Raw genomic sequence first — 115,343 nt, forward strand, 5'->3', positions numbered from 1 at the left:
CCACGCCCGGTTCGAGACCAAGCATATTGTCTTCAGCCAGTCGCGCCTCAAGACCGATGAGGTCTTTCGGATACCACTCGTCGGCTTCAAGCATGTCTTCCGGATCGTCCGCCTCGCCATACAGCACAATGCCGTTGGCTGCTTCGGACTGGTCGCGGTTGTCAATGCCTTCGAACTTGATAATCCAACGGTTTTTGAAGGTACGGGAGTTCTCCACCACATACTCTTCTTCGCCGTCTTTCGTGTACAACACAGCACCGGGAGCGAACCGGTATTCCGGTTCGTCCGTAAAGATCTGCACGGTGACTTCGCCTTTGAGCCCCTGCGCACGCCCGATACGACAGACCCTCAGCAGCTCGGGCTGTTGAGGGTCGTCAGAATGCATATCACGCACCACGCTAGGATCTCACCTGCGCACGTCCATGATGTCGACGCGCACCTTGTGGTCGGACAGTGCCTGCACCACGGCACGAATCGCATTTGCCGTGCGTCCGCTGCGTCCGATGACGCGACCGATGTCTTCCGGGTTGACGCGCACGCGAATGAGTTCGCCACGCGCGTTCTCATGGGACTTCACCGAAACGTCGTCGGGAAAATCGACGATGTTCTTAATCAGATGTTCCACAGCCTGGGCGAGCATGATCACTCAGCTTCCGCAGCCGGCTCTTCAGCCGGAGCTTCCTCGGTAGCGGCGGCTTCGGCTTCAGCCTTGGCCTTGGCGTCAGCTTCGGACTTTGCAGCCTTCAGCTTCTGAGCCTGAGCCTCAACGGCCTCAACGCGAGCGGCGGCATCCGGGCCGGCCTCAACGGTCTTCAGGGTGCCTTCAGCACCGTCAAGGCCCTTGAACTTCTGCCAGTCACCGGTGATCTTCAGCAGGTTCAGCACCTGCTCGGTCGGCTGAGCGCCAACGCCGAGCCAGTACTGAGCGCGCTCGGAATCGATAACGATGGTCGAAGGCTGGGTGTTCGGATTGTAGGTACCGATCTCTTCGATGGCGCGGCCATCACGCTTGGTACGGGAATCCATGATCACCACGCGGTAGAACGCGTAGAACTTCTTACCCATGCGCTTCAGACGAATCTTGGTTGCCAAAATGGCTCTCCTTGTATAACTAGGGGTGTGCGTTTCGTTTTCTGTGTGGGGCACGGAATCCGAAACCCACATGTTCCTCACGTCACGCGATAGTTAGAGGGCCTCGCGCGCGCGAATAACTTACCAAGTATAACCGTGGGGTACGGACGGATGGGTCTTAGGATGTTTCCCGCTCTATGCGACTTTCCGAATCCGTGCAAAACCGGGAAGTCGTTTGTCTGATTCTGCGGAAACGGTCAATTATGCGGCGAATGTGATGCCTTGAATGACCGAATCGGCAGAATCGGACATTTGCTGGCATTCGTGAGATGTTTGCGTGGGTCTACATGGCGGAATCGTCGGAATCAGGCAGGCTGGCTACACTTGGAGGTTCCGAGTTTGCGTATGTCCGTTCGGAGTGAACGGTTTGCATAGGGGGAGTTGCCTGAATGATTATCGCGCTTTGGATTGCGTTGATTATTTGCGTTGTATGGATTGCGCTTGGCGAGATGCCGGCTGGTTGGGATGGCCATTTGCCGCTGCCGTACTTGATTGCGTTGATTCCGTTGCTGTGGATTCCGACGCTTGTGATCGCCGTCGCCGGTTTCGCGTTGCATGAGTCGGCTCTCGGGGGAGTCGCTGCGGTGGTCTGTCTTGCGTCGCTGCTGCGCAAAATCGCATATTGGATGGAAAATCTTAATTCTCCCAATACTGCGCAGAGGGTTGCCGAAAAACTTGCGGAAAAGCGTGAAACATCTCGTGAAACAGGCAATGAAGCTGTTACGGAATCCGCGAAACATGGCCGTTTCCGTGTGATGACGCTGAACTGCCGATTTGGTCGCGCCAACGCTGCGGCAATCGTCAGTGCGGTCAAAAAACATGATATTGCAGTACTTGCATTGCAGGAATTGACGGACGATCTGGTTGCGCAATTGGACGCTTCGGGATTGTCTGATTTGCTTCCGTACCGTCAGTTGGGGGAGAGCAAGGGAACGGACAATGGCGGATTCAACGGTGTGTGGATTCGTATTGAACCAAGCGACATGTCTCCGGTCACTGCGGTGATTCCCGCGGCCGACGTGCCGGGCGTGTGCTTCCCGATCGATTCGATGCGCGGCATCACGTTTGTTTCGGCACATCCGAAGTCTCCGATGCGCGGATGCAGGGAATGGTCCGCCGGCATCATCGGTTTGGGGGAGTTGGCGACCACTCAGAAGCAGGGCGACATCACCGTTGTGTTGGGTGATTTGAATTCCGGTACCGATCATCCAAGCTTCCGCAAGCTGCTGAATGCGGGCTTCAAGGATGCGGCCTTGTGCGAGGCGAAGGGCCGTCATGCCACGTTCCCATCATGGCTGCCGTGGCCGCGCATCATTCTCGACCATGTGCTTTTCACCAAGGGATTGGACGCTTCCGACGTGAGTTCGTTCTGCGTTGAAGGTAGCGATCATCTTGCGCTTGCTGCCACGTTGACGTTGAAGTAGTTGATGGCGATTATAAGGTAGTCGATTCAGCTGAAAACAGCTGATTGGAGTACGCAAAAAGGGGATGCGATTCGTCTTGAATCACATCCCCTTTTTATACGTTACCGTTTTCGCGTCGCTTGCTTTAGTGCAGCAAGCCGGACAGTCCGCCGCCAAAGTTCGGCGGCAGCTCACCGGCATCGCCCATCAAGTCTTGCAATCCGGCGGGAAGTGCAGGATTCTGCGGCTTCTTGGCAAAAGCGGAACCGCCGGAAGACTTACCGTCGGAGTTCTTGCCGGCAAGCTTGTCGCGCAATGCCTTCTCTTCAGCCTCGCGCTTCATCGGATTGCCGGACTTACCGCCCTTCTTCTTGCCCTTCTTGCCTTTACCCTTGCCTTTGCCCCCGCCCATGGCAGGGCCGCCAAAGCCAGGCATGCCAGCGCCGGCCTTGTTGCTCATACGCTTCATCATCTTCGCGGCCTGCTCGAAACGCTGCAACAGCGCGTTCACCTGCGAAACGGTCACGCCGGAACCGTAAGCGATACGAGCTCGACGAGAACCGTCAATAATCGAAGGATCACGACGTTCCGCAGGAGTCATCGAACGAATAATGGCCTCAGTACGATCGATTTCCCTCTCGTCGAACTGCTCAAGTTCTTTACGATGCGCGGCCATACCCGGAATCATGCCAAGCAGATTCTTCATCGGACCAAGCTTGCGCACCTGCTGCAGCTGATCGAGGAAATCATCCAAACCAAAGGAACCATCGGAAATCTTGATGGCGGCCTTACGAGCCTCTTCCTCATCGAACTGCTTCTGCGCCTGCTCGATCAGGGTAAGAATATCGCCCATATCGAGAATGCGGGAAGCCATACGATCCGGGTGGAAAACCTCGAAATCCTTCAGACCTTCGCCAGTGGAAGCGAACAGAATCGGCTTGCCGGTAACGGAGGCGACCGAAAGCGCGGCACCGCCACGGGCGTCGCCATCAAGCTTCGAAAGCACCACGCCGGTGAAGTCCACGCCCTCATCGAACGCCTTCGCCGTCTGCACGGCATCCTGACCGATCATCGCGTCGATTACGAACAGGATTTCGTTCGGCTGCACGGCGTCGCGAATATCGCGAGCCTGCTTCATCAGCTCTTCGTCAACGCCGAGACGGCCTGCGGTATCGATGATGACCGTGTCGTACAGCTTCTGCTTGGCCAGCGCAACAGCGTCACGCGCCACCTTCACCGGATCGCCGGTGGTCAGACCCGGGGAAGCAACGGCTTCGCCACCGTCGGACTGCACGCCCTTTTCCGGAGCGTACACGGGCACGCCTGCACGTTCGCCAACCACCTGCAGCTGCGTCACTGCGTTCGGACGCTGCAAATCGGCCGCGACCAACAGCGGAGTGTGGCCGGAATCCTTCAGCCAGTAGCCGAGTTTGCCTGCGAGGGTGGTTTTACCAGCACCCTGAAGACCGGCGAGCATGATGACGGTCGGCGGATTCTTCGCAAAATTCAGCGGTCGGTCAACGCCAGCGCCAAGCACGGCCGTCAACTCTTCGTTGACGATCTTCACGACCTGCTGGGCCGGATTCAGCGCCTGGGAAACCTCGGTGCCGAGCGCACGCTCGCGGATTCGGCCGGTGAAGGAACGCACCACGTCGAGCGCCACGTCGGCGTCGAGCAGCGCGCGGCGGATTTCGCGGATCGTACCATCGATATCAGCCTCGGAAAGCTTGCCTTTGCTCTTCAGATGCTTGAACGCATTCGAGAGCCTATCTGTCAAAGAACTAAATGCTGCCATAATGTCCCTCAGTCTAGCCGTCCCGCGGGAAATTTCGCATTCCAATTAATGGTGTTGATGATGTTCGGTTGATATTCGGTGAGATGCTTGATGCTATTTGCATGAGAAATGACAATCCCGTCTCTTCCAATAGGAGAAGACGGGATTATTGCTTATTAAGAGCGCTGCGGATTATTTGAGGGTCCAGGTGGGACCCTGGGGAGTGTCTTCGATGGCGATTCCGGCTGCGCCCAAGGCATCACGAATGGCGTCGGCGCGGGCGAAATCCTTGGCCTTGCGGGCTTCGGCACGCTCCTCCAACTGTTCGGAAACCAAACGGTCAAGCGCAGTATGCTCAGCGGAATCGGCACCGGCTCCGGCGGTGCCGCCGGCCGCACCCTCGCTTACCCACGGTTCCGCCAACGGATCCAAACCAAGCGTATCGAGCATCGCACGCACATTCACCAAAACAGCGCGAACTTCATCCTTCGCAACATCCGAATCAACACGATCGGCAAGCTTCGAAAGCAACGTGTTGCCAGAACGAATCGCCGTGAAAATCGCAGCGGAGGCGCCGGAAACATTAATATCGTCATTCATTGCGGCGACGAAATCAGCCGGCAGCTCATCGGCGGAAACCGAAACGATCTCCTCACGGGACGGCTGCCCGCCAACGGCGGCACCGGCACGTTCGATGAAATTCGACACACGATCGTACGCGGACTGAGCCTCGGTCAACGTCTGATCCGACCATTCCAACATGGAACGATACTGCACGGAACCAAGCGCGTAACGTACCACCCAAGCGGAATTTTCCGCCAAAACCGCCGGCACGGACAAGCCGTTGCCCAGCGACTTCGACATCTTCTCACCCTTGGCGGTAACCCATGCGGAATGCATCCAACGAGCCGCCGAATCGTAACCGGCGGCACGAGTCTGCGCCATTTCGTTCTCATGGTGCGGGAAACGCAAGTCCAGCCCGCCGCCATGAATGTCGAACATATCCTTCAAATAGCGGTGGCTCATCGCCGAGCATTCAATATGCCAACCCGGGCGACCCGTGCCGAACGGAGTATTCCAACGCGCGTCAAGCGGATCGGAATCCTTCGGAGCCTTCCACAATGCGAAATCACGCGGATCATGCTTGTCTTCCGACATGTCCGCAGGATCAACCGGATTGTATTTGTCGTTGCCCGTATTGTCGACCGACGGACCCATGGCATCGGCCACTTCGGAAGCGGCATCAGCCACAGCGGTCTGCTTCTGATGCGTCAACTCGCCATAATGAGGCCAGCTGGCAACGTCGAAATACACGTTGCCGGTCGGATTGCCGTTCTCGTCAGTCACCACGTAGCCGTGGCCGTTGTCGATGATCTGCTTGATCAGATCGATCATGTCGATCATGTGGCCGGTCGCACGCGGCTCATATGTAGGAGGCTCAACACCCAACGTGTTGTAAGCCTCAGTGAATTCACGCTCGTAAATGTACGCACGCTCCCACCACTGCTGACCGGCGGCCGCAGCCTTATCGAGAATCTTGTCGTCGATATCGGTGACATTGCGCACGAACGTGACCTTGTAGCCCAAACGCTCGAACCAGCGACGCACCACGTCAAACGCGACAGCCGCACGAATATGGCCGATATGCGGCGAGCTCTGCACGGTGGCGCCACACACGTACATGCCGACCTGACCAGGCTTGATCGGCGTGAAATTCGACACGGCGTGCGATGCGGTGTCGTACAGCTTCAGATCGGCAGCGGCGCTCGCCACTGCGTCAACTGCGGTTGCGGCGCTAGAAATGTTGATATTCTGCGGTTCTTGCGTGTTCGTCATAACCACGAGAGTATTGCCAGAATCGGACATGCATGCGAGATGAAAATGAACGGCAAAACGGTTTTTGTTGGATTTGTGAACATCGTTTACGTAGGTGATGCAACAATAGAACGTATGACGCAATCGCAGGTGCTGATTTTGCAACACGTTCCGTGGGAGAGACCGGGACGCATTTTAGACAGTCTGGATGATTTGGGACTGCAGTATCAAATCATCAATGTCGCCAAGCAGAAGAAACCGGATTTGCCTGATTTTGGCGAGGTTTCCGGCGTGGTGATCATGGGCGGCCCGATGGGTGCGCTCGACTACGACAAGTATCCGGGATTAAAGGCCGAGGCCAAGCTCGCGCGGGCTGCGGTCAGCGTTGGCAAGCCGGTGTTGGGCGTGTGCCTGGGACATCAGATCATCGCCACCGCGCTGGGGGCGAAGCTGAAGTCGGGAGATGCTCCGGAAATCGGTTTTGCGCCGATTAAATGCATCGACAAGCATGATTATTTCTCGATGTGGAACAAAACCGTGGATGTGCTGCACTGGCATAACGACGTGGTGTCGTTGCCGGAGGGCGCGCAGCCATTGGCACGATCCGCGAAGACCAAGGTGCAGGCGTTCCGTTTTGGTTCCGCTCTGGGCATGCAGTTCCACTTGGAGGTTACCCCTACTCTGTTGGAGGAGTGGCTTGACGAGTCAAGCATGGTCAAGGATCTCAAGGCTGCCGGCGGGTCGAAATCGCAGTTGCGCGAGGCGTTCGCCGAATATAATCCGCAGTTGCAGCCGCTTGCGGATCAGGTGTTTTCGAGTTTTGCCGCTCGTTGTAATTCGTATGGGCAGAATTTGGCTCAGTCGCAGCAGGGCTGATCGCCGAGTTGCGTGCGGCTCCGATTGCTGCGTAGCGCTGGTGGCGATTCGCAAGTTGCGGCATTGCCTGCAGGTTTGGGAGATGTTCCCGCTACATTGGTGACTTATGCCGACTTATGATTTGGGACTTGAACACGTTTCGCTTGCTTTTGCGACCAAGAATATTTTCAACGATGTAACGCAGGGTGTTTTTGAAGGCGACCGCATCGGCATCGTCGGTAAGAACGGCGACGGCAAGTCCACGTTGCTGCATTTGTTCAAAGGCACGCAGGAGCCGGACTCCGGTCGCGTGACCATTCGCGGCGGGCTTACGCTCGGCATGCTCGACCAGCGTGACCCGCTCGACGACAACGCCACCGTGCGCGAAGCTGCGCTCGAAGGCCGTGAAGACTACGAATGGGCTGCGGAAACCAAGTCGCGCGAAATCGTCGAAGCATTGCTTGGCGGCATCAGCTTGGAAGCGAAAATCGGTTCGCTTTCCGGCGGTCAGCGTCGCCGCGCCGATTTGGCACGCCTGTTGCTCAAGGATTGGGATATTCTCGCACTCGACGAGCCTACAAACCATTTGGATGTGGTGACCATTCACTGGCTGGCGGAACATTTGAAGAACCGTTGGCCGGCCGGATCCGGCGCGCTGCTGCTCGTCACCCATGACCGTTGGTTCCTCGACGAAGTGTGCGAATCCATGTGGGAGGTGCATGACGGCGAAATCGAGCCGTTTGAAGGCGGCTATTCCGCATACATGCTGCAGCGCGTGGAACGCGATCGCCAAGCCGACGTGCGTGAAACGAAACGTCGCAATCTGGCTCGTAAGGAACTTGCCTGGCTTACCCGCGGTGCCCGCGCCCGTTCCACCAAGCAGAAATTCCATGTGAAGGCCGCGCGTGAGCTCATCGCCGACGTGCCTCCGGTGCGCAATACGCTGGAATTGAAGCAAATGGCCACATCCCGCTTGGGCAAGCAGGTGGTTGACCTGATCGACGTGACGCAGATTTTCGAACATGTGCAAGGCGAGGCCGATATCGATCCTGACGTTGCCGACATGGAAGCGTCGGCATCGCGCGTCGATGTGGTGCCGGCCATGTATGCCGAGCCGCAAGTGCATGGTTCCGTGGAAGTTGCCGTCGACGATCTGACTGATCCGCGATTGGTGGATGCCGGTGTTGCAGCGGCGCAAGTTGCTGCAGCTGCGAAAGAATCGCAAGAAATTCAGGAATCGCAAGAAAATAATACTGATGATTCTGCAGAAGAAATTACTTCTGCAGCGCAAAAAATTACTGTTACCGGTCGTAAGATTCTTGACGACGTGACATGGCTGATTGGGCCGGGCGATCGTTTCGGCATCGTCGGCGCGAACGGTGCCGGAAAATCGACGTTATTGAAGATTCTTGACGGCACGATCACCCCCACTGTAGGTCATGTGAATATCGGCAAAACCGTGAAATTCGCGGTGCTTTCACAGCGTCTCGACGAATTGGAGAAGCTCGGTAAATACAAGATCAAGGAAGTGCTGAGCCGTTACAAGCCGAGCTATATCGTGGACGGCAAGGAAACCACGCCGGGGCAGATGATGGAGCGTCTCGGATTCGAGTCGGCGCAGCTGATGACGCCGATCAAGGACCTATCGGGTGGTCAGAAGCGTCGTATGCAGTTGCTGCTGATCCTACTGGACGAGCCGAACGTGCTCATCATGGATGAGCCCGGCAATGATCTCGACACCGACATGCTCGCCGTGATGGAGGATCTGCTCGACACTTGGCCGGGAACTCTGATCGTCGTCTCCCATGACCGGTATCTGCTCGAACGCGTCACCGATCAGCAGTTCGCGCTGATCGGCGGCAAGGTGCGCCACCTGCCCGGTGGCGTGCAGGATTATCTGGACATGACTGAGGCCATCAAGAACGGCAAGAATCCGTTTGCGGACGAAAAGGCAGGTGCCGGCAAAGGCAAGAGGGGCGGTTCCGCTGGGACTGCCGGTTCCACGACCGAAGGCACCGCAGGCAACTCCGCAAGTGGGTCTGCGACTGCTGAAACCGCATCTTCCGCGCCTTCTACGCCGAAACTTTCCGGCAAGGCCTTTCACGAAGCCTCCAAGCGCGTATCGGCAATCGAGCGCAAACTCGCCAAACTCGAAGAGCAGAAAGCCGATCTTGAGCAGCAAATGGCCGCGCACGACCCCAGCGACTACGAGGGCCTAGGCAAGCTCAACGACCAGCTTCAAGCCGTCACCGACGAGTCCGAAGAACTTGAACTCGAATGGATGGAACTCTCCGAACAGCTCGAGTAGCATTCGTATCGCCCGCGTCAATTACCGGACAGGGTGTGCATGTTGTGGCGGCGGCGCAGCTCCTCCAGCGTTTCCGGTGAATGTTGGCCATTCGTGCGACAGCGATGCGTGGCATTCCATGTGCCAATGTCATATTCTTGTTATTGCAGGAAACCTTAGCTGTTCTTGTCGGAGAGACCAATGGAGGTGCCTTATGAATCAAGTGATGCGAAGAAGCGCCTGTTGCTTGTTGTCCAGCTTGTTGTTGTGGTCATGCGTTGGCTGCACGAAAGCTGCACATGAAAGTTTCGGTGATGGCTCCGTACAGAGCGGCAGCGAGCATGATGATGCCGCAAAACAGGCATATAAAGCATTTACTGTGGACGCTCTGGATCGTGTCGCCGTCGATGATCTCAATAGCTCGGGCAAACTGGTTCTAGTAAACAAGTTGGGTGCGAAATCCGTACATGGCGATGATGCTATTTCATTTACAAAAACAGTTGATGACAGCAATATGTATTATGTCATCTCCATGTGTAAGCAGAAGGAGCAGGCTCCTTATTCGTTTGTTCTCTACAAAGATGGACAGCCACACACCCTAACCACTAGGGAGGCCTGTACATCTAACGGAATAGAAACGATCTCTCTCCCGGCGAAGAATTTCCCAGATGCCACCTCATTGTCCATTATCAATATCGGCAATACGGATCTTGTTGTTTCCGTATATGAAGTAAAGGAACCCCATCATGAATAATTTCAGTCATAATGCTCCCTGTCGTCCTGCCATCATCATAGTTTGTGACATCACAATGAATGCTACTGGGCTAGTTGTTGCAAAACTGGCTCAGTAGGTAGATGGGGTAGTAGGTAATATTGTGGTTGGTTTCGATGTTGCCGGGGCCGAAAACTAATCCTTGGTGAAGGTGATAACTTTCCTCTGCCAACACATTATTAAGCGCTCGATGAACCTTGTTTGATATCTTCTTGCGCCTGGCGAACGTCTATGAGACTGTTGTTTTGCGCAAAAGATGCTACTGCAGCTGGCATGACTCCAATGATCAGATATTTTCTGAATATCGCAGATCTGACAACAAAAAGGGCTTTCCCGCGTTGAAACGGGAAAGCCCTGTAGGTTTGGGATTAGGCTGATTGGATCAGCGACCGGTGATTTCGGAGCCGAGCACCTTTTCGCTCAAGGCCTTCGGACCGCGCGTCACTGCGACCGCGCCGGAACGAACCAGCTCGATAATGCCGTAATGCTCCAAAAGCCCCAGCAGCGCATCAATCTTGCCTTCGGCACCGGTGGCTTCGATGGTCAGCGATTCCGGATTCACATCGACCACGCGCACGCGGAACAGACGCACGATCTCAAGCACGTCGGAACGGTTGGATTCGTCGGCAGTTACCTTGATAAGCACCAGTTCGCGCTCCACAGTGGTGTTCGGATCCAAATCCACGATTTTCAACACATGCAGCAGCTTGTTGAGCTGCTTGATGATCTGCTCGAGCGGCACCTCATCCACATCGGCGGTCACCGTGACACGCGAAATGTCAGGACGCTCGGTGGGGGAGACGGACAGCGAGTTGATGTTGAACGCACGACGGGCGAACAGGCCGGCAATACGCGCCAGCACGCCCGGACGGTTCTCTACGAGCACGGAAAGCGTATGGCGCTTGGAACCCGGCTGAGATGCAGGATACATTGGTAGACCCTTCCTTACTACTTACTCGTTTGCTCGTTTACTCGTTGTCGGCAGCGGCCTTCGGGCGCTGCAGCGGCTTGATTCCGGGCATATAGGTGACATTGTCGTTGGAATCGCCAGCTGCGACCATCGGCCACACCATAGCGTCCTTCCACACGCGGAAGTCGATAAGCACCGGGCGATCGTTGATTTCGTTGGCCTTCTTGATCGCCTCAATGGCTTCTTCTTCCGTGAACGCACGCATGCCGATGCAACCGTACGCTTCGGCAAGCTTCACGAAATCAGGAACATCCACGATTTCCGGCGTATTCTCTCCATCCATCAGATTGGTGGCGGAATAATGCTCGCCGTAGAACAGGGTCTGCCACTGACGAACCATGCCATACACGGAATTGTTCAGCAGCGCGATCTTGACTGGCGTGTGATCGTGGAACGCGGTCGCCAGCTCTTCAGACGTCATCTGGAAGGAACCGTCACCGTCAATCAGCCACACCGGCTTCTCGCCCTCATGGAAACGTTCGGAACCGACACGAGCGCCGATGGCGGCCGGCAGTCCGTAACCCATGGTGCCAAGGCCGCCGGAGCTCAGCCAAGAATGCGGCTTCTCGAAATCGATGAGCTGCGTGGCCCACATCTGATGCTGGCCCACACCGGTAACCCAAATCGTGTCAGAATCAGCCAGGTCGGAAAGCTGCTTGATGACCCACTGCGGAGCGAGCGAACCATCGGTCGGCTCGTCCCACTTGATCGGGTACTTTTCACGCCAATCGTTGATGATCTCCCACCAATGCGAAGTGTCAGGCTTGCCATGCACGGCCTGCTCGCGCTTGATTTCCGGAATGAGATCCTTCAGCACGGTTGCCACATCGCCAACGATCGGCACATCCGGCTGACGGTTCTTGCCGATTTCCGCCGGATCGATATCAATGTGAATCACACGCGCACCCGGAGCGAAAGCGTCAAGCTTGCCGGTTACACGATCGTCGAAACGAGCGCCGATCGCAACAAGCAGATCGCAACGCTGCACGGCACCGGTAGCGGCAATCGTGCCATGCATGCCAAGCATGCCAAGCACCTTCGGATCGGAATCAGGCACAACACCGCGTGCGGGCAGCGTGGTGACGATCGGAGCGTTCGTGACTTCCGCCAGCTCCTGCACGAGCTTGCCGGCATCGGAACGTGCCGCGCCGCCGCCCACATACAGCACCGGACGGTACGACTGCTCGAACAGCTTCGCAGCGTCGGAAAGCACACGGCCGTGCGCCTTCGTGGTGGGATTGTAGCCGGGCAGAATCATGCGCTGCGGCCACGAATAGTACATATCGCCGGTCTGCGCGGTTTTGGTGACGTCGACCACCACCGGACCAGGGCGGCCGGAACGTGCCACATAGTGCGCTTCAGCCAGCACACGCGGAATGTCCTGCGCACGCGTGACCAGATAGGAGTGCTTGACCACCGGGTAGGTTGCGCCGACGATATCGGCTTCCTGGAAGGCGTCGGTGCCAATGGCGTTCACGCCGACCTGGCCGGTGATGACCACCATCGGCACGGAATCCATGTTCGCGTCGGCGATCGGGGTGATCATGTTCGTGGCGCCCGGGCCGGACGTGACGATGCACACGCCGACCTGACCGGTCGATACGGCATAGCCTTCAGCCGCATGACCTGCGGCCTGTTCGTGGCGCATCAGCACAAAACGGAAGCTGGTTTCATCATTGATTGCATCGTATACCGGCAGAATCGCGCCGCCTGGAACGCCGAAAACATCCTTGACGCCCAGATCTTCCAGCGAACGTACCAGCGCTTCGGCGCCGGTCATCTTCTCGCCGTCAACAATGGTCTGCTTTTCAGTGGTTGCGGCTGCCTTGGGCATGCCGCTGAATGCCTGCAGGGGCGTAGGTAACACCATGTTCCCTCTCATATTCGCTCGTGGAACTTTCTTACAGGGGTATGCTGCCGCGTTTCGGTGCACGCAATCAGCCGAACCCCATCATCGGAAAGCGGCGCAATCGCTTGTGGCGACTTGCGAATCGCAATCCTTCGCTAGTAATCAGTCTATGCTATCGGCTGACAGGAGAATATGCCGGATTCGTGCCATATTCTGGCGTATTGCGTTCCGCGGCGGTATGAGAGGGCGGATTCGTAGCTGCTTTTTATCTACCTGCGACTACTTACTGGTGTTTTCGCCGTTGCTGCCGTTACTTTCGTTGCCGCTGTGCTTGTGATGATGTTTGCGATGCTTACGGACGTTTTGTGCTTCAGGCTTGCGATTGTCCAGTGCCTTCCAACCTTCTTCGGCTGCGGCGAGTTGCGCCTTGCGTTTGCTGGTGCCTGTGCCGGTGCTGATGATTTCGTCGCTTTCGCCCAGCATGACGTTCGCAGTGAACACTTGCGCATATTCCGGACCGGAAACCGACATCTGGTAGCGCGGTTCGCCGAAGCCCATGCCATGCGCTTTGACGGTAAGCGAGGTTTTCCAATCGAGAGCTGGGCCTTCCGTCGCGACTTCCGCAAGCGTTTCGTCAACAAGATGATGCACAACGCGACGTGCCTCGTCAATGCCATGCTGAATGAACGTCGCACCGATCAACGATTCGACGATATCGCACAGAATCGAGCTTTTATCAGCGCCGCCCTGATCGCTTTCGCCATGACCGAGCAGAATGTACGGGCCTGCATTGAGCTTTTCGCGAGCGATTTTGCTCAAGGATTCCTCGGAAACGGCTTTCGCGCGCATTTTCGCAAGCTGCCCCTCGTTCATGTCGGGGTGTGCCTTGTACAGGGTTTCCGTGGAGACGAGCTCAAGCACGGCGTCGCCAAGGAATTCCAAACGTTCGTAGTTTTTTGCGCCCGGATTCTCGTGCGAGAAGGAGCGGTGGGTGAGCGCTTCGACCAGCAGGTCGGGTTCGAGCGTGGTGCCGAGCGCTTCAAGCAGTGCGTTGGCGGTCATCTCGCCTTCGGAAACGGCGGATGCGTCGGCGTTGTTCTGGGTCATAATCGTCCTCGGTTTCGTAGTGGGTATGCGACGGCGAAGCTCGCCGCGCTGTTCGGGACGTTGCGTACGTGGCAACAAGCCAGCGAATCTGGCCGATTGCTATGCAAACAACGATCCCGTTCAGTCTACTCTCCACCCATGTCGAGGCGGAAATGCAGGGAAATGCGCGGATACTAGGTGGATGCGATACTTGGCGGATGCGAGGTGAGATGGTCGGGTGCATACGAATGCATATGGCCAAGTGCGCAGCCTGAAATATACAAAACCCTGCCACCCGTCGATGGCAGGGTTTCAATGCTTCATGCCGTTACTCGGCAGCCACTCACTTGGTGTGGATGGAGCGGACAGCCTCGCGGTACACGCGGCCGCGGTAGGCGCCGCAGCTCGGGCAGGCCATGTGCGGCAGCGCCGGAGCGCCACAGTTCGGGCAGGTAACGGTCTGGGCGGCCTTGGCCTTCCAGTTTGCGCGGCGAGAATGAGTATTCGCGCGCGAGGTCTTGTACTTAGGCAGTGCCATTGTGTTTCCTCTGTTTCGTTCGAACGATTGAGCTTAAGCGTTCAGTATCTTAACTTGTGCTCCGTACAAATTGCAAAACCCAAGCAAAATCAGCCCTGCCAGCACCCGGATGAACCTTACTCGTTGCCTTCCAGCCGGGCCTTCAAGCCTTCCAAAGCGGCGAAACGAATATCGGTCACATCGTGATGATGGTCCGGATCCTCGTTCAGATCGGCGCCGCACTGAGAGCACAATCCCAAGCAATCAGGCTTGCACAGCGGCTGCAACGGCAGTTCCTCGACCAACGTGTCGCGCAGAAGCGTCTCAATATCGGCCCAGGATCCGCCTTCAAGCAGCGGATACGAATCCTCCGACTCGTCTTCGCCGGCGATAATGTCGACTTCCTCTTCCTTGACGCCGCCCTTGCCGTTTTTGCCGCCCTTGCCGGACGCAACGCTTGCGGACTTGTCTTCATATGGGAAGAACGAAGTGACGTTCACCGTCCAATCGCGCTTGATCGGTTTCAGACAGCGGGTGCATTCGGCGTGCACGGGGGCACTGATGCGGGCGTTGAAAATCAGGCCGTCGACAATGGAGTCGAACGAGCCGACAACGGTCACATCCGCACCCTCCTCAACGCCGACGATCTCATCGCCGATGCCGCTCGGTGCGGGGAACGTTGCGTCGATCTCCTTGCTTTGCCCGGCTCGCGAGGCGACTTGCGCCACGGAAATCGCCCACGGGGAATCTTCGATACGTGCCATGTTCAGCCTTCCATTCAGCTTTCCGGATAGTCGTTTGCGTCAAGATGCGGCACATGCGTGCTTGCTTCGCGCTGGCGATCATACAGTACGTTCAATCCCGCCTGCACGTCGTTGCCAAGCTTGCCGAGCTGCTGTTGCAGCGTTTCCATCACCGTGGTGCAGTATTTGTCAGCTCCCTGCGTGAGATGGTCGGCCCTGGCTTGCGCTTGGTCGAGAATAGCACGCGCCTTCTGCCGAGCCAGTTCGGTCACGTTTTCCTGCCCGGCGAGGAATTGCGCCTGCTCGTTGGCCTCACGTATCGTGTCTGCCGCACGCGATTGCGCCGAAGCGACGATGGCGTTGGCTTGCGTTTGCGCGCTTTCCAAACGTCGTTCCGACTCACGCATCAACGCCGAGGCGCGTTCCAGCTGCACCGGCATCATTTTCTTCAACTGGTCGAGCTGTTCGGTGAATTCGTCGCGGTCGACGCGCACGCTGCCGGGGAAGAACAGTATCGGTTTCGCTTCGTCCAATGCCGATTCGAGTTTGTCGATAATGTCGTACACGGTGGTGAATTCGTCGCGGCTCAAATCGTTGGAATCGTCCAGCGGCGCGTTGGGATTGAACGTGTTGCGTAAATCCGGCAGATCAGACATGGAAATCAACGGTTTGACCGGCTCGGCGGCGCGTGCCGTGGCTTGTGCCTTCTGACCGGATTGGGCCGCCCGATCGGTCGGGCGTTCGGCGGTCACGTCGTCGTCAAACTGGCTGCCGGCCGGATCGTACGCATTCGTTTCTTCACCCATCATGCCCTCTTTTCATTATTGAGCGCTTCTCCGAGTAGCGGAATCACGCAATCAGGCACCATGCCGGTCACATCGCCGCCGTGACGTGCCACATCTTTCACGATCGAACTGGAGATATGTTCCAAATCGGGCGCCGCCGGCAAAAACAGCGTTTCCACGTCGGCAAGCTTGCGATTGACCAGCGCCATACCCAACTCGGCTTCATAATCGCCATTCTGCCGAAGCCCCTTCACGATAACCGTCGCACCGACCTTCTTGCAATAGTCGGTAATCAGTCCGGTTGTTGAAGCAACCTTGATATTGCGGCAATTCCGCTCTTCAAGCGCCTTACGGATAATCTCAACGCGGGTCTCTTCGGAAAACATCGGTGTTTTCGCCGCGTTCACCGCCACTACGACATGCACTTCATCGAAAAAACGCGCGCAACGTTCGATGACGTCCAAATGTCCGGCGGTCACTGGGTCGTACGACCCGGGGCAAACTGCAATTGTCATAGCCTCAAGCGTACCGCGATTGCGTGAAATTACGCGAAGTGTCGGCGAATATGTGGGTTTTCATGGCTATGATGGAGGCAGTGGTGCCGCGGTTGCGGCGTATTTGAGGAGTTGATTATGGCATGTTCGATATTCGATGATCGCGACGGCTTCATTGACGAGGCCGACCCGGTCTCGCCGCTTTCCAATCCCGACGCGGGTACCGGCACTGCGGTGCTGGAACGCCCCGAAGAGGAGACGAAGCTTGATGATGGCGGCAACGGCGATGCGGATCGTTTCGCCCATTATGTGTCGCGCGATCGCATTGCCGAGTCCCGTCGCACCGGCCGACCGGTGGTGGCGTTGTGCGGCAAGGTGTGGGTGCCGAAGCGTGATCCTTCGCAGTTCCCGGTATGTCCGGATTGCAAGCGTATCTACGACGAAATGATGAATTCCAATTTCTAATCGTTTTTTATCTCTTTCATCGTATGGTGATCTTGGAATTTCGTTGAAATTTCTGAAGATTGCCGAAAGTGATTACATATAAAAAATCTGCCGAGACAATCTCAATCATCGAAAAATAATTTCGATATAGAGACCATCTCGGCAGATTTTTTATTGTTGTTGCGTCTTATATCTGCTGATATATCCGCGTTTAGCGCAACGAAATTTCGTCGATGCGACGCAATTCCTCATCGCTGAACGTGGTGTTCTTCAACGCGCCGATATTGTCGAGCAGCTGCTGCGGGCGGGAAGCGCCGACAAGCACGGAGGTCACGTAACCGTCGTGCAGCAGCCAGGCGAGCGCCATTTCGGCAAGCGTCTGCCCGCGTTCGGCGGCAAGATCGTTCAGGTCGCGGATCTGCTGCAGGCGTTCCGGCGTCAACGCGCTTTCTTTGAGGAAGCGGCCGTCGTGCGCGATGCGGCTGTCTGCGGGCACGCCGTTGAGATAGCGGTTCGTGAGCAGACCCTGTTCGAGCGGCGAGAACGTGATAAGACCTTTGCCAAGCTTTTTGGCGGTTTTCTTCAATCCGTTGCGTTCCACGGTGCGGTCGAAAATGCTGTAACGGTTCTGGTTGATGATGAACGGCACATGCAGCTCATCGAGGATCGCGGTGGCCTTTTCCAGCGTCGGACCATCGTAATTGCTCAGGCCCACGTAGAGTGCCTTGCCGCTTTGCACGGCGGTTGCCAACGCGCCCATGGTTTCTTCGAGCGGCGTGGAGGAATCCATGTGGTGATGGTAGAAAATGTCGACATAGTCGAGACCGAGGCGTTCGAGGCTTTGGTCGAGCGAGGCGAGTAGATATTTGCGGCTGCCGAGATCACCGTAGGGGCCGAGCCACATTTCGTAGCCGGCTTTGGTGCTGATGATCAGTTCGTCGCGATGATGATGGAAATATTCGCGCAGCAGACGGCCGCAGTTCTTTTCCGCACTGCCCGGCTCGGGACCGTAATTGTTGGCGAGATCGAAATGTGTGATGCCGTTGTCGAATGCGGTGAACACGATGTCACGCATAGTGGCGTACGGCGTGATATCGCCGAAATTATGCCAAAAGCCGAGCGAAACCGCTGGAAGTTTCAGGCCGCTCTCGCCCACATGATTGTAGGTCATGGAATCGTATCGAGCGGGTGACGGCGTGTAGACGGTGGTCGGTTCAAGCATGGTTCCTCCTTGAAAACTCTGCGTATTCCGCTGTGCGCTGTGTTGTTTGAGTTGGCGCATGTCGTAAGTTTGTCGACGATACTATCGTCGCACTTCAAGTAAACTTGAATGCAAGTATCGTCGATAGTGTGTTTTCCGATGATTGACAATCGCAAGGAATCGCAAAATCGCTAGAAAAACCTAGAAAATCGTAGAAATGAGAAGGGGAATGGCAACATATACGATTCGTGAAGTCGCGCAACGATTCCATGTGCAGACGTCAACCTTGCGCTATTACGAGGATCAGGGGCTGCTGTGCGACGTGGAGCGCGACGATGCGGGGCGACGCGTGTACACCGACTCGCATATCGGGCGGCTCGAGGCGATCGCCTGCTTCAAACATGCGGGCATGAGCATCGATGAACTCAAACGCTTCTTCGCATACGAAAAAGACGAGCGTGCGCACATTGCGGACATGCTGGAATTGTTGGAATCGCGGCATCAAGCGATTTTGAAACAGCGGGCCGCGCTGGAAGAGGCGTACATGCATGTGTTGCGCAAACTGCACTTGTATCGCGATATTCAGCACAGCATCGAAACGGGGGCGCCATACCCGGATTGGGCGAATTATGATGGCAAGGATTTTCGCGCCGACGATCAGTGAAGTTCGGTGGACTGACGAAGATCAGTGAAGACTGGTTGGCGAAGGGCGGTGACGCCCAGTTGGCGAAAAAGCGGAAAATAAAAGGTGTGGAACCGCAAACTACGGTTCCACACCTTTAGAACACCTAGCAGAACGTCTAATAGAGACTGCTGCGACTCGTTTCAGCCCTACTTCAGCAGAGTGGCCACGGATGGCAGCAGGGCGCGCAACGCCTTGCCGCGATGGGAGATGGCGTTCTTTTCGGCCGGTTCCATCTGCGCGGACGTGAGCTTCTCGCCGGCTTCGACGGCACGCGCCGGCTGATCGTCGGGCACGAACAGCGGGTCGTAGCCGAAGCCATGCTCGCCATGAGGCTCATGCAGCAGCACGCCCGGCATTTCGCCGGTTTCCACGATTTCCTGAGCGATCGCATAACGACCATCGGCGCCTGCGCCTGCTTCGGTTTGCGGCACCACCAGCGCGGCCGCGCAACGGAAACGCGCGGTACGCTTGGCATCCGGAATGTCGGCGATCTGCGCGAGCAGCAGCGCGTTGTTGGCTTTGTCATCGCCATGCTTGCCCGCCCAACGTGCGGAAAGAATGCCGGGGGCATTGCCCATCACGTCCACAATCAGACCGGAATCGTCGGCGATTGCCGGGCAGCCCGTACGTGCGGCCACATCACGGGCCTTGAGCAGCGCGTTCTCTTGGAAGGTCACGCCATCTTCCACCGGATCCGGCAGATTCAGCGAACCGGCCGACACCAGCTCCACCTGATCTGCGTCCACACCCAGGCAATCTTCCAGAATGCGGTTGATTTCAACGAGTTTGCCCTCGTTATGCGTTGCGACGATGATTCTCACGTTCCGATTCCTTTCGTTGCTGTTCGTTGCTTCGTTGATGTCGGCTTGCCTGACGTGCGTTTGACGTGCCCTGACTTGCCTAACCTACGATTGGTTTGCGAGGCCAGCCTGCGGTCGGCTTACGTCCGACTTGCAGCCTTCAGTCCTGTGCGAGCGCGGACTGCTGTGCGGCCTGCAGTTCCTTGTTGCCCTTTTCCGCCAGGTCAAGCAGCGCGTTCAACTCGGCGCGGTTGAACGGGCGGTGTTCGGCAGTGCCCTGAATTTCAATGAATTCGCCGGAACCGGTCATGGCCACGTTCATGTCGGTCATGGCCTTGCTGTCTTCGATGTACGGCAGGTCAAGCATCGGTGTGCCATCGATCACGCCTACAGACACGGCGGAAACGCTGTCTTTGATCACGCGCTCGGCGGACCTGATGTGCTTGTGCTTCTCGGCCCAGCGCATGGCGTCCACGAGCGCCACATATGCGCCGGTGATCGACGCTGTTCGGGTGCCGCCGTCGGCCTGCAGCACGTCGCAGTCGATCTGCACCTGGTTTTCGCCGAGTGCCTTCATGTCGACCACGCCACGCAGGCAGCGACCGATCAGTCGGCTGATCTCATGCGTGCGTCCGCCGATCTTGCCGCGCACGGATTCACGATCGGTGCGGTCTGCAGTGGCTCGCGGCAGCATCGCATATTCCGCGGTGACCCAGCCCAAGCCGGAGTCCTTGCGCCAACGTGGCACGCCTGCGGTGAACGTGGCCGTGCACATCACTCGCGTATTGCCGCATTCCACAAGCACGGATCCTTCCGGAACATCCGTGAAATGACGGGTGATGCGCACCGGACGCAGCTCATCCACCTTGCGTCCGTCCGTACGAATCATCGTTTCGCCCAACAAGTCTTTAATCGCTACCATCGCTGACTTCTCTGCTTTCGATTGATCACACGATCAACAATCGTTTGTATTTTCCGAAAAAACAGTATCACCAGCCGAAAACCCGTCTTTCCGTCTTGAACTCGCCTCTTGCTGCACCTCAATTTGCCTATCCCAATTTGCGTCGTGCCCGAATTTGCGCGCATCTCACGTTTGTCTCACGTAATACAGGCATGTAAGCACGTATGATGGAACGAAAACCTGTGCTTGGCCACGGCGAGGCCTACACTTATGGTCAGTTTCACCAAAAGTCAGAAAGGCTTTGGAAATGCTGGATTATTCACCTGCACTCATGACCGACATGTACGAATACACCATGCTTGACGCGTGCCTGAGGGACGGCACCGCCAATCGCAAGTGCGTATTCGAGATTTTCACCCGTCATCTGCCGCTTGGCCGCCACTATGGGGTGGCCGCCGGCCAAGGTCGTATTCTTGACGCGCTTGAAAATTTCCATCTTGACGATAATGATCTGAAATTCCTTGCAGATCGCAAAGTAGTGGGCCCCGAAACTATCAAATGGCTTGAGAATTTCCATTTTTCCGGTTCGATCAAGGGATATCGCGAAGGTGAGATGTTCTTCCCGAATTCGCCGATTCTGCAAGTCGAAGGCACGTTCGGCGAGTGCACGCTGCTGGAAACGCTGTTGCTGAGCATTCTGAATTACGATTCCGCGGTCGCGTCGGCCGCGTCCCGCATGGTCAGCGCCGCGAAGGATCGCCCGTGCATGGATATGGGCGGGCGCCGTACGAACGAGTGGGCCGCCGTTGCCGCTGCCCGTGCTGCGGTAGTGGGCGGATTCAAGGGCACGGCCAATCTGCTGGCCGCGCAAATGTATGGCTTGAATGCCATCGGCACGGCCGCGCACTGCTTCACGCTGGTGCATGATGATGAGCGCAGCGCGTTTGAATCGCAGATTGCCGCGCTCGGCAAGAACACCACACTGTTGGTTGACACGTACAACATTGAAGAGGCCGTGAAGACAGCTGTTGACGTGGCCGGACCAGAATTGGGCGGCGTGCGCATCGATTCCGGCGATCTGGCGTCGTTGGCGCAGCGCGTGCGCAACCAGCTGGATGCGTTGGGCGCTACCAACACGAAGATCACCGTTACCAACGATTTGGACGAGTATGCGCTCGCTTCGCTGCAGACCGCGCCGGTCGATTCGTATGGCGTGGGCACCATGCTCGTCACCGGATCGGGCGCTCCGACCTGTGCGATGGTGTACAAGCTGACTGAACGCGAGAATTCCGCTGGTGACATGCAGCCGGTGGCCAAGAAGTCGAAAGACAAGGCCACGGTTCCGGGCCGCAAGCTCGCCTTCCGTTCGTACGAGTATGCGCTGGCCGACTGCGAACATGTGATTTCCGGCTCCGAAGAGCAGCTGGCCGCCTATCAGCCGGAAGAAGGCTGGAAGGATCTGCTGGTCGGCTACGTGAGCAACGGCGAAATCAACTCCGATTATCAGGGCCACGAAGCCATCGTCAACGCGCATAATTACCGCGCCCAGGCGCTGGCCGAACTGCCGATCGGCGCGCAAAGCCTCATGAAGGGCGACCCGGTAATCCCTACCGAAATCACCGTCCTTTGACTCGTGCTACCATCATGCTGGTTGCGTACGGCAATCAATCTCGTAATCAACCAGCATGAAGGGGTAGGATTACATGCGAGCATTTTCTCTGGTTACGTTGAGTCCGGAGGCGTTTGACGATTTTTCCGCACATCACGCGGACGGCAACTTTCAACAGACCTCTGCCGCAGGCCGTCTGCGTGCCGGCCAAGGGATCGAAGTGGAATACCTTGGCGTTCAAGAAAACGGCACAATCGTTGCGGGAGCGCTGTTCGAAACGCATCGCAGCCGCCTTTCCACCTTCAGTGTGGTGCACGACGGCCCCTTATGTGACTATCGCGATCGCGAATTGACCGAATATTTCATGACCCAACTCAAGCAGCACGCGAAGGCGAAAGGTTCCGCACAGATGGAAATCGTGCCGGAAATGCCATACTGCCTGCATGACTCGCGTGGCGGCGAACTGCCAGCCGACCAAGGTGGTGCTCCTGCTGATGATGCCGTGGAAACGTTGAAAAACCTCGGCTTCATGCATGACGGCTTCACCATCGGCTACACTGCGGTGCCGCGCTGGCGTTACCTGAAAGACCTGACTGGCATTACCGACGAAAAGTCACTGCTCAAGTCGTATGACAAGCGCACACAGTGGAGCGTGAAACGTGCCGCATCCATGGGCGTGCATGTGCGCGAGCTAGGCGAAGACGAGCTGCAGGTGTTTGCCGACATCGAGCAGGCCACCGCCGAACGCCGTAATTTCGAATATCGCGGTGAAGCCTACTTCCGCAAGTTCAAGCAAGCTTACGGCAGTAAAGCCCACTTCATGGTGGCGCAGATTCACATCGGCGAATACATTGCCGACATGGAATCCAAGTGTGACGCCTTGCGGAAGAAGGTCGATGTGCTGCAGGCCAAGTACGACGAGCATCCGACCACCAAAACGGAACGCCAGCTAGGGGAGGAGTCCCGAAACTTGGCGGCGGCGGAAAAACGTTTGACCGAGGCGGCCGAGTACGCCAAAGACGGTGACGTGCTTCCGGCGGCAGCATCCCTATTCGTGGAACACGCTCGTGAAACGGTGTATCTGTTCTCAGGCAGTGTGGAAAAGTACAAGCCGTTCTACGCTTCCGCGCTCATTCAACATGATGCCATGCTGCATTTGTGTGTGGAACGCGGTGTGACCCGCTACAACTTCTACGGCATCAACGGCGTGTTCGACGATCCGGAAGATGAGGGTCGTGGCGTACTCGAATTCAAGCAAGGCTTCAACGGGTACGTCGAGGAACTCATGGGCTCATTCGTGCTTCCCGTACGCCCGCTGACCTTCAAACTCAAGACCGCCCTCCGCGAACTCCTGCGCCACTAGCTATTAGCTCACCTTCCGCTTGGAGGATTCTGGGTGGGGGCTTATAGGTGCGCGAGGGTTATGTGAACGCTGTTGACGGCGACTGTAGGCCGGACTAGGTTATCGCTTTTGGTGAAAAGGGATTTTAGCCAGTTGGGATAGTGAAAGGTAGTTACGGATCGTGATGCGCGAAGTGAATGCGAGTGAGGAACAAGAGCAAGAATCGTCTGAATGGAATGTGCGCGAGCTGAGCGGTAGTGAGTTTGATGAGCTTTCCGCCGCGAGCAGATACGGCGGATTCCAGCAGACTTCCGAAATGGCGGCATTGGCTCAGTCCGACGGCATGCAAACGCAATACGTTGGATTGGTGGATTCGCACGATGCTCCGGTGGCTGGCGCGTTGGTGGCTTTTTCGCAAGGGCGTTTCGGCGTGGAAGGCTCGTTATGGCTTGGCCCGTTGTGCAATGGGAATAACAGAGAGCAGATGACCGCGTTGACCGAAGGTTTGCGCGAGGCTGCCGAACGGGTTCACGCCATCAGCCTGACGTGCTGGCCCAACCAGGTGTATTGCGTTCGTGATTCGCAAGGCAAGGCCATGGCCGAACCCAATGATGAGATGGTGCGGGAGTACGAGCGGCTGGGTTGGAAGCATGCTGGCTTTACCCGTGGATACGATGCCCTGATGAACCGTTGGAATTACGTCAAGGACTTGAGAGAGTTCTCGAACGCCGGCGAGCTGCTCGCTTCGTATGCGAAGAACACGCGTCGTAACGTCAAGATCGCGCGGAACAGCGGCGTGGAGGTTCGACGCCTGAATCGCAGTGAGCTGAACGTGTTCCACGATATTTGCGAGCTGAGTAGCGAACGCCAGCATTTCGCCAACCGTAGCCTTGATTACTTCGAACGCGTATATGATGCGTTTGGAGACAAGGCCGAGTTCATGGTGGCGGAAGTGCATCTTGACCGCTATTTGCAATCCTGGGAGGAAAAGCTGGCGAAGTTCTCGAAAGACGTGGAACGCTGGGAGCGTTCGCTTGAGCATACGAAGTACCCGGATGATGTGCGCAAGAAGCTCGATACGGCTCAGAAGAATGTGGAGTCCGCACGTCGCCGCATTGAGGATGCGAACGAGCGCATCGCTCGTGATGGCGAGGTGGTGCCGGTCGCCGTAGGTCTGTTCATGTGGCATGAACGCGAGCTGGTGTATTTCTCCAGCGGATCCGACGATCGTTACGCCAAGTTCTACGCGCCCACCGCCTTACAGCATGAGATGATGTCGCGTTGCTTGGAACGCGGAGTGACGCGGTACAACTTCTATGGCATTTCGGGAGTGTTCGACGATCCGGAAGACGATGGACGCGGCGTGCTCGAGTTCAAGCAGGGCTTCAACGGCTACGTTGAGGAACTGCCGGGCGAATTCACGCTTCCGGTGAGCAAGCTGCGCTACGGCGTGAGCGATTTGGCCCACAAACTCCTGCGCCACTAGCTTTAGGGGGTTTCGGCCATGCTTGGCGCGACGCGGATTTGCGTGGGGTGAGACTTTCTGGTACGCTTTGTGTCTTGTGCGCGGATGGCGTGTGCTTCCGGGCATTGCCACTTTAGCTCAGTCGGTAGAGCGGCTCACTCGTAATGAGCAGGTCGACAGTTCGATTCTGTCAAGTGGCTCCAGCGCCCTAGATGTGAAAGCATCTAGGGTTTCGCGTATCAGGAGCGTTTCGCCCCGATATGGCTACTTGCGCGAGTGGCGGAATTGGTAGACGCGCAGGATTTAGGTTCCTGTGTCTTTGACGTGTGGGTTCAAGTCCCATCTCGCGCACTTTCAGAAAACGGCGGAATTCCGCCAGTTCTTGGTCATTGTAGTCCACTCAATAAGCCTTTTTGAGAACATGTTGAAAACATTTTGCCCGTTTGCGTCCCAATTCTTCCACTGACTGGAGGATTTGGGACGTTGGGGAGCTCGTTTGCGGGTGGATTCTTCCACTGACTGGATAATTTGGGACGGTGGCAGGCTTATTTGCGGGTGAATTCTTCCAGCGGGTGGAGGAATTGGGACGCTGAGGGGCGCGTGAGCGGAGTGTTTCTTCCAGTGGGTGGAAGAAACAGGACGGTGATGGGTGGCTTGGTGGCAGGGGATGCTCCTAAGATGGCTTCGGGTAGGAAGAGAAAGAGATGATTAGGGATTAGGGGAGTGTCGTGTCTGCGCTGATTCAGCCTGTTGCGCTACTGCTGATTATTCTCGCCGGATACTTGTTCAAACGTGCCGGCCTGTTCGAAGATCGCGATTACCGCATTATGCAGACCATTATTTTCAATCTGGTGCTGCCAGGCGCGATCGTCTATTCGTTTGCTACGAATCCGCATGATTCCAGCATGCTGTTGATTTCGCTGTTCGGCCTGATTGTTGCGTTCATTCCGCCGGTCGTGGTTTTCTTGACGTCCCGCCACCGACCGGTGCAGAACCGTGCGTTCATGATGTTGAATGGTTCCGGCTTCAACGTTGGCTGCTTCTGTTTCCCGGTGGTGCAGGCGTTTCTTGGCACGGGCGCGATCGTGCCCGCCGCCATGTTCGACATTGGCAATTGCGTAATGGTTGCCGCCGGTACGAATGTGATGACGCAAACGCTGCTGCACATCAAGCCTGGCATGCCGCTTACCGAACAGTATCAGGGCAATGCGCCCACGCTCCCGTATGTGAAGCCGAAAGACAAGGATGCCAAACGTCTTGCCCGCAAGGCGTTGGCCCGCAACGTGTTCAAGGGTTTCTTCGGTTCGGTTCCGTTCGACACGTACTTGGTGATGATTATTCTCACGCTCGCTAACGTGAAGATTCCTGACATTATTGCCGCGCTCGTGCAGCCGCTTTCGAACGCGAATTCGTTCTGCGCAATGCTGATGGTGGGCATGCTTATGGATTTGCCATCTGGCAAGCAGGATGTGCTTCAGTTGTTGAAGGTGATTGGCTGGCGACTGCCGTTTGGTATTGCGTTTGCTACTGCGGCTTGGCTGCTGCTGCCGTTTGGCGCTGAGATTCGTGAGGCGGCTGCAATGTGTTGTTTGGCGCCGATTGCAGTGTTTTCCACGCTGTTTACCGACAAGGTGCTTGGTAATGCGAAGCTTGCTGGTTTTACGCTGTCGATTACTGCGATTATCAGTTTGCTGCTGATGACCGGCGCTCACTTCTTGTTCGTCGCGCTCGCATAAGAGCGGCAAGGAGATCTTTACCGGGTGCGGGAGATTGTTTGTGACCCCGCAGAGCACGAAGTCGTTGAATGCTTGCTTGCTGGTAGTTGCAGTGCCGTTTTCTTGTCGTTCACTGCATAATGCGATCGTTTCGTTTATTACATGTTTGGAAGTGTTACGAAGACTTGCACCGGAACCATGCATACGATTTCAGTAATCGTCGAAAATGCGCATGTCGAAGACGGAAGGTTGTCGGAACCGCGCTATATTGCGAATCTTGGCGAATGTGTTAACTCAGGAAATATTTTTGTGTTGTTCTGTCTTCTTTTGTGAGTATCTTGTGAGGTGAAGAGATACGGAATGCGACACGCGGAAATCCGCAGAGAAGCCGCAATCGCATCCGCTTCATAGTGATGATGAAAGGACCTATACACCATGGCCATCAATCCTCCTGTTGACGCCACCAAGACCCCGGAGTGGGCCGCACTGCAGAAGCACTACGATGAGCTGCAGTCCGAAGGCATCAGCCTCAAGCAGTGGTTCGCCGATGACGCCGAGCGCGTCGAGAAGCTGAGCTTCGACGCGGGCGACCTGCACTTCGACCTGTCCAAGAACCTGATCAAGCCGGAAACCCTGCAGCTGTTCGCAGACCTCGCCAAGGCCGTCAAGCTCGACGAGCGCACCAAGGCCATGTACACCGGCGTGCACATCAACAACACCGAAGACCGCGCCGTGCTGCACACCGCACTGCGCCGCCCGGCCGAAGACGAAGGCAAGTACATCGTTGACGGACAGGACACCGTCAAGGACGTGCGCGAAGTGCTCGGCCGCATCTACGCATTCGCCGACAAGGTTCGCTCCGGCGAATGGACCGGCGTTTCCGGCAAGAAGATCGAAACCGTCGTCAACATCGGCATCGGCGGTTCCGACCTGGGTCCCGTCATGGTGTACGAAGCGCTGAAGCCGTACGCTGACGCAGGCATCTCCGCACGCTACATCTCCAACATCGACCCGAACGATCTGGCCGAAAAGACCAAGGGCCTCGACCCGGAGACCACCCTGTTCATCGTCGTTTCCAAGACCTTCACCACCCTGGAAACCCTGACCAACGCTCGCGAAGCCCGCACCTGGCTGCTCGACGCCCTCAAGGCCGCCGGCGCAGTCGACGGCTCCGACGAGAAGAACGCCGAAGCCATCAAGAAGCACTTCGTCGCCGTCTCCACCAACCTGGAGAAGGTCGCTGAGTTCGGCATCGACCCGGCCAACGCCTTCGGCTTCTGGAACTGGGTTGGCGGCCGCTACTCCGTGGACGCAGCCGTCGGCACCTCCCTCGCCGTGGTGTTCGGACCGGAACGTTTCGAAGAGTTCCTGCACGGCTTCCATGAGATCGACGAATACTTCGTCAACACCCCGTTCGAGAAGAACGTGGTCGTGCTGCTCGGCATGCTGAACGTGTGGTACCGCAACTTCTTCAAGGTCGCATCCCACGCCGTGCTGCCGTACGACCAGTACCTGCACCGCTTCCCGGCCTACCTGCAGCAGCTGACCATGGAATCCAACGGCAAGTCCGTGCGTTGGGACGGCACCCCGGTCACCTCCGAAACCGGCGAAATCTTCTGGGGCGAGCCGGGCACCAACGGCCAGCACGCCTTCTACCAGCTGATCCATCAGGGCACCCAGCTGATCCCGGCCGACTTCATCGCGTTCGTGAACACCCCGAACCCGACCAAGGACGGCGACCAGGACGTGCACGAGCTGTTCCTCGGCAACTACTTCGCACAGACCAAGGCTCTCGCCTTCGGCAAGACCGCTGACGAAGTGCGTGCAGAGGGCACTCCGGAAGAGATCGTTCCGGCCCGCGTGTTCACCGGCAACCGCCCGACCACCTCCATCTTCGGCGTGGCACTGACCCCGTTCGCACTCGGCGAGCTTATCGCCCTGTACGAGCACATCACCTTCGTTGAAGGCACCGTGTGGGGTCTGGACTCCTACGATCAGTGGGGCGTCGAACTGGGCAAGCAGCTCGCCAAGCAGATCACCCCGGCCATCTCCCAGGATGACGAAGCACTGGCCGCTCAGGACGCTTCCACTCAGTCCCTGATCCAGTTCTACCGCGCAAATCGCAAGTTCTGATTTCTCTAAGGATTAAATAGCCTTCGAAAGGGCTCTGCACGGGATGCAGAGCCCTTTTTGCTACCCCTGGCCATCTTCAAAAGGTCTGGCGGGTGAGGTATTTTTGAATATTGCTGTGCCGGGATTCAGGACGCCGCATAATCCTGATTCCCTTCGGGTCCAGCCGAGAACAATCGCAAGATTGAACGGAATGTTGCACAAACGCAAGTTACCGTGATTTTCGGCGGATTGGCAATCCTTCGCAGGCAGACCTGCGGAGAACATACGAGGCAGAACGAAATTGAAAAATCGTGAAGCCCTTACCTGTGCGCTGATATGCGGCGGCGACTCGAGGAAACACAATGGTTAACGCTATTGAGGCATTTGACGCCAAGCACATGAAGCCGGCCGAGGAAATCCCGGCATTCCGTCCGGGTGACACCGTTGAAGTCAACGTGAAGATCCAGGAAGGCAACAACTCCCGTATCCAGGCCTTCACCGGCGTTGTGATCGCTCGTCAGGGCGGCGGCGTCCGTGAGACCTTCGTTGTTCGTAAGATCAGCTTCGGCACCGGTGTGGAGCGTCGCTTCCCGCTGCACTCCCCGGTCATCGACTCCATCAAGGTGGTCCGCAAGGGCCGTGTGCGTCGCGCCAAGCTGTACTACCTGCGCAACCTGCGCGGTAAGGCCGCTCGTATCGTTGAGCGCCGCGACAACTCCGAGAAGTGAGTTTCAAACGCAAATAAAGCGTGAAATTGGCCCTCAGCCTCACGGCAGGAGGGCCTTTTTCTATTCTAGACCGCTATGATAGGGGTCAGTGTGCAAACCGGACGATAAAGGAATCATGTATGAGGCATGCCAAAGAAGAAAACAATAGCGGCGACAGCTTTGGCTTGCGCGACACCTTGGTCTGGTGCGGAATTCCTATTATTATCGTGCTGCTGATACGCATTTTCCTGCTCGGATTCTACGTGATTCCCTCCGGGTCCATGATGAACACCATCGAACCAGGTGACCGCGTGATCACCTCGAAACTCACCCCGAAAGTCTTCGATCTGAAACGCGGCGACGTGGTGGTGTTCAAGGATCCCGACCACTGGCTGCGGCAGGAAGACAGCAGCAAACTCGGCGGTGACTACCTCATCAAACGGCTCATTGGATTGCCAGGAGACACCGTGGCATGCGAAGGGCCAGGTAAGCCGATCACCATCAATGGTGTGGCGATTGACGAAAGCGCATACATTCGCCCCGACGTGGATCCCAGCTCATTCGCGTTCAACGTGACCGTGACCGAAGGACACGTGTTCGTTATGGGCGACAATCGCGCCAATTCCGCCGATTCGCGCTATCATCAGGGTGATTCCTCACATGGACTTGTGCCTATTTCCGACGTAGTGGGTGTCGGACTCGCGAAATATTGGCCGTTGAACCGCATCGGCGGGCTCGATGCGCACCATGAAGTGTTTGCCGACGTTCCGGAAGGAGGCTCGGCGGCCTGATGGCGGTTTCCGTAATTCCCACATTGGATTTGGAACGTGCTATTGCCGAACAAGGCTACGATGTGATCGTCGGCTTTGACGAAGTGGGGCGTGGATCTCTCGCAGGGCCGGTAATGGTTGGTGCGGCTGCGATTTGGGCGCGTGACTTAGACGGGCCGGCTGGAGCTTCGCAAGGAGGCTCGCAAGAATCTTCGCATCTGGAAGTGCCGAAAGGCGTGGCCGACTCCAAAATGCTGACCGAACACAAGCGCGAAGCCATCTTCGACGAACTCAAATCCTGGTGCGCATCTTGGGCGGTTGGCGCCGCCAGCAACAAGGAGATTGACGAGTGGGGCATTTCCCATGCACTCGGCGTAGCCGCGTTACGTGCGTTGGCACAGGCGGAGGCGAAGCTCGGCATTGACGGCAACGGCATGCTCTCCGGCAAACCGGTGAAGGTCGGCGCGATCCTCGACGGACCGAACGATTACATCACCAAGACGCTGAACACCTTCGACGCGCCCGAAGTGCCGGTGCCGGCGAACGTTACCACCAAAGTGAAAGGCGACCGGTATTGCGTCGCCGTGGCCGCTGCCGCGGTCATCGCCAAAGTCACCCGGGATCGGCTCATGGTCGAACTGGGAGCGCAACCCCAATATGAACCATATGAATGGGCCCACAACAAGGGTTACGGTTCGGCCGCACACCGTGACGCCATCGCTGAATTCGGGCCCAGCGACCTGCACCGCCTGTCCTGGCACCTCGTCTGACATACGGCATCTCATCCGCAGTCCGCGATTACGCTAATCCTTGCGGATGATGCATGCCGGAAGGAAACCTGTAAGTTCATCCCGCCGTCTGATGGCCGGGGCCAATCCGTTTCCGTACCGTAGGAAACATGGAACACATACTTCAGGCGACCGATCTGGTCATGGATTATTCGACCCAACAGGCGACACCAAACGCCACACACATGCTGGCGCTCAATCACGTGGATTTCGGCATCCAGGCAGGCGAAAGCATCGCGGTCATGGGACCGTCCGGTTCCGGCAAATCGACGTTACTGCACGCACTCGCCGGCATCATCACCCCGACAGCCGGCAATGTGATGTTTCGCGGTGCCAACCTAGCGCGGTTGAGCGACGCTGACCGCACCAAACTGCGCCGCAGCGCCTTCGGCTTCGTCTTCCAATCCGGACAACTGCTGCCGGAACTGCCGGCCATCGAAAACATCGCGTTGCCGATGATGCTGGGCGGCGCAAGCTACCAGCAGGCCACCGACATGGCCATGCTATGGCTGGAACGATTGGGATTGCGCCAGCTCGCGCAACAACGTCCCGGCGAAATGAGCGGCGGCCAGATGCAGCGCATCGCCATCGCACGTGCGCTCGCCGCGCAGCCGGCAGTCATCTTCGCCGATGAACCGACCGGCGCGCTCGACCAGACCACCGGCCACGAAATCATGAGCATTCTCATGCGGACCGCACGACAGACCGGCGCGGCCGTGGTCGTGGTGACGCACGATTCGAACGTGGCCGCATTTTGCGATGCCACCGTTACCATGCGTGATGGCAGGTTGAGCTCGCCGCAGCAATCCCAACCTACCGCCGGAGGCGCACGATGAACATGTTCCGATTATGGCGATTGTTCCACCGCTCCGGCACCCGCGGCACATCCGGCCGCACCTCTGCGCTGGCCATCGTTGCCTTCGCATCCGCCACCGCCGTCTTCCTAACCGTGCTCGGAGGCCTGCATGGCTTCATCTGGCGGGCCTCCGCCGACCACACGTTCGGTTGCATGATCGATTCCAACAGGTGCGCTCCCGGTACATACGAAACATGGTCCAAAGCCCTGGCGCACGCCGACAAGCTCGTCGCCACGGTCGGCGACGGCCATTGGACGGCCGACCAGGCCACAGCCGTCATGAACACCTATTCCGACGGCTATGTGATGCTCGCCGCATTCGCCAGTCTGCTACTCATCGTGCCGTTCGTGGCGCTCGCCGGCTCGGCGGCCCGTCTCGCGGCCTCCCGCAGGGACGCACGTCTCGCCGCACTGCGACTTGCGGGCGCCACCACCGCGCAGGTCACGAAACTCACCGCGCTCGATGCGGGTGGCCAGGCTCTGCTTGGCGCGCTGGTCGGCATGGCCGGCTACTTCGCGCTGATACCAGCGATCATGCTGCTCGACTTCCAAAACCAGCATTTCACCTTCGAACAGTTGTGGGTGGGACTGCCTGCCCTGGCGGCTGTGACCGTCGGAGTCACGCTGCTTGCCTTGGTCTCCGCGCTGGCCGCCCTACGCCGCGTGGCCTTCACCCCGCTTGGCGTGACGCAACGTACCGGACAACCCATGCCGTCCGCATGGCGCGCACTGATTTTCCTTGCCGTGTTGGCCGTAGGCTACCTGCTGCTCAACAGCATCTCCGCATTCGCGCACTTGGGTCAGATGGTGGTCTATGCCATCATCTTCGGCGTCTTCTTCCTCGGCTTCGCCATGGTGAACGTCGTCGGTACCTGGGTGGTGGCGATGCGCGCCAGATCGCGTGCGAAACACCCGAAGGACGCGGCCACTATGATTGCCATGCGCCGTATCCTCGACAATCCCAAGCGTGCTTGGCGCAACGTGTCCGGCGTGGCGCTCGCTGTGTTCATCGCGGGGATGACGTCGGTGTGCGGATTGCTCGCCACCGGAATCGGAGGCAACCACGACCCGTTCGACCCATCTGTGCTGTACATGCGCGATATAGCGATGGGTGGTTTCCTGACGCTCGCCTTTGCCGCGGTGCTCGCCGCCGTCAGTTCCGGCGTGATGCAGACGAGCAACGTCTACGACCAGGCCGACGAGTACCGCATGCTTGCGTTGGAAGGCACGGATGAGGCGACGCTCGACAAGGCACGCATGATGGAAGTGATCACCCCGCTCAACACGGTGATGGCCGTTTCATTAGGGTGCTCGGTGTTGTTGCTGTTTCCGATTCTGGCAACGTCGTTGCTCAATCCGGCTTCGTTGCTTACGTTGGCCGCGGGAATCGGCTTGTGTTATGCGCTGATGGTGCTCGGAGGGTGTGCCGCGAATCATGCGGCGCACGGGCTCGGTCATGCCGGCTACCGTACGGACGATTGATGGTCTCGCCGCGGCGGTCGTGGATACCGCGGCGAGGACTGGCGAGGTCAGCCGAGCAGCACCGCGATGATTGCGATGAAGATCGGTGAGGTCAGTGTCGAGAAGAGAATGCCGTCGCGTGCGAACGAGAGACCCACGTTGTACCGCGCCGCGTAGTTGTAGACGTTCTGCCCGGTCGGCAGGGCGGCGAGCACCACGCACGCGTACAATGTGGCGCCGCGGAAGCCCATCACGAAATACGACAGCAGGAACGCGATAATTGGCATCACGATGTTCTTCAATACCGCCACCGTGAACACCGCGGGAATATTCGACTTGTCCTGCAGCGGCTTCGTGCCGTGCAACGACATGCCGAATGCCATCAAAATCATTGGCACTGCGGAATCGCCGATCATGTCGATCGGATCGTAAATACAGTCCGGCACCACGAAATGACCGGTTTTTGCGGAAATCGCGGATACGGCGATGCCCAGCAGCGAACCGATAAGCAGCGGCTGATGCAGCGGCTGCTTCAGAATCTCCCTCGTGGAGACCTTGCCTTTGGTGGTCACATCGAGCACGGTCAGGCCGATCGGTGTGAACACCGCCTGTTGCATGACCAGAATCGGCGCGACCAAAGCGGGATTGCCCAGAATGTACGTGGCGATCGGCAGACCGATGTTGTTGGAGTTCAGATACAGCGAATTCAACGCGCCGATGGTGGCATCCGCCGCCTTCAGATGGAAGAACAGCCTATTGAGGATCAGAAACACCAATCCGACCAGCACGGCCGAGAAGAACGCCACAACAATGGAGGAGTGGAATATCTCGAAGATTCTCTCCTTGGCCAGGATGGCAAACATCAGGCACGGGCTCGATACGAAAAAGCTGAACCTGTTGAGCACCATCTGCGCGGTAGGTCCGCCTATGCGCATGCGCGCGGCCACGTAACCGGTGCCGATGACGATGCCAATGACGCAGAAGCCTTCCAATGCGCTTAACAGACCAGGCATGACACTCTTCCTTTCGCTCTCGGCCGTTGGTTTGGCCGCTATCCAGTGTTGCACCATGCATATGGATAACATCCGATCCGTCTCAAAAGCGTTGTCGAACGGCGATGTCGGTTCCGGTGGTGCTGGATAATGGGCGGTATGAACGAACTTGAGATTGGATTTTCCGCTTCCGCCACCAGGCAGGAGCAGCTGAACGAGCTGATGACCCAGATCATGGGAACCTATTCCGTGAGCGACGACGAAGGGCCGTTGACCGACGCGGTCGAAGCGTTTTTGAATAAACAGCAGCATCTGACAGTGCGCAGGCATGGCGATACGCTGGTCGCATCCACGAATTTTGGGCGTGAGCGTCGCGTGATCCTCGCCGGGCATCTCGACACGGTGCCGGTGATCGACAATTTCCCGCCGCGTTGGCTGGAACCGGGCGATCCGCTGATTCGCGAGGATGTTGCCGCCGGCCATGGGCGGGAGCGCGTGATATGGGGGCGCGGTGCCACCGATATGAAGGGCTCCGACGCGGTGATGATGTATTTGGCGGCTGCGTTGACGGATGCGAAATACGATCTGACATACGTGTTCTACGACCACGAAGAGGTTGCCGCCGAAAAGAACGGCCTACGCAAGGTGGTCGAGGCGCATCCTGATTGGATTTCCGGCGATTTTGCGATTATCGGGGAGCCAACCGATTGCGGTATTGAAGGCGGCTGCAATGGCACGATGCGTTTCGACGTGATCACGCACGGCATTGCGGCGCATTCGGCGCGAGCGTGGATGGGCAAGAACGCCATTCATGCGGCCGCTGAGATTCTGAACCGGCTGAACGCTTATGAAAATCGTGCGATTGAAGTGGATGGCCTGACGTATCAGGAAGGCCTGAATGCCACGCTGATTTCGGGCGGCAAGGGCACGAATGTGATTCCTGATGAATGCCACGTGCATGTCAACTACCGTTTTGCCCCCGACAAGTCGTTGGCTGAGGCGAAGGCGCTGATGATTGGCGCGGATGCCGGTGCGGAATTGGGCAATGGCGAGCATGTTGCCACAGGTGGCGTATTCGAAGGCTTCGGCATTGAAATGAAGGACGAGTCGCCTTCCGCACGTCCGGGGTTGACGTCGCCGCTCGCGCAGTCGCTGGTGAAATTGGTGCGCGAGCGCACGGGGCGTGAGCCTCTGGCCAAGCTTGGCTGGACGGATGTGGCGCGATTCTCGATGCTGGGCATTCCCGCGGTGAATCTGGGTGCGGGCAGTCCGTTGCTGGCGCACAAGCATGACGAGCAGCTGCCGGAATCGGATCTGCTGCTGATGGCCAACTTGCTTGAAGACTGGCTGAAGTAGCTGTCTGCTGCCTTTTTCTGCCTCCTGTTTCTGCCTGCTATCGGCTGTTTGTTGTTTTCCGTCTTCTGTCTGCACAAGTCGGATCGGCTGTCTGCACGAGTCGTAATCTGTGTCTGCATTTCTCGCGAATCGTGATTTCTTTCGACTTGTGCAGACGGAGCAACGACTTGTGTAGACGGGGCCTGGGATTTGCGGGCGGGGAAAGCAGGCGGTGAGTTGCAGGATCCGGAAAATTTCCCGTCATGTCACGTTCCGTTGTTTTTTGTGTCATACTTATAGACGGTGGTTCTGCAAATCACCAATGCATCCGATGGCGTTGATCCCCTCGCGTGAAGTTCATGTGTGTCCGCGAGCGCTGGTGTCCGCCGTCGCATGATGAGGACTTTTGACGGAAGTTGCTTCCTACGGGCGCCATGATGCGCGGCCACGGTGAGAGCGTGGTGTGAGAACCGTATGAGGCCTAAGCGTGGGCGGCGCGATTGCAGCGTGTCGTCGAGGAGCCATTGTGCCTAATACCAGTGAGGGCTTCGATCAGGTCGAAGCTTCGGCATCGCCTGAGCATGCCGTGAATGTTGTGAAATTCGAGTCGGTCCAGTCCGATCCTGCCCCGCGTCGCCGTCGTGGCGGTCGTCGCGTGGTGCGTGGCGTGGGAGCTGCCGGTGCGTCCTTGGAGTTGAAGGTCGAGGAGCATGCTTCGGCTCCGCTGTTCGAGGAGCCGAAGTTGCCGGTTGCGCAACCTGCGCATGATACCGGTGATTCCGCTGATTCCGAGGGTATGACCCGTCCGACCCGTCGCCGTCGTCGTCCGGTCCAGTCCGATGATGATGTTCGTGAGATTGCCGACGAACGGCCGACGCGTTCTCGTCGCCGTCGTTCGGTGCAGGTTGAGGATGAGCAGGACGAGGATCGTCCGTCGCGTCGTCGCAGCCGTTTCGCCGATGATGCGGATGAGTACGATGAGATGCCGCGTCGTCGCGCTTCCGTCGATGATTCCCATGATGAGGAGTCGTCTGTGGAGCGTGCCTTGGATGCCGTCGATATGTTGCCGGAAGGCCATGAGGTCCGCCACAATCCGCGTCCGATGATGTCTCTGCTTTTCCAGGAGCCGGTTTTGCCGTCCGTTGCGGATTCCCGAGACAGGGCAGACGACGATCGCGACGATTCCCGTAATGACCGCGGCGAGCGTAATGATCGCAATGCGCAGGACCATGACGATGAGCAGGATGAGGATCGTCCGTCACGTCGCCGTCGCCGCCGCAATCGCGACGTTGCCGACGAAGAGCGTTCCGAAGACAATCGCAATGAACGCGATAATCGGGATAATCGCAATGATGATGCGGACAATGATGAGGAAGGCGGATCTCGCAAGTCGCGTCGTTCCCGTCGTTTGAACGCGCAGGAGCGTCGTGCCGCAGCTGAAGTCGAACAGATCGAAGAGGATTTGATCCTCGACGATATTACGTATGCGCCGATTGATGACGAAACCCGCAATCGTCATGACGATGATGACGACGAGCAGCCGACGCGCACCCGTCGTCGCCGTCGCAGCCGCGGCAATCGTGAGGAAGCCGACGAACAGCAGCGGGATAGCGATGAAGGCGAGTCCCGTCGTCGCCGTGAGGACGATGACGAGGATGAAGGCACGGTGACCCGTCGCCGTCGTCGCCGTCGTGGCGGTGCGAAGACGGATGAGACGGAAGAGCCGCTCGTGCGTCGTTCCCGCAAGCAGCAGTACATCGACGAGATCACCGACGTCGAAGGTTCCACCCGACTTGAGGCCAAGAAGCAGCGTCGCCGTGACAATCGCCGTGAGCGCAGCCGTCAAAGCCAGCTCATGGAGCAGGACTTCCTGGCTCGCCGCGAGCATGTCGACCGCCTGATGGTGGTGCGCGAACGCGAACGCCACACGCAGATTTCCGTGATCGAAGACAATGTGCTCGTCGAACATTACGTGTCCGACATTCAGGAAGTCGCCACTGTGGGCAACATCTATCTGGGCCGCGTGCAGAACGTGCTGCCGAGCATGGAAGCCGCGTTCGTCGACATTGGTCAGGCGCGTAACGGCGTGCTCTATGCGGGTGAGGTGAACTGGGATTCCGCACGGTTGGAAGGCCAGCCTCGTCGCATCGAACTCGCGTTCAAGTCGGGGGACCCGGTGCTCGTGCAGGTCACCAAGGATCCGATCGGACATAAGGGTGCGCGACTGACCTCGCAGGTCACCCTTGCGGGCCGTTTCCTGGTGCTCGTGCCATCCGGTGGCATGACGGGCGTGAGCCGCAAGCTCAGCGAGCGTGAACGTTCCCGCCTGAAGAACATCGTGTCGAAGGTCGCGCCGAAAGACATGGGCGTGATCATTCGTACCGCAGCGGAAGGCGCCTCCGAAGAGGCGATCACCAAGGATCTTGAAAGCCTGGTGCGCCAGTGGGAACGCATCACCTCCAAGCGAGACGAATTCCTGCACGGCAAGCGTCCGAAGCTGCTGCAAGGCGAGCCGGACGTGGCGATCCGCGTGGTGCGAGACATCTTCAACGACGACTTCTCCAAGATGATCGTTGAAGGTGACCGCGTGTACGGCCGTATCGAGGAATACCTCGACACCATGGCTCCCGACTTGAAGGACAAGCTCGAAAAGTGGGATCCGGCCGAACATGAAGGCAAAGACGTGTTCGACAAGTGGCAGATCGACTCCCAGCTGCGCAAGGGCATGGAACGTCAGGTCTACCTGCCGTCGGGCGGCTCGATCGTGATCGACCGCACCGAAGCCATGACCACCATCGACGTGAATACCGGCCGTTTCATCGGCCGCGGCAAGAGTCTTGAGGAGACGGTGACCCGCTGCAACCTCGAAGCTTCCGAAGAGATCGCACGTCAGCTGCGCCTGCGTGACATCGGCGGCATGGTGATGATCGACTTCGTCGACATGGTCATGCCAGCCAACCGTGATCTGGTGCTGCGCAGACTGGTGGAATGCCTGGCCCGCGACCGCACCAAGCATCAGGTGGCCGAAGTCACTTCGCTTGGCCTGGTGCAGATGACGCGCAAGCGCATCGGACAGGGGCTGGTGGAAGCCTTTTCCGAGGAATGCCCGACCTGCAAGGGCCGCGGATTCATTCTTCACGACGAGCCGACCGTGTCCGCGGATTATGACGATCCGTACGCCCTGAAGGGCGGCGACCCGTTCGTCAAGACCAACAAGCATGGTCACGGCACGGACGTGCAGGTGCCGAAAGGCTCCTCGCCGGACGTGAAGGCCAAACTCGCACAGATCGCGGCGGCTGCCGTGGCCGCCAACAATGCGGAACTGGGCGAGGAAGCATAGAAGAATAAATGATTATTCCGGTCTGTCAACCTGACACGCCGGAAACAGACTTGCGGTTGTACGCGGGTATGTGTAAATTAGATTGCTGGTGTCTGGCCGCGAGGCTCGAACGTGCCGGGCAGTAAGCTTTCCAAGTTAATAAAGGAACGGATATGTACGCGATTGTGAAGGCCGGCGGCCATCAGGAAAAGGTTGAGGTCGGTGACGTCATCTACGTCAACCGTCTCGAGGCTAAGAAGGGCGAAACCGTGGAATTCCCGGTTGCTCTCGTTGTGGACGGCTCCAAGGTTGTCCTCGGTGCCAAGGATCTCGCCAACGTCAGCGTTAAGGCTGAGGTTGTCAACGATGAGGCCAAGGGTCCGAAGATCAGCATCATGAAGTATAAGAACAAGACCGGCGTTGCTCGTCGCAAGGGCCATCGCCAGCAGCTGACCGCTGTCAAGATCACGGCTATCGCCTGATTGGCGCAGGGTTAGAGTCAAGGACCGAAAGGAACAGACATGGCACATAAGAAGGGCGCGTCCAGCTCGCGCAACGGTCGCGATTCAAACGCGCAATACCTCGGTGTGAAGAAGTTCGGCGGCGAAGCCGTCGTGGCCGGCAACATCATCGTTCGTCAGCGTGGCACCAAGTTCCACCCGGGTGAGAACGTCGGCATGGGCAAGGACCACACCCTGTTCGCCCTCAAGGACGGCAGCGTGAAGTTCGGCGTGCGTCGTGACCGCAAGGTCGTCGACGTGATTGCCGCCTGAAATACGCGCAATTAACGCTTACAAGATAAAGCCGCGCCCGTTATGGACGCGGCTTTTCTTTATTTTGATGATTGCTGAGGATTGGTTTCCTTCAGCCCGTCCCAAACGTCACGTAACGTTGCATACAGTTGCATAAGACATATCAAACGGACAATAATCGGACCGTTTCGAACAAACGATTAAGGTAGATACATGAGTGATTTCGTCGATCGCGTGACCGTCCATGTGAAGGGCGGCGACGGCGGCAACGGTTCCGCCGGCATCCGTAGGGAAAAATACAAGCCGTTGGCGGGACCGAACGGTGGCAACGGCGGTGATGGCGGTTCCGTGATCTTCATGGCCGACCAGAACGCCAACAGCCTGTTGGATTACCGTTTCATGCCCCACCGCGAGGCTGGAAGCGGCACCATGGGCTTGGGAGACACCAAAGACGGTTCGAAAGGTGCCGATCTGATCCTGCCCGTTCCTGTGGGCACCGTGATTTTCGAAGCCAAAGGGCCGCAAGGCAAGCCTAAGCATCCGGGCGAGCAGCTCGCCGATCTTCGCCATGCCGGAGACAAGTTCGTGGTGGCGGCCGGCGGCAACGGCGGTCTTGGCAACGCCGCATTGGCCAACCGCACCCGTCGCGCTCCGGGATTCGCGTTGCTTGGCGAACCAGGCGAGGAACGTGACGTCATTCTCGAACTCAAATCCATCGCCGACGTGGCCTTGGTGGGCTTCCCCTCCGCAGGCAAATCCAGCCTGATCGCAGCCATGAGCTCCGCCAAGCCGAAAATCGCCGACTATCCGTTCACCACGCTCGTGCCGAACCTCGGCGTGGTTATGGCCGGAGACATGCGGTACACCATCGCCGACGTGCCGGGCCTGATTCCGGGCGCATCCCAAGGCAAGGGCCTCGGCCTTGAATTCCTGCGCCACATCGAACGCACCGAAATCATCGCCCACGTCATCGACTGTGCCACGCTGGAACCTGACCGTGATCCGATGAGCGACTACAAGGCGCTCGAACATGAGCTTGCCGAATATGCCGACAAGCTGGAACTGCCGTTGGGCGCAATCCCAATCCCCGAACGCCCCCGAATCATCATCCTCAACAAGGTCGATATGCCGGAAGCCAAGGAATTGGCCGAATTCGTCAAACCGGAATTCGAAAAACTCGGTCTCAATGTGTATGTCATCTCCACCGCATCCCACGAAGGTTTGAAGGAACTCAACTGGGCGTTGGCGGCCATGGTCGCCGACATGCGCAAGGAAGTCGCCGAACGCGAACAGGCCGAAGAAGAAGCGCGCGTGGTCATCAAGCCGCTCGAAGAGCCGCGCAACCGCCGTCGCCGCAACGACGAAGGCGGCACCGTGCTTGACTTCACCGTGGAACGCAAGGAAGCCGGCAACGGCGACGTCTGGTACGAAGTGCTCGGCACCAAGCCGGAACGTTGGGTCATGCAAACCAACTTCGACAACGACGAAGCAGTCGGCTACCTGGCCGACCGCCTCGCCAAACTCGGTGTCGAAGACGAGCTGCGCAACAAGGGAGCCAAGCCTGGCGACGAAGTACGCATCGGCAAGGGCGCGCGAGCCGTGGAATTCGATTGGGATCCGACCATTGTTGCGGGCGCGGAAATGCTCGACGGCGCCCAGCTTGGCGCACGAGGCGTCGACCTGCGACTGCAGGAACAGGACGGCCGTTCGCAGCGCCGCACCAACGCGGAACGCCGTCGCCAGTACCACGAAATGATGGATGCGCGCCAAGCCGTGCGTGAAGCCATGATGGCCGAACGCAAGGCCGGACACTGGGCCGATCCTTCCGTGGACGACGACCGCCATGACGAAACCAGCCTCTTCGGACGCGGTGAAACCACCGATTCCGAAAACGTGGAACAATAGAAGCAGCAAAACGCCCGCTGATGTGCCGATTGGCATGTCGGCGGGTTTTCTTTTCGGCCATTCGAACGCCTGGAGGAACCATGAACACGCCATCGCAAGCCCAAGTGCGCCGCGCCATCGCCGAAGCGCAAACCATCGTGGTGAAAGTGGGATCCAGCTCGTTGACCAAACCAAGTGGCCACCTCGATCCGGAACGACTCAACGCGCTCGTGGCGGCCCTCGCACGCGTGCGACTCATGGGCGGGCGCGTGGTGCTCGTCTCCTCCGGCGCCATCGCAGCCGGATTCGGCTCCCTCGGCTTCGACTCACGCCCAACCGACGTGGCTGACCAGCAGGCGTGCGCGGCCGTCGGACAAGGCCTGCTCATGGCCCAGTACGAGAACGCTTTCTCACAATACGGACTGCGCGTCGGGCAAATCCTCATCACCGTGTCCGACACCATCGCACCACAGCAATACCGCAACGTGCGACGCACCCTCGACCGGCTGCTCGACCTCGGCGCGGTGCCGATCATCAACGAAAACGATTCCCTCGCGTCCAACGAAATCCGTTTCGGAGACAACGACCGACTCTCCGCATTGATCGCCAACATCGTAGTCGCCGACGCTTTGGTGCTCCTCACCGACGTGGACGCGCTCTACACGGCACCCCCAAGCGAACCCGGATCGCGACGCATCAGCTACGTGCCGAACGTGGAGGACGCGCTCGCCAAAGTGCAGGTCGGCGGCACCGGATCAAACGTGGGTACCGGCGGCATGGTCACCAAAATGGAAGCGGCGCGTGTTGCGGCGGTCTCCGGCATTCCCGCAGTGCTCACCTGCGCGGCAAACGCAGGCCCGGCCATGATGGGCGACCCAGTCGGCACCGCATTCGCCCCCATCAACGACCGTGGATCATCACGCCGCCTATGGATCGGGTTCGCAGCACACCCGCAAGGCACGCTCGTGGCCGATGCCGGCGCTTCCAATGCGGTACGCGGAGGGGCCGCCAGCCTGCTTGCCGCCGGCGTACTCGAAGTGCGGGGCGATTTTGCCGCCGGAGACGCGGTGTGGATCGACGATGAAGCGGGCAATCACCTCGCAAAAGGCCTCGTAGGATTCGATTCCGAAGAAATCCCGCAAATGCTCGGCCGCAATACCGCCCAGCTCAAGCGTTTCCTCGGCGAAGAATACGCCCACCCCCTAGTCCACCGCGACAACCTCGTCTTGGTTTAATCCCTTTCCCTCTTTTGTTCGGTGCCCTGTAAATAGCAATATGCCGCCCCTACCGGTCAGCAGGGAAAAGGAATTCCAAAATGTGCTAAAAGGCTGTTGTTTTTCGGGCGGGAGGGATAGCATGGCAAACATGACTATGGCTGACTGGCAGACTCTTTCCGAACGTATTAACCGCGTGGCTCCGAGCGCTACTCTGGCCGTTGATTCCAAAGCGAAAGCGATGAAAGCTGAAGGAATCGACGTCATTGGATTTGGTGCGGGCGAACCGAACTTTCCGACTCCGGCTGCGATCGTCGCGGCTGCGGCCGAAGCGGTGCAGGATCCGAAGAACTATCGTTACACTCCGACGGCAGGTTTGCCGGAATTGCGCAAGGCGATCGCAGACAAAACGTTGCGCGACTCGGGGTATGGAGTCGATCCGAATCAGGTGATCGTAACCAATGGCGGCAAGCAGGCCGTGTACGAATCCTTTCAAATCCTGCTCAATGATGGCGACGAAGTCATCATTCCGACGCCGTATTGGACGAGCTATCCGGAAGCCGTGAAACTGGCTGGAGGCGTGCCTGTCGAAGTGTTCGCGGGAGCTGACCGCAATTTCGAGCCAAGCTTGGAAGACCTGGAAGCGGCACGTACCGAACGTACGAAGGCCATCATCGTGAATACGCCGAACAATCCGACGGGTGCCGTGTGGAATCCGGAAACCGTCAAGGCGATCGGCGAATGGGCTGTGGAACACCATGTGTGGGTGATCTCCGACGAAATCTACGAGCATCTGAACTACGATGGTGCAAAAACCACGTATATCGGCGCTGCAGTGCCTGAAGTGCGTGATCAGCTGCTGGTGCTCAACGGCGTGGCCAAAACCTACGCTATGCCCGGCTGGCGTGTCGGCTGGATGATCGCTCCGCTCGACGTGGCGAAGGCCGCATCCAAGCTGCAGGGGCATATGACGTCGAACGTGAACAATATCTCCCAGCGTGCCGCGATCGCAGCCGTGTCCGGATCTCTTGACGCCGTGTACGAGATGCGTGAGGCGTTCGACAGGCGCCGTCAGACCATCGTCGCCGCGTTGAACGATATCGAAGGTGTGAACTGCCCGACGCCGACCGGCGCATTCTATGCGTTCGCCGACGTGAGCGCACTGCTGAACAAGCCGCTCGGCACCAGCAAAACCGCTTATGCGAGCACGTCCGAACTGGCTGCGGCGCTGCTTGACGAAGGTCATGTGGCGGCCGTTCCAGGCGAAGCGTTCGGCGCTCCCGGCTACTTGCGATTCTCGTACGCGCTTGCCGACGACGACCTCGTTGAGGGCATGAAGCGTATGAAGCAGTGGGTCGAGGACTGATACTGGCCTGACTGAGACTTTTCACACGATTCGCACCGCGGTGACATGCCGGGTGCGAATCTTTTTTTCGTTGAAAAATAGCGGTTTTGGGACATTTCTTGAAAAACCGGTTGGACTAAGTCGCAAATACCCGCTATTATTTCGACTTGGCGGTTTTGCCGCTTACTTCTTGCGTGGTTTTTCGCACAAAATCCTCGCCAGCAAGTAGAAACGGCAGAGTACACCTAGGGAAGTGGCGCAATTGGTAGCGCAACGGTCTCCAAAACCGTAGGTTGTGGGTTCGAGTCCCGCCTTCCCTGCCAAGCTTCTTACAACAAGCTCAGCGGAGGATTATTATGGCGAAGGCAAAAAATAGCGAAAAGGCCGTTAAGCCGAACATCTTCATGCGTCTTGGCTTGTTCATCAAACAGATTATCGACGAACTCCGCAAGGTCGTGACCCCGACCAGCAAAGAGCTGTTCTTCTGGGCACTCGCCGTGTTCATCTTCGTGCTGCTCCTGATGGCACTGGTCACCGGCATGGACTTCGGTCTGGGCAAGCTGACCCTGTGGATCTTCGGCTGATCAACGACTTGAAGGTGAAACTGCATGACTGACGAAGTGTTTTCCGACAACCTCGACGAAGCTCCAGAAGCTGATCTCGAGGCCGTAGCTGCCGTTGAGGAGCTGCAGGCCGAGGGTGAAAGCGTTCCGGAAGTCGCTGAGGCCGAGCCGACTGCTGAAGCTGCTTCCGAAGAGTCCGCGGAGGACGAGGGCGGCGAAGAGCTGGATGCTGGCGCCAAGGCCGTCGAAGACTTCTCCAACAGCCTGCGCACCCTCGAAGGCAAGTGGTACGTGCTGCACACCTACTCCGGCTATGAGAAGCGTGTGAAGACCAACGTTGAATCCCGTGTGGCAAGCTTCGGCATGGAAGATAAGATCTTCCAGATTGAAGTTCCGATGGAAGAAGTCGAAAAGCACACCGAAAAGGGCAAGAAGGTCATCACCCGCGTGCGTGTTCCCGGCTATGTGCTGATTCGCATGCTTCCGGATGAGAACGCCCGTCGTATTGTGCGTGAAACCGAAGGCGTTACCGGCTTCGTCGGTCCGACCAAGGAACCGGCGCCGCTGAGCCGCAAGGAAGTCGTCTCCATGATGGCTCCGATGATCGCTTCCGAAGCGCTCAAGAAGGCTGGTGACAAGCCGGCCGCCAACAAGAAGCGCGTCCTTGAAGTCTCCTACGCCGTTGGCGATCAGGTCACCGTCACCGACGGTCCGTTCACCACCATGGCAGCTGTCGTCTCCGACGTTGAGCCCACCACCCAGAAGCTCACGGTGCTCGTGTCCATCTTCGGTCGCGACACGCCAGTGGAGTTGGGCTTCAACCAGGTAGAAAAACTGTCCTGATAAGTCTTTGAAAGACCCCGCGCATTGCGGGGTCTTTTTTTGTCTGGGGGAGTGGGCACAATAGGAAAGCTTGTGTCTGGAGGGTTTGGCGTGCCTGAATGAGGGTACGGAATCCGCTAGCACAGCACAGCAATATACGTTGCGGAAGGAACCGGACGCGGGAAACCTACTCCGGTGCCGCTACCACCGCTTCTACAGAAAGAAGAACCATACAATGGCTCCTAAGAAGAAAGTCTCGGCGCTTCTCAAGCTCCAGATTCAGGCTGGCAAGGCCAACCCGGCCCCGCCGCTGGGCCCGGCACTGGGTTCCCATGGCGTGAACATCATGGACTTCTGCAAGCAGTACAACGCTGCCACGCAGGACAAGATGGGCCAGGTCATCCCTGTTGAGATCACCGTTTTCGAAGATCGTTCCTTCACCTTCATTCTGAAGACCCCGCCGGCGGCAGCTCTGCTGAAGAAGGCCGCGGGCATCCAGAAGGGTACCGAAAACCCGCTGACCCACAAGGTCGGCTCCGTCACCAAGGCTCAGGTCCGTGAGATCGCCGAAATCAAGATGGCTGATCTGTCCGCACGCGACGTCGAAGCCGGCATGAAGATCATCGAGGGCACCGCCCGCTCGATGGGTATCACGGTTACCGACTGAGAGGAGAGGGACAAATGGTAAAGCGTTCCAAGAAGTACCGCGAAGCTTCTGAGAAGATCGATCGCAACAACCTTTACACCGCTAACGAAGCCATCGCTCTCGTCAAGAGCATGCCGGAGTACAAGTTCGATCAGACCGTTGAGGCCGTGCTGCGCCTGAACGTGGATCCGCGTAAGGCCGACCAGCTGGTCCGCGGTTCCGTCAACCTGCCGAACGGCACCGGTAAGACCGCCAAGGTCCTCGTGTTCGCCCGTGGCCCGAAGGCCACCGAGGCTCTCGAGGCTGGCGCCGACATCGTCGGTGACGACGATCTCGTGCAGAAGGTTGCCGACGGCTTCCTGGACTTCGATTCCGTGGTGGCTACCCCGGACATGATGGGCAAGGTCGGCCGCCTCGGCCGCGTGCTCGGTCCGCGTGGCCTCATGCCGAACCCGAAGACCGGCACCGTGACCATGGACGTCACCAAGGCCATCAAGGACATCAAGGGCGGCAAGGTCGACTTCCGTGTTGACAAGAATGGCAACCTGAGCTTCCTCATCGGCAAGCTCTCCTTCACCGAGCAGGCTCTCGACGAGAACTTCAAGGCTGTTGCCGACGAAATCAAGCGTCTGAAGCCGTCCACCGTGAAGGGCCGCTACGTCACCAAGGCGACCATCACCTCCACGATGAACCCGGGCGTCCCGGTTGATCCGACGGTCATCGCCTGAGCAATATAGCTTGTAGATAGCTTCTATATAGCTTGCAAAAGACCCGCATCCTGCCCCAACGCGAGATGCGGGTCTTTTCATATATATCTTGCGATTATCTATCTCATTTAATAAATAATGATCCTGCAATCGTCTGACTATCAAAGAATCTCAATGAAACCAGATATCAGATAGATATTAAAACAGAGAAGTGATGTTCAACGGTCGCGCATACGGCCAATCGCAAGCGCCGTCGTCAAAACGTATGCGTCACGCGGGTCGGTCGCATCCCAACCGGTCGTTTCCGCGGCACGCTTCAAGCGATAACGCACCGTATTCGGATGCACATTCAATTCCTTCGCCGTGTTTTCCAACGAACTGCCGTTGCGCAAAAACGTGGAAACCGTCACAAACGTCGGATCGTCGGGATTCTCGCCATGAAGCACCTGATACACGTTCTGATACAACTCTTCACGAGCGTAATCATCGCCCAACAGCGCCCGTTCCGGCAGCAACTCATCGGCACGCAACGGGCGGGACGGCGACGCCAAAGCGGGAGCCGCCTGCAAGGAAAACAGGGTTTCACGCAACACGTGCGAAGCGCCGGCGACACCGGAACGCACCGGACTCAAATACACCGATTCGTCATCTTTGAAAGCGGGCATAATCGACGTGCAGGTCACTTCGGCAGTGGCGGCGCCACTCTGACAGACAAGCGCCAGCAGAAAACTGCCGTATGTGCCAACAATCACATGTTCTCCGCCCAGATCGCGCACCGCCTTACGCGCAACGAGCGAAGCCGAAGCGGGACTCGTTTCCGGTGTGCCGCCAATCGCGAAACAATCGAAATCCCCACGCCAACCAAGCACATTCATCAACGAGGCGACGCGATCATCCGTAAGAGAAGTCATCAGGCATTCGAAAGCGAGCCGTTCGATGGTTGAATCGTCGGTGTGCCCTGCCAGAAGGTCGAGAATGTCTGCCTGATCGGAGTTCATAAGCGTCAAGTGTAGCCGCCCAACTGGCGAATCGCTGAACGGAAAGCGTCAACGAGGTGAAGTTCATTCGGGGAGTGCCGCTATTATGCCGCTTATGAGCGAAGTCAAACAAACTGGAAAGCGTAGCGAGCGTATCGGCACATTCCTCAGCTGGATGCTGGCCGTGCTGGCATGCCTTTGGGTGGCATGGTGTTGCGCGATCGGGCCGTTGTATTGGTTCGGCGATGGGCTTTCCGACTTCGGCTGGCTGAATGTGCTGTATTTGGTGGTCGCTTTCGCGATATGGTTTTCGATAGTTGTCGCATTGGTCAGATTCGGCCGCGGCCGTCGCGTACTTCCGCAATATTTCGCACGACGGCATGAAAAACTATGCAACGAGATTGCAGGAACGCCGACCACCGTGCTTGGCATTATGTTGCGACACTTGCATGATGCCGCGCACAGCCGCCCAGGGCGCGCCCTGCATGCAGTGATCGTATGGACGGGGCGCAAACTCATCCGCTGCACCGACTGTTGGTGGAAACTCATGCTGGTGTTCGTAATCGGCTGGCTGTGGATTCCAACCACGCTATTGGCCGCGTTCGGCGCCGACATTCGCTCGCAGATCCGTGAATTCAGCTGGGCCTTGAACCAGTGGACGGGCTTGAAACAGCCATATATCGGCTTCTTCTCGTTCGTGCCCATGGATATTTACCCGACCGCGCATTACATGTGGCCGGACAATCCCACATATCTGACCGACCAGCACAATGTCGTGCTCACCGTGTTCTACGGTGCCGCAGCGGCGGTTTCGCGCTACTTCACCGACTCCAACGATGCGGGTATCGTGGTGCTCGCAGCCTTGCAATGGCTATTCGCCGCATTCTGCTGTTCGGCCACCGCCAACCGGTTCTTCAACCTGCCGTGGCGCAGGCTTGGCGTCGGCACGTTCGACTTCTCGCATCCGGAACGCCACGATTGCTGGAATATGCGCGATTACGCGCATCCTGAAGCAGGCGTTGTGGCACGCCCCTCCAGACTGCGGGCCGGTGCGAAAACACGATTCATGATACTGCTGTTCTTCATGGTGTGCCCGCTTGCGGTATTCGCCACGATTTCCCTGACGAAATCGCCGCTGTTCGCTTTCGCATTCGTATGGTGGTTTGGCGTGTGGTACGAACTGCACATGACGCATATCAAAGCGCTGCCCACCATCAACGGCAAGCCGACGTACCTACGCAAACGCTCGATCATGGCCTTCACCATCTCAAGCTGCGTGATGCTGATCAGCGCGAAATACGCGTGGTACATCATTCTCTTCACCCTGATCCTGGCACTTATCAACGATCGCAAACGTTGGAAAACCTATCTTGTGGCACTTCTGCTGCCAACCATCCTCATTCATGGCGGCATCGTGTTCCTCACCAACACGGGCGCCATCATCGGCGGCGACCCCATCGAAAGCCGTGGCATCCAACTGCAGCAGATCGCGCGCGTCGCCAAATACAATCCGAAAGGCATTCCGGCGGACGCGGCGAAAAAGCTTGAACCGGTCTTCAACCTCGACCAGATGGCCGAAGCGTACTTCCGGCAGGACGCCGACCCGGTGAAATCCTCCGGCATCCAATCGAAGAAAGTCAGTTACAAGTGGCGCACCGTCACCGAAGACGACATGACAAACTTCAACGAGGCCTGGCTTGAAATCGTTGTCGCAAATCCTGTTATCGCGCTCGACGCGTTTTTCGCCGAATGCTTCGGCTATTTCGACGTGACCGACCTGCCATACGTGTCGATGGACTACTACGTGAACAACGATTACGTGCAGAACGACAATGCGTGGATCCACCTGTATAACCACGATTGGCGCGATGCGGTGGCCGGCTTCGCGAAAGGTTGGGGCAATATTCCCGTGATCGGCTGGGTGACGCACGGCAATCTGTACGTAACGCTGATGCTGCTGGTCGGCGCTGCCGAAGTGGTGTTGCGGCGATGGCGCTCGCTGTCATGGCATCTGCCCCTGCTGCTGCTCATGGGCGTGATGATCACCGCTCCGGCCAACAATTTCGAACGGCATATGCTACCGGTCGCGTTCGTATTCGGTTTCGTATGCCTGCAATTCTGGCGCGAGTCGCGTAATGCGCGATCGGCTGCCAGCGCGAACGTGGCCAGTGCGCATGAGGCCAGCCAGGTGCGGCAGGACGAGTAGCGGCTGCGTTGGCTGCTGCATGAGCTGTTGCGTTGCGGCGACATTGCGTCGGCGCGCCGCGCTGTAGTAGGTAGGAGGTAATGATGGCGATTTTGGATTCGGCTGCGATCATGCCGCGTACATGCGTTGCGGCGGATCAGGTGCTTGTTTTGGATACGGTGGGATCCACCAACACGTATGCCGCGGATTTGGTGCGTGCAGGTCGGCTGTTCGGCATGGATGGCATTGCAGGGAACCTCGTGTGGAGCGGGCGTGAGATCGTGGTTGTCGCGGCGAACGAGCAGACGGCCGGTCGCGGGCGGCTCGACCATACGTGGGCCAGTGTGCCGGGGGAGTCATTCATCGTGTCGCTGGTGGTGAGCGTGCCGGTTGCGATTGTGCGCGATTCGTCCGTCAATGGTTGGCTGCAGATGATTGCCGGTTGCGAGATGCGTGAGGCGATTGTTGGTGCGGTATGCGATTTCGGCGGCACGCTCGATGAAGATGTTTTGCTGAAATGGCCGAACGATATTTTTGCTGGCGGCAAGAAACTTGGTGGCGTACTCGCTGAAATGGTGCCGATTCCGGATTGCGGGGATCGCGTTGCCATTGTGATCGGCGTCGGTTTGAATCTTGCCGTCGCTCAGGAACGATTGCCGATAGATAAGTCCACATCGTTGCAGTTGGTTGCGCGCAATCTGCCTGATGCGATGGTGTTGCGCGATGCGATTGCCGTACGTTGGGTGCAAGGATTGCGCTCGCGGTTGGCTGATTTCGAAGAGGACCCTCACCGTGAGGCTGTGCGCGCCCGGGAAGCGATGACCCCGATCTGCTGGACGCTCGGCAAGCAGTGCGAGGCTCATTTTGTGGACGGAACCACTTTGCAGGGCAGGGCTGTCGCGTTAAACGACGACGCCTCCCTGACCATTGAGGATCAGGAAGGCGTATTGCATCGGGTGAGCACGGCCGACGTAGGCGTGCTCAGTAAGTAAAAAATTACTTGATTGCTGAAATTTGCCGCAATCTCACTTCAGCTTGGCAAGACCTGCGACCACGGCGGAAGCGATAACGGCCTTGACCGCATCGCCTGCGACGAATCCCATGGAAGCCACGGCCACAATCGGCAGTGCGATGCCGGTAATGGCGGACTGCACGATGAAACCAAGCAGATAGTCAAGCGCAATGCAGCCGGCGACACAGGCAAACAGGTAACGTGCGGCGGTCAGCGCGCCATGCTTCAGCGAATCGGTGCGCGCCTCACCCTTCAGCAGCGACGTGACGATGGCCGCCGGCAGGAAGCCGATCAGGAAGCCGGCGCTCGGGCCAACCAATGCCATGGTGGAAGCGCCGCCGGCGAACACCGGCAGACCGACCGCGCCGGCTGCCAGATACATGAGCATCGCGGCGCCGGCCTGCTTCCACGGCAGCATCAGCGCGGCCAGCATCACCACGAACGTCTGTAGCGTGATCGGCACCGGCGTGCCCGGAATCGGCACGGCACCGGCCGCGGAGGCGGTCCACATGAGCACGGCGAACAGCGCCGGCTTGAGGATGGATCCGACAGTGCCGCTGGTGGCGGTTTTCAGCGTGGTTTTGAGTGTCAGCATTGCGTTACGCACGATAATTCTCCTTGGATGTGATTGCATTACGTTGATGAATCGACGATTGTTGACAGCCGAAATGATGGCAAGCGCGAAAGTGACGAAAATGCAAGGTTTGTCAACTTATGCCCCCAATCGTAGGCTTGCCAAGTTTCGGTAACGTTTGTGGAGCCTTACAAAAAGATTGCGTGTCTTTTGTGGGAAACGAGTTCACGATTTTTCGTTCGCGCGACCAAACTTGACGTTATGCCTAAAAATGTCAACAAACTTCTGGTGGCGAATCGCGGAGAAATCGCGCTTCGCGTAGTGCGCACCGCCCGTGAGATGGGGATTCCCACGGTTGCGGTGTACGCGGAGCAGGATCGCCATGCACAATACGTGCAGATGGCTGACGACGCATATCTGCTTTCCGGAGACACGTATAAAGACACCTATCTCAACGAGGATCTGCTGATCGACATTCTGCAGCGCAGCGGTGCCGACGCAGTGCATCCAGGCTACGGATTCCTTTCCGAAGTGGCCACTTTCGCACAGAAAGTGATCGATGTGGGTGCGGCTTGGGTTGGTCCGAATCCGAAAGCCCTCGTGGATTTGGGGGATAAGATCACCGCACGTCGTGTGGCCACGTTCGCCAAAGTTCCGCCGGTTCCCGGCATTTCCCAGTCGATTTCCGACATGCGATTGCTGCTGGATTTCGCGCATACGCACGGTTATCCGCTCATGCTTAAGCGTACCGATGGCGGCGGCGGTCGCGGCATCACGCTCGTGCACAACGATGACGAGCTGCGCGGTTTCTACATGAATCATGATGCGCTGCAGGGCGGTGATCTGAACGAATATTTCGTGGAACGATTCATCGACAAAGGACGTCACGTCGAAACGCAGTGCGGCCGCGACTCGCACGGCAACTTCACCGTGTATTCCACGCGCGACTGCTCCGTGCAGCGCCGCAATCAGAAGCTTGTCGAAGAGGCGCCGGCACCGTTCCTTTCCTCCGAGGTGACCGACCAGCTGGAAACCTACTCTCGCCGACTGTTCGAAGCCGTCGATTACGAGGGGCTTGGCACCTGCGAATTCATGGTGACCGAACAGGGCAAAGTGTACTTCCTGGAAGTCAATCCGCGTCTGCAGGTGGAGCATACCGTCAGCGAGGAGGTCTGCGGACTTGACCTGGTGCGCGAGCAGCTGACCATCGCCAACGGTGGGGAACTGACCGTGAACCATCCGCTTCGTGGACACAGTTTTGAACTGCGCCTGACCTGCGAGGATCCGGCGAAGAACCTCGCGCCAAGCTCCGGCACGCTGGCCTCGTTGCGCTGGCCGTCCGGCCCGGGCATCCGTGTGGATTCCGGCGTGGTCGAAGGCGACACCATTTCGCCGAAATTCGATTCGATGATGGGCAAACTCGTGGTCACCGCATCTGACCGAGCGGCAGCAGTGGCCCGCGTGCGCCGCGCCTTGAGCGAGCTGAAGGTGGAAGGCGTGCCGACTCCGGCAAGCTTGTTCGAACAGATTTTCAACGACGACGAATTCACCGCCGAACACGGTGTTGCATACGATGTCAGCACCAAATGGCTGGAACGCAAGTACCTCAACAAGGAAGCCGCATCATCGCAAGGCGGGCAGCCGGCGTCCATGTCTGGCGCTTCCGAGGTCGACAAGAAGGAATCCAGCGAAACCTTCGTCATCGAAGTCAACAATCGCAGAGTGTCGCTGACCGTGCCGAACGACATCGTCGCCAACCTGACGGGCGGTGCCAAAGCGCGTGACGCGAAACGTGCCATCCAGCCGCTGCGTGGGCAGGGACTGCATCATGCGCAGAAAAAACAGCAAAGCAATGACGGCCAATCCGGTGTGATCGCAAGCCCGATGCAGGCCGTCGTGACGCGTATCAATGTGGCCGAAGGCCAGCAGGTGGCCAAGGGCGACCTGCTCGTCGTGCTCGAATCCATGAAGATGGAAAACTACGTGTATGCGCCGGTCAAGGGCGCTGTCACCAAGATTTTCGTGGGACCCGCGGCGGGCGTGGAAGCCGGCGAAACGTTGATGACCATCGACGTGACCGGAGCGAACGGTACGAAAGCCGGCGAAAACGGCGCAACTGGCGCTGCTGTTGACGGAACCGCAACCGACGGAACTATGGAAGGGGGTAAGTGATGACTGATATCATCGCAAGCCCGGCCGTCAAAGAAGCCGTGAAGATCGTAATGGAACAGCAGGAGCGACTCGGCAAAAACGCGGCCGAAGCCGTCTCCGCGGCCGACCTGCCGGGCGCATCTCAGCCAATCCGCGCATCCGTGCTTCGTGCGGCGCAACTCGCGCACGAAGCGGAAGATCATGCCCGCAATCGCCAGCATGTCAAAGGCAAACTGACGGCGCGCGAACGTCTTGACCTGCTGCTTGACACCGGTTCCTTCGAGGAAATCGGACGATTCTGCGGCGGCGACATCAACGGCGGACGCGCGGGAGCGGCGGTCATCACCGGTTTCGGCGAAGTGTTCGGACGCAAAGTGGCCGTATACGCACAGGACTTTTCCGTGCGCGGCGGCACGCTGGGAGTCGCGGAAGGCCGCAAGATCTGCCGATTGATGGACAAAGCGCTCGACTTGAAAGTGCCGATCATCGCGCTTATCGATTCGGGCGGTGCCCGCATTCAAGAGGGCGTGGCCGCGCTGACGCAATACGGGCATCTGTTCCGTAAAACCTGCGACGCCAGCGGTTTCGTGCCGCAGCTCTCGCTGATTCTCGGCCCATGCGCGGGTGGAGCCGTGTACTGCCCGGCACTGACCGATCTGATCATCATGACCCGTGAAAACTCCAACATGTTCGTCACCGGTCCTGACGTGGTCAAAGCGGCCACAGGCGAAGTGATCAGCATGGACGACCTCGGCGGCGGATACGTGCACAACGCCACCTCCGGTGTGGCGCACTACCTGGGCGAAGACGAAGCCGACGCGATCGACTACGCACGAACCGTGCTCGCCTACCTGCCGTCCAACTCCGACCTGCAGCCGCCCACCTACGCGTACGCCGCAACCCGCGCCGACCGTGACGTGGCCAAGCGACTTGCCACCATCGTGCCGGACAACGACCGCCAGCCGTACGACGTGCTCGACGTGATCCGCTGCATCGTGGACTACGGCGAATTCGTGCAGGTGCACGAGCTGTTCGCAAGCTCCGCAGTGGTGGGATTCGCCTGCGTGAACGGGCATCCGATCGGCATTGTGGCAAACCAGCCGAACGTCAACGCGGGCATCCTCGACGTGGATTCCTCCGAAAAAGTGGCACGCTTCGTGCGTCTGTGCGACGCGTTCAACCTGCCGGTCGTCACCTTGGTGGACACCCCTGGGTACAAGCCTGGCGCCGAACAGGAACATGCAGGCATCATCCGCCGCGGTGCGAAAGTGATCTACGCCTACGCCAACGCGCAAGTGCCGCTGGTCACCGTAATCCTGCGAAAAGCCTTCGGCGGTGCCTACATCGTGATGGGATCCAAAGCCATTGGAGCCGACCTCAACTACGCTTGGCCATCCAGCCAAATCGCAGTGCTCGGCGCATCCGGAGCGGTGAACATCATCCATCGCAAAGACCTGCAGAAAGCCAAAGACGCAGGCAAAGACGTCGAAGCGCTCCGGTCCAAATACGTGGCCGACTACGAACGCACCACCGTCAACGCGAATCTTTCGCTGGAAATGGGTGAAATCGACGCCATGATCGACCCCGAGCAAACGCGCGAAACCATCATCGAATCACTCAAACTGCTCTCCAGCAAGAAGCGTGTGCGCAAAACCACCAAACACCATGGCAACCAGCCGTTGTGACGGGTGCAAAGTGCGCGGATGAATCGTAAGCAAACGTAAACGCAAGAATCAATCGCAAGAACACATCGCAAGATTTTTGAAATAAGTAAGGAACATCATGAACACTTTTTTTCTTGATCGACTGAACGGTGAGCCGCACGCGCTCGCCTTCGCCGGACAATCCACCCCATGGCCGGTGGCACTCACCGACCAAAGCGCCAATCCGGTGCTCAACGAAGCGCTGCACGCCCATGCCGACGCAGCCCAGGCACTGCTGTACCCGGTGTCAGCCGACCTGCTCGCCACCACCGGCCGCCCGGTCGACCTGTTTGGATTCGAACCGAATCCGGCACGACTCGGCGCTGCCGCAGCGGCTTCCGCAAGCGTTCCGGGCATTGCTCTCGCCCAGTTGGGTGCGCTGCTCGACGCTGCTTCTCTCGGCTACAATCCCGCCGTTGCCAAGCCGGTTGCCGTGCTCGGTCACTCCCAAGGCGTGCTCGCCGTGCACATGGTGCAGTCGATTGTCGAAGCGGGTTCCATTGAGGCGGCTTCCGCGCAAATTGATGAAATTCTTGCGATTGCCACGCTGATCGGTGTTGCCGGCACCCGTCAGGCGCGTCAGCTTGGTCTTGCCGCACGTCACGGCGAAGCCACGCCGATGCTGTCGGTCAAAGACATCACCCGCGCCCAGGTGGATGCGCTGATCAAGCGTGTTTCCGGTGCCCGCGGCCCGATTGCCGTGGCCGTCACCAATTCCGCCACGCATTATGTGCTCTCCGGCTACCCAGAGGATCTGGCCGCGTTCGGCGTGGAAGTGGCCAAGGAGCACAAGCACCAGGCCAAGCTGCGCGAAGAGAAGGTGCGTGGCGGCCGTGTGTTCGAACCGGTGCTCGAATACCTTGACGTGACCCTGCCGTTCCACAGCCCGCTCATGGCCGATGCTGTTTCACAGGCTGTTTCATGGGCGGAATCCTGCGGAATCAATGCCGACCACGCTCGCGAGCTTGCCGCCGAAGTGCTGCTCAACCATGTGGATTGGGCCGCCCGCGTGCGTGCGCTCATGAAATCCACCGATCCGAGTGCCCTGTGGGTGTTGGATTTTGGTCCGGGAACCACCGTTGGCAAACTGTTCTCCACTGTTGCCCAAGGCACTGGTGTCGGTGTGGTGGAAGCCTCCACCGTGGCTGATCGCGGCGAGCTTTCCACGCTGGAAACCTTGCCTGAGCGCACCCAGAACTGGACCCGCTTCGCACCAAGCATCATCCACACCTCCGCTGGAGACAAGGTGCGCACCGCATTCACTGAACTGACCGGCAAGGCTCCGGTACTGCTCGCCGGCATGACCCCGACCACCGTGGAACCGGAAATCGTGGCAGCGGCCGCCAACGCCGGCTACTGGGCGGAACTTGCAGGCGGTGGCCAGGTGACCGCCAGCGTGTTCGACCGTCATGTCGCCAAGCTGGAAGAAGAGCTTGAAGAAGGCCGTACCGTTGAATTCAACGCGATGTTCATGGACCGCTACCTGTGGAACCTGCAGTTCGGATCCCAGCGTATCGTGCCGAAGAAGCGTGCCAGCGGCACTCCGATCGACGGCGTGGTCGTGTCCGCGGGCATTCCGGAACTTGACGAGGCCGTGGAACTCATCCACAATCTCAACGCCGACGGATTCCCGTATGTGAGCTTTAAGCCGGGCACCGTCGACCAGATTCGTCAGGTGGTGCGTATCGCCAAGGCCGTCGCTCCGGTCAAGGTGCTGATCGAAGTTGAAGGCGGTTCCGCAGGCGGTCACCATTCGTGGGAATCGTTGGATGATCTGCTGCTGAGCACCTATGCTGAAGTGCGCGAACAGTCGAACCTTGTGCTCGTGGTCGGTGGCGGCATCGGTACGCCGGAACGTGGCGCCGACTACATCACCGGCGAATGGTCCGCCGAATACGGTCGACCGCTCATGCCGGTGGATGGCGTGCTCGTCGGCACCGCCGTGATGACCGCCAAGGAAGCGCACACCAGCCCTGAAGTCAAGCAGATGCTCGTCAATACCCCAGGCATTCCCGCCAAGGGAGCAGACGCCGATCCGTTCGCTCCGCTGGGCGAACAGTGGGTGCCGAGCGGCCAGGCCAAGGGTGGAGTCACTTCCGGCCTGAGCCACCTGCATGCCGACATTTACGAGCTGGAAAACTCTTCCGCACGTTGTGGACGCCTGCTGGTGCGCGTGATGAAGCATCCGGAAGAGCTGGAAAGCCGCCGTGAGGAAATCATCGAAGCGTTGAACGCCACCGCGAAGCCGTATTTCGGTGACCTGAAGGCCATGACCTATCTCGCATGGGCGCAGCGTTTCGCCGATCTCGCTTTCCCTGGGGTCGACGAAACCTATGCCGATCGCTTCCTGCACTTGCTGCAGCGTATTGAAGCTCGCGTCACCACGCAGGAAAGCGGCGAATTCGCATCGCTGTTCGCATCCCGTGCCGATGTGGAATCCGATCCGCACGCGGCCATCGCCAAGCTTGCCGAAGCCTATCCGCAAGCCGACGAACTGACCGTCACCCCGATGGATGAAGCTTGGTTCCCGGTGCTCGTGCGTGAATATCCGAAGCCAATGCCGTTCGTGCCCGTCATCGACAACGACCTGCTGCGTTGGTGGGGTCAGGACCAGCTGTGGCAGTCCGAAGACTCCCGATACTCCGCCGATTCCGTGCGTATTATTCCTGGTCCGATCTCCGTCGCGGGCATCACCACCGTTGACGAACCGGTCGCCGACATTCTTGGCCGTTTCGAAGCGGCCATGGTTAAGCGCGTTTCCGCAGAATCGCCGATCGCAGCTAAAACCGCGTTCGCCCAGCTCGGCGTGGCATCTTCCGCAGAAGAATTCATTCGCAAATCCCCGAACATTTCGTGGGTGGGCCATCTTATGGCAAACCCGGCATACGGCACCAGCAACGGTGACGCCAACTATGAGATTCGCAAGATTTCCAGCGAAGGGAGTGTCGAAAAGTACGATCTCGACATCCATCTCGATACCTACTGGGACAACGATCCGGACGGTGGCAAGTCCAAGCATGCCGTACGAGACATCGTCATCCCGCTGAACGTAGACGGCAACGAATCCGGGCTCTTCCCGGTGGTCGACCGTGACCGCCTACCGGAACACGTGTACCGTATGCTTGCAGACACTGCCGGCATTGGTAACACCGCCATTACTGGCGACAAGCTTACCGCCATGCCTGTTATTGAACAGGTGGCTGACAAAGCCTCCTATCCGTTCGGCCAGGCGCATGCCAGCTACACGCTGTCCGCCAACCTCGGCTTCGACCATGAAGCGGCCACCGGCGGCGCGCTGCCAAGCAACCTGGTGCCGTCGCGCATCGCACCGGACGCGCTCGTCGGGCCGGCATGGCCCGCCATCTACGCGGCCCTCGGATCCGTGTACGTCAACGGCTTCCCTGTGATCGAAGGCCTGCTCAACGCAGTGCATCTCGACCATCTCATCGAACTGGAAGTCAGCGAAGACGAACTGCTCAAGCATATCGGCGAACAAATCGCGCTGACCAGCTGGGCCGAAGACTACTTCGAATCGGCATCCGGCCGTGTGGTGACCATCCACGTCACCCACAGCACGCAAGACGGCACCGTGCTTGCCAACGAAACCGAACGTTTCGCCATCCGTGGTCGTGCATACTCCGACGCACTGCCGCCGGAAGCACCGGACTATGGTGGAATCGACGCGGAAATCGAAAGCACTCCGCGCCGACTGCTGCGCCGCGTCAAGGTGACCGCTCCACACGAGATGACCGCCTTCGCACGTACTTCCGGCGATTTCAACCCGATCCACACCTCGCATCGTGGCGCTGCTGTTTCCGGTCTTGCGGCACCGCTCGTGCACGGCATGTGGCTCTCCGCAACCGCACAATACGCGGTGCAGGCGCTTGACGGCAAGGGTGCGCACTATGAAATCGCAGGCTGGACCTACAACATGTACGGCATGGTGCAGCTCGACGACGAAGTGGAAATCTCCATCGAACGCGTCGGACGCGTGGCTCACTCCGGCATGGTGCTCGAAGTGACCAGCCGTATCAAAGGCAACATCGTGTCTCGTGGCACCGCCATCGTGCGTGCGCCGAAGTCCGCGTTCGTATACCCGGGCCAGGGCATACAGCGGCAGGGCATGGTGCTCGACGAGCGTGCCAAGTCCCCGGCCGCACGAGACGTGTGGGAGCGTGCCGACAAGGTGACCCGCGAGAAGCTTGGATTCTCGATCCTTGCCGTCGTGCGTGACAATCCGAAGGAACTGACCGCCAACGGCGTGACCTACCGCCATCCGGAAGGCCTGCTCAACCTGACCCAGTTCACGCAGGTGGCGCTCGCCACCGTGGCATTCGCCCAGACCGCACGTCTGCGCGAAGCCGGCGCCGACATTTGGCCTGCCTATTTCGCAGGCCACTCGCTGGGCGAATACAACGCGTTGAGCTCCTTCGCCGGCGTGATTCCGCTGGAAACCGTGATCGAACTCGTGTTCCACCGCGGCTCCACCATGCATCACCTCATTCCGCGCGATGCGAAGGGCCGTTCCAACTACCGTATGGGTGCGTTGCGTCCGAACCAGTTCGGTGTGGGCGATGACGGCGTGCGCGAGTACGTTGAATCCGTGTCGAAGGCTTCCGGCGAGTTCCTGCAGATCGTGAACTACAACTTGGCTGGACAGCAGTATGCCGTGGCAGGCACCATCGCCGGTTTGAAGGCGCTGAAGGCCGATTCCAGCCGCCGCGTGGCCGAATATGGCGGCAAGCCAGCGTTCATGCTGGTGCCGGGCATCGATGTGCCGTTCCATTCCACGCTGCTGCGCAAGGGCGTGCCGGAATTCCGTGACAAGCTTGACGCGCTCCTGCCGCAGACCATCGATTACCGTGGCCGTCTGGTCGGACGCTACATTCCGAACCTGGTTGCGGCTCCGTTCGAAATGACGAAGGAATTCGCGGCCAAGATTCTCGAAGTCGTGCCGTCCGAGCGCATTCAGGCCGCTTTAGATGATCCGCAGATTTGGGATTCCTATGCTGCTGATGATCAGAAGCTCGGCCGATTGCTGCTTACGGAACTGCTGTCTTGGCAGTTCGCCTCTCCGGTGCGTTGGATTGAGACGCAGGCTCTGCTGTTCGGTTCCTCCGAGCAGGGCGGTCTTGGTGTGGAAGAGTATGTTGAGGTTGGTCTCGGCAATGCTCCGACGCTCGCCAATCTGGGTTCCAAGACGTTGCGTCTGCCGCAGTTTGCCGGTCGCGATGTGACGGTATACAACGTTGGTCGCGATGAAGGCCGCGTATACATGACTGATTCCGATTCGTTGGTTCCGGAAGAAGATGCTGACGATTCTGCGGTTGCGACTTCTGCTTCTTCTGCGGCTGCTGCTCCGGCTGTTGCCTCAGCTCCTGCGGCTGCTCCTGCTGCTGTTGCGGAAGTTCCGGTTGCTGCAGCTTCTGCTCCTGCAGGTGCTCCGTCGGGTGCCGCCGTTGCGGATGTTGCATTCAAGGCATCCGATGCGATTGCCACATTGCTGGCTTACTCGGCTAAGGTTCGCCCCGATCAGATCGGCGAAAGCGATACCACCGATACGCTGACCAATGGTGTGTCTTCTCGCCGTAATCAGCTGCTTATGGACATCAGTTCCGAACTGGGTGTGGCTTCCGTGGATGGTGCTGCCGAAGCGACGGTCAAGGCGCTGAGCGCTTTGGTCAACAAGGTCGCTCCGAACTACAAGGCGTTCGGTCCGGTGCTGTCTGACATTGTGCGCGACCGTGTGCGTGGCATGTTCGGTGCCGCCGGTGTGAAGCTCGGCCAGATCACTAAGCGTGTGACCGATACATGGCAGCTTGGCGAAGGGTGGGCTTCCCATGCGGTGGCTGCGCTCGTGCTCGAAACCCGTGAGGGGGCCAGCTCTCGTGGCGGTGACCTTGCCTCGTTGAGTACGGATGCCGTTTCCAATGCGACCGCTGCCAACGCGCTGATCGATGCGGCCGTGCAGAAGGTTGCTGCCGATAAGGGCATCGCCGTTGCCATGCCGAGCGCCGGTGGCGCAGCCGGCGGGGCAGTGGTTGATTCCGCCGCTTTGGACGCGTTCGCAGCCAAGGTGACCGGTGCCGATGGCGTGCTCGCCTCCACGGCGAAGTTCGTGCTGAACCAGCTGGGCATAGTCGCTCCGGTTGCCGAGGAAACTGCTGATGAGAACGCGGCTGTTGTGGCTGCGGTCGAAGCTGAACTCGGTGCTGACTGGCCGAAGCAGGTCGAACCTCGTTTCGACGAGCGCAAGGCCATTCTGTTCGACGATCGTTGGGCTTCCGCACGTGAAGACTTGGCGCGCGCCTACTACAACAACGATGAATCCGCATTGAACGGCAGCTTCATCGGTCTCGGCAAGACCATTGCCGACGAAGCCGCTTGGTATGCAGGCAAGAGCGACAACGCGGATCTGAAGGCCGCATTCAATCGTGTCGCTGCCGAAGCAGGAGAAAACGCTTCCGAATCGGCAGAAAACAGCCGTTTCGCTGGAGATATCGCAGTGGTGACTGGCGTGGCTCCGAACTCCATCGCAGCCCAGGTGGTCAACGGCCTGCTTGCAGGCGGTGCTACTGTGGTGGCCACCTCGCACAGCTTCAAGCCAAGCGTGAAGGCATGGGCCAAGCAGACCTACCGTGAGCATGCGGCGGGCGATGCCAAGCTGTGGCTGGTTCCCGCGAACCTGTCAAGCTACCGTGATGTGGACGCGTTGGTCGCCTGGGTCGGCAATGTGCAGAAGAAGACTTCCGGTGCGACCACCACGATTCTCAAGCCTGCTTACGAGCCGAGCCTGTTCTTCCCGTTCGCGGCTCCGCCGGTGCATGGCAACCTTGCCGATTCCGGCGAACTGTTCGAATCTCAGGCTCGCCTCATGTTGTGGGGTGTTGAGCGTGCGATTGCCGGACTTGCGAAGATCGGTGCCGACACCGATGTGCAGCATAAGTTGCATGTGGTGTTGCCGGGATCGCCGAACCGCGGTATTTTCGGCGGCGACGGTGCCTATGGCGAAGTGAAGAGCGCATTCGATGCGATTGTGAACCGTGCGCGCGCCGAAAAGGTGTGGTCGAGCCGTGTGACCTTCGCCCATCCGAAGATCGGCTGGGTGCGCGGCACGGGCTTGATGGGCGGCAATGATCCGCTGGTCGAAGTGGTGGAGCGTCACGGTCTGAAGACCTATTCCACCGCCGAAATCGCGGTCGAACTGCTGAACCTTTCCACCCGCGAATCCCGTATCGAAGCAGCCAAGGCCCCGCTTGACGTGGACCTGACCGGCGGACTCGGCAACGAGCCGATCGACATCAAGGCACTGCGTGCGGAAGCCATGGAAGACGCGGCCCAAGCGGAAGCGGCGAATGCCAAGAACGCAATCGCAGGCAACGAATCCGATACCGCGGCCAAGACGCTCATCAAGGCACTGCCAAGCCCGCGTGCTCCGCGTCAGGCCAAGGTCGATCTTGCCGATTGGCAGAACGTCACCGCCCGTCCGGAAGACGAAATCGTCATCGTGTCCGTGGGTGAACTTGGCCCATGGGGCTCCGGCCGCACCCGTTTCGAAGCCGAACTCGGCATCCATTCCGACGGCCAGGTGGATCTGTCTGCCGGCGCGGTGCTCGAACTGGCATGGAATATGGGCCTGCTGACGTGGAACGACAGCCCCAAGCCGGGCTGGTACGACGTTGATGGCAACCTCGTGCCTGAGGAGGATATCGCGGAACGTTACCATGACGAGGTCGTGGCCCGTTCCGGCGTGCGTCCGTTCGACGAAGGCATGGGCAACGACTACAAGGACGGCACCGACGAGGAAGAGGCCGAGGTGTTCCTTGACCACGATGTGACCTTCTCGGTTCCGACTCGTGAGATTGCCGAAGAGTACGTCAAGCTTGATGAAGCGCACACCAGCTTCGCGGCCGATGCGGAATCCGGCGAATGGAACGTGACCCGCCATGCCGGCTCCATGATTCGCGTGCCTCGTCGCGCGGCCATGACCCGTACGGTCGGCGGCCAGTTCCCGAAGGGCTTCGATCCGGTCAAGTGGGGCATTCCGGCTTCCATGGTCGGCGACGTCGACAAGATCGCCTTGTGGAACATCGTTACTACGGTCGACGCCTACCTGTCCGCAGGCTTCACGCCGACCGAAATCCTCGAGGCGGTGCATCCGTCGATGGTGGCCTCCACGCAGGGCACCGGTTTCGGTGGCATGGCGTCCATGCGCAAGCTGTACTTGGATCGCTTCCTCAACCATGAGATTCCGACCGACATTCTGCAGGAGGCTCTGCCGAATGTTGTCGCAGCCCACGTGATGCAGTCCTACATCGGCGGCTACGGCAATATGGTCCAGCCGGTTTCCGCCTGCGCCACGGCAGCCGTCTCCCTTGAAGAGGGTGCCGACAAGATCGCGCTCGGCAAGGCCGACTTCGTGGTCACCGGTGCGATCGACGACATCGGCGTGGAATCCGTGATCGGCTTCGGCAACATGAACGCCACCGCCAATTCGGAGGAAATGTACGCCAAGGGCATCGACGCGCGCTTCTTCTCCCGTGCCAACGATCGTCGTCGTGGCGGATTCGTGGAATCCCAGGGCGGCGGCACCATCCTGCTGACCCGTGGCGATATCGCGTTGAAGCTCGGCCTGCCGGTTGCCGGCGTAATCGGATTCGTGCACTCCTACGCCGACGGCGCGCACACTTCCATTCCGGCTCCGGGCTTGGGTGCGCTTGCAGCGGGCATGGGCGGCAAGGATTCCAAGCTGGTACGCGATCTGGCCCGTCTCGGCGTCACCCCGGACGACATCGCCGTGGTTTCCAAGCACGATACGTCCACCAACGCCAACGATCCGAACGAGTCCGAACTGCACAACACGTTGGCCCACGCCATTGGCCGCGCCGACGGCAACCCGCTGTTCGTGATCTCGCAGAAGACGCTTACCGGTCATGCCAAGGGCGGTGCCTGCATCTTCCAGGTCAACGGTCTGACCCAGCTGTTCAAGTCCGGCGTGATTCCGGCCAATGCCGCCCTTGACTGCGTTGATCCGAAGCTCATGCGCGACGACCACATGGTCTGGCTGCGCGAACCGTTGAAGGTCGGCTCCGTCAAGGCGGGCCTGGCCACGTCGCTCGGTTTCGGCCACGTGTCCGGCTTTGCGGCGATCGTCAATCCGGGCGCGTTCGAAGCGGCAGTGGCCAACACCGCGGGCGTCGAGGCACTGAATGCATGGCGTGATCGCGCCAACGAGCGTTTGGCTGCCGGCCAGCGTCGCCTTGAGGAAGGCATGATGGGCCGCGCCGCGCTCTACGAGCCGATCGACAACCGTCGTTTCCATGAGGATAGCCGCGGCTACAACGCGCACGAGGTGGAGAAGGCCATGCTGCTCGACCCGAACGCGCGCCTGGGCGCATCCGGCTACTTCGAAGCCTGATTCCCGCGTCTGAGCGCCTGAAATTTCTGGCGCTCAGACGCGCGATCATCAAAATCCCGTATCTGTCGCAATCTCAGTATTTCGCGGCAGATACGGGATTTTCATATTCTTGAATCACTCTACTTTCCGTCTGCACGATTTCCGTTTGGTGTCGTATTTTCACTTGTGCAGACGCGAAACGAGGGGCGCGCAATGCGGGTGGCAGAGGATGAAGCGCTTAGGTAGGATGGTGTCCTTGCATGAAAGCGAAGTGTCGCCCGCCTGTTTCGCGGAAGTCGACATGGTTCGTTTCTTCCTGAAAACTTTCGAAAGGCTGGAAAATGCTGGGTTTAGGGCATGACGTCGTGGATGTGCCTGCGTTCGCCGAGCAACTGGGCGAACCGGGGTCGCGCATGCGAAACCTGTTCTCCATGCGCGAGCTATGGCAGACCGCTCAACGTGTGCAGGTCAAAAGGGACGGTGAGGCGGTGCATCTTGCGGCCCGATGGGCGGGCAAGGAGGCTTTTCTCAAGGCGTGGTGCGAAGCGATTTCACGCAGGGCAAATGCCGATGGAGACATTGCCTATCCGTACACGCTCGACGATTTTCCTTGGGCGCGCATCGAAATACTTGACGATTCCCACGGCGTGCCCCGTGTCATGCTCTCGCCCGAGGTGCGACGCAAGTTGCGGCAATCGTTGGGATTGCCGGTTGATGGGGATGATCAATCGTGCGCAATCCATATTTCCATGAGTCATGACGGATCCGTCGCATCCGCGGTGGTGACGATAGAAGCGTGACCGCAAGTGATTGCGTCAATCGATTGACGTCAATCGCGACAACACCTCGAACCGGTTTGATAAAACCGTAAAATCACGCTACACTGGTGCCAACGTCGTGGCAACGAACGCTGCGGAATCCAACTCATAACAACGAAGTTCCCTGGGAAGAGGAGTCAAGGAATGGCACGGTCCAAATCCGACAAAGCATTTGACGAGCGCGTCGCACAATATAGTGAGGAACTGCGCGAACTATTGACGGATCTGTATGGGGAGCAGGCCGACGAAGCCTTCCGCAACCTCACCGAGCTGATGGCCAAAGCCCACGATGCACGTCCCGCCGATCTGAAACGCCTCGACACCAAGCGTCTCGCCGATCCGGAATGGTACAAGCGCGGCAACATGTTCGGCATGACCATGTATACCGACCTATTCGCCGGAGATCTAAAGAAACTCGCAGGCAAGGTGCCGTACCTGAAAGAGCAGAAGCTCACGTATCTGCACCTTATGCCACTGCTGAAAATGCCGCATCCGCAGAACGACGGCGGTTATGCGGTGGAAGATTTCGACACCGTCGATCCGTCGCTCGGCACTAATGAAGACCTCGCGGCACTCACCAAAAAACTGCGTGCGGCCGGCATCAGTCTGTGCCTCGACTTCGTGATGAACCACACCGCATCCAGCCATCGTTGGGCTAAGGCGGCCCAAGCGGGCGATCCGAAATATCAGGATTACTACTACTGCTACGACGACCGCACCATTCCCGACCAGTATGACGCCGTGGTGCCGGAAGTCTTCCCGGCCACTGCCCCCGGCAACTTCACCTGGAACGAACAGATGCACAAGTGGGTGCTCACCTCGTTCTACCCGTTCCAGTGGGATCTGAACTACCGCAACCCGAACGTGCTCGTGTCGGTGCTCTCCAGCGTGCTCGGCCTCGCCAACCTTGGCGTCGAAGTGTTCCGCATCGACGCGGTGCCTTACATCTGGAAGGAACTCGGTACCAACTGCCGTAACCTGCCGCAAGTGCACACCATCGTACGCATGTTGCGCATCGTGCTCGAATGCGTCTGCCCGGCAGTAGTGCTGAAGGGCGAAGTGGTGATGGCCCCCAAGGAGCTCGCCGCCTACTTCGGTACGCCGGAAAAGCCGGAATGCCACATGCTCTACAACGTGTCGATCATGGTGAATCTGTGGAGTGCGCTTGCCAGTGGGGACGTGCGTCTGCTCAAAGACCAGCTCGACAAGCTCAACGCGCTGCCGGAAAACTGCTGGTTCGTCAACTACCTGCGCTGCCATGACGACATCGGCTGGGGCTTGGACGAACCGGTGGAGGAGAGCCTCGGCATCGACCCGCTCAAGCACAAGGAATTCCTGTACCACTTCTACGAGGGCTCGGTGCCCGGCAGCTGGGCCATGGGCGAGCTGTACAACTACGACGAGGCGTCGAAGGATGCGCGCAGCTGCGGCACCACGGCCAGTCTGTGCGGTGTGGAACGCGCTCTGATCACGCATGACAAGCCGTTGCTCGACATTTCGATGAAACGCGATTTGATGATGCATTCCGCCATGTCGTTCCTGCGTGGCTTCCCCATGTTGAGCTGCGGCGACGAAATCGTGCAGCTCAACGGCTGGGAATACAAGGAAGATCCTGACCGCGTCGAGGATTCGCGTAATCTGCATCGCAGCCCCTTCAATTGGGAGAATGTGGCCAAGCGCAAGCAGACTGGCACCCTGCAGAAGCAGATGTGGGACGGATTGAAGAGCGTTCGTGAGATGCGCGACGATCCCGCTTTCGCGCCCGAAGCGTGGGTCACCACTTGGGACGCGCATAATGATGCGGTTCTTGCGGTGGTGCGCCATGTTGAAGGACGCACTGTTCTCGGATTGTTCAATTTCTCGTCCGCACGTCAGATCGCACGTCTTGATTCGGATGGCGATATCGTGCTTCCCGCTGAGGTCGCGTTGGAACCGTACCAGGTTTGCGTGGTCGAAAAATAATTATTGCGATTTCGACTTGCGATTGTTGAGGGAATGTGTATAATAGCTCGAGTCGTTTCGTGTTGACTTCGGTCGGCATAGACGGTGCGCGGATGTAGCTCAATGGTAGAGCCTCAGTCTTCCAAACTGATTACGCGGGTTCGATTCCCGTCATCCGCTCCACACAATCGTTAGAGAAGAAGAAAGGCGTGCTTAATGGCACGCCTTTTGCATACCTGCCGTGCGATTGCTTCGACGACTGGGTATGCTGGACGTGTCGTGACAGCGGCGTGACGGTCGCAGCAGGCGGTAATCGCAATACAACGGAGCGGGTATGGCACAAACGCAAGGCAACAAGGTGACGGAAGTCGTCGACGGCGTGATCGAACAGGTCGACGTTTCCAAGCATCCGACGGCGTCCATTGAAGCGTCTGATCTTTCCTTGGCCGACATCGAACGGCGCAAATCGCATCCGGGGCATTGGGCGCTGTTCATCGCGCTGGTGCTGGTGGCTTTGATCGCGCCTTACTGGTGGGGACGTGTCATCGCAGTCAAGGATGCGGCTTGGATGGTGGCCAATCTCAGCTTCCTCGATCCCAAAGGCGTGGCGCTGATTTCGTGGACGGTCACCATTATGGCGATGGCCGGTTTGGGATTGATGGTTGCGGATGTGAAGAAATGGCTGTGGGGCACGGTTTTCGTGGTGGGACTCGCCGCCGAACAGTTCGTCGCCGGCGTATGTCTGCTGAGCTTCAACTTCTGGAACGCCACTTATGTGATGTATGGCGATTCCTCGGGGCTTGCCAACGCCGCGAATCTTGGCATTATCGCGGCCGGATGCGGTGTCGCCGTCTACGCGGTGCTGTGGGTTGGACTGCTGGTCTGCATCAAAAAGGAATCGAAATTCAATGTGCTTACGCGCAGTTGGGCGTCGTTTTTGCTGTTTTTCGTAATTGAGAGCATTTCGCTCGCGGTGGTGCTGTTCGGCGGGCTGCTGAACGTGGTCTGAAGCGTCGCTTGCGGCATGGTCTGATTTGGTCTGCCCCTCGTGTATGATTTCCCTTTGGCGTATTTCGCCCGCGGATAGAGAGCGCGTCGGTATTGGACCGGCAGCACCGCGCAGCAACATAAGGAGGATGCCGTGGCACTTACGGCTGAGGAAAAGCAGGAAATCATCAAGACTTACGCTACCCACGAGGGTGACACCGGCTCCCCGGAGGTCCAGGTTGCTCTGCTGACCAAGCGTATCGCTGATCTGACCGAGCACCTCAAGGAGCACAAGCATGATCACCACTCCCGTCGTGGTCTGCTGCTGATGGTCGGCGATCGTCGTCGTATGCTTGATTACCTCAAGCGCGTCGACATCAACCGTTACCGCTCCCTGATTGAGCGTCTGGGTCTGCGCCGATAGTTACATTCTTCCGCCCGAATGCCTTCCTTGGCGTTCGGGCGTTTTTGCATGACAGCCGCGTTGAGGAAAAGACAGTTTGAAAGCCCAAGGTTTAGGGCGCATGAGGTCTAGAATCTAAAGATGAGGAAGCGACGAAGGTAACGTCGCGTCACGCATGCAGAAATCGGTTGGAGTCCGCTGAAGAGGACTGCCGATAGTTGGTAAAAGAAAAGAAAAAGGAGGAACCCTATGGAGGGTCCCGAAATCAAGGCGGTTGAAGCCGTAATCGATAATGGTTCATTTGGCAAGCGCACGTTGCGCTTCGAGACCGGTCGTCTCGCCCAGCAGGCGGATGGTGCCGTCGCCGCCTATCTTGACGATGATTCGATGATTCTGTCGACCACCACCGCCGGTTCCAGCCCGAAGGAGAACTACGACTTCTTCCCGCTGACCGTGGACGTGGAAGAGAAGATGTACGCCGCCGGCAAGATTCCGGGCTCGTTCTTCCGCCGTGAAGGCCGTCCGAGCTCCGAGGCGATTCTGGCTTGCCGTATCATCGACCGTCCGCTGCGCCCGCTGTTCCCGCACACGCTGCGCAACGAAGTGCAGGTTGTGGAAACCGTGCTCGCCGTCAACCCGGACGATGCCTACGATGTTATCGCTCTGAACGCTGCTTCCGCTTCCACCATGATTTCCGGTCTGCCGTTCGAGGGTCCGGTTTCCGGCGTTCGTCTGGCTCTGATCGACGGTCAGTGGGTCGCTTTCCCGCGTTGGAGCGAGCGTGAGCGCGCCGTGTTCGAAATCGTGGTTGCCGGCCGCGTGGTGGAGAACGGCGATGTTGCCATCGCTATGATCGAAGCTGGCGCAGGTAAGAACGCCTGGCACCTCATCTACGACGAAGGCCAGACCAAGCCGGACGAGGAAGTCGTTGCCGGTGGTCTTGAAGCCGCCAAGCCGTTCATCAAGGTGATCTGCGAGGCTCAGGCCGAACTCAAGAACATCGCTGCGAAGGAAACCAAGGAATTCCAGCTCTTCCCGGAGTACACCGAAGATCTGTACAACCGCATCGACGAAATCGCCCACGCTGATCTCGACGAGGCTCTCTCCATTGCCGAGAAGCTGCCGCGTCAGGATCGCATTCATGAGATCAAGGAAGGCGTCAAAGCCACTCTCGCCGGTGAATTCACCGACATGGACGATGCCGAAAAGGAAAAGGAGATCGGCAATGCGTTCAAGGAGCTGCAGCGCCAGATCGTGCGTCGCCGCATCCTGACCCAGGATTACCGCATCGACGGCCGTGGCCTGCGCGACATCCGCACCCTGTCCGCTGAAGTGGACATCGTTCCGCGCGTGCACGGTTCCGCACTGTTCCAGCGTGGCGAAACCCAGATTCTGGGCGTCACCACCCTGAACATGCTCAAGATGGAACAGCAGATCGACGCACTGTCCGGTCCGCAGTCCAAGCGTTACATGCACAACTATGAGATGCCGCCGTACTCCACCGGTGAAACCGGCCGCGTCGGCTCCCCGAAGCGCCGCGAAATCGGCCACGGTGCGCTGGCGGAGAAGGCTCTCGTGCCTGTGATGCCAAGCCGTGAAGAGTTCCCGTACGCCATCCGTCAGGTCTCCGAAGCCATTGGTTCCAACGGTTCCACCTCCATGGGTTCCGTGTGCGCCTCCACCCTGTCGTTGCTCGCTGCAGGCGTGCCGCTGAAGGCTCCGGTTGCCGGCATCGCCATGGGCCTCGTGTCCGGTGATGTTGACGGCCAGCACATCTTCAAGACCCTGACCGATATTCTCGGTGCCGAAGACGCATTCGGCGATATGGACTTCAAGGTCGCAGGCACTTCCGAATTCATCACCGCCCTGCAGCTTGACACCAAGCTCGACGGCATTCCGGCAGACATTCTGGCCTCTGCTCTGCAGCAGGCCAAGGAAGCCCGTACCACCATTCTCGAAGTCATCAACGAGTGCATCGATGGTCCGGCCGAGATGAGCCCGTACGCACCGCGCATCATCACCACCACCGTTCCGGTCGACAAGATCGGCGAAGTCATCGGTCCGAAGGGCAAGATGATCAACCAGATTCAGGAAGAGACCGGTGCGGAGATCGCCATCGAAGATGACGGTACCGTGTTCATCTCCTCCGAAGGTGGCGACGGCGCTGAAAAGGCCAAGCAGATCATCGACCAGATCGCCAACCCGCACGTTCCTGAAGCCGGCGAAACCTACAACGGCAAGGTTGTGAAGACCACCTCCTTCGGTGCCTTCGTGAACCTGACCCCGGGCACCGACGGCCTGTTGCACATCTCCCAGATCCGTAATCTGGCCAACGGCGAGCGTATCGACGCCGTCGAAGACGTGCTCAAGGAAGGCGACACCGTTGAGGTAGTCGTGCAGGGCGTTGACGATCGCGGCAAGATCTCCTTGGCCATTCCGGGCTTCGAAGATCAGGAATCCTCCGCTCCGCGTCGCGAGCGTTTCGATCGCGATGACCGTCGCGGCAGCCGTGGCCGTCGTGATGATCGTCGTTCCGATCGTGACGATCGTGATTATGATGATCGTCCGCGTCGTCGTCGTTCTGATCGTGACGATGACCGCGACTATGATGATCGTCCGCGTCGTCGTCGTTCCGACCGCGACGACCGTGATTACGATCGTGATGATCGTCGTTCCGATCGTGACGATCGTGATTATGATGATCGTCCGCGTCGTCGTCGTTCTGATCGTGACGACCGTGATTACGATCGTGATGATCGTCGTTCCGACCGTCGCCGCAGCAGCCGCCGCGACGACCGCAACCCGCGTTACGCAGCCGACGAGAACTACGACGAGTACCGTGCCGATCGCGAAGAGCGTTCCGAGCGTCCTCGCCGCCGCGTCCGCCGCGACTTTGATCCTTTTGAGGACTGATGTCCTCAAGGATCCCTCGCAGCATAGCTGACTGACTGAAGTGCCCTGTACCGAAAGGTGCGGGGCACTTTTCGTTTCATGCAGAATGCATAAAAATGAGACACGGGTATGAGTTTTGCCATAACGTACCTAGATGTATGCAAGAATGGTTTGAAGAGCCATTAACGAGGGAGTCGTCATGGGCGTTGGCATTATCATCGCTGTCATCGTTGTACTTATTGTGCTTTGGGCCGTCAGCGCCTACAACGGGCTGGTCACGCTACGAAATCGTGTGAAGAACGGCTGGGCGCAGATCGATGTGCAGCTCAAGCAGCGTACCGATCTTATTCCGAACCTGGTGGAAACGGTCAAAGGTTATGCGGCCCATGAATCCCAAGTGTTCACGCAGGTCACGCAGGCCCGTGCCGGCGTGGTGCAGGCCGCGCAAAGCGGTGACGTGGCGCAGCGCATCGCCGCGGAAAACCAGTTGAGTCGCGCGCTTATGAATCTGCAGGTTGTGTCTGAAAACTATCCGCAACTGCAGGCCAATACGAATTTCATGGATCTGCAGAGTCAGCTGAAATCGTTGGAAGAGAAGATCGCTTACGCGCGCCAGTTCTACAACGATGTCGTGCAGAAGTACAATACCCAGACCGAGGTTGTGCCGACCAATATTATCGCCGGCTTGTTCCATTTCGAACAGGCTCCCTACTTCCAGGTGGACGAAGCGGATCGTCAGGTTCCGCAAGTTAAGTTCTGACATGCATGTAAAGCCCCGTCCGATAACGATGGGGCTTTACTGTTCAATTCGGTTGGTACGGCCATCTGTTGTACGGCCATGTGAGGGAAGAAGAAGCGAGAAAGAGGGATTATGGCGGCCAAACAGCATGCGTCACGAGCGGTGCGCAGCTTCGGTATTGCAATCGTTGTTACCGTTGGTATTGTAGCGGCCTTGCTGCTGTTCATGGCATCGGATGACGGCGGGGCCGATCTGAGCTACAAAACGCTCGACTATGATGTGCAGGTGCAGAGCAATGGCGATTTGAAGGTCACCCAGCATATCGACATGAAACTCGCCGACCGCAGCGACGACGACGTCGATCATCCATGGAAGCAGCTGTATCAACAGTACACGTTGAAGGAAAGCGATCTGACTAATATCACCGATATCAGCGTGCGCAATGCAACAACGGGGGAAGCCTACCAGCAGGGCGATATCGCAATCCCAAGCAGTTACAGCACCGACGAATGGGATCGAGAACATGCGAAGCAGTGGTATATCGCCGATGTCTCGCAAGGCGACAGCAATCCGCAGCCGTTCGATCCCGCAAAAGATGGTCTTGTTTCCGGCAATACCGACGATCGTTCCAAGAAGATCGAAATCGGGTGGAACATTCCCTCCATCACATCGGCAAGCAGCCTAAAATTCGACGTGACCATGACCATGCAGGGCGTGACCACCGCCTATCAAGACATGGCCACGTTCCAATGGGAGCCGTTCGGCGTGAGCAATCAGATTCCCATCGGCAAAGTCACCGGCACCGTCACGTTCCCCGAAGGCATTGACGCCGATAATTCGTGGGCTTGGCTGCATACGGAATGCACGTCGGAAACGGAGCGAGACAAGAACGGCTCGCTGAAATTTACCGTATATGACGTGCGTGCCGGCGACTATGTTGACGTGGTCGCCATGTTCGACGTTGGTGTGACCGGTGGCGTGCAACGCACCAGAGATACCACCATCAAAAACGGCATTATGAAAAGCGAAGCTAAGCAGGAACAGCAGTGGCGCGACCAACAGCGCAAACAAGCGCGCATCCGCCTGATCACATGGATCGCCATTGCAGTGGTCGGGCTGGTCTTGTGTGTGATCGCCATCATCTTCGGGTTGCGCAGCTTCAACCGTTCGCAATATCATGGCGGCGTCGAGTATTGGCGCGACGAACCGGAAATGAGTCCTGCCAGCGCTGCGGAGCTGCTGCATATGGTCGACAACAAGCATTCGAGCACGCTGACGAGCCGAAAGATGTCGGCTTCCGTGCTCTCGCTCGCTTCGCGTGGAGCAATCGCTATTTATCCGGGACCGGCCGCCATGTATCGGGGCATTGATATGAGCCAGGCGAACAATGCTGACATTGCACGGATGATCGCCAACGATCCCGCTCGAACCCGCGATGTGGGCAAAACCAGTACGGTGGTGATACTTCCCGTGGTATTTGATAACGTGCAATCGTTGCAGTTGCGCCCGAGCGAGCAGGCCGCGCTCGACTTGCTGGTGACGGCGTCCGAACGCATCGGCTCTCCGGTGTTCGATCTGGATCAGATGAACGAGAATTTCTCCGATTGGGAGAACGGCTACAAGCTTCAGGAGAAATTCACGAATACGTGCGACAACGAATTCGCCATGCTGGGCGCCACGTCGATATGCGGTGGGGGAGCGTTTGCCGCGGGCATTTGCGCTGTGATGCTGGCATTCCTGTCCATGCTGTATTTCGGAGCCATCGGCAATCTTGCGTTGTTCGCGGTGATTTCCGCGCCGATGATGTTCGCTTCCGTGTTCGCGTTGAGCTACCTCAGACTGAAGGGGCTTACCGACAATGGGCAGTATCTTGCTGGCCAGGTGCTCGGATTGAAGCATTATATGGAGGATTTCAGCGAATTCAAGGATCGCGGTGTGACGGATATGACGTTGTGGGGCCGGTATATGGTGTATGCCACTGCGTTCGGCATTTCCGAAAAGGCGATGAAGCAGCTGTTGAAGGCATATCCGCAATTGGCTGATCCGCATTGGCTTGATAATAATGCTTCCGATTCGCTGCTGTATTGGAGTTATCGTTCATGGTATTTCGACCATCGTTACGCCGATCCTGCTTCGTTTGATACGAATTCGATGGATTTCTCGCAATTCAGCGCCAATTTTGGTGATATTGGCGCGCAGTTGGAATCAGGTTTCGCTGATATTCAATCGACGATTTCGGCGGCGTCGCCGTCCGGAAGTTTCAGTGGTTCCGGCGGCAGTTTCTCCGGTGGCGGTTTCGGCGGTTCGTCCGGCGGTTCCGGTGGCGGCAGTTTCGGCGGTCGCTGATCTGCGGCATTACGCGCATGTTTGGTGGGTTTGTTGTCTGCTGAGGCGGGTCGGCTGGTAAGGTTGCATTCGGAAAGACACTCTGTACGTTGTTGAAGGAGATCGGGATGGCTTTGTTCCGTAATCTTGGACCGTTCCGCACCACGGCCATCGGCCATGGTGAAATGCCGTTGACCATTGAAAACAATCGTGGTCACGATGTCGGTATCGAAACATTGCACGCCTCGTTGGATGCCGGATGCCGTCACATCGACACCGCTTGGGCGTACTACACGCCGGGCGAAGAGGAACAGACCGGCGAAAAGCTGGTGCGTGAGGCGCTTGACTCGTGGAAGGGCCCGCGTGAGGAAGTCACCGTGGCCACCAAGGTGGGCTTGCGCCGCGCTTGGGAGGGTGACAAGCCGGTTTGGCCGCGTGACGGCAAGCCGGAGCATCTGATCGAATACGGCAAGCAGTCCGCGATGGCGCTTGGCGTTGACAGCATCGATCTGCTGTACCTGCACCGTCATGATCCGGAAGTGCCGTACAACGAGTCCTGCGAAGGCATCAAGGCGCTGCTCGATCAGGGCGTGGCCCAGTGGGCGGGTGTTTCCAACGTGAGCATCGAACAGTTGAAGATCGCGCAGGAGATCCTCGGCGACAAGCTTGTGGCCGTGCAGAACCAGTATTCTCCGATTCATCTGGACACCCAAGATACGCTTGACTATTGCGCCGAGCAGGGTCTGGCGTTCGTGTGCTGGAGTCCGTTGGGCGGCTACCGTCACCCGTACGACGAGCACCTGTTCGATCCGTTCCGCGAGGTGGCCGAAGCCCGTGGCGTGAGCTACCAGCGTGTGGTGCTCGCATGGGAGCTGGCCAAGGGCGACCACATGTTCGTGATTCCCGGCGCCCATCGACCGGAAACCATTCTCGATTCCCTCAAGGCCGACGAGCTCGAACTCACCGAAGAGGAACTCGCCAAACTCGGCTGAGTGTCAGATTCGCAACGTTTTGCGTCAAGGCGTCCGTCTCCACGATGGACGCCTTTGTTTTTCAGCATGTGTTTTTCCTCGTATGTATTTCCCGGATGCGGCAAAAGTGTCCCGTGAATAGTCGAGAATATAGAGCGGAAAAATCGAGTAAGAGGAACAAGCGTGCAAAGAAGAAACAAGCCTGAAGTATTGGCTCCCGCGGGCAATCTGCGAGGACTGAAAACCGCCGTCGATTACGGTGCGGACGCCGTCTACTGCGGAGGTAAGGCGTTCGGCATGCGTTCGGCGCCGAAAAACCTGAGTTTGGAGGATTTCGAAGAAGGCTCCCGTTACGCGCATGAGCGTGGCGCTCGCGTGTATGTGACCTGCAATGTGTTGCCGCGCAACAATGAAGTCGAAGCGATGCGCGAATACATCGGCCAGCTCAAAGACACCGGCGTGGACGCACTGATCGTTTCCGACATTGGCGTGATGCTCATGGCTCGCGAAGTGGCGCCGAACCTGGAACTGCATGTGAGCACGCAGGCGGGAGTCACCAACTATCAGGCAGCGAACGCCTTCTACCAGTTGGGTGCACGTCGTGTGGTGCTTGCCCGTGAAATGGATCTGCAGGCCGTGCGAGACATTCGCGCACGCATTCCCGACGATCTCGACATCGAATGCTTCGTGCATGGCGCGATGTGCATGGCGTTCTCCGGTCGTTGTCTGTTCTCCAATTATCTGACCGGACGTGACGGCAATCATGGCGAATGCGCTCAACCGTGCCGCTGGAAGTATTCCATCGTCGAAGAAAAGCGTCCCGGCCAGTATTTTCCGATAGAACAGACTAAGGAAGGCGCGTATCTGTTCAATTCGCAGGATATGAACATGCTTGCGCATATCGACGATCTGCTTGATTCGGGCGCTACCAGTCTGAAAATCGAAGGTCGTTCCAAGAGCGCCTACTATATTGCGGCGATGACGAACGCTTACAAGACCGCTGTTGACGCATACATGGTGCAACGTGGTTTTGAAGACGAGGATGGCACTGTGCTGAAGCCGTTCCACGATCGTGTGATTCGTCCGTCCGATCCGGATTACGGCAAGCCGGAAACCACCGATTCGATTATGGAACATGCGGATGGCGCGTTCGCAGGAAAGCCGGATATTGCAGCCGTTCCCGTCGCTTCTGCCGGCGAACCGGATGATCTGAGCTACCATGCCCGCAGCACAAGGCGTAAGTCGAACACGGCTGCCGAAATCCTGCCGGAAGGCTGGTATCACGCCGGCGTGCGCCCCGCGGAGCATGTGTCGCTGCCTGACTGGCTGCTGGACGAGCCAGACAAGGTGGCGCACCGCGACTATTCCACCGGCTTCTACTATCCGGAGCACAAAGTGCAGCAAAGCACCGATCGTTCCGCGTATTTCCGCGCATGGCTGGTGGTCGGCGAAGTGCTTTCGTGGAGTCCGGAAGACGGCGGTCGCGTGACCATTATGAGCCGCAACAAGATCGAAGCCGGTCAAGAGGTTGAATTCGTGCTTCCGGGCGCGGCTCCGCTCGCCTATACCGTTCCGGCTGGCGGATTCCGCGACGCCGATGGGCATTGGGTCGAAGCCATCAACAATCCGGCGCATGTGTTCTCCATGCCATGCCCGCAGGAAGTGCCGGTGAACGCGGCCATCCGATCGCGCACCAAAAAGCCGACGCTCAAAGCGGAATAATTGCGAAAAACATCGTACAGGTGTAGAAAATCAGCAGAAATTAGTTGAAATAATTGTAGAACAATCAAGGAAAACAGAACAATATGACTGACAGGCAGTATGACGACGCGATTCTTGACAGCAACGCGATCGCCCCGACCGACGTGGACGGCAATCCGATTCCGGTGACCATTCCGATCATGCTTGCGCCGGGCGTCAAAGTCGTGTACACCACGCGACTTGGCGGCACCAGCGAAGGAGACTATGCGCACTGCAATCTCGGGGGTAAAACCGGCGATGATCCGAACCATGTGCTCGCCAATCGTGTGGCGCTCTCCAACGCCATCGATGCGAAACTGAGCTTGGTCAGCCAGGTGCATTCCGGCGTTGCCGTCGATGTGGACGAATTGTTCGTAATGAACCGTCCGTTCGGTTTCGACGTGTCCGGCAGCAAGGACGAAACCGCTCAGCAGGTGGGCGAAGCCGCGGATAATCCGGCAGTGGTCGAGGCCGACGGCCAGGTGACCGCGCAGAAGAACGTGGCGCTCGGCATGTTCGCGGCCGACTGCTTGCCGGTGCTCATGGCCGATGCGGAAGCCGGTGTGATCGGTGCCGCGCATTGCGGTCGCCGTGGCCTGCAGAGCGGTGTGATCGGTGCCACCGTCGAAAAGATGGTGGCCAAGGGAGCCAAGCCGGAACGTATTGTCGCCACGCTCGGCCCGTGCATCTGCGGCGACTGCTACGAGGTTGGCGGAGACATCGCCGACGAATTCGACGCGCAGTTCCCTGGAACCTTCACACTGAGCCGTTTCGGACAGCCGGGCATCGATATCGCGGCCGCCGCGCTGCAGGAGCTTGCCAAAGCCGGTGTTCCAGCTGATAACATCGTTTCCTCCCGCGCCCGCGTCAACGCAGCCACCCAGTATCTTTCCGAAGACGAGGAATTGGCGGAAATCTGCCAGTCTGATGGCGAAGGAGAACCGCAGCTCACGGAACGTTTCAAGAAAATCCGCCGTAGCCTGTGCACGCTGGAAAATCCGCTCTGGTTCTCGCATCGCCGTGCCACCATCGCAGGCAAAGCGCACGAAGGCCGTATGCTTGCGCTGATCGTACGCGAATAGTGGGAGAGCGGCGCGCTGTTGCGGATTGCGTGCAGAACGTAAGGCAAAGCGCGTTGCAAACCGATTCGGGGGTTTACGGTGGGACGTATGAGTGAGAGAGAGCAGATGCAGGAACAGAAGATGCCGGTTGTGGCCGTGGTGTTGGCGGCCGGTTTCGGCACGCGATTCGATGAGAACAATCCCAAGCAGTTGGTTTCGGTGGGGGATAAGCCAATCGTCTGCTGGAGCATCGAGGCGTTCGAGCGCAACGATCGCGTGAGCGACATCATCGTCGTGGTCAACGAGCGTGTCAGCAATATGGTGAACATGCTGATCGACGAAGCCGGTTATACCAAGGTGCGTGCCGTGATTCCGGGTGGCTCCGAGCGTGTGGACAGCACCCGCGCCGCGCTCGACCTGCTCAAGCAGGCGGGCATTCCCGATGGCGCGAAAATCCTCATCCACGATTCCGTGCGACCGTTCGTTGAACAGCAATCCATCGACGGCTGCATCGACAGCCTCGACCAGTTCAACGCGGCGACCGTGGCGTACGCGTCCACCGACACGATTCTGCTGACCGAAGATCTTGGAGAGCGCAAGGTGGTGCGCTCCGTGCCCGATCGTACGAACGCATTCCGCGCGCAAACCCCGCAGGCCTTCCGTTTCGGCACTATCACCAAAGCCTACGAGCTCGCTACTGCCGACCCTGACTTCCACCCGACCGACGACACCCGCGTGGTGGTGGACTATCTACCGAACGAGCCGGTCGCCATCGTCGCCGGATCCGAAACGAATCTCAAAATCACCACACAGGCCGACATGCCGATTGCCGAGAACATCGCGCGCAGCCTCGACCCGGAACACGCCAAACAAGAAGCGAAAGCGCGCATGCACGCGGTGTTCGCCGAAGCGTTCTCGCAAATGCATAAGCATTGATCGTAAACGAACCCACCTTTCGACCACGTACACTGGAACACATGCAGCAGATCAACATCGTCATCTCAGGTTTCACCCCGTACGACGGCATCGACGTGAATCCAGCCGTACTCGTTCCCGAGGCGCTCGCCGAATATTGGAATGATCCATCTCAATCCGTGGCGCTGTCTGACGATCTTCTGCAGGATGTTTCCATTAGCGTGACGACGGTGGCGCTTCCGGTCAGTTTCGCCAATGCCTGGCCCATGTTGCTGGATGCCATCGAACAGACGAATCCCGATATTGTCATCGCCACCGGTTTGAAGCGGTCCGCCCGCGGCGTGCTGCTGGAGCGATGCGCCACGAATCTGATGGATGCGGCCAAGCCTGACGCCGACAATGTGATTCCGCCGCGCCGTCCGATCAATCCAGAAGGTCCGGCAGCATATTGGACACGCTTGCCGTTGCGTTCGATTCTGCGCGATTTCGCCAAACATGAGATTCCCGCCGCGTTGAGTTCGGATGCGGGCACGTTCGTCTGCAATTCGCTGTTCTACCATCTGCTCGACTGGTCTGCCGCGCAGGAAAAGCGCATTCTGTCGGGTTTCGTAAGCCTGCCGATCGTCAACGAGCAGCCACATCCGCAACATGGACTGTCGATCGCGCAGCAAATCGCCGCAGGTAACGATGTGATCCGCGAATCGGTGCGTTATTATCTGCAGCCATCCTCAAGTGAGATTCTGCTCGGCTGAACGGCGTCGGCGTTTCCTCGAACGATTTCTGTGCTCTCTGTGAGAATTATGCGACTGCCGTGTGCCGAACGTTTTTCCTGCGCTAAAGTTCAAGACGGATAGGCGCGGGCAAGATGCGCGATGGAAGGGAATTCGTGAAAGGAATACCATGGTTGAGCAGTTCCCAATCGTGTTGAGGGGGTACGACAAGGAAAGGGTCGATGAAGCGTTCGCTTCGGCTCAGGAGACGGTGGACCGTCTGCGTGAGCAGGTCAAGGCCGACGATCAGACCATCCTTGAACTGCAGGCACAGCTGCAGGAAGAGAAAAACAAGAAGGCCAACCCGAATTCGTTCGCATCTCTGGGCGCCAACGCGCAGCAGATGCTCGCCAGCGCGGAACAGACCAGCGCCGAGCTGCTTGACCGTGCCAAGAAAGACGCTTCCGCGGCACGCGCCACGGTGCAGCTTCAGGCCGAAACCCTGCTGAACAACGCCAAGCTCGACGCCAAGCGTATTCTCGACGAGGCCAAGGCCAAGGCTGAAGCGGTGCTGTCGAAGGCCAATAATGATGCCGGCACGCTGAAGTCCAACGCCCAGCGCGAAGCGGACCAGCTGCGTGGCGAAGCGCAGAAGGCCGTGGTGGCGCAACGTCAGACCGTTGATCTGGAATTGACCAACTCCCGTGAGGAGCACGACAAGCGTCTCGCATCGGAGCGCGCCACGCAGGAGCGTGAGCTCTCCGATATGCGCGCCGAAGCCACCGAGCAGATCGCGGCGCAGCGCAAGAACGCCAATGACGAGATTAACCGCATGAAAAGCGAGACCAACGACCAGATCGAATCCGCGTTGGCCGAAGCCAACAAGAAGCTGGCCGACGTGCGTGAGCAGGTGTCCAAGATGATGACGGACGCGCAGCGCCGTGCCTCGGAAATCACGGATACCGCCAAAGCCAAAGCACAGGAGATCACCGACGAGGCCGAAGTGCATCGCACCAAGACCATCAGCCAGGTCAATGCCGAGGTGGAGCAGATCCGCGCCGACATTTCCGCCCAACAGGATGAGGCTACGAAGAAGGTCAACGAGCTGCTCGCCGACCTGAACGAACGCCGTGAAACTGCCAAGAAGCAGTCCGACGAGCTGATCTCCGAAGCGCAGCATACGCGCGATGAGGCCGAGGCATACGCTTCCGACAGGCGTGAGGCAGCCGATAAGCAGGCTGCCAGCATTCTCAAGCAGGCCACCGAAGAGGCCGACGAGCAGATCAACGAGCGTCGTGAGGCAGCCAAGAGCGAGCTTGAAGGTGTGCAGCAGCGCATCGCCGACCTGCAGACCCGTGAGGCGCAGATCACGCAGCGTGTCAGTGAACTGCGTGCCATGTTTGCCAACGCGTTCTCCGGTTTCGGCGCGAACGGCCTGTCCGTGGTCAATTCCATCGACGGTGAACAGCATGAGTCCGCAGCTGAAGCTGAAACTCCGGCGGAATCGCACGACGAGAGCGGCGAAACTGTTGCGGGCGAACCGGAAGTGACCTTCGACGAGGATGTTGTCTCCGACGAACAGCAGAATAATGACGACTTTGAAGAACCGTCCGAAGACGAGCAGTCTGACCAGGGCGAGGAAGCACAGGAGGAACAGAACAATGACTGACATCACGCCGTTGAGCGCTGATGCATTGGCAACGCTGGTTGAGGATTTCGAAGCCAGCGACCACAACCGTATGGCCATGAACGCGGTCACCGCGGCGGGCGTCAACAAGGTGGCGCGCAACTATGACCGCGCCCGCTTGATGCAGCGCAGGTTTTCCACTATTGTCGACAATGGTACCGCCACCCATCAGGATCGTTCCGGCCGTTGCTGGCTGTTCAGCTCGCTGAACGTGGCCCGTTTCGTGGCCAAGAAGAACATGGGGCTGAAGGAATTCGAGTTCTCTCAGAACTATGCCATGTACTACGACAAGCTCGAGCGCGTCAACTACTTCCTGCAGGACGTGGCCGAACTGGTGAAGGCCGGCGAGCCGTCCGACTCCCGCCTGATTCAGCATCTGCTCGCCGACGTGATGGGCGACGGCGGTCAGTGGACCATGGCCATGAACGTGTACAAGAAGTATGGTGCCGTTCCGAAGGATCTGTTCCCGGAAACTGAATCCTCCAAGAACACCGGCGAAATGAACGTGCAATTGCGTCGCCTGTTGCATACGGCCGTCGCGCACATGTATGCCGATCCGACTTCGATCGAATCGGTGATCGCCGAAGCGACCGCCGCCGGCCACCGTATTCTGACGATTCACTTGGGCGAGCCGCCGAAGAGCTTCGACTGGGAGTGGACCGACAAGGACGGCGAGTTCCACCGCGATGGTGAGATCACGCCTGTGGAATTCTGGCAGAAGTACGTCGGTTCCGCCGATTTGGAAAGCTACGTGTGCCTGGTCGACGATCCTCGTCAGGAGCATGTGAAGGGCAAGAAGATCGGTATCGAGCACTTGGGTAATGTGGCCGGGGGAGACCCGACCGAATATCTGAACGTGCCGAACCAGTTCATGAAGGATTGCGTGCGTCAGATTCTCGAAGAGCAGGGCATTCCAGTATGGTTCGGTGCCGACTGCCACCCGATGATGGATCGTGAAAACGGCGCTTGGGCCACTGATCTGTTCGAATACGGCAAGGTGTATGGTGTCGACTTCGATCTGAACAAGGAAGATCGCGTGCGCTTTGCCGATTCCGCGATGAACCACGCTATGGCGTTCGTTGGCGTGGACGTTGCCGAAGACGGCACGACCACCCGTCGTTGGCGTGTGGAGAACTCTTGGGGCGACAAGATCGCAGACAAGGGCTACTTCACCATGAGCGATGATTGGTTCACCGAATACGTGTACGAGGTCGCCGTGCCGAAGGCGCTGCTCCCTGCCGAATATCAGGCCGCTCTTGACGAACCTGCCACCATGCTCCCCGCATGGGATCCGATGGGCGCTCTGGCTGACTGATACGTAAACCGACAAGCCGATTGACGAATGCCGACTGCATGGGACTTCGCAAAAAGTCCAGCATGCAGTCGGCATTCGTGTTATTCCACTTTTATCCGTTAAGGTAACTTCGGTGATTATCATCCAAGCACAGTATGCATGAAGCAGGTATGCAGGCATAAGGAGGAGCAGAAGAGATGTCAGGTCTTCGCGGTCCAGATAGTTCGAGGGATGCACAATTGTTGGATGACGCTGTGTTTCCGGAGACCGTGGATGTCAATATTCGACAGTTGGACCCGATTCCCGCCCCTCGATATTTTCTGAAGGAAATCCCGCTTACCGACGAGATGAGCGATCTGGTGTTGAAGTCCCGTCAAGAAATCCGCGATGTGCTGAATGGCAAAGACGACCGTCTGCTTGCCATCGTCGGCCCCTGCTCGATTCATGATCCGAAAGCCGCGCACGAATACGCCGAAAAGCTCGCGGCCGTCAAAAAAGAGCTGGAAGACCGGCTGGTCATCGTGATGCGCGTGTATTTCGAAAAGCCGCGCACCACCATCGGTTGGAAGGGTCTGATCAACGATCCTGATCTCGACGGCCAGTTCAACATTCGCAAGGGCATGTGGCTCGCACGCAAGGTGCTGGCCGATGTGCTGGGTCTTGGACTCCCAGCAGCCACGGAATGGCTTGACCCGATCACCCCGCAGTACATCTGCGACCTGATCAGCTGGGGTGCGATCGGCGCTCGCAACACCGAAAGCCAAGTGCATCGCGAGCTCGCGTCGGGCATGTCGATGCCGATTGGGTTCAAGAACGCCACCGACGGTTCGGTCAAGCCGGCAGCGGACTCCTGCTTCGCGGCCGCCTTCGAGCATCATTTCCTGTCCATCAATCTTGACGGACGTGTGATTTCCGCCGAAACCAAGGGCAATCCCGATTGCCACCTGGTGTTGCGCGGTTCTTCGCACGGTCCGAACTACGACACCGAATCCGTGGCGAAGGCGTTGGCCGATCTGAAGGTTTCCAAGGCTTCCGGACCGAGCGAACACGGCATCGTCATCGACGCGGCGCACGGCAACTGCGGCAAGAACGAAGTGCGCGAAGCTGAAGTGGTCGAAAACATCGCATCCCGCATCGCAACAGGCGAACAGGGCATCAGCGGCATTATGATGGAAAGCTTCCTGAAAGCCGGCAATCAGAAGCCCGCTCCGCTCGACCAGCTGGAATACGGCAAGTCCATCACTGACGCCTGCGTGCCGTGGGAACGTACCGAACAGCTGCTGCACACGCTTGCCGAAGCGGTTGAAAGCCGCCGCAAGCTTGCCGAATAATCGCAAATAAGCGTAAATAATCGTCAATAGAAAAACCGTGCAAAAACCGCGTAATCTGCGTGATCGCACGGTTTTTGCATTGTGATTGCTATTCTTGGGAAAGATAGTGATTTGGAAAGATAGTGATTTCCAAGGAGAGCAGTGAGATGCAGCAGCAGCTGAACACGCCTGAAGAGCTTCGTGCCATCCGTCAGGCCATGGATGAAGGTAAGAATCCGCTGGTGGTTACGGATGTGCCGCGATGGGAAGATCAGGTTGGCATCAGTCGCATCGTGAACCGCCGAGTGCTTGAATTTGAGGTGCTTCCCACACCGGCGCAGGTGTTGGGCGATCTGCCGCTCAGCGATCAGGCGCAGGAAATCGTCGCCTATTCTCGAGATGAGATTCGCGCCTGCCTATATGGTCAGGATGATCGATTGCTGGTGATTGTAGGCCCATGTTCCGTGCATGATCCTGCTGCAGCGCTCGATTATGCCCGTCGTTTGGCCGCGTTGAAAGACGAGTTGGGCGGCGAATTGCTGATTGTGATGCGCGTGTATTTCGAAAAGCCGCGTACCACAGTCGGCTGGAAAGGTCTGATTAACGATCCCGACATCGATGGCAGCTGCAATATCAAGAAGGGTTTGCTATTGGCCCGCCGTACACTGCTTGGCGTATTGGACGCCGGTTTGGCTGCGGCCACGGAATTCCTGGAACCAACCAGCCCGCAGTACATTTCCGACGCGGTCAGCTGGGGTGCGGTCGGCGCTCGCAACACCGAAAGCCAGGTGCACCGTCAGCTCGCTTCGGGCATGTCGATGCCGATCGGCTTCAAAAACGCCACCGATGGTTCCATCAAAGCGCCGACCGATTCATGTTTTGCTTCGGCGCAACAGCACACGTTCTTCGGCGTCGATCACATGGGCCGCGCAGCCGTGGTCAAAACGCTCGGCAACCCCGACTGCCATGTGGTGTTGCGCGGTTCGAGCAGCGGTCCGAACTATGACGCCGAATCCGTGGCGAACGCCATGAAGCTGATTCGTGAGAAAATGCCGGCAGAATCCGCGGCCGCGCACGGCCTGATCGTGGACTGTTCGCATGGAAATTCCGGCAAAGACGAGCATCGTCAGGCCGAAGTGGTGCGCAATATCGCAAGTCGCATCGCCGACGGTGAAGAGGGCATCACCGGCATTATGATGGAAAGCTTCATCGAGGGTGGCAGCCAAAAACCGGCACCGCTTGCCGAACTGACGTACGGTCAATCCATCACCGACAAATGCTTAAGCTGGCAGACCACGGAACAGCTGCTGCGCGAACTCGCGCAAGCCGTGGGCAAGCGCCGCTGGAAGTGAGCGAAGCGAAAAGAAGCGAAACCGAGCGAAAAGCGTGAAGCAATCGAAAGGAACGAACGCATGAGCACAATCGCCATCATCGGCGCCATGGACGAGGAAGTTGCCAATATCGCATCCGCATTGAGCGACATTACCGTAACGGAGGAAGCCGGCGTCAGCGTGACGCGCGGTACCATCGAAACCAACAAGGACACGCGTGTAAACGTTGCTGCAACGGTTGGCGGCATGGGCACCGTCAATATCGCCGCCACCACGCAGCATCTCATCGACGCGGACCAGCCTGACGCCGTGATTTTCTCCGGCATCGCAGGCAATCTCAACACGCATCTGCACATCAACGACGTGGTGCTTGGCGGCACGCTGCGCTACCTCGACACTGACATGCGTCTCGTCGGCCAGTGGAAGCCAGGAACTGCGGACCAGCCAGTGGAGGAATTCCACTCCGACGACCGCCTGATCGAAGTTGCCGATAAGGTGCTGACCGATCTGAACGTGCATCACATTACCGGCATCATCGCCACCGGCAACTATTTCGTGGACGGTCCGAAGAAAGTGGAGCAGGTGATTCGCGAAACCGGCGCGGACGCGGTCGAAATGGAAGGCGCCGCGGTGGCACATATCGCGGCACGCAACGACCTGCCCGTGCTAGTCATTCGCGCGTTGAGCGACAATGCCGACACGGATTACGTGGAATTCAAGGAATTCGACATTTCAGAATATGCCGATACTGCGGCGAAAATCGCAGTGAATATCGTCAAGCGCATGTAAGCGCAGCACGGCCCGTCCAGCGCATCGATTGCTGGACGGGCCGTCTCATATTTCGGTATGGCGAATCTCATGAAAGTGAACTGCAGGGAAACTTCCGATGGCGTGAGGGAATCGCGCACGGGAATCACTTTCGGGAACCGCTACTGTTGAAGAAGAATGACGGATTATCGGAAGGTTAACGTATGACGCTGGAGCACGTGGCGATGGCGATGGCGATTGCGATGGCGATGGCGATTGTGGTTGTCGCAGTGGTCGCCTTTCTGCTGGGGCGTGTCCGGGGCGTGCGGCTCGAGGAGGATGAGATCGACTCGAACGATCCAAGCCTGTTCGGCGCGCAGAAGAACATGTCGCTGTTCGGTCCGCACGTGCCTGTGCAGCCCACGGAACGCCAGCTTATTGCCGTCATGCCGGAGGCGTTGATCGTCGTCGATTCGCTGGCGTCGGTCAAATATGTGTCCCCGGGCGCGCAACGTTTCGGCATTGTTGAAGACCATGCGATGACGCTCGCCGAAATCCGAGATATTCTGCGATTGGTGTCGACCGACAGCGTGGTGCGTGAGCGTGAATTGTCGATTCCGTTGGATCGCGCCGCTCGCGCCGCCGCAAAGAACACCGACGGCAAGGGCATTGAGGCAGGCAAGTTCCGCCCTTCCGACACGCTGTATCTGCATGTGCGCGTCGGCCAGATTTCCGATGATCTGTTTGCGATTTTCATTTCCGACATGAGCGAGCAGCGTCGTTTCGAAATCATGCGTCGTGATTTCGTGACCAATGTTTCGCACGAATTGAAAACTCCGGCAGGTGCGATTTCTCTGCTTGCCGAAACGATTGGCGATGCTGCAGACGATCCCGATATGGTGAAGTATTTCGCAGGCCGCGTGTCCAAGGAATCCGAACGATTGACGGAATTGGTGCATCGTTTGATCGACTTGCAGAAGGCGCAAAGCGCGGCTGCGGTGCTGAATGCGGAACGGCTTTCCGTGCTTGCTTTGGCACGCGAGGCGATTGTCGAAAACCAAGTGAATGCTGAATCGAAGCATATCAGCATGGTGCTTTCGCTGAATGGCAAGCAGAAGCTGGTGCACGTCGAGGGTGCCGAAAACGCTGTTGACCGGGATGACGTGTTCATCAACGCCGACCATGAAACCATCAAAACCGCGGTGAAGAACTTGGTGGAGAACGCCATCAACTATTCTCCGGAACACACCACCGTTGCGGTAGGTGTCGGCAGTGGCGATGGCAAGGTCTCGATTCGTGTCGTCGACCAGGGCATCGGCATTCCGGAATCCTCGTTGGATCGTATTTTCGAGCGATTCTACCGTGTCGATCCCGCGCGCTCCCGCGAAACAGGGGGTACAGGATTGGGTTTGGCCATTACCAAGCATTGCGTGCAGGATTGCGGAGGCACTATCGCCGTGTGGTCGCGTGAAGGGGAGGGATCGACCTTCACCATCACCTTGCCCCAGGCGAAATCGGAGCAAGACGAGGAATCTGCGAAATCTGAAACCGCGGAAATTAGTGAATCAGCGCAGCTTCCAATCGAATAATTCAAGCAAAACGAATAATTCAAGCAAATAACCAAATCAATCAACGTTCCAATCAACAAGAGCACACAGAGGAGAAGCACCAATGACGCGCATTCTGATCGTCGAGGACGAGGAATCGTATCGAGAGCCGCTGGTCTACCAGCTCACCCGCGAAGGCTACGACGTGTCCGCCGCTGCCACCGGTGAGGAAGGATTGGAACTGTTCACCAAAGGAGGCATCGATCTGGTGCTGCTCGATCTGATGCTGCCCGGGCTTGACGGCACTGCGCTATGCCGCAGAATTCGTGAGCAAAGCCGTGTGCCGATCATCATGCTCACTGCGAAAAGCGCGGAAATCGACAAGGTGGTCGGTTTGGAAATCGGCGCGGACGACTACATCACCAAGCCGTACTCGTTCCGCGAGCTGCTGGCGCGGGTGCGTGCGGTGCTGCGACGCAACCAGATGGTGGCCGACGCGACGGAATCCTCCGATGACGATATTCCGCTGATCTGCGGCGACATTTCCATGAAGATCGGCCAGCATGAGGTGATGGTGCGCGGAGAGAACGTGTTCTTCCCGCTGAAGGAATTCGAGCTTCTCGAATATCTCATGCAGAACAAGGGCCGTGTGATGACTCGCCACCAGCTGATCGACCGTATCTGGGGGTCCGATTACGTTGGCGACACCAAAACGTTGGATGTGCACGTCAAGCGTGTCCGCTCCAAAATCGAGGAGGATCCGGCGCATCCGAAATATCTGACCACCGTGCGCGGTTTGGGATACAAAATCGACGTTCCTGCGGAATAAAGCGGAAATATCGCGATAGCTGGAAATATATAAGATAAAATATTGCGATTCCAGTAATCATCGTAATTTACCGAATAATTGATTATCGATTGATAACTGAATATAAGACCGTGGTATCACGATAGTCGCCGAAGATCGGTGAATGGAAATGACGAAAACGTCCGAAGTGTCGTAGAGTGTTCATCTTCCGTTCACCGATTTTGGTTTTGCAGGACCAAAACCACCAATAGGCTTGACATTGTCATGAAGAACGATGGCGACAACAGAATATGAAATGTCAGAAACATACGCCATCAGAATGTTGACAGAGGGAAAAGAATAATGCGTAATTCCATTCTCGTACGCTCCATTGCAGCTGTGTCCGGCATTGTGATGCTGGCTTCCGTCGCGGCTTGCGGCGACAACACTGCTTCCAACACTGATTCTTCGGCTAGCACCGACACCAAGACCACCGAAACCGTGTCTGGCAACTTCTCCGGCGCTGGCGCTTCCTCCCAGCAGGCTGCTGTGGAAGCTTGGATCGCCGGCTTCCAGGGCACCAACCCGGATGCCAAGGTCGCTTACAACCCGTCTGGTTCCGGCGCTGGCGTTTCCACCTTCCTGACCGGCGCCACCGCATGGGCCGGCTCCGATGCCGCCCTGTCCAATGACGAGGTCGAGCAGTCCAAGAGCGTGTGCGCTTCCGGCAACGCCTTCGACATCCCGGTCTACGTCTCCCCGATCGCAGTGGTCTTCAACCTCAACGGTATCTCTGGCAAGGGCAAGACCCTGAACATGGACGCCGACACCATCGCCAAGATCTTCGACGGCAAGATCACCAAGTGGAACGATGACGCCATCAAGCAGCAGAACCCGAAGGTTGACCTGCCTGATCTCGACATCACCGTGGTGCACCGCTCCGACAAGTCCGGCACCACCAAGAACTTCCTGAGCTACGTCAAGGATGCCGCTGGCGACGCTTGGGGCTATGAGCTCGGCGAGAACTGGCCGAACGAGGTTGGCCAAGGCGCCAAGGGCACCTCCGGCGTGATCTCCACCGTGCAGCAGGCTGACGGCACCATCGGCTACGCCGATGCCTCCCAGGCTGGCGAGCTCGGCACCGTTGCAGTGAAGGTCGGCGACAATTACGTGCCGTTCTCCGCTGAGGCTGCCGCCAAGGTTGTGGATGCCTCCCCGCTCGACGAATCCGCCACTGGCGACAACCGTGTGGTCGTCAAGCTCGATCACAACACCACCGAGGCCGGCGCCTACCCGATCGTGCTTGTCTCCTACGACATCGCCTGCCCGGCATACAAGGATGCCAACACCGCCAAGTTCGTCAAGTCCTGGCTCACCTACGTGGTCAGCGACGAGGGCCAGCAGACCGCTGCCTCCGCTGCAGGCTCCGCTCCGCTGTCCGACACCATGCGCCAGAAGGTCCTCAAGTCCATCGACGCCATCGAAACCAAGTGAGCTTTGGTACAGTAAACGATAAGCTCTCGGTGAACGGCAACTGACCGTCTGTTTCAGGCCGCAGCCGCAACATGAAAGCGGGTGCGGCCTGAAACGGTACTTGTAGGTGAAACGGAAAACGTAACCATCGAACGTCATCATGACGCAAGTCATCGCAAGTCATCGAACGTCATCGTAGACCTGTTCAAGTAATCGCAAGTTAAGGAGAACCCGTGAGTTCGCAAAGCAAAACGGCACAGCAGCCGGTGAGCGGCAAAAACGCGGACAAGGTGTTCAAGGGCGTGGCCTACGCCTGCGGCATCCTGATCCTCGTGGTGCTCGCCGCCGTCGCGCTGTTCCTGCTGTTCCGCGCATGGCCGTTGATCGGCGGCGATCAGCAGGCCAATAGCGAAACCATCAGCAACTTCACCGGCGGCAAGGCCTCCAGCTTCTGGGGCTACGTCGGACCGCTGCTGTTCGGCACCGTGCTGATCTCCGCGCTGGCACTGTTGATTTCCTTCTTCGTGTCGGTCGGCATCGCACTGTTCATCTCGCACTATGCGCCGAAGAAGCTCGCCACCGCCTTGAGCTATGTGGTCGATCTGCTTGCCGCAATCCCGTCTGTTATCTACGGTCTGTGGGGCGGCTTGGTGCTGGTGCCCGCCATCTACCCGTTCTGGAATTGGGTGGCCAAGTATCTTGGCTGGATTCCGCTGTTCGCAGGTCCTGCCGCCAATCCTTCCCGTACCGTCGCCACTGTGGGCGTGGTGCTCGCAGTCATGATTCTGCCGATCATCACCTCCATGTCTCGCGATATCTTCCTGCAGACCCCGCGCCTTCAGGAAGAGGCAGCGCTCGCCTTGGGTGCCACTCGTTGGGAAATGGTCAAGCTTGCGGTGCTGCCATTCGGCAAGTCCGGTGTGGTGTCTGCTTCGATGTTGGGCTTGGGTCGTGCCCTTGGCGAAACCATGGCCGTGCTCATGATCCTGTCTCCGGGCCTCAACTACTCCATCAAGCTGCTGCAGGCCTCGCAGAATCAAACGATTGCAGCCAACATCGCCGCGCAGTATCCGGAAGCCAACGATCTCGGCGTGTCCGTGCTGATCGGCACCGGCCTGGTGCTGTTCCTCATTACTTTCGTGGTGAATTTCATCGCCCGTAAGCTTACCGAGAAAGCGAGTGCGTGATGACCGCAGTGAATAACAACGCTTCTCCGATGGACGGTGCCCCCGTCATCGATTTTGACAAGTTCAAGCCGACGCGTTCCTTTACCGCTGCACGTAAGCGCAAGGACCTCGCGATGCGCGTGCTGATCGCGCTTGCATTCATTGTGGCGCTGATTCCGCTGTTCTCGGTGCTGCTCACCACCATCGTCAACGGTGTCAAAAGGCTGAACCTCAACTTCCTGAGCTATAACATGACCGGCGTGGTCGGTGGCAATCCGACGCCGTCCGGTGGTTACGGCGGTATTCAGCACGCCATCATCGGTACGCTGGAAATCACGTTCGGCGCTATGGTCATTTCCATTCCGATCGGTCTGATGTGCGCCGTGTACTTGGTGGAATATTCCAACCGCGGCAAGCTGGCTCGCGTCATCACCCTGCTGGTCGACGTGATGAGCGGTATCCCATCCATCGTTGCCGGTTTGTTCGCATTCTCGATGTTCACGATTCTGATTGGACCTGGCACCATCAACGGTTTCGAAGGTTCCGTGGCACTGTCGCTGCTGATGCTGCCGACCGTGGTCAAGTCTTCTGAAGAAATGTTGAAGATCGTGCCTCACGATTTGCGTGAAGCGTCGTATGCTTTGGGTGTTACCAAGCAGCGCACGATTACGAAGATCGTGTTGCGTACCGCTTTGCCGGGCATTGTTTCCGGTGCGATTCTCGCCGTCGCCCGTGTGATTGGTGAAACCGCTCCGTTGCTGATGACCGCAGGCTACATCGCCTCCACGAACGTCAACCTCTTCTCCGGCCAGATGACCACCCTTCCGGTGTACGTCTACCAGGAGTACTCCAAGCTCAACGCGAACTGCCCGGCTTCCGCCGACGCTTCCTGCGTGACCACCATCCCGATGGAACGCGCATGGGCCGCAGCTCTCGTGCTGATCCTCATCGTGCTGATCCTCAACCTTATCGGTCGACTCGTGGCGAAGATCTTCGCCGTCAAGTCGGAACGATGAGCGGTAGTCTTACATACAGAAACAACATATAAGGAACCAAAATGGGACAACGTATTGATGTCAATCATCTGAACATCTACTACGGCGACTTCCTGGCCGTTGAAGATGTGAACATCAACATCGAAGCCAACAAGGTCACCGCTTTCATCGGACCTTCCGGCTGTGGCAAGTCCACGGTGCTGCGCACGCTCGACCGCATGCACGAGATCATTCCGGGCGCTCACTGCGAAGGCGAGGTGCTGCTGGAAGGCAAGAACCTGTACGACAAAGACATCGACCCGGTTGCCGTGCGTCGCGATGTCGGCATGGTGTTCCAGCGTGCGAACCCGTTCCCGACCATGTCTATCCGCGAGAACGTGCTCGCTGGTGTGAAGCTTAACAACCGCAAGATTTCGAAGTCCGATGCGGACGATCTGGTTGAGTGGGCTTTGCGTGGTGCCAACCTGTGGAACGAGGTCAAGGATCGTCTTGACAATCCGGGCATTGGCCTTTCCGGCGGTCAGCAGCAGCGTCTGTGCATCGCCCGCGCCGTGGCCGTACACCCGCAGGTACTGCTGATGGACGAGCCGTGCTCCGCTCTTGACCCGATTTCGACGCTGGCTGTCGAGGATCTGATCAACGAGCTGAAGAACGACTACACCATCGTGATCGTGACGCATAACATGCAGCAGGCCGCCCGTATCGCCGACTACACGGCCTTCTTCAACCTGAAGGCCGTCGGTCAGCCGGGTCACCTCGAGTACTTCACTGACACGACCACCATGTTCAACAACCCCCAGAACGAAGAAGCCGAGCGCTACGTATCGGGACGCTTTGGCTGATCGGCAAAAGCCGATCCGCCAAAGCGTAGCGTTGACCCAGTGGGTCAACGCAAGCGAGCTTTAGCGAGCCAGCAAATTATGTTTCGCTTTGCGAAGCTCCTTAATTGCACGCGGCTGATCGGCAAAGCCGATCTGCCAAAGCGTAGCTTCGGTCCAGGGCGACGCCGTTAAGCAAACAGTCCAGTGGACTGTTTGTAGGCGGCGCCGAGATGCGACAGTATCGAGGCAGGAAATATTGCCTTGCCTTGGCAAGGCTCCTTTTCCTGCGAGCTTGCACGCGGCTGATCGGCAAATCATTTCTTACTCCCGCTTGCGGTGGATTGTCGCACGAATGTGTGGTCGAAAGTGGTTGTTTCGCTAACCATTTCGATCTCATTCGTGGCGGCCGTTCTCCTGAGCGGGAGTTTTTTGTATGTGATGTCTGATCGCGACACGCTCTATTGATAATGATTCTCAATTAGGTTATGATGGCGTTATATCACGTTAGAGAGGATCTATCATGCACCGTATTACGAGAATTGCGATTGCCGCACTTGCTTCTGTAGGAATGCTTGCGTCGGTTGCTGCGTGTGGAAGCGGCCAATCAACATCCGAAAAAAACGGAACCATCGAAGTGGTCGCTTCCGTGAATCAGTGGGGTACCGTGGCGAAAACCCTGGGCGGCGACAACGTCAACGTAACCAGCATCATCAATTCCACCAATGTGGATGCGCATGATTACGAGCCGACCACGTCGGATATCGCCAAACTGCAGAAAGCGCAAGTCATCATCGTCAATGGAGCCGGCTACGACGCATGGGCGGTCAAAGCGGCGCAAACCGCCAACGCAACCATCGTCAACGCCGCTGAAGTCGGCGGGGTGAACGACGGTGAGAATCCGCATGTCTGGTTCTCCGCCGAGGTGCGCAAGGCAGTGGCACAGGCGATCACCAAAGCGTACGAACAGGTCGACGCCGCGAAAAAGAACGATTTCGACAAGATGAACGACCAATGGACGGCTGAAGAAAACAACGTCGAAAGCAAAATCGCCGAAGTGAGACAGAAAACGGATGGATTGGCATACGCTGCAACGGAATCCGTGGCAAGCTATCTGGCGGAAGACATGGGGCTGACCGACGCAACGCCAAGCGGGTACGCGCGAGCCACCGCGAACGAAAGCGAGCCGACGCCAACGGATATCAAGCAGTTCACCGATGCGTTGAAGGCGGGCGAAATCAAACTGTTGGTGGTCAACACGCAAGAGGAAAGCGAGTTGACAGGCAAAATCACGGACGCTGCGAAATCCGTGGAAGTGCCCATGGTCGAACTGACCGAGCAAATGCCGGAACAATATGATTCCCTGACGGCGTGGATGGAAGGTCTTGTTGACGCCTTTTCGCAAGCCATTGCGTAGGTCAGTTACATAACAAGTAATACGAAAGCAAGCAAAACGGGATAACAAGAGGGGCGACTCCGCAGTGAAAGCGGAATCGCCCCTAGTATTTTCACATCAGTCGTTTGCATGGATACCGATGTGAACCGACATTCGGAATTACAGGATTGCGGTGATGATGAAGTCCAGAATGAACAGCAGCGACACAACCCAGATCACCGGATGCACTTCCTTGGCCTTGCCCTTGCAGGTCTTGATCAGGCAGTAGGTGATGAAGCCGCCGGCGATGCCGTAGGAGATGGAGTAGCTGAACGCCATGAATACGGAGGCGAAGAACGCCGGTACGGCCTCGGAGATATCGCCCCAGTCGATTTCCTTCAGCGAGGACGCCATCATGCAGCCCACCACCACGAGCACGCCTGCGGTTGCGGCGGACGGAATGGCGGAGATGACCGGGGAGAGGAAGGCGGACAGGGCGAAGCAGATAGCCACGACCACGGAGGTCAAGCCGGTGCGGCCGCCAGCGGCGATACCTGCGGAGGATTCCACATACGTGGTGGTGTTGGAGGTGCCGCAGATGGCGCCGATGGAGGTTGCGATCGAATCGGCGAACAGGGCCTTGTCCATCTTGGAGGAGAAGCCGGAACCGTTTTCGAGGGCTTGCTCGTCTTCCGCGGAGAAGATGCCGGTGCGGCGGCCGGTGCCGATGAACGTGCCGATGGTGTCGAAGGTGTCGGACATGGAGAACGCGAAGATCGTCAGCAGGATGATCGGCAGCTTCGACATGTCGGAGAACAGCGATGGGAAGCCTTCGGCGCTGAAGATAGCGCCAAAGGTCTGCGGCAGCTGGGCGAAAGTGTCGCCGATGGAGAGGGAGTTGGCCATGGTGGTCTGACCCATTGGAATGCCGGCGACGGCGGTGACCGCGATGGCGATCAGCATGCCGCCGCGCACCTTGAGCACGGTGAGGATGATGGCGAGGAACAGGCCGATGATGAACAGCCAGATGGTCGGATTGTTCATGACGGCCAGACCTGGGGTGGCCTGCACGGTATCGCCGTTCTTGGCGTCGGCCTTGGTGGTGAAGGTGAAGAAGCCGACGTTCAGAAAGCCGACGTAGGCCACGAACAGGCCGATGCCGCCGCCGATGGCGTTCTGCAGCACTTCCGGAATGGCTTGGATGATGATCTTACGAATCTTGGTGACGGTGATCAGAATGTTGATCAGGCCGCACAGGAACACCATGCACAGGGTCTGCTGCCAGGTGAAGCCGAGGCCGAAGCAAACGGTGTAGGTGAAGAACGCGTTGAGGCCCATGCCGGCGGCCTGAGCGTACGGAACGTTGGCGAACAGGCCCATGACAAGCGTGCCCGCGATGGCTGCGATGATGGTTGCGAGGAACACGCCGCCCCACGGCATGCCCGTTTGCGACAGGATCTGTGGGTTGACGATGATGATGTACGACATTGCGAAGAACGTGGTCAGACCGGCCATGACCTCAGTGGACACGGTGGTGCCGTTCTCCTTAAGATGGAAGAACTTTTCCATATCTCTCTATCTCTCTTGGGTTGGTAGGAACGTTCCGACTGTTGCGCGGCGCGTTCCGGCGAGAATTGCGACTCGCCTTATGGAATCGTGGGATTCCGAACAAAGACTAACCGTAACACTTAAGCAAGTCATGAAGATTTCGTGAAGTGCGACACGCCCGGATCTTCGCAAGTCCAAGCATGGTCGTAGGTTATTCACCTGTAAACCACAGACCGTTGGTTGGAGTGCGCAAGCGCTCATGAAGTTTGGTTCGCCAAGCCAACGCAGGTTGAAGAACATACGCCCACCAAGGGCTTTCCGCTTAGCGGTCGAATGTTGCTCTGCCTGTGTGCAGGGCTTTTTTGTTGCCCGGCGAAACGTTCCTGCTTCACAGTCAATGGTTGACTAAGGAAGGAACGCCATGAAGAGGCCCGAAAAGGAAGCGGTGATCGCCCAGCTTACGGATAAGTTCCGTGACGCTGATGCTATCTACCTGACCGAGTACCGCGGGCTTACCGTTCCGCAGATCTCTGAACTGCGCGAAAAGCTAGGCCGCGATACTTCCTACACTGTGGCTAAGAACACGCTGATTCGCATCGCAGCCAAGGAAGCTGGCGTCGAAGGTCTCGATGAGATCCTCGCTGGTCCGACCGCTGTGACCTTCGTGAAGGGTGACTTCATCGAAGCTGCGAAGACCCTGCGTGACTTCGCCAAGACCAACAAGGCACTGATCATCAAGGGCGGCTTCGCTGATGGCACCGTCTACGATGCTGAAGGCGCCAAGAAGCTGGCAGACCTCAAGTCTCGCCCGCAGCTGCTCGCCGAGTTCGCCGGCGACATCAAGGCTACGATGTCCAAGGCCGCGTACCTGTTCAACGCTCTGCCGACCAAGGCCGTGCGTACGATCGATGCGCTCCGCGAGAAGCAGGAAAAGGCCGCCTGATTTCATTGCGGTTAGCCGCATGAATGATAGTGACCACAAAAGAAAATAATTGTTTTAGGTGACGGTCACCTCTTCAATCAAGCCGTTGCCAAGAATGAAAGGAAGCCATTATGGCTAAGTACACCAACGATGAGCTGCTCGAAGCTTTCGGTGAGATGACCCTGGTTGAGCTCTCCGAGTTCGTCAAGGCTTTCGAAGAGAAGTTCGACGTCGAGGCTGCCGCTCCGGCTGCTGTCGCCGTTGCCGCTCCGGGCGCTGCTGCTCCGGCTGAGGAAGAGAAGGACGAGTTCGACGTCATCCTCTCCGCCGTTGGCGACAAGAAGATCCAGGTCATCAAGGCCGTCCGCGCTATCACCTCCCTGGGTCTGGCTGAGGCCAAGGCTCTGGTCGACGGCGCTCCGAAGGCTGTCCTGGAGAAGGCCAAGAAGGAAGACGCTGAGAAGGCTAAGTCCCAGCTCGAAGAAGCCGGCGCTACCGTCGAGCTCAAGTGATTCGCGCGGCTTGAAGCCGCATATCACGATCTTGAGTGGAAACCCCGTTCGCCACAAGGCGGCGGGGTTTCCGCATATTCTCAGGTTTTTCTTTCGCTGACAATCCAATAAAACCCGATTTGGGCGTGAACGCTTCCATATCGTGCCATACAATGGGGGAAATAGGCGAAAGTTGTCAATTAATCGCGTCATAATCCTGAAATACGTGGCAAGGCATGACACAATGGCAAAGAGTGTTGTGTGTGAAAGGAAGGCCGACAACGGTGAGCGAAGATCAACGAACGGCGCAGCAGTGGACCGTCAAGGTTGATGGAACCGAACTCAAGAAGCTGGACAGCGGCGAAAGCGTGGAAATCGGCCGTAAGCCGTTACGTCCTCTGGTGGATGATGGATTCGCGCGACTTGACATTATGGACGCAAACAAATCCATGTCGAAACGGCATGCCATTTTTTCAGTTGATGCGCAGGGCAATGCTTCCGTGCGTGATCTCAAGTCGACCAATGGTTCGTTCGTGGTGGCCGACAATGGCCAATTGATGCGTCTGCCGGCGGATGAGGATTTCCAATTGCCGACCACACCGATGACGCTGCAATTCGGTGACGTGCGCGTCACCTTCGAACGAGACATCGCACAGACAGTGCCTGAGACTGAGAGCCATGCGTCGGCTTCGGTCTCCAACCTGTTCTCCTACGCAGTGTCCGACGAGGTGCCGCAGGAGCCTGATGCGGTGGATATGTCGGTCGATGATATTCTCAACCTGCGTGCCGGCGAGCCGACCGCATTGTTCAACGCGCGCAACGTCGCCAATCGTGTTAATTTCATGCAACTTGCCGAGCGTCAGTCTTTTGCTCCCGTCCGTTCCAACGAGCCGGATTATGGAGATTTGCCGTCTGTTTCGCTGGTGCAGCATAACGTGGTCGCAGACAATACTCCGCGCGACCTGTTCGCGGATGCCGTGGCGGAACAGCAGGCCGCGGAGGAAGCCGCCAAGAAAAACGCTGCGGAAAACGAACATGAAGCGAATCAGCCGGAATCCGTGCAGGAAGTCGCATTGCCGACGCAAACCGCAACAGGTAACGAAACCGAGCATGACACGATTCCCGTGAGCAAGCTGTTCAGCGCGCATCCGAGTAAACCGATTATCGTGGCGTTGCCGGCTGAAGACAACAATATGTCGGAACAGCAGACAGAAGCATCGCACGAGCAGTCCAACGAAATAGGGGAGCAGTCTGCCACGATCGTGGAGCAGACAAACGACGAAACTCCAAGCCAAGAGGAAACAGCGTTGCAGCAGGCCGATGATGAGCGCTTCAGGCCACATGCTACACAATCGCAGGTTGCGAGCGAACCGTCGCCGGACGAAACCAGCGCGTTCAAGCCTGTTTTCGAACCCGGATCAGTGTTCGACCGCGTTTCCAAGGGCGAGCTCGTCAAGCAGGAGCAGACCATCGAAGTCGACGGGCTGACTTCGGATGATGCCAAGCGCACCGACGATTTCACCGTGCAGTTCGAGATGGCGCGTCATCCGGAACTGCTGCCATTCCTTGCCATGAACCCGTCACTATATGACGATCTGTATGCATGGCTGGGCGCATTGGGCAATACAGACATCGACGCGGCCCTGTCACATAATCCGGGGTATACGGAATACCGTAAAGCGGTAGGGAAGTGAGCCAACACATGAGCGAAAGCAAAGAGAACGTCACTGAGCTGGATCGTATTCGTGGGTGGCGTGAGAAGTATCGTCTTGGCCTGTCGCCGTCGCCGCTTGAGGATGTGACGCAGCTGAGTGCCCAACTTGATATGACGCACGCGCACCCGTCCGGCATCGCGCAGCTATTCGCCAGCGGGCATGTTCAGCTCAATTCCTTGTTCCGTGACAATGGCATGTTACGTGCCGCGGGTCGTCGTGTGGAACGTGTGCTTGATGACCGTGAGGCGAAAAGCCGTGTCAGCGGCGTGGGCGAATTGTCTTTGGTGGTCGGCGTGGCCATTTGGAAGGGCAATCAGATGCCGGTGCTCATGTACCCGGTCGAAGTGCGCAAAGAAGGCCGCAATATCGAAAACGGCACGGTGATCGCATTCACAGGGCGTGTACGTCTGAACGCGGCTTTCGCGGCCGTGCTGCGCGAGAACAACGTCATATTGGATGAGGCCAAGCTGTTTGACGGTTCGAACTATGAGAGCGGCACGCCAGAGACGTCCGCGGTGTTCGCGGCCATTACGGATCGTGCGGCCAACGCGTTCCCCGATTTTGAGATCGAACGGCACATTATTCTCGGGTGCTTTATGGATCCGGCGTCGCAGATGCTGGTGGAAAGCCAGAAAATCATCGATCAGTTGGCCCAAGGTCCGACCGGCAACACCGCTTTGGACGCTTTGGCTGGAGACAAGGCCGCCGCTGAAGCATTGGAGGGGGCTGAGATTCCGGAATACAGCCCGTTCGATGCCGATCCGCATGGCGAGTATGAGGTCGGCGATATCGACAATACCGTCCGATACGCTTCGCAACTTGCGTCCGCGGGCCATTCGTTGTTTGTGGATAGCTCGATTGCTAACAATACCGCCGAGCAGGCTGCCGCGATCGCATCCCGTTGTGTGATGAACGGGCGTTCCGTGCTTTATGTGCCGTGCGTGACCGATCAGAAACGTCGATTTGTGCAGGCCGTCGCCGCGAATGAGATGAGTGGACAGTTGTTGGATATCGCCGATGACGGTGCCAATGCGGCTATTGATCGTCAATTGATTGCCGCTGTTGGATTCCAATCCGGTGTTGCTTCGTCTCGATTTGATCAGATTTCCGACGAATTGGTTGGTGTGCGCTCCCGTTTGACCCGTTATCTGGGCGATCTTCATGGCGTGAGCCAGGAGTGGGGCGTATCCGCCTACCAGACGATTCAGAATCTCGCTCAGATCGCGGCGCTACCCACCCATCCGACCACGCACGTGCGTTTGAGTAAGCAGACTGCGCATTCCATTGCGGACAAGATCGAGGATTGGGCTGCGAAACTGCAGCGTGCGGGTGAGCTTGGCGAATACACCATCACGGAGAACGACACCGCATGGTACAAGGCTTCGCTGTATTCCGAAGAGGAAGCGGTGAGTGCTTACCAGCGTGTGGTCGAACTGTTGCGCAAGGTGCTGCCCGCCACCCGTGAGCAGGTGGCCAGCACGGTGCAGACCTGCGGATTCCCGATTCCAACGACCGCACAGGAGTGGGGGCGCCAGGTCATGGTGCTGAAGAACCTGCGCCGAGTGCTTGACGTGTTCCAGCCGGAAATCTTCGAACGTGACATCGCATCCATGATTGAGGCGACCAAGCCGAAGGCCGAACGCAAGGCCGAAGGCAGTTCCATGGGATTCTGGGAGCGTCGCCGCCACATCAAGGAAGCCAAGGGCATGCTGCGCGTCGGTGCCCAAGTGGAGAACCTGCACGAGGCGTTGCTTGTGGTGTCCAAGCAGGCCGATCAGTGGCATATGTTCGTGCCTCATGGCGGCTGGCCGGTGCTGCCCACCAAGCTGGATGACATCATCGAAACGCAGGAGAATCTCAATCGGGATATGACCGCGTTGAATGCGGTGCTTGCCACAACCCCGCAGGGAGGCAATCTCGAAACCATTGACTTCAACCAGGTCGAAGAGCGTTTGAAGGCCCTGTATGACGACAAGCAGGCGCTTGACAATCTGCCGGAGCGCGCCCGTTTGGAGCGTGACTTCCACTCGGTTGGTCTTGACGAGCTGATTGAGGATTTGAACAATCGTGGTATTCCCAACGATGCCGTTGCAGGGGAACTGCAGTTGGCATGGTGGACCACGGCGTTCGAGGATATTGTGAAATCCTCCGCCATTATCTCCAACCAGGATGGTTCGGCATTGCAGGGCGCTGCGGAACGCTTCGCCCAAGTCGACGTGGAGCACGTGCGTTCGATCGGGCCGATGGTGGCACAGGAATCCATGCGTCGCCTGTGCGACATGCTGTTCTCGCGTACGCAGGAAGCCAATCTGCTGCATACCATGCTTGCCGGCTCCCACAACGTTTCGTTGAATCGCCTGCACAAGGAGCATCCGCAGATTCTCGCAGCGGCGAAACCGATTCTTGTTGCGACGCCCGCCACACTTGCAGCGATCACCGATCCGGCGCCGTTAGCTGACGTCGTCATCATCGATGCAGCCGCGCATATCCAGTCCATCGAATTGCTGAGCATCATCAGCCGTGCCAAGCAGGTGGTGGTGATCGCACATCGTGAAACAGTCACATCCGATGGTCTGAAGCGTCTTATCGCACTGCTACCGAGCGTAAAAATCGCCAATCGTCCTGTTCGACGCGCTCCGAAGCTCAATGCGTTCCTGGAATCGGAAGGCTATGGCTCCGTACCTTTCGACGTGGCAAGAGAAGGCGCGCAAGGCGAGATCGCCTACCATTTCGTACCTGACGCCAACGGTGTGCCGGTCATCACTTCGGGACTGGTGGAAAGCAGCCAGCAGGAGATCGACGAGGTGGTCAGGCTGATCACCAAGCGCGCCGCCGGTTTTACCATTGTGCCCGCATCATACATGCTTACGGTGGTGACGCTTACGCATACGTTCCGCACCCGACTGGGGGCAGAGCTCAAGGCCATCGCCAACAAGAACAAGGCCATGGGCATGTTCCTTCGCCATGTGCGCATCGTGGATATCTCCGACGTGGCCGGAGCGCATGCCACTGATGCGATTCTTGCGATGTGCTATGCGAAAACCTCCCATGGGCGCCTACTGCAGCAGTTCGGAGCGTTGGAATCCGAAGGCGGGCGAGGCATGCTGCTGGACGCATTGGCCGTGCCGGACCGCCATCTTGACATCGTGTCCGCGTTCTCGTCGTCCGACATGGATGACGAACGTCTGCATCAGGCTGGTCCGAAGATGCTGAAGACCGTGCTTCGTTGGATGGAACAGCTTGATGACAGCGTGGTGCGTCCCGCCGTCAAGATGACCGGCTCGAACGTGCTTCTCAACGATCTTGCCGATCGCATTCGAGCCCGTGGGCTGAATGTGGCCGTCGATTATGGTTTCGACAATGGATCCAAGCTGCCGCTGGTGGTTGGTCTGAACGACAAGCCGTTCGCGTTGGCGGTGCTCACCGACGATGCGCAATTCATGGGATTGCAGTCCACCAGGGAACGTCACCGTGTGCTTTTGCAGAACATCGAATCGCTTGGCTGGTCTGTTATGACCGTGTGGAGCGTTGGCGCGTTCGTGAATCCAGACAAGGAAGTGGACCGTATCGTGGCACGCCTGAGCGACCTGTATCAGGAGGTCAAGTGAGCGTCGACGAGCATTCTCCGCAGGAGTCTTCCCAGGAAACTGACCAGCCTGCCGTTCGCGTGGTGTCCGGCTATTGCGCCACTCGCCGAACGGCACGCAGGCACAAGCGTGTGATCCGCCAGGGCACTGAGCTGTTCGATGCGGACGGCGTTAAGCTCGAACCGTCCGATGTGCTCACCGAACGTCAGCGCAATGCGGATGACGACAAGCGTATTCTGGGTGAACTGCCGCCGCATTGGGGCGTGTTCTCCGAGAGGGGACGCTGACATTCGCTTGGGATTTGCTTCGTTGTCGTCACGAACTGACGATGGCGATAATCGCGCTGTTCTCTTGAGCCTGCAAAACGGTCGCCGCTTCATGAGGAGGCATGGCAAACACCGCAAGGGTGTTGCCGTCCGCATCGCGCGAGGGTTTCGCGGTCAGGATCGCGCCCGAGCATAATTCGCGCAGCGTCACGGCATCTGTATCCGGGGATGTTTCCGGTGTTGCCTCGCCGAATATCGTGGCGCTGGAAAGTGTCACGACATCGCCAAGCGACAGATTGTCGGCGGAACTTGCCAATCGCACTTCGATTACCGTGTATCCTTCGGAAACAACGGGAGAGGCACGCGCCATGGTCGACGTGACGATGCCGCCTTCCGCAACGTCCACTTGGGCGATTAGCCCGACGGCATCGGCGCAATCATGGAAAACGTTACGTAAGGCCTTGTCATACGGAAGATCGCGCAATGCGAGCGAATCCGCGGTAATCACGCTGCCTTTCGCAATGGGCTGCGCTGCGATGACAACCGGTTGCGTGGAAATCGTCAATCGCACGCACTGCAGGGCTGCGAACATGGCAAGTCCGGCACAGACCGCGGCGAGCAGCCGGTGCAATCGTGCATTCTTCCGTCGCCGATGGGGCGCAGTCCTCGTGCCATCGGTCGTTCGCCTGCCATCCATGCCCTGCAGACGTTGCAACAAATCATGAAAAAAGGTCACCATGCATGCATGATGACCTTACGAATAGCTGTTACGCAAGCCGAATCAAGGGTTGTGGTCGGAGGATGTAAGTTATCCACAGGCTTCGGCATGTCGCCTTGTTTTCCAAGGGTTGAGCTTGTTTGAATTATGTGATTGAGCTCACTTGGATTTGTCGGTGCGGTAGAAACCGGATCCCTTGAATTCGATCGGCGGTGCGGAATACACCTTGCGGACCTGTTCCTCGCCGCATTCGGGGCAGATGGTGATCGGGTCGTCGGTGAACGACTGCTGCTCGGTGAAATCGTAGTTGCAGTTCTTGCAACGGTAATGATAAGTAGGCAAAGTATCCTCGCTTCAACCAGGTTCTCAAATTTCTTAACGGGACATATCCTAGTACGCTCCCTGAGACGGCCGCATGAACGTCTTGTTCACGAATGGTTTATTGGCGAACCTCCGTGAATCCATCCGGCGTAAGCACTCCGTCAACGGGAATGTCGTGCGCTTCATGTGGCACCGGCTTGTCGGTCGGCTCCCAGGGCCAGCAGACCGCTACCACGCGCGATCCGACCGCACGGTATTCAAGCGCCCGGTCGTACCATCCTCCGCCACGACCCAAACGGAATCCCTCATGATCGACGGCAAAAGCGGGAACGATGATCAGTCCAGCGTTTTTCAACGCTTCGGGCCCGCATACGCTGTTGCTGGGTTCCTGCGGACGATGTGTGTTGGTGGAGCCGTCGCTGTTGGTCTGATCGCGCAGATCGTGGACGCTGTCAAGTTCGCTCCAACCAATATCCATGCCTTCTCCAAGACGTGGAACGAGTACGCGGCAGTTCGAATCGAAAAGCGCCTGCAGCATTGGTGTCATCGACATTTCGCTGCCCATGGATGCGAATGCGGCCACCGTGGTGAATGAATGGATGAGATTCGCCTGCCGTGCCTGCTCTGCCAGTTTTTGACCGGCTTTCATCCGTTCCTCAGGGCTTGTCCGTTTTCTTCTTGCGATTGCGTTCTTGCGCCATTGCCGTTTCAGCTCGCGTTGCGTTGCGGTTTCGTCACGCGTGCTGTCTCCTGCGACATCGGTTTGCATATTCTGGGTCATATCGCATGTTGTACCACGGGATGGTTGCGCGAAAACGAAAGTGTTATGCGCATGGCAGAATGAAAGCGTGACGATTTTGCAATCTTTGCGCGGCATGATGCGTTCGGAATCCAATGCCATCGATGTTCCGCGGTTTATCCAATCGCACGGGCTCCACGTTCCCATAATCCTGCGGCCGCTGACCTTCGACGACTGTGACGAATGGAACGACATCCGTTGGCGTAATGACGACTGGCTGAAGCCGTGGGAATCCGGAGACCCGTTGCATGGTGCGTCGATGTCGTTCAATGAGTGGGTGCGTGCGATGCGGCGCAACGAGCGAAACGGCACCGGAGTGGTGTTCGCCATTGAGCAGCATGGGCGTATCATCGGCCAGATTTCGCTGGGAGCGATCTGTTATGGCGCCATGCGTACTGGTGTGGTCGGCTACTGGATCGACGAACGCTGCGCAGGTCGTGGATATGCTCCTATGGCCGTCGCGTTATTGGCTGATTGGGCGATGTTTGATCCTTCCGGACCGCAATTGCATCGTATGGAAATCGACCTGCTTCCCGAAAACGAGCGTTCCCGCAAGGTCGCGCTCAAGGTGGGAGCATGTTATGAGGGTGTGCGCACATCGTACATGTTCGTCAACGGGCAATGGCGTGATCATGAATCGTATGCGCTGCTACCGGAGTGCGCACCAAACGGTTTCACCGCGCGGTTGATGGACGAGTGAGCCGTTGACGAGGTTCAACACGCGCTTTCGACGCACATGTTCGACACGCGGGGGCGTGTGCCCCGGAGAATGTCGGAATGTCACCTATTCTTATGAGTTATGGGTTATGAATCGTTAAGCACGGTTGTGGTGCTTGCGATTGTGATTATTCTCATGGCTTTCTGGCTGCCCAAACGGACGGTCAAAGGCATGAAGCGGGTAATCGAGCACCGAGAGGACCGCTTTTCGCCGTCGCTGCATCTGGTGGATGCCGACAGCGGAACGCGATTCTCCGATGAGACCGCCGCAAAGGCGAAAGGGGCAATAATGCAGTCCAACGAGACGCATGAGGGCAAGCTGACCGACGAAAGGATCGCGCATGTCCGTGCCTTTCGTCGTGCCGCGATCCGCAGAAGGCGGATTATTGTTGTCTCGATGCTGGTGATCACAATCGTCGTGTTGATGTGCGCGTTTGTGTTGCATTTCAGTCCGTTGTTTGCTTTGATTCCCGCATCGCTGCTTGCTGGAGTGCTTGCTTTGGGGGTGAGGGCCGCCAAGCAGGCCGCAGCGTGGGAGCGTAAGGTCGCCAAGTATCGTTCCAAGATGAGGAAGCGGGCTGCGGCGGAGCGCAAGCGTGCCCAAGAGGAACAGGCGGAGCGCTCGCGTTTGCGGGAGCAGGAGCTTGAGGAAATTCGTAGAATCGCCGAATCTCAGGTGCCGACCGATGTTATGCCGGAAGGTGAGATTCGTCAGGCGATCGATCGCGGCAAGGTCGACCGCGATGCTGCCGTAAGCAAGCGTAAGGAGACGCCTGAGGCGAAAACCGATACGGAAGTGAATGTTGTGGATGCGCAAGTCGTGCCGAGCGAGACGAACGGTCTGTCCATCCACGATGAGCGGGATGAAATCGCCAAAACCGAGAATGTGGACGCCCGTGACGATATGTCGTCGCCCACTGTGGTGAACGCGTCGCAAGATCTGATTTCGTTTTCGCTGGGTACGCCGCGCAATGGCGACGATATTGTGCAGGCCGCTCCGGAAAGCATGGAGATTAAATCCACCCGTCAGGTGGCCAAGGCCGTGCCTTCGACTGCGAGTACGGTTTCCGACAATGTCGAGCCGTTGATTGTGCCGACCGATGCGATCAGCAGCATGGATTCCGATGAGGCCGCCGCCCGCGTGGAGGCTGGTGTGCATCTGCGGGACGTGGATGCCGTGGGATTCCATGACGCCGAGGTCAGCGCCGACGTCGAGGCTCCCAGCGTTACCTCCGATTCTCTGGGTGTGGGCTTGGCATCCATTATGGCCCGTCGTGGTGCATGACGGAGGGAAAGCGAACGTACGAAACGCACGAAACGTGCAAACAAGCGTAAAGAACATCAGCCTGAAACCGAATGGTTTCAGGCTTTTTCGTATATTTTGCTCTCAGCGTTAGCACTCGAGTTGGCAGAGTGCTAATAATCGCGCTAGGATATGTCTCAGCGCGGAAGGACGACGCCGTAAGTGATCGTCAGCCTCTTGCAAGCGGGTCCCGGCGCGGTAAGTAACGATTTCTCTTAGAAAGAGGAGGTCCACAGTGTCGATCTCACTCACACCGTTGGAAGACAAGATCATCGTCAAGCAGGCGGAAGCCGAGACCCAGACCGCATCCGGTCTGTTCATTCCGGACAACGCCAAGGAGAAGCCGCAGCAGGGTGAAGTCCTGGCTGTCGGCCCGGGCCGTCGTAACGACGCCGGCGAGCGCATTCCGGTCGACGTCAAGGTCGGCGACAAGGTGCTGTACTCCAAGTATGGTGGCACCGAGGTGCACTATCAGGGTGAGGATTACCTGATCGTCTCCGCCCGCGATATTCTGGCCATTCTCGGCTGAGCGTAGCGCGTAGCTGTTTGAAGACCCCGTCAGCGAACGATTGGTGAACAATCGTTGCCGTTGGCGGGGTCTTGTTGATTTCAAGCGCTTGAAGTTCCTGCAATAGGCTGTGCGCGGTCGATGCGCGCCATGTTCATCGGCATTGGCGTGCTGTTGTTGGCGTCGCTGTTCAAATGGTCTGCAGGGAAAGTCCAGAAAAAATACTCATGATTTTTCTTTTCTGGATTTTCTCATGAGGATTTGCTCTGATTGGCGCTGACATGTAGCTGATAGTGGAAAAACGTTGGAATTTCAACGATTTGGAGCTTTTTAGGCAATCGCGACACGCCGTATTTGCATTAGTCACATGGTCTGTGGCATACTAAACGGGTTGCCGGTTCGGGTTCAACCAAACAGGCAGCACGGCGGATTTCCCAAGCGGTCAAAGGGAACTGACTGTAAATCAGTCGCCTCGTGCTTCAGTGGTTCGAATCCACTATCCGCCACGCCTCGATAGCTCAGTGGTAGAGCACTTCCTTGGTAAGGAAGAGGTCGTGAGTCCAATTCTCACTCGAGGCTCTCATGGCGGGATAGCTCAGCTGGCTAGAGCGTACGACTCATAATCGTAAGGTCAAGAGTTCGAGTCTCTTTCTCGCTACAAAGGTCGACGGAACGTCGGCATAGCAACGAACCACAAGAGGTGAACTTAGATGGCAAGCAAGAGCGCCGACATTCGTCCGGGCATCACGCTGGCATGCACCGAGTGCAAGGAGCGTAACTACATCACGACGAAGAACCGCCGTAACACGCCGGATCGTCTTGAGCTGAAGAAGTTCTGCTCCCGCTGCGGCAAGCAGACCGTGCATCGCGAGACCCGCTGAGCGAGTTCAAAGCTTTCAACCCGACCAATTGGTCGGGTTTTTTTGTTTTCTCCGAAACCCCTCTTGACACCTTTTCAGCTGCCTTCCCCGCACGCTAAGCTAATCACCATGACTAATTTCGCAGATCTCACCACTATTGCCGTAGGCGGGCCAATCGCATCCTTTATTGAACCGACCTCGCGTGTCGGCGTTATTGAAGCCGTTGAAGATGCTGACGCCAAAGGCTTGCCGTTGTGCGTGATCGGAGGCGGATCCAACATGCTCGTGGCCGACACGCCGTTCGATGGCGTCGTGGTCCGTGATGCGCGACACGCCGTAAGTGTGCTTGATGAGGCAGCGCCTGCCGAAAACGACGAAAAAATCGTGCACGTCAACGCCGAAGCCGGATGCAATTGGGATGATTTCGTCGACTACTGCGTCGGGCTTGGCCTGGAAGGCGTGGAAGGACTTTCCGGCATTCCGGGCACCGTCGGCGCGTCGGTGGTGCAGAATATTGGCGCATACGGCCAAGAGGTCGCATCCAGCGTCGAAAGCGTGGAAGTCTGGGACCGCAAAGACAAGCAAACCAAAGAGCTCACCAATCAGGAACTGCATTTCGGTTACCGTATGAGTGCGCTCAAAGCCAGCATGTACAGCGCTCCGGCCACACCCGCAGCCGACTTCTTCCCGACGCCGCGTTACGTGGTGCTGTCCGTCACCTTCGCACTGCATCACAGCGCAACCGGCGTGGTCGGCTACGGGCAGCTCGCCAAGGCATTGGGCGTGGAAGTGGGCGAACGCATGTCGACAACGGATATTCGCAACGCGGTATTGAACGTACGTGCCTCCAAGGGCATGCTTGAGGATTCCCACCGTTACTTGACCGAAGCCATGCGCGGCACCAAAAAAAGCGAACTGGTCGCCATCGCGCATAATGCGCAGCGTACACAGGCAGGCAATGACGAACCCGACTATAATCGCCATAGCTGTGGCAGCTTCTTCATGAATCCGATTCTCACCAAAGAGCAGGCGGCAAAGCTTCCCGAAGATGCGCCGCGATTCAGCGCTACCCTGCCGGATGGCACGCCTGGAGTCAAAACGTCCGCAGCATGGCTTATCGATCATGCAGGCTTCCATAAAGGCTACAAAACCAGCGAAAACGCTACTGCGGGACTGTCCACCATGCATACGTTGGCGTTGACCAACCGAGGAGGAGCCTCAGCAGCCGATATCGTGAACCTTGCCAAAACCGTGCAGGATGGTGTCGAGCGGGCGTACGACATCCGTCTCGTTCCAGAGCCGGTCGTCATCGGCATGAGCCTCAAGTAAACGTAAGAACGAAGGGAGAAGGGAAACGTAATGAACGTATTACGCAAGAAATCCGTCGAGCAGACGCTGGCGGAAACAGAGGAGTCGGGGCATTCTCTGAAACGAGACCTGACCTGGTGGGATTTGGCCATTATGGGCGTGGCCGTGGCAGTCGGCGCGGGCATCTTCTCCATCGGAGCCCAGGCGGCAGCCTTCCATGCGGGTCCGGCCGTAATCATCAGCTTCCTCATCGCCGGCGTGGTGTGCGGTGCGGCCGTAATGTGCTATGCCGAATTCGCGTCCATGATTCCGGTTGCGGGATCCGCCTACACCTTCACCTACACCACCGTCGGTGAGATCGTCGCGTGGGTGATCGGCTGGGATCTGATCCTTGAAATGCTGATGGCAGGCTCCGTCGTCTCCAAATATTGGGGCGTCTATCTCAACGATTTCTTCCGGCTGGTTGGTTGGAATATCAACACCAACGTCACCATCGGATCATTCAATTTCGATTTCGCGCCAATCATCGTCGTAGCTTTCTTCACGGCACTTTTGGTGTGCGGTACGAAAATCGGCGCACGAGTCGACGGCGCGCTCACCATACTGAAAATCGCCATCGTGCTATTCGTTGTAATCGTCGGATTCTTCTACGTCAAAGCCGAGAACTTCACCCCATTCATTCCACCGAGCGAACCGGCGACCGCCACCGGATCCGGGTTGGCCGCAACCATGGAGCAGCCATTATGGCAGTGGGCCACCGGCATGACCCCCAGCATTTACGGCATTGCCGGCATCATCTCTGGAGCCGCGCTCGTGTTCTTCGCGTTCCTCGGCTTCGATGTGGTCGCCACCACCTCCGAAGAAACCGTCAATCCGAAGAAGAATGTTCCGCTGGGCATCGGCGTGGGCATGGGACTGATCATCGTGCTCTACACCCTCGTTGCCATTGTCACCACCGGCATGGTCTCCTACAAAGACCTCGCCAAGCAGAAAGACCCGTCGCTCGCCACGGCATTCGAAATGGTCGGCGCTGACTGGGCCGCCAAAATCATCAGTTTCGGCATTGTGATCGGCCTGGCAACCGTGGTTATGGTGCTGCTGCTCGGCCTGACCCGCGTGGTGTTCGCCATGAGCCGAGATGGCCTGCTGCCGCGCTCGCTCAGTCACACGGGCAAGCACGGCACTCCAGTACGTCTGCAGATTGCCGTCGGCGTGGTCATGGCACTCATCGCAGCCAGCTGCAACGTTAGTATCCTTGCCGACATGGTGAACATCGGCACGCTGTCGGCATTCACCCTTGTTTCAATCTCTATTCCAATCATGCGCAAGAAGCGCCCCGACCTGAAGCGAGTCTTCAAAATCCCCGGCAATCCATGGGTGCCTATCATCATCGCGCTCGCCAACATCTGGCTCATGCTCAACCTGAGCGTGCTCACCTGGATTCGATTCGTGGTCTGGCTTGCGGTCGGCTTCTGCATCTACTTCGGCTACGGCTACCGCCACGCCCGGCTCGGCACGGGAGAGCTGGAAGTTGGCAATTAAGAGTAGTCTTGAACGGTAAGTGTTAAGGAGGTAACCATGCCATACGTTGTCGCTCAGCCGTGCGTCGATGTCAAAGACAAGGCCTGCGTGGACGAATGCCCGGTCGATTGCATCTACGAGGGCTCCCGTTCCCTGTATATCAATCCGAACGAATGCGTGGATTGCGGTGCATGCGAACCGGTGTGCCCAACCGAAGCCATCTTCTATGAAGACGATCTGCCAGACGAGTGGGCTTGGTACAAGGATGCCGCGGTCAGCTTCTTTGCCGAAGTTGGTGATATGGGCGGCGCTTCCGCAGCCGGCCCGATCGGCAAGGATCCGGAGCAAGTAGCTGCTCTGCCGCCGCAAAATCAGTGATTGGCATTTGAAAGCGGCCTTTTCCCGTTGGAAGAGGCCGCATATTTTGTTTATAGAGGATTATTAAGGAGTTTTCACGATGGGCTTTCATGAGTTTTCTTCGCCATACGATTGGTCGCGTATCGCAGCATACAAGCGCACGGCAAAAGCTGCGTTCGGAGGCATGATCGACCTGTCCGTGGGATCTCCCGTCGATCCTGTGCCCGACTCGGTGCGCAAGGCGCTCGCAGCGGCGGCGAATGATCCGAATGCGTATGGATATCCGGCTACTGCAGGTACTGCCGATTTACGTACTGCGATTGCTGAATGGTTTTCGGCGACTCGCAATGTTGATTTGCAGGCGATTCATGCTGATGTGGTGCCTACCGTCGGCTCCAAAGAGGGTGTTGCGTTGATGGCGTCGCTACTGCATTTCGGTGAGGATGATGTTGTGGTGCAGCCGAAGGTTTCGTACCCGACGTATGAGATCGGCACGCAGTTGGCTGGGGCGAAGGTGCTTAAGGTCGACGATGTGGCTGATGTTGCGTCGTGGCGCAATGTGCCTGGTGTCAAAGCGGTGTGGGTGAATTCCCCTTGCAATCCGACGGGCGAGGTGTATTCGGCCGAGCGGATGGCTGGCATTGTCGCAGCTGCGCGTGAGATCGGCGCGGTGGTGCTTTCCGACGAATGCTATGCGCTGATGCAGTGGAGGGGTGCTGTGAATGGCGCTGAAGGTGAAGCTGATTCACTTGCGTCGACGCCGTGCGCGCTTTGTGACGATGTGTGTTTGGGCTCCGCCGAGGGCGTGCTGGTGCTTTATTCGTTGAGCAAGCAAAGCAATATGGCTGGGTATCGTACCGCGTTCATTGCCGGAGATGAGTCTTTGATTGCATCGATGAGTGCATATCGCAAGCAAATTGGTCAGATTATTCCTGGTCCGGTGCAGGCTGCGATGGCTGCCGGATTGCGTGATCTGGAATCCGTCAAGGTTCAGCATGCGCGCTATCGGGAACGTCTCAGCGTGTTGGTGAGCGCGTTGCGTGCTTACGGATACTGCACCGACATGCCGGATGGTGCATTGTATGTGTGGGTGAGAGCCAAGTCGGGCGATTGTTGGACCGATATGGAGCAGCTTGCCAAGATTGGCATCATCGCCAGCCCCGGCGAGTTCTATGGTGCGCCGGAATGTCTGCGTTTCTCCGCCACCGCCAGCGACGAGGCGATCGCTTCCGCTGCTGAACGTTTGGCGCGCTAAGCCGATATGCAAAAGGGGCTTCCGGCAATCGCTGGAAGCCCCTTTATCTGCGGAGTCAGGGGGAGTCCAACGCCCATGCGTCTTATGGCTATGCGCAGCTGTTGATGTCGCTGATGGCAAAGTGAACGGCGTAGGCTAGGCCGCAGGGCGTCGTCCCTGGTTTACTTAAATCTATTCAAAAGTTTCGTAAATATTTGCATATAGAGCTTTCGTAACAAAAAATTTTAAGTATTTAGTTAAGTGACTTGACTTTCTTGAAAATCAAGTCATATAATCAAGCAGTGCTTTAACTGAAATGCTAAAGCATTTATGAAACATGACGATGTGTGTTCATGCATGTCACCAAAGGAGAAAGACATGATGAGGTCAAGAACTTGGAAACGAGTGCTTGCTGCTGTTTGCGCTGGTGTAGCGGCCGTTTCAATGGCTGCTTGCGGCGGAGGTACTAATAACACCGCGAAGGACGGAGTCATTATCAACAGTGTTATGAATTCAACTTCGCAGGCGTCGTTGAATTATAATCCGTTCTCTTCTACAGCTTTGACCGGTGTGGTCGGTGCTCTGTACGAGCCATTGTTCTATATGAACAACCTTAAGGACGACCCTACTAAGCTGGAACCGCTAATGGGTAAATCCTACACTATCAGTGACGATGCGAAAACTATTGATGTAACGATTCGTGACGGTGAAAAGTGGTCTGATGGCGAACCTTACACTACCGAAGATGTTGCATACACATTCAACCTCCTTAATTCCAACAAGGCTTTGAATACCAGTGGCTTTGCTGGCTCTGCCAAGGTCCTTAGCGATACGGAAGTTCGTATCACTTTGGACAAGCCTGAATCGGTGAATGCTCTGTCGTATCTGTCCGGCACGATGATTGTTCCGAAGCATGTGTGGGAAAAGATCGATGATCCGGTGACCTATACCAATAAAGACGCTGTTGGCTCTGGGCCTTTCACAGTTAAGGGCGGGAACTTTTCCCCAACCGCTTACACGTTTAAGAAGAATCCGTACTACTGGGATGAAGGTAAGCCTGAAATTGATGGCGTCCGTTATGTTCTGATCACCGGTGGCACCCAAGCTTCTCAAAATGCCTTGACCGCTGGCGATGTGGACTGGATGTCTGCGATCTTCCCGAATATGGATGATGTGCTGTCGGGATATCCTGATATTAAGACGGTTAACGTTCCTTCTAGTCAGTTGGCATTCATGACCTGTTCGAACAAAGAACTCGGCTGCAGTGGTCCTACCACTGATCCGGCAGTGCGCAAGGCTATCTATTACGCTCTTGATCGTAATCAGATTAATAAACTCGCTCTGAATGGCCAGTACAGTGAGCTGGCTGGTTCTCTCTATCCGTATGGACAGTTCACCAAGTACGCTTCGGATGATGTCCCGGATTCACCTATTCCGGGTAAAGGACGTACGGATGAAGCCGTCAAGGTACTGGAAGACGCCGGCTATACGAAGGGTGATGACGGCATCTATCAGAAGGACGGAGTTAAGCTGAGCATCAAAGTCGCTGTTATGAGTGATGTCTCTGACTGGATCAACGCGATTAACGTCGCCTCGCAGCAGCTGAAAAAGATCGGTATTGATCTGCATGCGGACCAAATGTCTTCTAATGAATGGACTCAGGCGATGCAGCAGGGCCAGTTTGAAATGTCCATTTATGGTCTGTGGGTCGCAGGTGCCGAACCATGGATGTTCTACAACCAGTTCTATTCCACTGCCAGTACGGCTGCAGTGGGTAAGAGCGCTTGGCCTAATTACGCTCGCTACAGCAATAAGACCGTGGATGATGCTCTTAATGCCATCAATACCACCACTGATGTGGCGACCAAGAAGTCTGAATATGAGAAGATTCAGACTCAGGTGTTTGAGGACATGCCGTATATCCCGATTCTGCGTCAATCCGGTCTGAGCGAAATGTGGAGCGACAAGGTTACCGGTTGGCCGACAGACGATAACGTCTATGCTAATCCGCAGACTTGGGCAAATCCTGATTTGGGCATTGTCCTGAAGAACCTGAAGGTTAAGAAGTAACCTGACGGATTTTATGAATCAACGGTGCACAAGGCGTTTTAGCTGTGCGTTTTGTGCACCATTTTTCCATGTAGAAATGAGGTAACATGAGGTTCTACCTGAAAAAGATAGGATTTTACCTTGTTGCATTGTTTGCGGCTTTGACATTGAA

92 protein-coding genes, 7 tRNA genes and 2 pseudogenes (2 of these 101 running past the window's edge) are annotated in these 115,343 nt (G+C 57.8%); 79 read left to right on the forward strand and 22 right to left on the reverse strand.

The window, feature by feature from the left end; genetic code table 11:
- The 3 genes in view from rimM to rpsP are tightly spaced (at most 21 nt apart) and all read right to left on the reverse strand, a layout consistent with a single transcriptional unit that may run on beyond the window.
- Positions 1–385, reverse strand: the 5' portion of a protein-coding gene (rimM, locus tag BBPC_RS01080) for a ribosome maturation factor RimM (protein ID WP_004220190.1). Its footprint begins 203 nt before the window's first position; the window shows 385 of its 588 coding nt (coding positions 1–385); the start codon lies at positions 383–385; its stop codon lies beyond the left edge, outside the window.
- 21 nt (positions 386–406) lie between these two features.
- Positions 407–640: an RNA-binding protein gene (locus BBPC_RS01085; protein WP_022244613.1), complete on the reverse strand. Its 234-nt coding sequence runs from the start codon at positions 638–640 to the stop codon at positions 407–409.
- A 2-nt stretch (positions 641–642) separates the two neighbouring features.
- Positions 643–1,092 carry a 30S ribosomal protein S16 gene (gene rpsP / locus BBPC_RS01090; protein ID WP_022244614.1) on the reverse strand — a complete coding sequence of 150 codons (450 nt, stop codon included), beginning with the start codon at positions 1,090–1,092 and terminating at the stop codon, positions 643–645.
- A 428-nt stretch (positions 1,093–1,520) separates the two neighbouring features.
- Between rpsP and BBPC_RS01095 the strand changes: the two genes are divergently transcribed.
- The gene (locus BBPC_RS01095) at positions 1,521–2,555 is read left to right on the forward strand and encodes an endonuclease/exonuclease/phosphatase family protein (protein WP_004220184.1); all 1,035 of its coding nucleotides are present in this window, start codon (positions 1,521–1,523) and stop codon (positions 2,553–2,555) included.
- 124 nt (positions 2,556–2,679) lie between these two features.
- Here BBPC_RS01095 and ffh read toward each other — a convergent pair whose 3' ends face one another.
- Together ffh and cysS are read right to left on the reverse strand one after the other, a co-directional pair.
- Positions 2,680–4,329 (reverse strand): signal recognition particle protein, encoded by a 1,650-nt coding sequence (gene ffh, locus BBPC_RS01100; RefSeq protein ID WP_004220182.1) that lies wholly within the window; start codon positions 4,327–4,329, stop codon positions 2,680–2,682.
- Positions 4,330–4,500: 171 nt separating this feature from the next.
- Positions 4,501–6,144 (reverse strand): cysteine--tRNA ligase, encoded by a 1,644-nt coding sequence (gene cysS / locus BBPC_RS01105; RefSeq protein ID WP_033524239.1) that lies wholly within the window; start codon positions 6,142–6,144, stop codon positions 4,501–4,503.
- Between the two features lie 114 nt (positions 6,145–6,258).
- Here cysS and BBPC_RS01110 point away from each other — a divergent pair, with 114 nt between their 5' ends.
- The 4 genes and pseudogenes from BBPC_RS01110 (at position 6,259) to BBPC_RS01120 (ending at position 10,019) form a co-directional block, all read left to right on the forward strand.
- A complete protein-coding gene (locus BBPC_RS01110) occupies positions 6,259–6,999 on the forward strand; it encodes a type 1 glutamine amidotransferase (protein WP_033524240.1) in 741 nt (246 codons plus the stop codon).
- 106 nt (positions 7,000–7,105) lie between these two features.
- A pseudogene (locus BBPC_RS10250) lies at positions 7,106–7,801 on the forward strand (ATP-binding cassette domain-containing protein); the annotation flags it as partial.
- A 444-nt stretch (positions 7,802–8,245) separates the two neighbouring features.
- Positions 8,246–9,286: pseudogene (locus BBPC_RS10255) on the forward strand (ATP-binding cassette domain-containing protein); the annotation flags it as partial.
- Positions 9,287–9,479: 193 nt separating this feature from the next.
- The gene (locus tag BBPC_RS01120; protein WP_004220175.1) at positions 9,480–10,019 is read left to right on the forward strand and encodes a hypothetical protein; all 540 of its coding nucleotides are present in this window, start codon (positions 9,480–9,482) and stop codon (positions 10,017–10,019) included.
- 400 nt (positions 10,020–10,419) lie between these two features.
- On the opposite strand, the gene ilvN is transcribed toward BBPC_RS01120, so the two are convergent.
- The 7 genes from ilvN to coaD all read right to left on the reverse strand — a co-directional run bounded on the left by ilvN (position 10,420) and on the right by coaD (position 16,502).
- Positions 10,420–10,968 carry an acetolactate synthase small subunit gene (gene ilvN / locus BBPC_RS01125; RefSeq protein WP_004220173.1) on the reverse strand — a complete coding sequence of 183 codons (549 nt, stop codon included), beginning with the start codon at positions 10,966–10,968 and terminating at the stop codon, positions 10,420–10,422.
- Positions 10,969–11,005: 37 nt separating this feature from the next.
- The gene (locus BBPC_RS01130) at positions 11,006–12,877 is read right to left on the reverse strand and encodes an acetolactate synthase large subunit (protein ID WP_095279229.1); all 1,872 of its coding nucleotides are present in this window, start codon (positions 12,875–12,877) and stop codon (positions 11,006–11,008) included.
- A 258-nt stretch (positions 12,878–13,135) separates the two neighbouring features.
- The gene (rnc, locus tag BBPC_RS01135) at positions 13,136–13,963 is read right to left on the reverse strand and encodes a ribonuclease III (protein WP_004220167.1); all 828 of its coding nucleotides are present in this window, start codon (positions 13,961–13,963) and stop codon (positions 13,136–13,138) included.
- Positions 13,964–14,285: 322 nt separating this feature from the next.
- Positions 14,286–14,480, reverse strand: a complete 195-nt coding sequence (gene rpmF / locus BBPC_RS01140) for a 50S ribosomal protein L32 (protein WP_004220165.1) — start codon at positions 14,478–14,480, stop codon at positions 14,286–14,288.
- A gap of 116 nt (positions 14,481–14,596) precedes the next feature.
- Complete coding sequence (locus BBPC_RS01145; protein WP_004220163.1) at positions 14,597–15,223, reverse strand: YceD family protein; 627 nt, start codon at positions 15,221–15,223, stop codon at positions 14,597–14,599.
- A gap of 14 nt (positions 15,224–15,237) precedes the next feature.
- Positions 15,238–16,011, reverse strand: coding sequence for an ATP synthase subunit B family protein (locus tag BBPC_RS01150; RefSeq protein WP_004220160.1), 774 nt, complete (start codon positions 16,009–16,011; stop codon positions 15,238–15,240).
- Positions 16,008–16,502, reverse strand: coding sequence for a pantetheine-phosphate adenylyltransferase (gene coaD, locus BBPC_RS01155; protein WP_004220158.1), 495 nt, complete (start codon positions 16,500–16,502; stop codon positions 16,008–16,010). Before coaD ends, BBPC_RS01150 begins: the two co-directional genes overlap by 4 nt.
- Before the next feature lie 117 nt (positions 16,503–16,619).
- Here coaD and BBPC_RS01160 point away from each other — a divergent pair, with 117 nt between their 5' ends.
- Positions 16,620–16,946, forward strand: coding sequence for a DUF3039 domain-containing protein (locus tag BBPC_RS01160; protein WP_004220156.1), 327 nt, complete (start codon positions 16,620–16,622; stop codon positions 16,944–16,946).
- Positions 16,947–17,136: 190 nt separating this feature from the next.
- Here BBPC_RS01160 and BBPC_RS01165 read toward each other — a convergent pair whose 3' ends face one another.
- A complete protein-coding gene (locus BBPC_RS01165; RefSeq protein WP_033524196.1) occupies positions 17,137–18,147 on the reverse strand; it encodes an aldo/keto reductase in 1,011 nt (336 codons plus the stop codon).
- 208 nt (positions 18,148–18,355) lie between these two features.
- Between BBPC_RS01165 and BBPC_RS01170 the strand changes: the two genes are divergently transcribed.
- The gene (locus BBPC_RS01170) at positions 18,356–18,790 is read left to right on the forward strand and encodes a MerR family transcriptional regulator (protein ID WP_004220153.1); all 435 of its coding nucleotides are present in this window, start codon (positions 18,356–18,358) and stop codon (positions 18,788–18,790) included.
- 167 nt (positions 18,791–18,957) lie between these two features.
- On the opposite strand, the gene BBPC_RS01175 is transcribed toward BBPC_RS01170, so the two are convergent.
- Positions 18,958–19,632, reverse strand: coding sequence for a non-canonical purine NTP pyrophosphatase (locus BBPC_RS01175; protein ID WP_004220149.1), 675 nt, complete (start codon positions 19,630–19,632; stop codon positions 18,958–18,960).
- Positions 19,633–19,771: 139 nt separating this feature from the next.
- A complete protein-coding gene (rph, locus tag BBPC_RS01180) occupies positions 19,772–20,533 on the reverse strand; it encodes a ribonuclease PH (protein ID WP_004220147.1) in 762 nt (253 codons plus the stop codon).
- Between the two features lie 286 nt (positions 20,534–20,819).
- Here rph and BBPC_RS01185 point away from each other — a divergent pair, with 286 nt between their 5' ends.
- From BBPC_RS01185 to BBPC_RS01240, 12 genes are all read left to right on the forward strand, one after another.
- Positions 20,820–22,142, forward strand: coding sequence for a nicotinate phosphoribosyltransferase (locus BBPC_RS01185; protein ID WP_004220143.1), 1,323 nt, complete (start codon positions 20,820–20,822; stop codon positions 22,140–22,142).
- Between the two features lie 73 nt (positions 22,143–22,215).
- A complete protein-coding gene (locus BBPC_RS01190) occupies positions 22,216–23,484 on the forward strand; it encodes an aminoacyltransferase (RefSeq protein WP_004220142.1) in 1,269 nt (422 codons plus the stop codon).
- 163 nt (positions 23,485–23,647) lie between these two features.
- On the forward strand, positions 23,648–24,949 hold the full coding sequence (locus BBPC_RS01195) for an aminoacyltransferase (protein ID WP_004220141.1): 1,302 nt from the start codon (positions 23,648–23,650) through the stop codon (positions 24,947–24,949).
- A 106-nt stretch (positions 24,950–25,055) separates the two neighbouring features.
- A tRNA-Thr gene (locus BBPC_RS01200) sits at positions 25,056–25,131 on the forward strand.
- 67 nt (positions 25,132–25,198) lie between these two features.
- Positions 25,199–25,279: transfer RNA gene (locus BBPC_RS01205), tRNA-Leu, on the forward strand.
- Between the two features lie 377 nt (positions 25,280–25,656).
- On the forward strand, positions 25,657–26,664 hold the full coding sequence (locus tag BBPC_RS01210; RefSeq protein WP_004220139.1) for an AEC family transporter: 1,008 nt from the start codon (positions 25,657–25,659) through the stop codon (positions 26,662–26,664).
- 414 nt (positions 26,665–27,078) lie between these two features.
- On the forward strand, positions 27,079–28,776 hold the full coding sequence (pgi, locus tag BBPC_RS01215) for a glucose-6-phosphate isomerase (RefSeq protein ID WP_004220136.1): 1,698 nt from the start codon (positions 27,079–27,081) through the stop codon (positions 28,774–28,776).
- A 341-nt stretch (positions 28,777–29,117) separates the two neighbouring features.
- Entirely contained in the window at positions 29,118–29,483 is a 366-nt protein-coding gene (rplS, locus tag BBPC_RS01220) for a 50S ribosomal protein L19 (RefSeq protein ID WP_004220134.1), read from the forward strand.
- Positions 29,484–29,602: 119 nt separating this feature from the next.
- Positions 29,603–30,253, forward strand: a complete 651-nt coding sequence (lepB, locus tag BBPC_RS01225) for a signal peptidase I (RefSeq protein WP_004220133.1) — start codon at positions 29,603–29,605, stop codon at positions 30,251–30,253.
- A complete protein-coding gene (locus BBPC_RS01230; protein ID WP_004220132.1) occupies positions 30,253–31,002 on the forward strand; it encodes a ribonuclease HII in 750 nt (249 codons plus the stop codon). Before lepB ends, BBPC_RS01230 begins: the two co-directional genes overlap by 1 nt.
- Positions 31,003–31,163: 161 nt before the next feature.
- Entirely contained in the window at positions 31,164–31,856 is a 693-nt protein-coding gene (locus tag BBPC_RS01235; RefSeq protein ID WP_226557240.1) for an ABC transporter ATP-binding protein, read from the forward strand.
- Positions 31,853–33,358, forward strand: coding sequence for an ABC transporter permease family protein (locus tag BBPC_RS01240; protein ID WP_004220130.1), 1,506 nt, complete (start codon positions 31,853–31,855; stop codon positions 33,356–33,358). The genes BBPC_RS01235 and BBPC_RS01240 overlap by 4 nt, the downstream gene beginning before the upstream one ends.
- Before the next feature lie 47 nt (positions 33,359–33,405).
- Here the strand turns inward: BBPC_RS01240 and BBPC_RS01245 are convergent, their stop codons facing one another.
- Positions 33,406–34,350, reverse strand: a complete 945-nt coding sequence (locus tag BBPC_RS01245) for an AEC family transporter (protein WP_033524197.1) — start codon at positions 34,348–34,350, stop codon at positions 33,406–33,408.
- A 138-nt stretch (positions 34,351–34,488) separates the two neighbouring features.
- Here BBPC_RS01245 and dapE point away from each other — a divergent pair, with 138 nt between their 5' ends.
- The 12 genes from dapE to rplA all read left to right on the forward strand — a co-directional run bounded on the left by dapE (position 34,489) and on the right by rplA (position 46,937).
- Positions 34,489–35,685: a succinyl-diaminopimelate desuccinylase gene (gene dapE / locus BBPC_RS01250; RefSeq protein ID WP_033524243.1), complete on the forward strand. Its 1,197-nt coding sequence runs from the start codon at positions 34,489–34,491 to the stop codon at positions 35,683–35,685.
- Between the two features lie 502 nt (positions 35,686–36,187).
- Positions 36,188–39,004, forward strand: coding sequence for an Rne/Rng family ribonuclease (locus tag BBPC_RS01255; RefSeq protein WP_033524244.1), 2,817 nt, complete (start codon positions 36,188–36,190; stop codon positions 39,002–39,004).
- A gap of 152 nt (positions 39,005–39,156) precedes the next feature.
- Positions 39,157–39,465, forward strand: coding sequence for a 50S ribosomal protein L21 (gene rplU / locus BBPC_RS01260; RefSeq protein ID WP_003836136.1), 309 nt, complete (start codon positions 39,157–39,159; stop codon positions 39,463–39,465).
- A 39-nt stretch (positions 39,466–39,504) separates the two neighbouring features.
- Complete coding sequence (gene rpmA / locus BBPC_RS01265; RefSeq protein WP_003807757.1) at positions 39,505–39,756, forward strand: 50S ribosomal protein L27; 252 nt, start codon at positions 39,505–39,507, stop codon at positions 39,754–39,756.
- 192 nt (positions 39,757–39,948) lie between these two features.
- The gene (gene obgE / locus BBPC_RS01270; RefSeq protein WP_004220123.1) at positions 39,949–41,640 is read left to right on the forward strand and encodes a GTPase ObgE; all 1,692 of its coding nucleotides are present in this window, start codon (positions 39,949–39,951) and stop codon (positions 41,638–41,640) included.
- Positions 41,641–41,720: 80 nt separating this feature from the next.
- Positions 41,721–42,854 carry a glutamate 5-kinase gene (proB, locus tag BBPC_RS01275; RefSeq protein WP_004220121.1) on the forward strand — a complete coding sequence of 378 codons (1,134 nt, stop codon included), beginning with the start codon at positions 41,721–41,723 and terminating at the stop codon, positions 42,852–42,854.
- A 121-nt stretch (positions 42,855–42,975) separates the two neighbouring features.
- Positions 42,976–44,199, forward strand: coding sequence for a pyridoxal phosphate-dependent aminotransferase (locus BBPC_RS01280; RefSeq protein WP_022245021.1), 1,224 nt, complete (start codon positions 42,976–42,978; stop codon positions 44,197–44,199).
- Positions 44,200–44,425: 226 nt separating this feature from the next.
- Positions 44,426–44,501 (forward strand) — tRNA-Trp (locus BBPC_RS01285).
- A gap of 33 nt (positions 44,502–44,534) precedes the next feature.
- A complete protein-coding gene (gene secE, locus BBPC_RS01290) occupies positions 44,535–44,762 on the forward strand; it encodes a preprotein translocase subunit SecE (RefSeq protein WP_004220119.1) in 228 nt (75 codons plus the stop codon).
- Between the two features lie 24 nt (positions 44,763–44,786).
- Complete coding sequence (nusG, locus tag BBPC_RS01295) at positions 44,787–45,584, forward strand: transcription termination/antitermination protein NusG (RefSeq protein WP_004220118.1); 798 nt, start codon at positions 44,787–44,789, stop codon at positions 45,582–45,584.
- A 214-nt stretch (positions 45,585–45,798) separates the two neighbouring features.
- A complete protein-coding gene (gene rplK, locus BBPC_RS01300) occupies positions 45,799–46,230 on the forward strand; it encodes a 50S ribosomal protein L11 (RefSeq protein ID WP_022245020.1) in 432 nt (143 codons plus the stop codon).
- 14 nt (positions 46,231–46,244) lie between these two features.
- A complete protein-coding gene (rplA, locus tag BBPC_RS01305) occupies positions 46,245–46,937 on the forward strand; it encodes a 50S ribosomal protein L1 (protein ID WP_004220116.1) in 693 nt (230 codons plus the stop codon).
- 197 nt (positions 46,938–47,134) lie between these two features.
- On the opposite strand, the gene BBPC_RS01310 is transcribed toward rplA, so the two are convergent.
- Positions 47,135–47,914 carry a PucR family transcriptional regulator gene (locus BBPC_RS01310; protein ID WP_004220115.1) on the reverse strand — a complete coding sequence of 260 codons (780 nt, stop codon included), beginning with the start codon at positions 47,912–47,914 and terminating at the stop codon, positions 47,135–47,137.
- Between the two features lie 85 nt (positions 47,915–47,999).
- On the opposite strand from BBPC_RS01310, the gene BBPC_RS01315 reads away from it, so the two are divergent.
- Both BBPC_RS01315 and BBPC_RS01320 read left to right on the forward strand, forming a co-directional pair.
- Positions 48,000–50,099 (forward strand): DUF6020 family protein, encoded by a 2,100-nt coding sequence (locus tag BBPC_RS01315; RefSeq protein WP_004220114.1) that lies wholly within the window; start codon positions 48,000–48,002, stop codon positions 50,097–50,099.
- 80 nt (positions 50,100–50,179) lie between these two features.
- The gene (locus BBPC_RS01320) at positions 50,180–51,070 is read left to right on the forward strand and encodes a biotin--[acetyl-CoA-carboxylase] ligase (RefSeq protein ID WP_004220113.1); all 891 of its coding nucleotides are present in this window, start codon (positions 50,180–50,182) and stop codon (positions 51,068–51,070) included.
- A 33-nt stretch (positions 51,071–51,103) separates the two neighbouring features.
- Here BBPC_RS01320 and BBPC_RS01325 read toward each other — a convergent pair whose 3' ends face one another.
- Entirely contained in the window at positions 51,104–51,685 is a 582-nt protein-coding gene (locus tag BBPC_RS01325) for a biotin transporter BioY (RefSeq protein ID WP_004220112.1), read from the reverse strand.
- Between the two features lie 240 nt (positions 51,686–51,925).
- On the opposite strand from BBPC_RS01325, the gene BBPC_RS01330 reads away from it, so the two are divergent.
- The 28 genes from BBPC_RS01330 (at position 51,926) to BBPC_RS01465 (ending at position 94,989) form a co-directional block, all read left to right on the forward strand.
- Complete coding sequence (locus BBPC_RS01330; protein ID WP_004220110.1) at positions 51,926–53,836, forward strand: acetyl/propionyl/methylcrotonyl-CoA carboxylase subunit alpha; 1,911 nt, start codon at positions 51,926–51,928, stop codon at positions 53,834–53,836.
- Positions 53,836–55,500, forward strand: coding sequence for an acyl-CoA carboxylase subunit beta (locus BBPC_RS01335; RefSeq protein ID WP_004220109.1), 1,665 nt, complete (start codon positions 53,836–53,838; stop codon positions 55,498–55,500). Before BBPC_RS01330 ends, BBPC_RS01335 begins: the two co-directional genes overlap by 1 nt.
- A 97-nt stretch (positions 55,501–55,597) precedes the next feature.
- Positions 55,598–64,936, forward strand: coding sequence for a type I polyketide synthase (locus BBPC_RS01340; RefSeq protein WP_004220108.1), 9,339 nt, complete (start codon positions 55,598–55,600; stop codon positions 64,934–64,936).
- Between the two features lie 320 nt (positions 64,937–65,256).
- Positions 65,257–65,715 (forward strand): holo-ACP synthase, encoded by a 459-nt coding sequence (locus BBPC_RS01345; protein WP_004220105.1) that lies wholly within the window; start codon positions 65,257–65,259, stop codon positions 65,713–65,715.
- Between the two features lie 162 nt (positions 65,716–65,877).
- Entirely contained in the window at positions 65,878–67,695 is a 1,818-nt protein-coding gene (locus BBPC_RS01350; RefSeq protein WP_004220101.1) for an alpha-amylase family protein, read from the forward strand.
- Between the two features lie 88 nt (positions 67,696–67,783).
- Positions 67,784–67,857: transfer RNA gene (locus BBPC_RS01355), tRNA-Gly, on the forward strand.
- Between the two features lie 151 nt (positions 67,858–68,008).
- Positions 68,009–68,683, forward strand: a complete 675-nt coding sequence (locus tag BBPC_RS01360) for a hypothetical protein (RefSeq protein ID WP_004220100.1) — start codon at positions 68,009–68,011, stop codon at positions 68,681–68,683.
- Between the two features lie 132 nt (positions 68,684–68,815).
- On the forward strand, positions 68,816–69,085 hold the full coding sequence (gene rpsO, locus BBPC_RS01365) for a 30S ribosomal protein S15 (RefSeq protein ID WP_003807806.1): 270 nt from the start codon (positions 68,816–68,818) through the stop codon (positions 69,083–69,085).
- A gap of 228 nt (positions 69,086–69,313) precedes the next feature.
- Positions 69,314–71,977, forward strand: a complete 2,664-nt coding sequence (locus BBPC_RS01370; protein WP_004220097.1) for a polyribonucleotide nucleotidyltransferase — start codon at positions 69,314–69,316, stop codon at positions 71,975–71,977.
- 178 nt (positions 71,978–72,155) lie between these two features.
- A complete protein-coding gene (locus BBPC_RS01375) occupies positions 72,156–72,716 on the forward strand; it encodes a LemA family protein (protein ID WP_004220095.1) in 561 nt (186 codons plus the stop codon).
- Positions 72,717–72,827: 111 nt separating this feature from the next.
- Complete coding sequence (locus BBPC_RS01380) at positions 72,828–75,041, forward strand: DUF2207 domain-containing protein (protein WP_004220094.1); 2,214 nt, start codon at positions 72,828–72,830, stop codon at positions 75,039–75,041.
- A 107-nt stretch (positions 75,042–75,148) separates the two neighbouring features.
- A complete protein-coding gene (locus BBPC_RS01385) occupies positions 75,149–76,012 on the forward strand; it encodes an aldo/keto reductase (protein WP_022245281.1) in 864 nt (287 codons plus the stop codon).
- Between the two features lie 162 nt (positions 76,013–76,174).
- On the forward strand, positions 76,175–77,713 hold the full coding sequence (locus BBPC_RS01390) for a peptidase U32 family protein (protein ID WP_033500769.1): 1,539 nt from the start codon (positions 76,175–76,177) through the stop codon (positions 77,711–77,713).
- A gap of 83 nt (positions 77,714–77,796) precedes the next feature.
- On the forward strand, positions 77,797–78,813 hold the full coding sequence (locus BBPC_RS01395) for a polyphenol oxidase family protein (protein WP_004220090.1): 1,017 nt from the start codon (positions 77,797–77,799) through the stop codon (positions 78,811–78,813).
- An 87-nt stretch (positions 78,814–78,900) separates the two neighbouring features.
- Positions 78,901–79,728: an IspD/TarI family cytidylyltransferase gene (locus BBPC_RS01400; protein ID WP_004220089.1), complete on the forward strand. Its 828-nt coding sequence runs from the start codon at positions 78,901–78,903 to the stop codon at positions 79,726–79,728.
- Positions 79,729–79,769: 41 nt separating this feature from the next.
- Positions 79,770–80,459: a pyroglutamyl-peptidase I gene (locus BBPC_RS01405; protein ID WP_004220087.1), complete on the forward strand. Its 690-nt coding sequence runs from the start codon at positions 79,770–79,772 to the stop codon at positions 80,457–80,459.
- Between the two features lie 148 nt (positions 80,460–80,607).
- Entirely contained in the window at positions 80,608–82,086 is a 1,479-nt protein-coding gene (locus BBPC_RS01410; RefSeq protein ID WP_047749568.1) for a coiled-coil domain-containing protein, read from the forward strand.
- Positions 82,079–83,419 (forward strand): C1 family peptidase, encoded by a 1,341-nt coding sequence (locus BBPC_RS01415; RefSeq protein WP_004220084.1) that lies wholly within the window; start codon positions 82,079–82,081, stop codon positions 83,417–83,419. The genes BBPC_RS01410 and BBPC_RS01415 overlap by 8 nt, the downstream gene beginning before the upstream one ends.
- A gap of 176 nt (positions 83,420–83,595) precedes the next feature.
- Positions 83,596–84,729: a 3-deoxy-7-phosphoheptulonate synthase gene (locus BBPC_RS01420; RefSeq protein WP_004220083.1), complete on the forward strand. Its 1,134-nt coding sequence runs from the start codon at positions 83,596–83,598 to the stop codon at positions 84,727–84,729.
- A 146-nt stretch (positions 84,730–84,875) separates the two neighbouring features.
- Positions 84,876–86,060, forward strand: coding sequence for a 3-deoxy-7-phosphoheptulonate synthase (locus BBPC_RS01425; protein WP_033500776.1), 1,185 nt, complete (start codon positions 84,876–84,878; stop codon positions 86,058–86,060).
- 60 nt (positions 86,061–86,120) lie between these two features.
- Positions 86,121–86,828: a 5'-methylthioadenosine/S-adenosylhomocysteine nucleosidase gene (gene mtnN / locus BBPC_RS01430; RefSeq protein ID WP_004220080.1), complete on the forward strand. Its 708-nt coding sequence runs from the start codon at positions 86,121–86,123 to the stop codon at positions 86,826–86,828.
- Positions 86,829–87,010: 182 nt separating this feature from the next.
- On the forward strand, positions 87,011–88,375 hold the full coding sequence (locus tag BBPC_RS01435) for a sensor histidine kinase (protein WP_004220078.1): 1,365 nt from the start codon (positions 87,011–87,013) through the stop codon (positions 88,373–88,375).
- Between the two features lie 82 nt (positions 88,376–88,457).
- Positions 88,458–89,162: a response regulator transcription factor gene (locus BBPC_RS01440; RefSeq protein ID WP_004220077.1), complete on the forward strand. Its 705-nt coding sequence runs from the start codon at positions 88,458–88,460 to the stop codon at positions 89,160–89,162.
- Between the two features lie 321 nt (positions 89,163–89,483).
- Positions 89,484–90,614, forward strand: a complete 1,131-nt coding sequence (gene pstS / locus BBPC_RS01445) for a phosphate ABC transporter substrate-binding protein PstS (protein ID WP_003836071.1) — start codon at positions 89,484–89,486, stop codon at positions 90,612–90,614.
- A gap of 212 nt (positions 90,615–90,826) precedes the next feature.
- Complete coding sequence (gene pstC, locus BBPC_RS01450; RefSeq protein ID WP_004220072.1) at positions 90,827–91,780, forward strand: phosphate ABC transporter permease subunit PstC; 954 nt, start codon at positions 90,827–90,829, stop codon at positions 91,778–91,780.
- Entirely contained in the window at positions 91,780–92,775 is a 996-nt protein-coding gene (gene pstA / locus BBPC_RS01455) for a phosphate ABC transporter permease PstA (RefSeq protein WP_004220070.1), read from the forward strand. The genes pstC and pstA overlap by 1 nt, the downstream gene beginning before the upstream one ends.
- 41 nt (positions 92,776–92,816) lie before the next feature.
- Positions 92,817–93,596 (forward strand): phosphate ABC transporter ATP-binding protein PstB, encoded by a 780-nt coding sequence (gene pstB / locus BBPC_RS01460; RefSeq protein WP_003836065.1) that lies wholly within the window; start codon positions 92,817–92,819, stop codon positions 93,594–93,596.
- 499 nt (positions 93,597–94,095) lie between these two features.
- On the forward strand, positions 94,096–94,989 hold the full coding sequence (locus BBPC_RS01465; RefSeq protein WP_004220067.1) for a metal ABC transporter solute-binding protein, Zn/Mn family: 894 nt from the start codon (positions 94,096–94,098) through the stop codon (positions 94,987–94,989).
- Between the two features lie 138 nt (positions 94,990–95,127).
- On the opposite strand, the gene BBPC_RS01470 is transcribed toward BBPC_RS01465, so the two are convergent.
- The gene (locus BBPC_RS01470; RefSeq protein ID WP_004220066.1) at positions 95,128–96,516 is read right to left on the reverse strand and encodes an NCS2 family permease; all 1,389 of its coding nucleotides are present in this window, start codon (positions 96,514–96,516) and stop codon (positions 95,128–95,130) included.
- Positions 96,517–96,916: 400 nt separating this feature from the next.
- Between BBPC_RS01470 and rplJ the strand changes: the two genes are divergently transcribed.
- From rplJ to BBPC_RS01495, 5 genes are all read left to right on the forward strand, one after another.
- The gene (gene rplJ, locus BBPC_RS01475; RefSeq protein WP_003836062.1) at positions 96,917–97,438 is read left to right on the forward strand and encodes a 50S ribosomal protein L10; all 522 of its coding nucleotides are present in this window, start codon (positions 96,917–96,919) and stop codon (positions 97,436–97,438) included.
- 110 nt (positions 97,439–97,548) lie between these two features.
- Positions 97,549–97,929: a 50S ribosomal protein L7/L12 gene (gene rplL / locus BBPC_RS01480; protein WP_003836061.1), complete on the forward strand. Its 381-nt coding sequence runs from the start codon at positions 97,549–97,551 to the stop codon at positions 97,927–97,929.
- A 263-nt stretch (positions 97,930–98,192) separates the two neighbouring features.
- Complete coding sequence (locus BBPC_RS01485; RefSeq protein ID WP_231857841.1) at positions 98,193–99,602, forward strand: FHA domain-containing protein; 1,410 nt, start codon at positions 98,193–98,195, stop codon at positions 99,600–99,602.
- Between the two features lie 8 nt (positions 99,603–99,610).
- Positions 99,611–103,231, forward strand: coding sequence for a hypothetical protein (locus BBPC_RS01490; RefSeq protein WP_004220063.1), 3,621 nt, complete (start codon positions 99,611–99,613; stop codon positions 103,229–103,231).
- Complete coding sequence (locus BBPC_RS01495; RefSeq protein ID WP_004220062.1) at positions 103,228–103,497, forward strand: hypothetical protein; 270 nt, start codon at positions 103,228–103,230, stop codon at positions 103,495–103,497. The genes BBPC_RS01490 and BBPC_RS01495 overlap by 4 nt, the downstream gene beginning before the upstream one ends.
- Before the next feature lie 28 nt (positions 103,498–103,525).
- Here BBPC_RS01495 and BBPC_RS01500 read toward each other — a convergent pair whose 3' ends face one another.
- The 3 genes from BBPC_RS01500 to BBPC_RS01510 form a co-directional block, all read right to left on the reverse strand.
- Positions 103,526–104,215, reverse strand: coding sequence for a flagella basal body P-ring formation protein FlgA (locus tag BBPC_RS01500; RefSeq protein ID WP_004220061.1), 690 nt, complete (start codon positions 104,213–104,215; stop codon positions 103,526–103,528).
- A 138-nt stretch (positions 104,216–104,353) separates the two neighbouring features.
- Positions 104,354–104,536 (reverse strand): FmdB family zinc ribbon protein, encoded by a 183-nt coding sequence (locus BBPC_RS01505; protein WP_004220060.1) that lies wholly within the window; start codon positions 104,534–104,536, stop codon positions 104,354–104,356.
- 97 nt (positions 104,537–104,633) lie between these two features.
- The gene (locus BBPC_RS01510; RefSeq protein ID WP_004220059.1) at positions 104,634–105,296 is read right to left on the reverse strand and encodes a 5-formyltetrahydrofolate cyclo-ligase; all 663 of its coding nucleotides are present in this window, start codon (positions 105,294–105,296) and stop codon (positions 104,634–104,636) included.
- A 94-nt stretch (positions 105,297–105,390) separates the two neighbouring features.
- Between BBPC_RS01510 and BBPC_RS01515 the strand changes: the two genes are divergently transcribed.
- The 13 genes from BBPC_RS01515 to BBPC_RS01575 form a co-directional block, all read left to right on the forward strand.
- Complete coding sequence (locus tag BBPC_RS01515; protein WP_004220058.1) at positions 105,391–106,014, forward strand: GNAT family N-acetyltransferase; 624 nt, start codon at positions 105,391–105,393, stop codon at positions 106,012–106,014.
- 99 nt (positions 106,015–106,113) lie between these two features.
- The gene (locus tag BBPC_RS01520; protein WP_004220057.1) at positions 106,114–107,316 is read left to right on the forward strand and encodes a hypothetical protein; all 1,203 of its coding nucleotides are present in this window, start codon (positions 106,114–106,116) and stop codon (positions 107,314–107,316) included.
- A gap of 253 nt (positions 107,317–107,569) precedes the next feature.
- Positions 107,570–107,863 carry a co-chaperone GroES gene (gene groES / locus BBPC_RS01525; protein ID WP_011742802.1) on the forward strand — a complete coding sequence of 98 codons (294 nt, stop codon included), beginning with the start codon at positions 107,570–107,572 and terminating at the stop codon, positions 107,861–107,863.
- 403 nt (positions 107,864–108,266) lie between these two features.
- Positions 108,267–108,348 (forward strand) — tRNA-Tyr (locus BBPC_RS01530).
- A gap of 1 nt (position 108,349) precedes the next feature.
- A tRNA-Thr gene (locus tag BBPC_RS01535) sits at positions 108,350–108,421 on the forward strand.
- A 5-nt stretch (positions 108,422–108,426) separates the two neighbouring features.
- Positions 108,427–108,500: transfer RNA gene (locus BBPC_RS01540), tRNA-Met, on the forward strand.
- A gap of 52 nt (positions 108,501–108,552) precedes the next feature.
- Positions 108,553–108,723 (forward strand): 50S ribosomal protein L33, encoded by a 171-nt coding sequence (rpmG, locus tag BBPC_RS01545; protein ID WP_003807891.1) that lies wholly within the window; start codon positions 108,553–108,555, stop codon positions 108,721–108,723.
- A 108-nt stretch (positions 108,724–108,831) separates the two neighbouring features.
- Entirely contained in the window at positions 108,832–110,031 is a 1,200-nt protein-coding gene (locus tag BBPC_RS01550; protein WP_004220053.1) for a UDP-N-acetylmuramate dehydrogenase, read from the forward strand.
- Between the two features lie 30 nt (positions 110,032–110,061).
- Positions 110,062–111,552 carry an amino acid permease gene (locus BBPC_RS01555; protein WP_004220051.1) on the forward strand — a complete coding sequence of 497 codons (1,491 nt, stop codon included), beginning with the start codon at positions 110,062–110,064 and terminating at the stop codon, positions 111,550–111,552.
- 36 nt (positions 111,553–111,588) lie between these two features.
- Positions 111,589–111,909: a ferredoxin gene (gene fdxA / locus BBPC_RS01560; RefSeq protein ID WP_003836048.1), complete on the forward strand. Its 321-nt coding sequence runs from the start codon at positions 111,589–111,591 to the stop codon at positions 111,907–111,909.
- A 79-nt stretch (positions 111,910–111,988) separates the two neighbouring features.
- Positions 111,989–113,143, forward strand: a complete 1,155-nt coding sequence (gene dapC, locus BBPC_RS01565) for a succinyldiaminopimelate transaminase (RefSeq protein ID WP_003836047.1) — start codon at positions 111,989–111,991, stop codon at positions 113,141–113,143.
- A 357-nt stretch (positions 113,144–113,500) separates the two neighbouring features.
- A complete protein-coding gene (locus tag BBPC_RS01570) occupies positions 113,501–115,192 on the forward strand; it encodes an ABC transporter substrate-binding protein (RefSeq protein WP_231857842.1) in 1,692 nt (563 codons plus the stop codon).
- 86 nt (positions 115,193–115,278) lie between these two features.
- Positions 115,279–115,343, forward strand: the 5' portion of a protein-coding gene (locus BBPC_RS01575) for an ABC transporter permease (RefSeq protein WP_003836045.1). Its footprint extends 928 nt past the window's final position; the window shows 65 of its 993 coding nt (coding positions 1–65); its start codon is at positions 115,279–115,281; its stop codon lies off the right edge, out of view.

This window comes from Bifidobacterium pseudocatenulatum DSM 20438 = JCM 1200 = LMG 10505 (genome assembly GCF_001025215.1).
Lineage (GTDB): Bacteria > Actinomycetota > Actinomycetes > Actinomycetales > Bifidobacteriaceae > Bifidobacterium > Bifidobacterium pseudocatenulatum.

Bases quoted from the DNA above. Each gene is read 5' to 3' on its own strand.
- rplA (WP_004220116.1), top strand. From the start codon at position 46,245: ATGGTAAAGCGTTCCAAGAAGTACCGCGAAGCTTCTGAGAAGATCGAT.
- pstB (WP_003836065.1), top strand. From the start codon at position 92,817: ATGGGACAACGTATTGATGTCAATCATCTGAACATCTACTACGGCGAC.
- BBPC_RS01245 (WP_033524197.1), bottom strand. From the start codon at position 34,350: ATGCCTGGTCTGTTAAGCGCATTGGAAGGCTTCTGCGTCATTGGCATC.
- BBPC_RS01550 (WP_004220053.1), top strand. From the start codon at position 108,832: ATGACTAATTTCGCAGATCTCACCACTATTGCCGTAGGCGGGCCAATC.
- cysS (WP_033524239.1), bottom strand. From the start codon at position 6,144: ATGACGAACACGCAAGAACCGCAGAATATCAACATTTCTAGCGCCGCA.
- BBPC_RS01110 (WP_033524240.1), top strand. From the start codon at position 6,259: ATGACGCAATCGCAGGTGCTGATTTTGCAACACGTTCCGTGGGAGAGA.
- BBPC_RS01150 (WP_004220160.1), bottom strand. From the start codon at position 16,011: ATGATGGGTGAAGAAACGAATGCGTACGATCCGGCCGGCAGCCAGTTT.
- nusG (WP_004220118.1), top strand. From the start codon at position 44,787: ATGACTGACGAAGTGTTTTCCGACAACCTCGACGAAGCTCCAGAAGCT.
- rplK (WP_022245020.1), top strand. From the start codon at position 45,799: ATGGCTCCTAAGAAGAAAGTCTCGGCGCTTCTCAAGCTCCAGATTCAG.
- pstS (WP_003836071.1), top strand. From the start codon at position 89,484: ATGCGTAATTCCATTCTCGTACGCTCCATTGCAGCTGTGTCCGGCATT.
- proB (WP_004220121.1), top strand. From the start codon at position 41,721: ATGAACACGCCATCGCAAGCCCAAGTGCGCCGCGCCATCGCCGAAGCG.
- BBPC_RS01170 (WP_004220153.1), top strand. From the start codon at position 18,356: ATGGCAACATATACGATTCGTGAAGTCGCGCAACGATTCCATGTGCAG.
- rpmG (WP_003807891.1), top strand. From the start codon at position 108,553: ATGGCAAGCAAGAGCGCCGACATTCGTCCGGGCATCACGCTGGCATGC.
- BBPC_RS01555 (WP_004220051.1), top strand. From the start codon at position 110,062: ATGAACGTATTACGCAAGAAATCCGTCGAGCAGACGCTGGCGGAAACA.
- BBPC_RS01310 (WP_004220115.1), bottom strand. From the start codon at position 47,914: ATGAACTCCGATCAGGCAGACATTCTCGACCTTCTGGCAGGGCACACC.
- ilvN (WP_004220173.1), bottom strand. From the start codon at position 10,968: ATGTATCCTGCATCTCAGCCGGGTTCCAAGCGCCATACGCTTTCCGTG.
- BBPC_RS01185 (WP_004220143.1), top strand. From the start codon at position 20,820: ATGCTGGATTATTCACCTGCACTCATGACCGACATGTACGAATACACC.
- BBPC_RS01345 (WP_004220105.1), top strand. From the start codon at position 65,257: ATGCTGGGTTTAGGGCATGACGTCGTGGATGTGCCTGCGTTCGCCGAG.
- BBPC_RS01280 (WP_022245021.1), top strand. From the start codon at position 42,976: ATGGCAAACATGACTATGGCTGACTGGCAGACTCTTTCCGAACGTATT.
- BBPC_RS01370 (WP_004220097.1), top strand. From the start codon at position 69,314: ATGGAGGGTCCCGAAATCAAGGCGGTTGAAGCCGTAATCGATAATGGT.
- BBPC_RS01440 (WP_004220077.1), top strand. From the start codon at position 88,458: ATGACGCGCATTCTGATCGTCGAGGACGAGGAATCGTATCGAGAGCCG.
- fdxA (WP_003836048.1), top strand. From the start codon at position 111,589: ATGCCATACGTTGTCGCTCAGCCGTGCGTCGATGTCAAAGACAAGGCC.
- BBPC_RS01330 (WP_004220110.1), top strand. From the start codon at position 51,926: ATGCCTAAAAATGTCAACAAACTTCTGGTGGCGAATCGCGGAGAAATC.
- mtnN (WP_004220080.1), top strand. From the start codon at position 86,121: ATGAGCACAATCGCCATCATCGGCGCCATGGACGAGGAAGTTGCCAAT.
- BBPC_RS01315 (WP_004220114.1), top strand. From the start codon at position 48,000: ATGCCGCTTATGAGCGAAGTCAAACAAACTGGAAAGCGTAGCGAGCGT.
- BBPC_RS01195 (WP_004220141.1), top strand. From the start codon at position 23,648: ATGCGCGAAGTGAATGCGAGTGAGGAACAAGAGCAAGAATCGTCTGAA.
- BBPC_RS01145 (WP_004220163.1), bottom strand. From the start codon at position 15,223: ATGGCACGTATCGAAGATTCCCCGTGGGCGATTTCCGTGGCGCAAGTC.
- lepB (WP_004220133.1), top strand. From the start codon at position 29,603: ATGAGGCATGCCAAAGAAGAAAACAATAGCGGCGACAGCTTTGGCTTG.
- pstA (WP_004220070.1), top strand. From the start codon at position 91,780: ATGACCGCAGTGAATAACAACGCTTCTCCGATGGACGGTGCCCCCGTC.
- BBPC_RS01085 (WP_022244613.1), bottom strand. From the start codon at position 640: ATGCTCGCCCAGGCTGTGGAACATCTGATTAAGAACATCGTCGATTTT.
- BBPC_RS01425 (WP_033500776.1), top strand. From the start codon at position 84,876: ATGCAGCAGCAGCTGAACACGCCTGAAGAGCTTCGTGCCATCCGTCAG.
- rpmA (WP_003807757.1), top strand. From the start codon at position 39,505: ATGGCACATAAGAAGGGCGCGTCCAGCTCGCGCAACGGTCGCGATTCA.
- BBPC_RS01420 (WP_004220083.1), top strand. From the start codon at position 83,596: ATGTCAGGTCTTCGCGGTCCAGATAGTTCGAGGGATGCACAATTGTTG.
- BBPC_RS01190 (WP_004220142.1), top strand. From the start codon at position 22,216: ATGCGAGCATTTTCTCTGGTTACGTTGAGTCCGGAGGCGTTTGACGAT.
- BBPC_RS01570 (WP_231857842.1), top strand. From the start codon at position 113,501: ATGATGAGGTCAAGAACTTGGAAACGAGTGCTTGCTGCTGTTTGCGCT.
- dapC (WP_003836047.1), top strand. From the start codon at position 111,989: ATGGGCTTTCATGAGTTTTCTTCGCCATACGATTGGTCGCGTATCGCA.
- BBPC_RS01415 (WP_004220084.1), top strand. From the start codon at position 82,079: ATGACTGACATCACGCCGTTGAGCGCTGATGCATTGGCAACGCTGGTT.
- BBPC_RS01235 (WP_226557240.1), top strand. From the start codon at position 31,164: ATGGATTATTCGACCCAACAGGCGACACCAAACGCCACACACATGCTG.
- secE (WP_004220119.1), top strand. From the start codon at position 44,535: ATGGCGAAGGCAAAAAATAGCGAAAAGGCCGTTAAGCCGAACATCTTC.
- rpmF (WP_004220165.1), bottom strand. From the start codon at position 14,480: ATGGCACTGCCTAAGTACAAGACCTCGCGCGCGAATACTCATTCTCGC.
- BBPC_RS01470 (WP_004220066.1), bottom strand. From the start codon at position 96,516: ATGGAAAAGTTCTTCCATCTTAAGGAGAACGGCACCACCGTGTCCACT.
- coaD (WP_004220158.1), bottom strand. From the start codon at position 16,502: ATGACAATTGCAGTTTGCCCCGGGTCGTACGACCCAGTGACCGCCGGA.
- BBPC_RS01325 (WP_004220112.1), bottom strand. From the start codon at position 51,685: ATGCTGACACTCAAAACCACGCTGAAAACCGCCACCAGCGGCACTGTC.
- rnc (WP_004220167.1), bottom strand. From the start codon at position 13,963: ATGACCCAGAACAACGCCGACGCATCCGCCGTTTCCGAAGGCGAGATG.
- dapE (WP_033524243.1), top strand. From the start codon at position 34,489: ATGAACGAACTTGAGATTGGATTTTCCGCTTCCGCCACCAGGCAGGAG.
- BBPC_RS01405 (WP_004220087.1), top strand. From the start codon at position 79,770: ATGCAGCAGATCAACATCGTCATCTCAGGTTTCACCCCGTACGACGGC.
- BBPC_RS01510 (WP_004220059.1), bottom strand. From the start codon at position 105,296: ATGACCCAGAATATGCAAACCGATGTCGCAGGAGACAGCACGCGTGAC.
- BBPC_RS01160 (WP_004220156.1), top strand. From the start codon at position 16,620: ATGGCATGTTCGATATTCGATGATCGCGACGGCTTCATTGACGAGGCC.
- BBPC_RS01385 (WP_022245281.1), top strand. From the start codon at position 75,149: ATGGCTTTGTTCCGTAATCTTGGACCGTTCCGCACCACGGCCATCGGC.
- BBPC_RS01240 (WP_004220130.1), top strand. From the start codon at position 31,853: ATGAACATGTTCCGATTATGGCGATTGTTCCACCGCTCCGGCACCCGC.
- BBPC_RS01130 (WP_095279229.1), bottom strand. From the start codon at position 12,877: ATGGTGTTACCTACGCCCCTGCAGGCATTCAGCGGCATGCCCAAGGCA.
- pgi (WP_004220136.1), top strand. From the start codon at position 27,079: ATGGCCATCAATCCTCCTGTTGACGCCACCAAGACCCCGGAGTGGGCC.
- BBPC_RS01520 (WP_004220057.1), top strand. From the start codon at position 106,114: ATGGGTTATGAATCGTTAAGCACGGTTGTGGTGCTTGCGATTGTGATT.
- rplU (WP_003836136.1), top strand. From the start codon at position 39,157: ATGTACGCGATTGTGAAGGCCGGCGGCCATCAGGAAAAGGTTGAGGTC.
- BBPC_RS01490 (WP_004220063.1), top strand. From the start codon at position 99,611: ATGAGCGAAAGCAAAGAGAACGTCACTGAGCTGGATCGTATTCGTGGG.
- BBPC_RS01120 (WP_004220175.1), top strand. From the start codon at position 9,480: ATGAATCAAGTGATGCGAAGAAGCGCCTGTTGCTTGTTGTCCAGCTTG.
- BBPC_RS01340 (WP_004220108.1), top strand. From the start codon at position 55,598: ATGAACACTTTTTTTCTTGATCGACTGAACGGTGAGCCGCACGCGCTC.
- BBPC_RS01335 (WP_004220109.1), top strand. From the start codon at position 53,836: ATGACTGATATCATCGCAAGCCCGGCCGTCAAAGAAGCCGTGAAGATC.
- rplL (WP_003836061.1), top strand. From the start codon at position 97,549: ATGGCTAAGTACACCAACGATGAGCTGCTCGAAGCTTTCGGTGAGATG.
- BBPC_RS01095 (WP_004220184.1), top strand. From the start codon at position 1,521: ATGATTATCGCGCTTTGGATTGCGTTGATTATTTGCGTTGTATGGATT.
- BBPC_RS01165 (WP_033524196.1), bottom strand. From the start codon at position 18,147: ATGCTTGAACCGACCACCGTCTACACGCCGTCACCCGCTCGATACGAT.
- obgE (WP_004220123.1), top strand. From the start codon at position 39,949: ATGAGTGATTTCGTCGATCGCGTGACCGTCCATGTGAAGGGCGGCGAC.
- BBPC_RS01400 (WP_004220089.1), top strand. From the start codon at position 78,901: ATGAGTGAGAGAGAGCAGATGCAGGAACAGAAGATGCCGGTTGTGGCC.
- BBPC_RS01380 (WP_004220094.1), top strand. From the start codon at position 72,828: ATGGCGGCCAAACAGCATGCGTCACGAGCGGTGCGCAGCTTCGGTATT.
- rplJ (WP_003836062.1), top strand. From the start codon at position 96,917: ATGAAGAGGCCCGAAAAGGAAGCGGTGATCGCCCAGCTTACGGATAAG.
- BBPC_RS01465 (WP_004220067.1), top strand. From the start codon at position 94,096: ATGCACCGTATTACGAGAATTGCGATTGCCGCACTTGCTTCTGTAGGA.
- rph (WP_004220147.1), bottom strand. From the start codon at position 20,533: ATGGTAGCGATTAAAGACTTGTTGGGCGAAACGATGATTCGTACGGAC.
- BBPC_RS01410 (WP_047749568.1), top strand. From the start codon at position 80,608: ATGGTTGAGCAGTTCCCAATCGTGTTGAGGGGGTACGACAAGGAAAGG.
- BBPC_RS01230 (WP_004220132.1), top strand. From the start codon at position 30,253: ATGGCGGTTTCCGTAATTCCCACATTGGATTTGGAACGTGCTATTGCC.
- BBPC_RS01320 (WP_004220113.1), top strand. From the start codon at position 50,180: ATGATGGCGATTTTGGATTCGGCTGCGATCATGCCGCGTACATGCGTT.
- rplS (WP_004220134.1), top strand. From the start codon at position 29,118: ATGGTTAACGCTATTGAGGCATTTGACGCCAAGCACATGAAGCCGGCC.
- BBPC_RS01395 (WP_004220090.1), top strand. From the start codon at position 77,797: ATGACTGACAGGCAGTATGACGACGCGATTCTTGACAGCAACGCGATC.
- BBPC_RS01350 (WP_004220101.1), top strand. From the start codon at position 65,878: ATGGCACGGTCCAAATCCGACAAAGCATTTGACGAGCGCGTCGCACAA.
- BBPC_RS01360 (WP_004220100.1), top strand. From the start codon at position 68,009: ATGGCACAAACGCAAGGCAACAAGGTGACGGAAGTCGTCGACGGCGTG.
- BBPC_RS01500 (WP_004220061.1), bottom strand. From the start codon at position 104,215: ATGGTGACCTTTTTTCATGATTTGTTGCAACGTCTGCAGGGCATGGAT.
- BBPC_RS01375 (WP_004220095.1), top strand. From the start codon at position 72,156: ATGGGCGTTGGCATTATCATCGCTGTCATCGTTGTACTTATTGTGCTT.
- BBPC_RS01515 (WP_004220058.1), top strand. From the start codon at position 105,391: ATGATGCGTTCGGAATCCAATGCCATCGATGTTCCGCGGTTTATCCAA.
- ffh (WP_004220182.1), bottom strand. From the start codon at position 4,329: ATGGCAGCATTTAGTTCTTTGACAGATAGGCTCTCGAATGCGTTCAAG.
- BBPC_RS01435 (WP_004220078.1), top strand. From the start codon at position 87,011: ATGACGCTGGAGCACGTGGCGATGGCGATGGCGATTGCGATGGCGATG.